This window comes from Bacillus sp. NEAU-CP5 (assembly GCF_026420705.1).
Classification (GTDB): Bacteria; Bacillota; Bacilli; order Bacillales; family Bacillaceae; genus Bacillus; species Bacillus velezensis.
On record NZ_JAPMOV010000001.1, the window covers coordinates 228873 to 344215 of the forward strand.

Genomic DNA, 115343 nt, shown 5'->3' on the forward strand with positions numbered 1-115343 from the left:
CATCCGTGTTCAGCAGGCTGACGCCGCCAACTACCGCCGCTTTGATATCGCCGCTTCTCAGTGCCTGAACGGCCATGTTCATTCCTGTCAAAGCCGATGAACAAGCCGTATCAAGCACGATGCTCGGCCCGCGCAGATCAAAAAATTGCGAAACGTTTGCCGCTAAATAATTCTGCCCGCCGGCAACGATCGGGTTGCGGGTATTCGCAAGACTTTCAGGATCAGGCTGATGCTGGCTGCGGCCTCCGATATACACACCGGCTTCTATGCCCTTGATTTCTTCACGGGTATAGCCGGCATGGCACCAAAGTTTCAAGCTCTCTTCCAACACCGCCAACGCCTGAGGGTCCATCGCTTTCGCGTCGTTTTCCGGAATGAAAAAGAATTCGGAATCAAAGTGATCCATATTGTCAATCAATCCCGCAACGTATTGATTTGCATATCCGAAACGTTCCGCCGGGACGGGGCCGATTGCGGACCTGCCGCTTCTCAGCAAGTCCCAATATTGGTCTAACGATTCCGCTCCCGGAAAACGGCAGCTCATTCCGACGACGGCAATGTCTTCAGTTACGGCATCACGCTTTTGTTCAGTGTGAACCGTTTGTACGGCAGCCGGAACCAACATTTCTGTATCAGGTTCCTCCCTTTCTGCAAGCAGCGGCTGCCCATTGGATACAAGCCATTCGGCAAACGCGTCGATCGTCGGATGTTCATATAAAACAGACGGATCTAAGTCCTCTTTGAGCGCTTGATTCATTTGCTGTAAAAGCTGCGCTAAAATGATCGAATCAACCCCGTAATCCTGAAACGGTTCGTCTGTTTCCAGTTCTTCCGGAGCGATTTTCAGCTCATCGGAAAACAGTTTCACAAGCCACGCCTTCGTATCAAGAAGCAGGTCTCTGTCTGAATGTTTTTCCGCGGCTTTGCCGTTTATTACGGCTTTTTGTGTTTTCTCTTGACAGAGCAGCCTGTCAGGATGCCATTCGCTCCGATCAACGATAGCCGGCAGAACGGACGGGCGGATGTTTTCAGATAAAATGCGGTCCAGCAAGTCAAGTCCTTCCGCGTTGGACAGTCCCAGCAGCCCGGTCTGCTTCAGGCTTTCTGTGCGGACTTCACCTAATCCGGTTTCCTTCCAGTTCGGCCATTGAATGCTGACTAACGGATATTGATTCTGATGAGCCGCCGCGAAATAATCCATGTACGCATTTGCCATCGCATAATCCGACTGTCCCGCCGCGAGCGCCGGAACGACTGCAGATACTGAAGAAAATAAGACAAAAAATTGCAAAGGATCATTTGTGAAAAGGCTGCTTAATGTTTGAAGCCCGGCGACTTTCGGTTCAAGCACTTCTTGTATGTCGTCGGCAGTCTTTCTGATAAACGCCGGATTTACTGAATTAACCGATCCCGCACAGTGAATGACGCCGCCGATCGGTCCCATCGTGCGCCGGATCGTTTCAATTTCCGCTGCCGCCGCATCATGATCAGACAATTTCAGACTGATCACCGCCACTTGCACTCCTTTTGCTTCGAGCTCTTCAATCGCCCGGATCTTCTCTTTCAGCCTCGTATTAACGGCTGACCGTTCATGACGGGGAGGAATCGGCTCCCTGCCTGTCAGCACTACTTTTTTCACGCCGTGTTTTTCTGTGAAATGGCGGGCGCATAAGAGACCCAGTCCCCTCGTGCCTCCGGTAATGAAAAGCACATGGTCTTCAGGAAACGGTGCGGGCTTATGTTCTGCTCGCTTCCCGCTTGGAATCTCCGTGAATAAAGCACGGTATCTCTGTCCGTTTCGGCGGCAGATTTCCATTTCTGTGCTGTCCGCCGAAAATTCATCTGCAATCTGTTTGGCAAGCGTCTGCTGATCCGTATCTGTATCGGCATCCATGTGTCTGGACGTCACGTTTTGATACTCATTTTGAAGCATTCTGTACAGGCCGCTTTTTGCCGCTCCTGCAAGGTGAATCGTTTTCTGCTGAAATGGCTCCAAGCCTTTTGTTACATATAGCAGCGTCAGCGGCCGCGCTTGCCGGCGGCTTGTATCAATCAGAGTCTGGAGCCTGCTGAGCCCTTCCAGTGAAGGGTCTTCGTCTCCGCATCCCGTCAGATCGATTGCGCCATCTATGTGATTCCAATCGCTAGCTGCAGTGTCAGCGGAATCCACCGGGAGAATGAATGAGTCAGCGAAATGCTTCGCAGTCTCTTCGGCTAGCTCAGCTGTCCTTGCATCAGCCAGAATCATGACCGTCCTGCCGCTTTTCTCACCGGCCGAATCGATCTCACACGGAACCCATTGCTTTTCTAAAAGCACAGCCTCGCGCCGGTCTTCTGTTTCCTGCGGTACGGCTTTCGGCTCAGGCAGCCAGTACGGCTCCTTCGCAAATGGGTAAGCCGGGAGACTGATTCTGCGGGGTTTTTCGCCTTGATAGAGTCTGTCCCAGTCCATCTGAAGCCCTTTGGCCCACAATTCCGCTATTTTGGCGTATTTTTTCTTATCGAACCATGACCTTACGAGCTGCTTCAGGTCATCGTCCGTTTCAAATGCTTTGATTTCTTTTTTAGCCGTTTTGATATGGGCTTCATATATCCCTTCACCCGTATTTCCGTTTACAAAATCGGTTAAACGGCTGATCAGTTCTTCTCTCGAACCGGCTGTAACCGCAAGACGGTAATCCATCGCATCACGCCCGGTTTGAAGCGTGTACGCCATATCTGAAAGATTGATATTCTGATCGGCTTTTGCAAATTCGATCACAGACTCGGCATAGGTTTTTACCTGGGGCGCTTTTTTCGCCGACAGCACAAAAATGTTTGTCTCATCAGGCTTACGGCTTCCCCGGTCTTTCGGCTGATACTCTTCGATAACGAGATGAGCGTTTGTGCCGCTGTAGCCGAATGAGCTGACACAGGCCCGCCGCGGTGCTCCGCCTGTTTCCCAAGGTTTGAGTTCGGTATTGACAAATAAAGGCGAGTCATCGAAATCAAAATGTTCATTCGGCGTGCTGAAATGAAGGGTCGGCACAAGCTGCTGATGCTTCATCGACAGCAGAACCTTCTGGACGCTTGCTACACCTGCCGCCGCCGACGTATGCCCAATATTCGATTTAACCGAACCGATGGCGCAAAATTGTTTACGATCCGTTTTTTCCTTAAATACAGAAGACAGGGCTTCTAGTTCAATCGGATCCCCCTGCTTTGTGCCGGTGCCGTGCATTTCCGCATAGGTGATGCTCTCAGGGTGGATGTTGTGCGCTTCATACACTTGACGCTCTAAATCCATTTGGCTTTTCGCGCTTGGTGCGGTAATGCCGTTGGTTTTTCCGTCCTGGTTAATTCCAGATCCGATAATAACTCCGTAAATATGGTCTTGATCGGCTTCCGCATCTTTCAGCCTCTTCAAAACGAGCGCCCCCGCGCCTTCGCCAGGCACAAATCCGTTCGCACTGTTATCAAATGCTTTACATTGGCCGTCAGGAGACAGCATTCCGGCTTCACACATGCTGATGTATGATTCAGGCGTTAAATACAAGGTGACACCGCCGACAAGCGCCATGTCAATTTCATGATTCAACAGCGCCTGACGCGCTAAATGAGTCCCGACGAGAGATGATGAGCATGCCGTATCAATCGGAATGGCCGGTCCTTTCAAATTGAGATAATAAGGCAGGCGGGCCGCCGCGATGCTGAAACTGTTGCCCGTCGCGCTTCCTCCTGTCTGATGTTTGTTTAACATCATGCCGTATTCATTGTTCATGATCCCCAAATAAACGCCGCAATTTTTCCCGTTTAATTCTTTTGAGCTGTAGCCCGCATCTTCAAAGGCTTTAAAACCTTCCTGTAAAAATATCCGGTGCTGCGGGTCCATAAGTTCCGCTTCAGACGGAGATATATTAAAGAACAGCGGATCAAACTCTTCAATACCGTCAAGCATACCGATTGATCTGCAGTATACTTTGCCCTTCTTGTTTAAGGCCGGATCATAGTATTTGTTTACATCCCAGCGGGAAAGCGGGATGTCGCGAATGGCGTTTTTCGCACGGGCTAAGTTGTCCCAATACGTCTTTAGGTCCGGCGCATCCGGGTACTTGCCCGACATGCCGACGATGGCTATCGCGTCCGCTATCTCGTCTTTAGGCTCCCGTTTGGCCTGCACCGGTTCAGGTTCCTTTTGAACCGTTAATCTCTCAGGCTCGGCAGGTGTTTTCTCCTGCAGGGCATGTTGCTGCGTAAGCGGCTTTGGACGTACGGGAACCGCCTGTTTTTTTCTGCCGCGGACGGACGGCTGCGTACGCAGAAAATCGGCAAATTGGCGGATTGTCGGATAATCATACACTTTCGTTACGTTACAGTCCGTGCCGTACCGTTTATTGACGGCCTTTATCCATTCAAGACCGGTAATTGAATCCATACCCAAGTCAATAAAGGCCTCATCAATATCTACTTCATCCCGCTCCATGTACAATACATCAGCCAGTGCTTTTGATAACTCGTCATGCACCGCTTCAATCGGTTCTTCCGGTTCGGCGGAAGCTGCCGTTTCAGACATCGCCTCCAGAATATCCGCTTCTGCTTGTATCACATGCTGCTTATGAGCGTTTAAAGACTGCAGCATGATGTTTGACGGTTTTTTCACGGCCTCTGTTTTCTGCGGTTCGGTTGCTTCCTCAAGGATCGGTTCTGTCCCGAGCTCTTTTTGCAAGAAGGCCGCAAACTGGCGGATTGTCGGATAATCATATACTTTCGTCACCGTAAGGGACGTGCCGTATACTTTATTAACAGACTTTATCCATTCAAGACCGGTAATTGAATCCATGCCGATATCAATAAACGTGTCGTCTGCGTCGATATCGTCGGCATCCATATATAAAACGTCTGCCAAACTTTCGGTCAATACGGCACTTACTTTTTCAGCGGAAACCGCCGGACGGGAAACAGACTGTACGGTTCTTTTCGGTTTCGCGCCGCTCAAAGGCTGCAATGAAATGTTTGACGGTTTTTCTTTGGCAGTCTCCTCGTGAAGAGTTGTTACTTCAATGACCGGTTCCGAGACGGCCGCCGGTGCGATCGGCGCAGACTGTATGTCGGCCGGTTTTTTGACAGCTGCATCTGCTGATATGTCGATCCAATAACGGTCTTTTGCAAACGGGTAGGCCGGGAGACTGATTTTTTGCGGTCTGCCCATTTGATACAACTTATCCCAATTCAGCGGAAGGCCCTTCACCCAAAGCTCTAATACCTTTGCGGCTTTGCCTTTTTCAAGCCATGCCTCAATGGTTTTTTCCATGTCCTCATCAGCCGCAAACAGCGCCATCGTGTCTTTATTCTGTTTGACTTGTCCGCGGTAGAGCTGGTCAATTGACTCCTTGCCGCCCGTAAATTCGTCAAGCTTCTCTTCAAGCTCGCGCAAATTGCTGACAATCATTCCGAGACGCTCTTCCATCGGTTCACGGCCGATTTGAAGTGTATATGCGATCCGGCTCAGATCCGCTTCCCGGTAACGCCCGCTCCGCAGCGCATCAAGAAGACGTTTCGCCCGTTTTTGAAGCCGTTGCTCATTTTTCGCGGAAAGGACGATCATCGACGGATGAGGCGCGGCAAAAGCCGTCTCCTTATCCTCATCTGCGGAATATTCTTCGATGACGATATGAGCGTTGACGCCGCCCGCTCCGAATGAGGAAAGTCCTGCGGTTCTCGGCAATTCCTTATCATTTATGACCGGTCTTTTCCACTCTTCAAGCGTCTGCTGCACTTTAAACGGCGTACTCGGAAAATCAATATTCGGGTTAAGCGTCCGGGAATGCAGTGACGGCGCAAGCTTCTTGTATTTCATTTGCAGCAGCACCTTCGTCAGCCCCGCGATGCCCGCCGCGCTTTCACAGTGCCCGATATTGGATTTCGCTGAGCCGATGGCACAAAACTGTTTATCTTGTGTTTGTTCTGAAAAGACTTTTGTCAGACCCGTGATTTCAATCGGATCGCCGAGTGAAGTCCCGGTGCCGTGGGCTTCGATGTAGCTGACCGCCCTCGGATCGGTTCCCGCGTCTTTTAACGCCTGTTTGATCACCGCGGCTTGGGCGTTCGGATTCGGTACGGAATACCCGTTTGTTTTTCCATCATGGTTCACGGCCGTTCCTTTGATCAGGCCGTAAATATGATCACCGTCCGCTTTCGCTTTAGAAAGCGGCTTAAGGAGTACGGCGCCCACTCCTTCACCGGGCACATAACCGTCTCCGCCTTCTCCGAAACTTTCACATCTGCCTTTGCTTGATAAAAATCTGTTCTGGCCGAGCATCAAATATTTATTCGGATGAACGGATACATTGACGCCCCCGGCAAATGCTGCTTCGCATTCCCCGTTCCGCAAGCTTTGGCATGCCAGATGAATGGCTGTTAAAGAAGAAGAGCACATCGTATCCAGAGCCATGCTCGGGCCGTTAAAACCGAATACATAGGAAGCCCTGTTCGCAATTGATGACGGATTTCCGGTCAGCGCAAGCGATTTTCCGCGCGCCTGTTCTTCTGCTCCGTAAAGCTGATATTCCTCATACATGACGCCGACGTAAACACCGACATTGGCGCCAAGCAAATCACCCGATTTTTCCGTGAGCTTTTTGCGCGTGTAACCGGCATCTTCCATCGTTTCGTAGACACATTGCAGGAATAACCGCTCCTGCGGGTCCATCAATTTTGCATCCCGGGGTGAAATAGAGAAGAATTGCGGATCAAATTTGTCCACGTCTTTCAAAAATCCTCCCCATTTTCCGTACGTCTTGCCTGCTTTATCTTTATCAGCGTCGTAATAAAGACTGTGATCCCAGCGATCGTTTGGAATTTCGGTTATGCAGTCAGTGCCTTCACTCAAATTCTTCCAAAATTCCTGAAGATTTTCGGCCTGCGGATATCGTCCTGATATACCGATAATCGCGATATCTTCACGCTCCGTCAGCTGCTGATTTTTCCGCGTGTCTGGACGGACTTGCGCAAAGCCTTTTTTGCCTTCATTCCGTTTGGAAACAGGCTTTACTTTCGCTTTCTCAGACAGCGCCGGTTTGGCTGCAGGGGTTTCTTCTGTTTTCATCCCGGTCACTTCCAACAGCGTGTCCCGGTGTGCTTTCATAAAATACTGCGCCAGCGATTCGATATTCTGGTACTCGAAAAACAATGTTTTTGACAATGAACCGAAGCTCTTTTCCAGCCGGCCCGTCAAATGCATAATCATAATCGAATCAATACCGTAGTCTTCCATAGGCGCCTTGGCGTCAATTTTGCCGACAGGAAGTTTGGTCACTTCCGAAAGCACTTGTTTCAAGAAATGCTCCGTTTTTTCTGCAAGCATGTTCTCTCCGCCCGCTGTAAGACCTGCCGTTTCTTCGGTTTCGCTGCCCTTATCCGGCTGATCATCCGCTGATTTTTTCAAAAACGCCCGGATTTTTGCGGCGTAGCCTTCCGTCACCATGACTTGGGATGTGTTTGCCGCCCACCCGCGGTACAAAGCATGAATGCCGTTTTCTGTTTGCATAGGGACCATGCCGCTTTCTTTTGTCAGCATGGCTTCCGTTTCAGCATCAACCGTCATGCCGCCGTCTTTCCAAAGCGGCCAGCAGATTGAAAGGGTGTGTCCATAGCGTTCATTTCGGGCTTTTTTACGGTTTCTTTTTTCACTGAAGGCGTTCATAAACGCATTGGCCATCGCATAATCAGCCTGGCCCGCGCTTCCGGCGCTTCCGGCTCCGGAAGAGAAAAGAATCAGAAAATCAAGCTCAATGTCCTTTGCCGCTTCATCAAGATGAACCAGTCCGGAGACTTTCGGCGCCAGTACATCACGGATTTCATCTTTGTGCTTTTTCAGAATATAGTTGTCTTTTATCGTTCCGGCGCTGTGTATGATACCGTTTAATCCGCCGTACTGCCGGCAGATGTCCGCTGTGAGCGATTGAACTTCTTGTTTTTCCGTCATGTCCGTTTGTTTGTACACGGCTTCCGCGCCGAGATCGGACAGTTCTTGAAGCTGGGCTTTTTTACGGTTATCCAACAGAGAACGCCCCGTTAAAATAAGAACGGCGTCTTTTGCATGCCGGGCGATTTCTTTGGCGAACAAAAATCCGAGACCGCCTGCACCGCCTGTGATCAGATAAACACCTTTATCCTTCCACGGCTTTTCGGCGCCGAACTGTTCAAGCCCTGTTTCCTGCCATTGTGCCGTATAGCGCCTGCCGTTTTCATAGCGAATATGCTTGTCATCAGGATGAGCGCTGCATTCTTTTACATATCGTGACAGCGTGTCTGCCTTGACGTCCGGCTCCAATTCAATCAGCTGGCCGGTCAGGTTCGGGTTTTCAAGCGCCGCTGTTTTCAAAAGCCCCGTTAAGCCGCAAAGGAGCTGCGTATCCGCTTCTTGAGGCACGACAATCTGAATGAGCTCGCGCCCGCCGGAATTTGAAGCGAGGATTTTCTTCACTTCTTCGAACGCTTGAAGCGCACAAGCCTCAAACCGTTCGTCTTCACTCTTATGCTGATCACGGAGCACATGACAGCTGAAGTCTGTCTGTATGCTGTTCATTTGATCCGTAAACCGGTCAGATATGATCACGTGACGGGCTTTGAAATGGATCGGCGCTTTTTCATGTACAGCGGCCTTCTCTTCCCATACGTGTTCAAAATATAGTGTATCTGTTTTATCCGTTTCAATTTCCCGTGCGGAATAACCAGTTATTTTCACACATACATTGCCTTGTTCGTCACATACATCAATATCCAGCTTCTGCACGGCATCTTCAGGCTTGCTTTCGCCGCTGTACGCAATGGATACCCACATATTGCTTTTACAGCTTTTCAACACATCAATCTGTTCGAGAGCAAACGGCAGCATCGGCCGTATGTCAGTCCCGTCTCTGTCAAGCATTAACCCGATTGTCGCGTGGAAGGCCGCATCCAAAAGGCTCGGATGGAGGACAAACTGATCTTTTGTATGAGAAATAGATGACGGGAGTGAGAGCTTCGCGAGCACTTTGCTGTCTTTTGCATAGATTTCCGTGACCGCTTTGTGAGCATCCCCGTATTCAATCCCCATTTGTTTGTATGCCTGATAGCAAGCGTCAGGTGTGATCAGACGGCGTGACTCTCTTAATTTGTCAATCTCGATTTTGGCCGGTTCGCCCGCTCGGACAAACGCCGCGCTTCCTTGCGCATAGAGAACGGACTCTTGTTCCGAGGAAGCCGATTCACTGTAAACCGTAAATCCCATCTCTCCATTTTCTTCGTCATAAAGGCGGAGATACAGTTCTGCGGACTCATCCGCCGCTGTAAACGGACGTATCCATACGACATGTTTCAGACGGACTGTTCCTTCTTCCTTCGTTTCTGCCGCGTGTTCAACGGCCGCCCGAACCATTTCCAGATAAGCCGCGCCCGGTAACGTCCGCTCGTTTTTGACGACGTGATCTTTCAGGAAAAATTCTCCGCCGCTAAAAAAGGACCGAAAACGGACGCCTGACATGTTTGATACATTTTCATGCAGGAGCGGGTGCAGCATGCCTGCATTTTTTTGCGGCAGTGATTCTCTATTCTCCGCCTTCGGCACCCAATACCGTGTTTTTTCAAACGGATATGTCGGCAGGCTGATCCGATTCGGTTTGTTTTCACCGTATAAGAGATTCCAATCCATTGTTCCTCCGCCGGCCCACTTCTCAGCAATCATCTCCAGACTTCCGGAAGAAAGCCATTTATGTATCAAGTCTGGAGCAAGCTCTGCCTGTTTCGTTTTATCAGCTCTGTTCCGCCAGCACCCGCTGACCGTTTTACCTGCCAGAAAGCCTTCCAGCCGCTCTTTGAGCTGTGTCATATTCTGAGCGGTGAACGCAACCCGCTCGTCCATCTGTTCACGGCCGATCTGAAGTGTATACGCCGCATCCTCAAGCGGCAGGCCGGGATGAATAAATGCAGACAGCTTCGCAACATACTCTTTAAGCCGTTCTTCATTTCGGGCCGAAACAGGAAAAATGAATGTCTGTCCTTCCGCCGGTTCAGCATTTGTTCCGAGTGATTCTTCCGGAATAAATTCTTCCAGAATGAGATGCACATTTGAACCTGTCGCCCCGAAAGAACTGATCCCAGCACGCCGGGGATATACGGTTTCGTTTCCGTTTTCCTTCACTGAAGGCTGCTGCCACTCTTCGGTATGATGCTGGACGTAAAACGGTGATTGTTCAAAATCTAAATACGGATTCAGCTCCTCGGAATGAAGAGACGGCACCAAAGTTTTATGGTGAAGCTGCAGGGCAACTTTGCTTAAGCCGCTGATGCCCGCCGCCGATTCCGCATGGCCGATATTGGACTTCACTGATCCGATCGAACAGAACTGTTTGTCCTGTGTGTACTGGCGGAACGCCTTGACAAGGCCTTGAACCTCAATCGGATCGCCGAGAGAAGTTCCCGTCCCGTGCGCCTCAATATAACTGACCGTGCGCGGATCGATGCCCGCTTTGTCCAGGCATTCTTCAATCAAATCGGCCTGCGCGACAGGGCTCGGCACGGAAATTCCGCTCACTGTCCCCACATGGTTGACGGCACTGCCCTTTATCACCGCATAAATCCGGTCTCCGTCTTTTACCGCCTCCCGCAGCGGTTTTAATAAAACGGCACCGATTCCTTCAGCCGGTACATAGCCGTCCCCGTCTTTCCCGAATGTATGACAAACTCCGTCTGTTGAAAACATGTCCCATAAACCGTATGTCAGATATTTATTCGGATGCAGCGACAAGTTGACCCCTCCGGCAACCGCCGATTCACATTCCCCGCGCCGAATGCTTTCCGCAGCAAGGTGAACCGCAGTCAGCGAAGATGAACAGACCGTATCGACCGCCATGCTCGGCCCGTGAAAATTGCAAAAATATGAAACTCTGTTTGCGATTTGCGCATAATTAAGAGAAAGCGGGAATACATGATCTTCAGAAGAAGCTTCAGCCCCGACCAACGTATAATCCTTATGCATCACCCCTGCGAAGACGCCGACGCGCTGTCTCTTATTCCGTCCGCGCGCCTCTGCGAGCGACTTCGGCGTATATCCGGCATCCTCAATCGTTTCCCAGCATGTTTGTAAAAACAGCCGTTCCTGAGGGTCCATTGTTTCAGCTTCCCGCGGCGTAATCCGGAAAAATTGAGGATCAAAGCAATCCGGATCATCGATAAATCCGCCCCATTTTGAAATGCTCTTTCCGGAAGGCGACTTTACATTTTCAAACCGGCGCCAGTCCCATCGAGACTCCGGAATTTCGGTGACACAGTTTTTTCCTTCTTTCAGGTTTTCCCAGAATTCATGAATATTTTCGGCCTGCGGGTAGCGGCCGGCCATGCCGATAATGGCGATATCTTCATCTTGCGGCACACTGCTTTTCCGCCTTTTTTCGGTTTGCGTCTCAACCGGCTTCTCCATTTTTGCCGGAGACGCGCTGAAATGGCTCCCGTACTGCTCAGTCAGGAAAGCCGCCAACTCTGCTGCCGTCGTATATTCAAACAGCAAAGTCGGAGAAAGGGTTTCGCCGATTTTTTCGCTGATCGTTTCGACGACGTCAAGCAGTCCGGACGATGTCAGCCCCATTTCATAGTAGCCGACTTGAGAATCAATCTGTTCAAGCGGCTTGCCGATTTTTTCCGCCATCAGATTCATGACATACCGTTCTGCTTCCTCATGCGGGTGTCCGCCTTCAAGCGATGCCGCAACTTCCGGTAAACCGGCTTTTTCAGGAGACCTCTCAGCAGTCTTTCGTTCTGTATTGATCAGCTCGGCATCCCGCACGAGCTTGCTTGTGAAATCTTTCAGCTCGGCTACTTTCCGGCCGGATGCGTTAAAAAACTCCAGTGTAATGTAAATGAGCTCCTTTTCCTGCCGAAGCGACGAACGTTTGATTCTCGTGATGCAGCCGCTCTGCAAAGGTTCGGAAGCTGTAAAAGATTCGTAGAAAAGAGGCAGAAACAGCCTCTTTTCCCCATTTAACAGCGATGAGATCAATAGGTTTGCGCCGACGCCGCTTCCGTCAAGGAGAGTCGGATGGAACAAAAACCCCCCGGCCTGTCCCATCGCGTCTTTTCCGAGCGATACATCAAAGATGACGCCGTCCCGCTCCTCAAACACTTCTCCTTCTGCTTTCATATATCCGCTGTGAACCAATTCCTGGCTTCTGCATTGTGCATACAGCTCATTTAAATCGATGGTGCGTTCCGCCTCGCGTTTGACAGAGTCAAGATCAAGCGTGTCACTGAAAATTGCGGGTGCCGTCTCGTGCATTTCCGCTTTGACGTAAATACGTTCTTCCGGCTGTACTCGCCCGCCGCTGACCTCAGCCCCTTTTGCGGTAAGTTTCCAGCGCCCTTCTTTTACTTTTGTACATTCAACCGTAAGCTTGACGGCGCTGTCTTCTTTCGCAATAAGCGGCTGATATATGGATAAATGGCGCAGCTGAAGCCCGTCGTATGAATAGCCGCGCTCTTTGAAAATCTGATAAAACATATCAATATAAGCCAATCCCGGAAGGACTTTTTGTCCGTAAACGTCATGATGTAAAATAAACGGATTTTTCAGCGATAAAGTGATTTGCTTATTGAAGTTCTTCACGTTAAACCTCCACTTCATAGGTATCCCAGATGTTTGCCGCAGCTTTTTCGTTCGTTTCTTCTTTGTTGTCCGGCGAAATCAGCCGCTTATTTAATGCAGGCGGTGTTAAAGGATGGCGCTTGATTCGGCGCCCTTCGTCTTCCTGCCACGCTTCCACAATGACGTGGGCGTTTGTTCCGCCGTCGGCAAAGCAGTTAATTCCTGCCGCCGGTATTGGTGACGGCCAGTCTGCCAGAGTGCGGCTGAACTGAATATTGGCCTTTTCTCTATCAAAATGTGTATTTTCATGCTCACCTGATAAAAACGGGATAAAGCTCTTTTCTTTCAGCATGAGAACAACTTTTATGAAACTTGCAATTCCTTCCGCGCAAAGCGGGTGCCCGATGTTCGGTTTCACAGATCCGATTCCGAGCGGGCCGGCGTCTTTTGAACGGTAGACGGATTGAATGGCCTTCAGTTCTAACAGATCCGTCACGACCGTGCCTGAACCGTTCGCTTCAATATGAGTAATGTCTTCCGGCTGTTTTCCGCTTTTTTCAAGAGCCGTCTTCATGACGGATTTTTGCGCTTCCAGACTCGGCGTAGCCGGGCCGGCCGTTCTTCCGTCATTATTGACGGATGCCGCCTTCACTACGGCATAAATAGAATCTCCGTCTTCAATCGCCTGAGACACGGTTTTTAATAGAACCATTCCGACACCCTCGCCCAGCACGACTCCATCGGCGCGTTCGTCAAATACATGGAACGACTGCGCTTTACTTAATATGCCGCGCTGTTCAAATAATTTATGGGTTTCTTCTGATTCAAACAGGCTCACGCCGCCGACGACGGCCGCTTTTATTTCTCCTGTTACAAGAGCCTGCACGGCCATATTCATTCCGACTAAAGCAGAAGAACAAGCCGTATCGAGGACAACGCTCGGGCCGCGCATATCAAAGTATTGAGAGAGATTGGCGGCCAAATAATTCTGGCCAAGCGCGACGATCGGGTTTTTCGCGTCCAGCAGTTTCTCTTCACCCGGTCTGTGACGGCTGCGTCCGCCGAGATACACACCTATTGCTTCTCCCTTTATCTCATCCGGCGTATAGCCCGCGTGATACCACAGGTTAAGGCATTCTTCCAGAGCGGCCAAAGCTTGAGGGTCCATTGCCTTTACATCTTCTTCTGCCAGTAAAAAGAAGTCCGGATCAAATTGATTGATTCCGTCAAGCATTCCTGCGTAATAAGGCGTCTTCCACCCCCATCGTTCAGCCGGAACAGGACGGATAGCCGAACGGCCTTCAGCCAAAAGCGACCAGTACGCCTCTAAAGAAGCCGCTCCCGGAAACCGGCAGGACATGCCGACGACCGCGATATCTTCCCGGTGAATCTGTTTTCCGGCCGGCTCTTCTTGCACCTTAACGGCTTGTGTTTCAATCACCGGCTCAGCCGGCTTCTTCAGAACAGGCTCCGCCGCCGCCAAATCAAACCGTTCTGACAAAACTTCTGTATATCCTTCGAGAAGCCAATTTGCGAAAGATTGAATCGTCGGATATTCATACAGAATGGACGGGTCAAGCGATGCCGAGAGATTCCGATTGATCCGCTGCAGAAGCTGGGCAAGGATAATGGAGTCCACTCCGTAATCTTGGAATAATACGTCTGTCTCAAGCTGATCCTGGTCAATCCGCAGCTCTTCAGAAAATAATTCTTTCAGCCATTCTTCTGTTTTCCTTGTTAATTGAGCGTTGTCTGCGGCAGTATCAGCGGTTTTTTCCGCCGGTTTTACCATAGCCGGACTCATTGGCTGATCCTGCCTGCTCCGCCGCAGGAATCGCTCCGGCTTCCACAGCTTAGGATTCAGAACGGCCGGCAGCACCGGGCCCCTTGCTGATTCAAGAAGTATGCCGTCAAGGAGCTGTAATCCTTCTGCATTCGTGATGCTGTATAGCCCGCTCTCTTTATAAGCTTTGTTCGTTACTTCGCCCATTCCGGTTTCTTTCCAGTTCGGCCACTGAATGCTTACGATCGGCAGCTGCTCTTTGTATGAGTTTGCAAAATAGTCCATATACGCATTGGCCATGGCATAGTCGGCCTGTCCTGCCGAAAGCGCCGGTATCGCAGCTGACACGGAAGAGAACAAGACGAAAAACTTCAGCGGCTCTTCGCTGAGCACACTGTATAACGCCTGAAGCCCGTCTACTTTCGGCTCGAGCACGCGCTGTATGTCTTCATCGGTTTTTCTGATGAATGCGAGCGTCTCTTTATCGGTCACACCCGCGCAGTGAATCACGCCGCCGATAGGTCCGAGCGTCTGTTTTATCTGACTCAGTTCCTGTCTCAGCCCGGCTTCATCAGCTAACGGGACTGACAATACCTTCACTTGTACACCTTTGGATTCCAAGTCGAGAACAGCTTCAATTTTCGCTTTTACAGAAGCCGTCACCCCATTCAGTCCGCCTGTCCACTCACTTCGCGGCGGAAGGGTCTCACGTCCTGTAAGCACCAGTTTTTTCACTCCGTAATGTTCGGCAAAATGGCGTGCGCATAAAAGACCGATCCCTCTCGTCCCTCCGGTGATCAGAAGCACATGGTTGTCCGGAAAATCAATTCTCTCGCCTTGCATATTCATATTTTCTGAGCCGCTCAATACGGCGCGGTAGCGCAAGCCGTCCCTCCGGCAAACTTCCGCGTCATCAGTACGGGCATGAAACTCATCGGCAATCTGCTTCGCCAGTTTGTCATCAGAAAGCGCTCCTTCAAGGTCGAGATGCCTTGAAGACAGATGACCGTACTCACATGCCAGCATTCTGTACAGACCGGCCCGTTTTGCTCCTGTTGTTTGATTGGCCTCTTTATTTAATGACTCAAGGTCTTTCGTGACACAAAGCAGTGTTATCCCTTCTTTATGCCCATGCTCAATCAATTGCTGAAGCCATTTGATACCGGTCATATCTCCAGAAGCTTCTTCTTTCGCTGCGCCGAGAAGGTCGATGACTCCGCCAAACGCCTGCCAGTCATATACACCGGTAAGGTCTGATGTTGTGATAATACGGTGATTCGGCATATGCGCTGCAATCTCTTCTGCGAGAATGATCGTGTCCCCGCCTGTCAAAATCGCAACGGAACGTGCGCACGGTTCACCCAGTTCGAGCGGGCTCAGTTCCCATTGTTTCGTCAAAATACGTTTCATCCGTTCCTCTGTATGGACCTTCTTTTTGTCAGGATTCTCAGGCACCCAATACGTGTCTTTTGCGAACGGATAAGACGGAAGACTGAGTAAACGCGGCGTACCCTTTTCATACAGCCGGTTCCAATTCAATACGCCGCCTTTCACCCATACCTCTGCCAGCTTGGCGAATTTTCCTTTTTTAATCCAGGCGTCAATGACGATGTCCATATCTTCATCTGCCGTGAACAAGGCAAACGTATCTTTATTGCGGTGAGACTGGCCGGTATACAGCCCGGCGATGTTTTTCTCGTTTTTTGTAAATGCTTCCAGCTTTGTTTCCAATTCCGCCATCGTCGCTGCAAGAATGGCCAAGCGCTCTTCCATTTCGTCCCTTCCGATTTGCAGCGTATAAGCGACGCCCGCCAAGTCTTGATCTGTATACGGCGTTTGACGGATTGCTTTTTGCAGCTGCTGCGCCTGTTCAAACAGTTTTTCTTTTGATTTGGCGGACAAAAGGATGATTGCCGGATTTTCCGGGCTGTGCTCAGGCTGAGCGGCTGCTTTCGGGACATACTCTTCAATGATGATATGGGCGTTGACCCCGCCGATGCCAAATGAGCTGACCCCGGCCCGGCGCGGAATGGCGTTTCCGTTTCTATCTTTTGCTGCCGTCCATTCCTGATTTTCCCGCACGATGTAGAAAGGACTGTCATCAAGCTGAATGTACGGATTGATCGTCTCGCAATGCAGGCTTTTCACCAGCGTTTTGTGCTTCATTTGCAAAAGCACTTTCATGACGCCTGATACTCCCGCGGCAAGCTCTAAATGGCCGATATTGCTTTTGACCGAACCGATGCCGCAGCGGTGACCGGAGACTTCAGGCTCTTGATTTGTTTTCGCCAGCTCGTGAAACGCCGCTTTCAGACCATTTATTTCAATCGGATCGCCCAATTCCGTTCCTGTACCGTGCGCTTCAATATACGTGACGGTGCTCGGGTCCACTCCCGCTTTCCGATATGCTTTCACCAATAAATCAGCCTGCAGTTTCGGATTCGGCGAGGTTAACGTATTCGCCCGGCCGCCGTGGTTTTCAGCCGTACCGCGGATCACGCCGTAAATCGGATTGCCGTCACGTTCTGCATCTGTCAGTTTCTTCAGCATCAGAATTCCCGCGCCTTCTCCTCTGACATACCCGTTGGCATCTTTGGAGAAGGTTTTGCATTTTCCGTCTTTGCTGAGCATGCCTGCTTTGCTGTAGCTGATATGCGCTTCTTCCGTCAGAATCGTGTTGATTCCCCCGGCAATCGCCATGTCGCATTCTCCGTTTTCTATAGCGGATACCGCCCGGTGAATCGCCACAAGCGAGCTTGAGCATGCCGTTTCAATCGGCTCGCTCGGCCCGTGAAGATTTAACAAATAGCTCAAACGGTTCGGACCAATGGAAGGAATCATGCTGCCTGTCGCCGCATGTCCTTCCGGCGCAAGACCTGCCCTTGTGAACAAATCTTTATAACCAGTATTTCCGGTGCCGATAAAGACGCCCGTATTTGTGCCGGAAAGGCTTTCCGGCTTACAGCCCGCATCTTCTATCGCCCGCCATGCATAAGTCAATAACAGCCGCTGCTGCGGATCTAAATATTGGGCTTCCCGCGGTGAAATCCCAAAGAACAGCGGATCAAATTCAGCTATTCCGTCGATAAAGCCGCCCCACTTGATATTCGTTTTGTTCCCTTCAAGATTCGGGTCGCCATCAAACGCTTGCCAATCCCAGCGTTCTTTCGGAATGGTTGTGATCGAATCCTTTCCTTCTTTCAAATTGCGCCAAAATTCCTCTATATCCTTTGCACCCGGGAATCGGCCGCTGATTCCGACAATGGCAACCGGGTCCAAGCGTCGCGGCTCTTGTGTCGCTGCCGCAGCGTTCATTACCGTTGCGAAGCGCTTTTTCCGCTGCATTTTCGGTTTTTGGGCTTTTGGCTGCTCTTTTTTCGGAGACTCTTTCTTCTTTTCGCCGAAACGGCCCGGATGCTCTTTTGCCAAATATCCGGCGAGACCGCTGATCGTTCCGTACTCAAAGAAAATCGTCGGCGCCAGCTCCAGCTGATACGCTTCATTTAATTGATTCGTAAAGACGGTAAAGGATACGGAATCAAAACCGTATTCACTCAATTCCGTATCTGTCTCAATGTCCTCACGGTCAACTTTTAAAATGCCGCTTACCATGGCTGTCAAAGCGGTGTGAAGCGTTTGAAGAGATTCTTCTGCATCGTGTTTTTCTTCCGGCTGAGAAGGAAGGCCGGCTTCTGCCTCATCCGTCAAATACTCTGCTAAACTGCGGATCGTCCCGTGTTCGAAGAAGATCGTCGGCGCCAGCTCCAGCTGATACGCTTCATTTAATTGATTCGTAAAGACGGTAAACGATACGGAATCAAAACCGTATTCACTCAGTTCCGTATCAATATCAATCTCGTCTTGGCCGACTTTTAAAATTGAACTGACCAATCGGATAAGCGCACCGTGCCATTTGTCTCCCGAAACGGCGGATACAGGCTCTATACTCTGCACCTGCGGCTTTTCAGTTTCAGAAACAGATAGGAACGACTGTTTTAATTTTGCTGCGTGTCCTTCGGCTGCTAAAAGTTGCGGCTTTTCCTGAGCCATTCCTTCATAAAATGCAGCCAGGCCTGACGCCTTTTGAAGCGGAACCATGCCGAAAGCTTTTTTCATCATTTTCTCCGTCTCGTCTCCCGCCTGCATACCGCCATCTTTCCACAGCGTCCAGTTAAAGGCGACCGTTTTTCCGTGCCGAAGGCCATTCTCCGTAAGGGATTGCCTGTAAGCGGCGTATGCATCCATAAACGCGTTGCCGGCGGCATAATCAGCCTGCCCGACATTGCCGAGAACGCCAGAAACACTGGAGAACAATACGAAAAAGTCAAGATTGCAGTCTTTGCTGGCTTCATCTAAATAAGCGGTTCCGATGACTTTCGGGTCAAGTACTTCTCTGAACTCTTCCTTCGTTTTTTGCAGCAGGAAGCGGTCTTGTATCACTCCCGCAGCGTGAATAATTCCGTTAAGCTTTCCGAATTCCGACGTAATCTCTTTGATCAGCGCTTCATTTTCCCGCCGGTCTGCCGCATTCAGCTTTTTGTAGACGACATTTGCGCCGGAGTGCTGAAGCATAGCAAGCTCACGCTGTTTGGCTTCTGCCAGATTTGAGCGGCCGGTCAGAATGATTTTCGGGTGTTTTACGCGACCTGCGATTTCTTTTGCGAACATCAAGCCCAGGCTTCCCGCGCCTCCGGTAATCAGATATACACCTTCGTCCTTCCAGACGATGCCGCCCCCTGCGGGATGCATTTCTTCCCAAGCCTTCACATACCGTTTTTCTCCTTTATAACGGATATGTTTATCATGCGGCCGATGACTGTCGTTTTTCAGTTTTTGAGCGACAGCCGGCATTTCGCCGATTGATTCCATTTCGATGAGCTGACAGTCAAGTTTTCCGTATTCCAGCTCGGCTGTTTTTAACAAACCTGTTAACCCCGCAAACAATTGCTGGCTGCCGTCTGCTGAGATAACGGTCTGAATCAGAATGCGGCCCTGCCTTTTTTCGCTGATGATCCGCCGGATGTGTTCGGCGATTGTCTGCGCAAAGCTTTGGAAGCGTTCAGCGGCTGTTTCACCCTCACCTTCTGCAATCAACAGTTCGGCGTCTTTCAGGCCGGATGCCGCTTCATCTTTTATACGGCAGGCATCTTCACAAAGTATGATCAAATGCTCATCAGCATGGACAGAAGCTTTCTCGGATGCGGCGGCTTCTTTCCAGACCGGTGCAAACAAGACCTTTTCCGAGCCTGATAGCCGCTGAGCCGATTCTGCATCGCCTTCAAGCACTCTCGTAGAGAATCCTCTCACCTTCACGCAAAGCGCTCCTGTTTCGTCGAACAGGTCAATGTCGGCTTTCTGCACGGAATCACCGGTTTGATATCCATCGCTGAAACGTGCATGCGCCCGTATAGCCGGCGTGCATGCTTTGATGACTTCAAGATATTCCAACGCAAACGGCAGAATCAGCTTTTGTCCGGAAAACTCCTGCATAATGCAAATCGTCGCCGTCTGAATAGCCGAATCAATGATGCTCGGATGAAGTGTAAATTGTCCATTCGTGTGAGAAACAGAATCCGGAAGCTGTATGTCCGAGAGCACTTCTTTATCACCGATAAAGGCGGACTTAATACCTTGGAAATCTCTTCCATGGAACATCCCCCTGCTCCTGCCTTCCCGATAAAAGGCCGCCGGATCAAGAATATCCGCTTTGCATCTGTTTTGTATGGCAGAAAGGTCGGCCTCAGGCTCTTGTTCAGCCTTAATGATTTCGGCCCGTCCTTGGCTGTGCAGCACTTCTTCGCCGTCAGCGTTTACGCTGTAAATGTCATATGAGATGATGCCGTCCTCTTCAGGGAACAGCGCAATATGGACTTGGCGCTCTTGTTCGTGAACGACGATCGGTTTCATCCAGACCGTATGATGGAGCGTTATTCTGTCTTGGTCTTTTAATAAGCCGCCAAGCGCACGTTTTACCGCTTCATAAGACATTTCCAAATATGCCGCTCCCGGCAGCACCGCTTTTTCCCTGACCACATGATCCTTCAGGAAAAATTCTGAGCCTGTAAACCGTGAGCTGAACCGCTGAACGGCCAAATCTGACGTGTTTTGCTGCACGAGCGGGTGTAAAACTGAGACTCCGGTGTGTGCGGCAGATGTGTTCTTTTCTGCTTTTTTCGGCCAGTACGGCTCCTTTGCAAACGGGTAGACCGGCACGCTGATTCGTTTCGGATGCTTGTCTTTGTAAAGCTTGTGCCAATTGATGGCGACGCCTTTACTCCACATTTCACAGAGCTTCGGTCCTTTTCCTTTCGCAAGCCATTTCTCAATGAGTTCAGCGCTGTCATCATCATCAGAAAGCCAGGCAATATCTTTCGCCTGCTGTTTTTCTCCTCTGAAGCAGCCTGTTACTGCCGGCTTATCATTGATAAAATCGGCAAGCTGCCGCTTCAGCTCCGCAGTGCCGCTTGTGATAAAGGCCGCGCGCTCTTCCATCGCTTCCCTTCCGACTTGGAACGTGTAGGCAAGATCAGCGAGGTCTGTGTCCGTTTTTCTTTCCAGAAAAGCCAGCAGCTGTTTTGCGTACTCCTTCAGACGATCTTTTTTTCTGGCAGACAACGGAATGATGAACGGACCGGCAGCGTCTGCTGCTTCAGATGCATCCGGATATTGTTCAAAAATCGCGTGTGTGTTTGTCCCGCCAAGACCGAAAGAGCTTAAAGCCATGCGGTGCGCTCTGTTTTCACGGGTTAACTCTTTCTTTTCTTCCGCTACGTAAAACGGAGAGTCTTCTAAATGAAGATTCGGATTCGGCTCTTTGTAATTGATGCTCGGCGCGATTTCCTGATGATATAAGCTCATGACAACCTTGATGCAGCCCGCCATTCCGGCCGCTGTATCCAAATGCCCGAGATTTGTTTTGACTGAACCGATGCCGCAGTATTGTTTTTTATCTGTATATCGGCCGTACACCGATTGAAGTGCGGACAGTTCGATCGGATCGCCGAGTTTTGTTCCTGTGCCGTGAGCTTCGACGTACGCGATCGTTTCGGGATGGATGCCCGTCTGATCAATGACCTTCTGAATGACCTCAGCTTGTCCTTTGACGCTCGGCGCATAAAATCCGACCTTATCCGCTCCGTCGTTATTGACGCCGATTCCGCGCAGCAGCGCATAAATATGGTCGCCGTCCTTAACCGCATCAGACGCTTTTTTCAAGAGCACGGCGCCGGCCCCTTCACCGCCGATCATTCCGTCAGCATCCGCGTCAAACGCTTTAATATGCCCGTCGCTCGAAAAATTCAGCCCCGGCTGATGAACATACCCGGCGCTTGATTCCGTATGAAGGGTCGCACCGCCGACAAGGGCGTACTTGGCTTCGCCGGACTGCAGGCTTTGAAAAGCCGAATGCAGGCCGATTAACGAAGATGAGCAGTTGGCATGAACAAAATAGCTCGGCCCTTTCAACCCGAGTTTATGAGAAATCATCGTCGGAATCGTACCGCTTTGGGCAAGCACCCATGACACGTAGCCATCCGGCGTTTCCAGCTGTGCTGTCGTCTCCCCCGGCAGCAGGCTGCGGTACGAGTTCGTGCTGGCAGACATATACACGCTTGTTTCCGGAATTTCTTTGGAGATATACCCCGCATCCTCGATTGCCTTCCATGAATGGAGCAAAAGCATTCTCAGCTGAGGGTCCATATATTCCGCATCTTTCGGTGAAAAGCCGAAGAAACCGGGATCAAACATTTCTTTCCCCTCTAAAACTGATTTAGCCGGAACGAAGCCGGGATGATCAGCCAGTTCTTCAGAAATACCGAATCGGCGGAGCTCTTCTTTTGAAAAGAAGGTGATGCTTTCTTTGCCTTCTTTGATGTTATTCCAAAATTCATAATGATCTTTCGCTCCCGGAAACTCACAGGATATACCGATAACCGCAAGACTGTCCTCGTAATAATCGGGAAATTCTCCCGCCGGATGTTCCCGGTCTTCTGCATTCACTTTCTTTTGCGGTACAGGAGCCCAAACGGCTTCTTTCGGTTTTTGTTCAGCGATATACCGGCTGATGTCTTTTACCGTCGCGTATTCAAACAGCTCCGTTACACTGAATTCACAATCCAGTTCATGCGTCATCCGGTCAGTGACAGTCACGGCAAGAAGCGAATCTCCCCCCGCATCAAAAAAGCGGTCATCAAGCTCTATATCTTTGCTTTTCAATACATCCTGCCAAATCGCCAGTACCGCCTGCTGGATATGAGATGATGAAAATGTTTGTGTGTCCGGCTGCTTTTCCGTCAGATCGCGGGCAGCAAGAAGCTTGCGGTCCACTTTTCCGTTCGGTGTGAGCGGCAGCTCTTCAAGACGGATAAACGAAGCTGGCGTCATATAGGCCGGCAGCGCTTGCTTCAAATGATTGCGCAATTCCTTTGCAGACGGAAGCGGCTCTCCGTTTTTCCGGATATAAAACGCGCAAAGCTTTTCATTTCCGGAGTGATTGTTCACAACAACTACACTTTCCTGTACGGCCGGATGGGCATTCAGCCTGCTCTCAATATCTCCGGGTTCAATGCGGTATCCGCGGATTTTGACTTGGGTATCCATCCGTCCCATGTATTCAATGCGGCCGCCGGGAAGAAAACGCGCCATATCGCCTGTTTTATAAAGCTTTGATCCCAGTTCGAGCCGGTGGCTGACGAAAGCTTTATCTGTCAGCTCAGGCTTGTTGAAATACCCTCTTGCCAATCCGTCTCCCGCAATACAAAGTTCTCCCGGCACCCCTTCTAAAACAGGGTTGAGACCGGAATCCATAATATACACGCGGGTATTGGCGATCGGGCGTCCGATCGTAAGCGCGCTCTCATTTTCCGTTATACGCTGCACCGCGGACCAGATTGTCGTCTCTGTCGGCCCGAACATATTCCAAGCCTCGCTTTTCGTATCGAGAAACTGCTGCTTCAATTGTTCGCTAAGCGCCTCTCCGCCGCAAAGGATTTTCACTTTTTCTTCATTTGACCATCCGGAATGAAAGAGCATTTTCCACGTAAACGGCGTCGCCTGCATGATCGTCGGTTTGTACTCTTGAATCAGCTCTTTCAGCTTCCGTGCGTCTTTTGTGACTTCTGTCTTACAGATGTTGCACTCCGCTCCTTTGATTAAAGGAAGGTAAAGCTCCAGGGCCGCGATGTCAAAGCAATATGTCGTGACGGCAAGCAGTTTATCTTCGGACGAAAGCCCCGGTTCATTCGCCATCGAAATTAAGAAATTGGTCAGCGCCCGGTGCGGAATCATCACGCCTTTCGGTTTGCCCGTGCTGCCCGACGTGTAAATGACATACGCCAGATCGTCAGGTGTCACTAACCGCTTCAGCGACGTTCTTTCCGCGGCTGTACTTTCAATATGAGACCAATCGCGGTCAATGGCAGTGGTCTGCACGCCTCCCCAATTCAAAGAGTGCTCTAAATCAGCTGTCGGCGATCATATATTCCAATCTGTCAGCGGGATAAGAAGGATCAAGCGGCACATACGCTCCCCCGGCTTTTAAAATGCCGAGAAGGCCGACAGCCATATGCAATGATCGGTCTGTATAAATGCCGATGAGATCATCAGGGCCTGCACCGTGCGCCTGCAAATAGAGCGCCAGCTTCGTGCTTTTTTCATCAAGCTCACGGTACGTTAGCTGTTGCTGTTCATACACGACCGCACAAGCGTCCGGCGTTTCTGCCGCCTGACGTTCGAATAATTCATGGAAGCAGGCATCCGGATATTCACGGCTTGTTTCATTCCAAGTCTTAAGAATCATGTGCTCCTCTCTTTTTGTCATGAGAGAAACGTTCTCAAGCGGCGTATCCGGATTCGCCGTCAAAGCTTCAGCAGCCTGTACAAACTGGCTGAAAAGTCTGGCCGCCCCCGCTTCGTCGAATAATTCGGTGCTGTATTTAATCGTAAGATCCATGCCTGATGCTTCTTCCCACATTTCAAATACAAGATCATATTCCCCCTCCTGATGAATGTCTTTTACAAACTCACAGGAGAATTCCTTGTATTCATCAAGCATCGATTGATAGCTTGAATGCTGCAGAAAGTTCTGATAGAAAAAGGCATTGCTGAAAACAGGCGAACCGTTCTGCCGGGGGTTCGCATGCACATCACGCACCATTTTCGGAAACGGATAAAATGAGTGATCCAGTCCGTCCAGAACAGCATCCTGCACCTTTTGAACAAAGTCAGCAAATGTTTCTTTTCGTCCGGCTCTGCTCCGTATGGGAAGCATGTTGAGGAAATGGCCGACCACTCCGTCAAAGCGTTCTTCGGGTCTGACCATTGCAGGCATGCCTGTCACAATATCTTCCTTATCCGTATATTTGCTTAAAAGCACCATGTAACAGCTCAGCATGACGGTAGACAAATGAATCGAACGGGATGCGGCAAACGCCGTTATATTATTCAGCAGCCGTTCGGGAAGACGGCGTGTCAGCGTATCTTCTGTAAACTCCGGAATACTGCTGTCCGTGCGCATCGGCGGAAGCTGAAGGTCAGGCAGATCGCCCCCGAGCTGTTTCATCCAGTAAGCGCGGGCAGCTTTGCTTTCTTCACCCGCTAAATACCGCTTTTCCCAAGTTGCGAAATCGGGATGAATGCCGGGAGCGGCGGATGTAAACTCTTCTTTTTCCTCCAGCAGCGCCTGATAATGATCCATCAGACTGTGAATAAATGTAATAGATGAAATGCCATCAAACACGATGTGGTGAATGACCGTCAAAAGATAATGTTCCTCGGCGGATTTTGAAAGCAGCTGCACGCGCAGCAAAGGTCCGCCTTCTTTGGCAAACGGCTCTTTCACTTTTTTCCGTATCAGAGCGGATATTTGTGATTCATTGACGTCAGAAATATCTTCTTCCGAGAATACAAAAGGATCTGCCGCTTCTATGAAATATAACCCGCCGTCTGTTTCATTCACGGCGCTTTTGAGCATCGGATGCTGCTTTAATACGAGCTGAAACGCCTGTTTCAGTTTCTCTTTGTCGATTCCGGATGTGAATCGGAAACAGAGCGGGACATGGTATGCAGTCGTTTCAGGCGACATTTTCTGCAATGTCCACAGCCCTTTTTGGACTTCTGAAAGCGCTGGCGCCGTTTGCCGCCTCTCCCGTTCTGCTGGCGGTTCGGCTTTTTGGGAATGATGCTCCGCTGACATGTTTGCCGCTTTTTCAGCAGTATAAGCCGCTAAAGCGCCAATCGTCGGGTTTTTGTGCAGCTCTCTTGCCGTCAGCCGGATGTGATACGTTTTTTCAATTGATCTGGCGAGTTTCATCATCTTGATGGAATTGACGCCAAGACTTTGAAACGGCGTATTTGGATCAACGAGCTCATCTGCGATGGAAAGTTCCTCTTTCAGAAAACGGATAAAATCCCGTTCAATATCTTTCTCGGCAGAAGCGGTTTCTGAATTGCCGCCTTCTTGCCTGCTATTATGTAATGAATCAAATTGCCCTTGTTCGAATGAATGTTTCAGCTGAGTGCGCTGGATTTTCCCGATCGCCGTCTTAGGAATGTCTTCTTTTGCGACCGGAAGCAGATAATCAGGGGTAACGCCGATTCTCTGTGTCACGTGCTGGTGAATGTGATGAAGAAGCTTCGTCATGCGATTCTCATCCAACGGAACAGATGTCACAAAGAAAATCGCCAGCTCATCTGTCGTGCTTTGATTCGGCCGGACGGCGCATGCCGCTGTATAAGACGTTTCAATTTCCGGCAATTCCTCAACGGCTGATTCAATGGCATGGCTGTAATAATTCACACCATTAATAATGATGGCATCTTTCGTGCGCCCCGTTATCGTCAGGCGGCCTTCACGCAGAAATCCGAGATCTCCCGTTTCAAACCAGCCGTCTTCTGTAAAGACACTCTCATTTAAGTCCGGGCGCTCATAATATCCGCTCGTTACAGTCAGACCCGACACTTGGAAGCGGCCGATTTCTCCTTCTTCCACCACTTGATTGCGGTCATCCGTAATTCTCATATTAAATCCCGGTATCGGCAGACCGATCTCGACGAAACGATCATCGTCACTCGTGTTTTCCAGTGTAAACTCATCTGAGAAAATAACGCCCGAAGACGTTTCGGACATTCCCCATGCGGGACGGATGGCATTAGCCGGCAGACCGTGCGGCTCTAAAAGCTCCATAATTCTGCGTCCGACTTTCGCAACCGCGGCCTCCCCGCCGTTCAGCATGTAACGCATGGAAGATAAGTCCCATTTCCGCGTTTGAATCTCTTCTGCAAAATCGGCAAGCAGTCCAAAGGCAAAATTGGGGGCCCACGTAACCGAAGCGCGGTAATGATCAATCAGGTCGAGCCATTTTAAAGGGTCCATCAAAATGGATTCGCTCGGTATGTTGATTTCCTCACATCCGAGATAAACATCACGCAGATGAAGCATTCCGATGCCGCCGACATGGTCAAAAGGCATCCAGTTAAACGTGACATCCTCACTTGTATAGCCCTGCATCTGAATATTTCCTTTGACCATGCAGACGATATTTTCATGGCTGAGCATCACGGCTTTCGGCGTGCCCGTGCTTCCCGAGGTCAAAAGCAGCATCGCCAAATCTTCCGGACGGGGATGATGACAGTCCGTATCCATTTCGTGCGCACTGAGATCTTCTGCCGCCAAAGCGCAAAACCCGGAAAGCTCCTGCTCCTCCGCCCATTCAGTCATCTCCGGCAGCACGTCACGGCTTGTGATGACATACGGCTGATTCAAAAGCATCCAAGCGTCTTTCAGTTTTTGCGTCCCGCTGTTCATTTCTGTATAAGCCGGAGCGGCCGCAAGCGGAACCGGGATCGCTCCTAAAAAAACACAGCCCCAAAAAGCAGGAATCAACTGGGAATTGTCACTGAGCTGTAATATGACTTCATCCTGAGCCTTCACTCCTGATTGGCGGAGCCCTTTCACAATCGAAAGAGCGATCTTTTTCAGGCCGCTGTAAGTCTGGTACACTTTGGTGCCGTCAGGCTGTATATATGTGATGCCCTTTTGATCTCCCGCTGCCGCGGCGGTTTTGTGCAGGACTTCAGGAATCGTCATCGGCTGATCCGCTGAAAGCCGCAATGATTTTCCATAGCTGACAGATGGCTTGAGTAACCCGCTTGCCTTCATATCACTTTTCATAGAGCTGCCTCCATTTCATCTGTATGTAAGATGTATGTCTTATACTCCGTACATCGTCGTGATTCGTTTTTTCACTTCATCATCATGAAACGTCTCATCGTGCATGATTAACTCCTTCTCAATGACGGCCGGAAGCTGCTCGCGAAACGGCGTCACCAAGTGCCTTTTCAATGTAATTAAAGAGTTTCTCGGTTTTTCCGCAAGCTCACGGGCCAATTCCTGCGCATAGTCTAATACTTCCTGCCGAGGAAGCACCGGAAAAGGCACCCCTCTTTTCTCCAGGTCACCGCCGCGGTAGTGGCCGCCGTTTAACAGCATTTCATGGCCGAGGCTTGCCCCAAGCTTCTCCGGAACGATAAAGGTAGCGCCCATTCCGGGGGTGAAACCGTATTTCATAAAGTTTGCGGTATACACGCTTTCTTTGCTTAAAATGACAAAATCACTGAAAAGCCCCATGACAAACCCGCCTCCGATTCCGTGGCCCTGCATGGCGGAAATGACGGGGATATCACATTCCAGCGCCAAAGAGTACATGCGGTCTTCCGTAAACTTCGTGATGCCCTGCTGAATCCTGAGCAGGCCTTCCTGTGTGCCTCCGGAAGCAAAGTAATGGCCATATCCTGTTAAAATCACAGCTTTATAGACTGACGATTTTTTTATACGGGTGAATGCTTCCATCAATCCATCCGTCAGTTCTTTGGAGAAGGCGTTTTTATGGGCTTTATCCTGCATTGTCACTTGGATAATATCCGGTTCAATTTCGAGCAGTTCAACTGCGGCGTTCGGCATGATATCCTCCTAACTGTTCTCCGTTTCCCAAGGAAGCCGCCCCGTTTCTGCATAACGGAAGATGGCTGATTGGTTATCCGGATCTGAAAACATCGCTTGATTTTCGGCTAAAGCAATGGATTTCGAACGATGAACAAGGTCGTTTAAGGAATCCATGTATTTTTTATAGCGGATGACTGCTTTTTTCGACAGCGGGCGGAGGCGCAGCAAATGCTTTCTCAGCTCTGTTGCTGAGTCCGGGACGCATACGTCACAAAGTCCCCATTCAAGCGCCTGGCGTGCCGGCACGGGCTTTGTCATGATCGTCATATAATGCGCCTTTTGAAATCCGATTCTTTGAATTAAAAACGGCAGAACGCAGGCTGGATAAAGTCCGAATAACAGTTCAGATAAACTGAACGAAGCATTCTCCTCTGCAATGACGATATCGCAGGCGGCGGCAAAACCGACACCTCCCGCATTTACTTTTCCGCGGACGCGGGCAATTGTGATGTACGGCCCGGATTTTAATGCCAGCCACAAACGGTAAAGCGGCTCCTGCGATTCCGCATGCTGCATTCCCTGCCTCATTTTCCGGTACATCTCATCAAAATCCGCCCCGAAACAAAATACCTCCGGCTGCCCTTCAAGCACTACGGAGGTCACGGAGTCTTCACATTCAGAAAGAACATGCAGGCATTCCTCCACTAAACGCTCATTAATCGTATTGTTGGCTTCAGGCCGATCAAAGGTGATGAAGCAGACATTTTGCTGAAAACGGACGTTTATCGTTTCATAGGTCACGGGATCCACCTGTATTTCCGATGAAATTCCGTGATTTCTTCCAAATACAAACGAGGGCTTCCGGTATGATGGTCTAAAATGTTCGGAATCATATTCACATCCAATTTGACATTCCGGGTTCCAAACTTCACCAAACCGCTGCCTTTAAACAGTTCTTCATATTCTTCCATGGACAGCCTGTACCTGTTGTTCAGGTGCTCTTCTATTTTGAAAGAATGCTGCCGCGCTTGCCCTTCAGGCGTCACAACGCCGCTGTAAAATTCTGAACAGCATCCGGAGCCGTAGGAGAAACAGCCGATCCGCTTAGAAGTGTCGAATGCCCCTTGGTCAATCGTGCTTGCAAGAGCCAGTAAAGAGGCTGCTCCCATAATGTTTCCGACTCTTTGGCAGTAGCGGAGCCCCGGCTCTACTCTGGTTTGAAAATCCTGTTCGATTTCAGCGTTTTTCGCTTTTGCAAGCTTGCGCATCATCGTCCGGTGGGCCCCTTTGACCATGCCGCCAAACGGTGTATGGAAGGCAAGATAGTGAAACGTCTCTTTGTAGTCAGCGCCCGGCACACGGTTTTTGTACTCGCGAAATGTCTGTTCACAGCAATCGAGGTATGACATCAATGACAAATCGGCATCACCGGCTTCACTGTCCGGGATCGGACGGCATGTATCCATCACCTCATAGCCGTAATAGCCGTTGGCGCCCGCATCCGCCTGAAATACGATGGGATTTTCACCGATCAATAAGGCGACGGCACCCGCTCCGGCGCTCGGTTCTGCGTAAGACCAATCCTCGCTTAACGCATCGCCGCCTTCGGCAATTAAAAACCGGGAAATATCCGTCGCGACGACAAGCGCCTTCGCTCCGGGGGATGTCTGCGACAAAATAAAATTAAGCGCCATCTGCAAGCCCGCCGTTCCTGAATAACAGGCTTGCTTCAGTTCAAATAAACGGCAGTTCCGGTTGAGGCCTAAGTGATCATGAATATATGTACTGAGTGATTTTCCGAAGTCGATGCCGGACTCCGAGCAGGTAATCAGCAGCTCGATTCTGTCTTTTTCAGCCTCTGTCAATCGGTCGATAATCGGCTTTGCCGCGTTAACGCCGAATGTAACGGGGTCTTCGTACGGAAGCGCCACCGCTTTTTCTTTCATCAGTAAATTCTCAAATCTGGCAGGGTCTAAGTTTCTGTACTCCGCCAGCTGCATGACATCAAGGTATGCCGTCCCGCCAAACACATTTATCGCTTCTATTCCGGCAGCCGCCATGAACTTCGCCTCCAATATGAATTTTGAGTTTCCGATTGTTTCACCGCTTTATCAGACAGCCTGTACCTTTTCATAAAGCTTTTCCGCCAATTCGCCGATGTTTGACACTCCCGTCAGCTCAACACGCGGGATCTGCAGTGATAATTCTTCAAGCATCATCGTGATAATTTCGGCGCGGTCTACTGAGTCCGCCCCCAGATCAACTAACCGGTCTTCCTGTGAAAGCTGTTCGCCTTCTAAATCAGGCAAAACCTCGTAGATTGTGTTCTGCAGCAATTCAAAGATTCTTTCTTTACTCATTGTCAGTTCCTCCCTGTTTCATCTTTTATGAATATTCCATGTTTTCAATCTATCATTTCGTCTTGTCAACACGTTTGCAAAAATGAACCTAACTTCTGATTCAAAAGCGAGGCCGTCTCTTCCATAAGCCGCATGCCGATACCATCGGCATGGCGGTTTTTCCAGGACTCCAGCTCCGTACCTTTCACCCATTGATTGAAGGCGCCTAATGCCGGGCCGCAATGAATCTGGAAGTCTACCTTGGCATCCGGGTCTCCTTTAATCGCCGAAGCAGAACTTTGCCTGAAATACCATTTGAATATGAGCGCCATTTTCTGTTTCGGATTCCGTTCGGCTTTTGAAATGTCTTCATTCGAATAATGAGCCTTCACTTTGTCATAAATACTGCTTACACTTGCCTTAAAATACTTCTCTTCTATTTGTCTGAGTGTCTTTTCATCAATTTCTTCAATTGAGCGGTGACGCTGATACAGTTCATGCAGCTTAGAGGCGCGGGTCGGAAAGAACAGCCCTTTCTTTAATACCTGCACCTTGCTGCCTGATTCAAACATATCGCCGGCCGGCGCGTAGGCCGTGTCCTGTACATTCATCTGCTGCAGGAGGTCCTTTACGAGGCCGCTCGTCGCTGCCTCAACGGTGCATTGGTTAATAGATCCGGTCACAATAAAATCAGCGCCGAGCATAAATGCGGCCATGGCAGCCTCGGGCGTTCCGATTCCCCCTGCGGCTCCGATGCGGACGGGTTTGCCGTATCGGTATTTTTTCATCATGTCATCTCGTAAACGGATGATCGCCGGCATGAGACTGTAAGCAACTCCGCCGTCAGTGTGGCCGCCTGAATCAGCCTCTACGCAGATGTCATGCGCAACGGGTATTTCTCTCATCAGACTTGCTTCTTCAGCGGTAATTTTGTTTTCGGCTGCAAGTTTCTGCAGAATGTGATCAGGCGCCGGGCTGAGAAACGCTTCCGCTACTTCCGGACGGGACAGCTTGGCGATAATCCGCTGACGCGCTATTACTTGTCCGCCGGCACCGCGTTTTAACCCCTTAGCGCGAAACCTTACTAAAGCGGGAGTAACCGTTAAAAACGCTGATGCTTCCAAGTTCTGAACCCCATGCTTCAATAAAAGATCAATCATTTTTTCTTCTGAATCTGTATGCTTCATGTTATGTACAATATTTATGCCGAAGGAACCGCCGTCACGAAGCTCATGCTGAATTGACAAAATGGCGTCCTCGACGTGCGCGATGTTCAAACCGCCCGTTCCGAAAAAGCCCATCATTCCTTTTACGGCCAGTTTGACGACCATTTCCTTCGAAGAAATTCCGCGGTACATGCCGCCGGCCAAGTAGGCGTATTTCAATTGATAATCACGCTTAAACTCTTCATTTCCTAAAGACGCCGCTGTAATTGAGCTTTTTCCAGCCTCGGCCGGGACTTTGATTTCATCTGTTATCGGCTCCGCTTCAGCCGTAATTCTTTGAATCAGCCCCGTCAGCACTTTTCCGGGACCGATTTCCTCAAAGCTCATGTTCTTTCTTCCCATTAAAAAACGGATGCTGTCTGTCCAGTTCACCGATCCCGTTATTTGTCCGGTGAGTGTCTCTTTCAGCTCTCTCTGCTCATATGGTCTTGCCGTCACATTTGAAATGACCGGGATGGACAGCGGCTTAAAATGGAAAGATTCAATAAACCGTGAAAACTCTTCCTTTGCTTCCAGCATGTATCTGGAATGAAAGGCGCCGCTGACATTTAAGCGGTGAACCATTTTTACGCCGTTTACGGCTTCAAAAACGGATGCGGCTTTTTCAATATCTTCTTTATATCCGGAAATGACAATTTGCTGCGGTGTGTTCATGTTGGCGATATCAATCATATCCAAGTGATTTTCTCTTAAAACATCCGTCACCTGCTCATGAGTCAGGCCGATCACCGCTGCCATGCCGCCTCCTTTTGCGCGGCTCATCAGTTCGCCCCTTTTTTTGACCAGCTGTAAGCCTTCTTCAAAATCAAAGGCGCCCGAAGCGTATAACGCGTTATATTCGCCCAAACTGTGTCCGGCGGTAAAATCCGGTTTCAAGCCGGTCTCTTCTGTTTTTTTCAAATAACTGAGGGCATTGACGACATAGAGCGCCGGCTGAGTGAATTGAGTCTGATTGAGACGTTCTCCGTCCCGGCACAGCTCCTGAATGGAATATCCGAGAATGTGATCGGCCTTTGCGGTTAATTCAGGATAGCGGCCGAACAGGTCCTCTCCCATCCCTACTTTTTGCGAGCCTTGGCCTGGAAAAACAAAGCTGATCATCTTACAGTCTCCTTCCGGGCGGTGATAAAATGCTGTCTTCTATTTGCTGCAAATGTGTTTGTTCTTTATGAAACGGCGTCATAATGGCACGGATGCGTTCAGCCGATCCTGCAGGAAGAATCTGTTTGGCAAATGCGGCCAATGTTCCGGAAGGCCCGGCATCAATATACAACCCTTTTTGGCGGCTGTCTGCGAATTGAAGCGCTTCGCGGAATCGAATCGGCTTTCTTACGATATCCCAGAAAAAGTCCGCTTGTATATCGGTCTCAGCCTCTCCGGTCGCACTGGAGATGTACGGTATAAACGGAGTCCGGATTGATTTCTGAGCTAAAAAGCGCTTGTACGGCTGTTCCGCCTGATCAACCAGCGCTGAGTGAAACCCGTAAGATACCGGCAATAGCTGATGAGGAATCTGCTTTTCTCTCAGATCGTCCATGATCTTTTTGATATGTTCCCGCTCTCCCGAGATGACAAAGTGAGAATGATAGTTTACAGATGCCAATTCACTATGTTCGCCGAGCAGCGGATCATCTTGATATAAAGCCGGATCACCCAGTATCGCAAGCATACTGCCGTTACGGCAAGTTTCCGTAACGATTCGGGCCTGTTCCAGCACGCAATCTAAAGCATCCTCGGCGCTCAGCACGCCCGACACAGCGGCCGCTGCATACTCTCCGAGGCTTGCTCCGATCACATAATCGGGACGTATGCCTCTTTGCTCCAAAGCATATGCAAGTGCGTACTCAGCCATGAAAATGGCAGGATGGCTGAAAAGAAGGCGGTCAAATGGATCAGACAGACGATTGCCTGTATGATACATCTCTTTTAGGACAGAGTAACCGAAACGGCTGACTGCAAAATCGTCCAAGTCAAGCATTTTCTGCCGAAAAGCGGCGTTATGTGCAAACAGCTCTTTCCCCATTTGATAGTATTGGGAACCCTGTCCAGAAAACATGAAAACAATTGGCTGGTTCATTTGTTCTCCTTTTTGCTGCTTATTTTTTTAAAATATTGATTTGTGAGTGTTTCGTGATGTCGTGTGCAGGTGAAGTGGTCGTGATGTTGTATGGCTGGCACTATTGTGTGAGATAAGAATTTTGACTTGCGTTCCGCTACATGGCGGGTGAAGCTTCAGTTTCTTTTTTGATGCGGTGAATAAGTCCTGTCAGCACATGGCCCGGGCCGACTTCTTCAAATTCCATCCGCCCTTTGTCCAGCAGATAGCGGATGCTGTCGTTCCATCGCACTGAATGGTCGATCTGATCGGCCAGAACGGAGTGGATTCCGTCTTGCTCATAAGGTCTGGCATGCACATTAGAAATGACAGGAATTGATATAGCAGAAAAATGAAATGACTGTAAAAATTTTTCGAACTCTTGTTTTGCTTCACTCATATATCTCGAGTGAAAAGCGCCGCTTACGTTTAACGGATGAAACATCGTAACGTCTTTTAATCCTTCGAATACGCTTTTGGCTCTTTCAATGTCTTCTTTGCGTCCGGATATGACAACTTGGTGAGGAGAATTCATATTGGCAATATCAATCGTATGTAATCCGTGCGTTTGAAGGGCGTCTGACACTTGATCTGCAGTTAACCCCATAACAGCGGCCATTTTTCCGTCAGTGGCCATACTCATTAATTCGCCTCTTTTACGGACAAGCTGCAGACCGGTAATAAAATCAAAAGCACCTGCTGCAAACAGCGCATTATATTCTCCCAAACTGTGGCCGGCCACATAATCCGGCTTTATGTCATTGTCTTGGATTTTTTTCAAATAGCTTAACGCGTTTACAACATATAAAGCAGGCTGGGTGAACTGCGTCTTGTGAAGGTTGGAATACGGATTCTCAAGACAAAGCCGTTTCATGGAATATCCGAGTGTTTCATCAGCCTGCTCCGTTAAGTCTTTAAATTCATCAAACAATGAGCTCCCCATTCCCTGCTTTTGAGAACCTTGTCCGGGGAATAAGTATGTGATCATTTTCTCAGCCATCCTTTCTCGGATTCAGATAAGAAGCATGTTCAAGTTGATAGTAACTTCACAAAAATACCATGTCAAGTTAATTTATCCTATGCGAACTCCTGAATAATGCCTATTTTTCCCTGTCGGAAGGCGGACTCAGGGCTTTCGGAATAGGCGTAAGCAGAATGTCCCATCCAGCCTGCCCGGCGTTCTCTTCCGCAAACTCCCGTTACTCAGCCATTCATCACCAGAAATCTAGTAATAACTACCATTTCATTTCAGAAGTTCCTTACCTCAAAAGAAAAGCTAGTTAGATAGAACTAAATTACACATTACTTAAAATGAAACAGCCCTTTTTGATTTTTTCTGTTGCGGAAATTCACAAAATGTTCTTTTTTTTCAATCTGAAAGTAAATATTGTTTTTCAAAAGACTCTCCATTTTTTGACCCGGCTTCTCCCCGAAGGAGTGCCCCGGATACACACGCACATGCGGCGGAATGGAGGCTTTGATCCTCTGTATACTGTGAAACATATCTTCAGCTGAGCTGCCCCTGTCCTCACATATACCGCACCCTTCTGTAAACACGGTGTCACCGGTAAAAAGATGATCAGATAGCAAATAGCACATTCCCCCGGCCGTATGTCCCGGGGTCAATATACTTCTGATGATAAACCCTCCGGCCGCAAAGGTTTGGCCGTCTTCAAGCGCTATTAAGTTTCTGCACCGGAATTGATAGAAATCGATTTCCGCCGACGACATGTATATATCAGAATGATAGATTTGCTGAAGCGGCTCCGCCAAGTTTACATGGTCATAATGCGAATGTGTTAATAAAATAGCTGATAAATCAACATCCAATTCATGCAGTTTATCGGTTATTTTATCGATTTCCCAGGACGGGTCCACCGCTATCGCAGATTTTTTCGAGCGGTCTGCGATAATATAACAATAGTTGGACCACATCTGGTGATAAGTTTTAATTTGATGCACTTCATATGTATGATCCATTGTCACCATTCCCATTTAAAAGATCCGGGCAGACTGCTGCCGCCGCCCAGCCGACTGTAACCACTTTACCAGATGACACCACGTTTTTCCATGGATTTTCCGGTAAAGTTAAAAAAACTTTCTGCTCCCGCCAAAAGCACCAGTCTGGACCTTTTTTACAAATTGCTATGCTGATATATAAGGAAATTAGAATATTAATTTAGATGAATTCTTTAGGGAATTTTATTCAGAAAATGAAGGATGAATATGGGTTTCAGATAAAAAGAAAACAAATTGAGCTTTTGTTTTGAAAAGCAATTGCCGAAGGGGATAATCAGTTTTTAGAAATGATCCGCAATCAAGATTATTATTTTAATCCTTTTCTTCAAGATAACTAAACCACACGGGCTCTCGAAATATATCAGAATACCTTAGTTCTTACACCGAATTCAACGTTATATGGACATTAACATAATTGAACTTAGAAAAGTACGGCGTGATTTACACTCTTTTCAAATCAGCCCTAGCTGCAACAATTCACGAAAGTGCCGCGCAGCTTTTTACTGTGTAAACAAAACTAACATAAAATCATTAAGTGTAAAAAGTAAATATTAAACATTAGACAAATAGACTATGTTATATGGGTCGGAGTTTACCGCTCAAGGTAAATTGCCCTGGGATGCAAAAGCACTAAGAGCAGATTGGGATGCAATACCTGCTAAAGTTAAAGCTGCTATGGGTGGAATCGGCGTTTTGAAATAATTCTTAATACGATCGACAATTTTACTGGTACAGTTGAAGATGCGTGCTATGCGGTGCTCTAAAAGAACTGGCAACCCAACAGCCGCTTGGTGGATTACTAAAACTCTTAGGCTTTTCATTTAAACGGGGCTATTGTTGGTGTTTAACAAATTTATCCTGTGTTAAGCTTTAAAGTGATTATTTTCTAACGTGTTAAGATCGGAGGTAACTATGGAAGATAAAAGTAATGCTGAACCGAGCCCAAAAGCTATAAGAATTCTAACTTACATCATTCCTATAGTTTTAATAGGGTTTATCCTTGTTCTTAAGAATATTAATACCGCAGCAGCAGAAATTTCATTTTATATTGTTGCTGTCGGTGTGGTTCTCTTAGTGGTTTTCAGTTTGATCAAAAATAGAAAATACCGCAGGAAGAACTAAATGTAAGGGGGGCTAATTACTAGTCCCCCTTGACTAACTTGCGGATAGTATAACCCGCCAAATTCCAATTTTATTTAAATTCTTCACAAATAACATGAGATTTTTCAAGAACCGTTTTCTCCAATTATTTCACTATTAATGCAGTCAATGGACGATATAGACGGTTACACCAAACACAGGATACTACATCGCCAACCCCAAATACTCTCCAAAAACAATTTTTATATGACAGAAAAGCAGTTGGATGTTAAACAAATCATTTTCATGATTGACGGCATACCGATGCAACAATTATGCCAGAAATTAAATAACTCAAAAGTTATCTCTGAAAGGCCGGGTCATTCAAACTAGTAAGGCTGCTTGTGGGCAAATAACGGTTTAGTCTCACATAAACGTTGTTATTACATCACACGCTTAAACATCTTCTCCATCTCATACGTACTGTGGTGGATAATGATCGGCCGGCCGTGCGGGCATGTGAACGGGTCTGTCGTTCGGCGCAGGTCGTCCAAGAGCGCTTTGATTTCGTCGTTTCGCAAATGCCGGTTCGCTTTGATTGAGCCTTTGCAGCTCATCATAATGGCCGCTTCCTCCCGCAGTTTTTTAATATCGATCTGTTTGGCGTCAAGCACCTGCTGAATGATTTCTTCAATCAGTTCAGCTTCTTCCCCTTTTGGAAACCAGGCAGGATGGCAGCGGACGATGTAGCTGTTCGTGCCGAATGCTTCTAAAAATACTCCGACGCTTTCAAGCTCATGCTGATGCTGGTCAATGATCAGCGCTTCATTTGCCGCGTAATGAAAGGTGAGCGGCACGATCATATCCTGCACTTCAGGCTCGACCTGCCCGACTTTCTCCCGGAAATATTCGTATTTAATCCGTTCTTGTGCCGCATGCTGGTCAATGATATACAAGCCGTTTTCGTTTTGGGCTAAAATATATGTCCCGTGCATTTGGCCGATCGGATACATCACCGGAACTCTTTCTTCCCGTATTTTTTCAGAGACAGCTTCCGGTTCCGGAGTATCGGAAACAGGCGCTTCCGTTACCGGCATACCGAGCTCCGGCGGCACTCCGTGATCCGCTTCATTCGGGAGGATTTCTTCTTCTATTATTACCGGCTCAGGCTCTTTTACGACCGAACTCAGCTTCATTGGTGAGTAAGACGGCTCCGGCGTTTTTTCAGGAAGTTTCCGCTCAGGCGCACTTTCCTCGAATGTCATAAATTGCTGTTCATTTTTGGCCGGTGCCGGAGCTGATTTTTTCGGGAGCTGGGCGCTCGGAATAAGCCGCTGCTTTTGAAAAACTTCCTTTATCCCGTCACGGATCAACTCATGCAGCTCCGTCTCTTTGCTGAGGCGGACTTCAAGCTTCGACGGATGGACATTGACATCAACCAAAATCGGGTCCATCGTAATTTCGATAAACGTAATCGGATGGCGGCCGATCGGCAGAAGTGTGTGATAGCCCTCATGCACCGCTTTTACAAGCGGGAAATTCTTAATGTATCTTCCGTTAATGACAGATGACATGTAGTTTCTGGATGCACGCGTGATTTCCGGAAGCGCAATGTAGCCCTTGACTTCAAAATCAAGCGAGCTGACATGGAGCGGTATCATTTTTTTCGCAACCGCCGTCCCGTAAATTGCGGCCAGCACATGGCGCACGTCCCCGTTACCGTTTGTCTGCAGCAGATTTTTCCCCTGATGGCGGAGACGGATGGATACTTCCGGATGCGCAAGAGCGATCCGGTTGACAACATCCGTAATATTGCCGAGCTCCGTATGCACGGTTTTCATATATTTCAATCTGGCGGGTGTATTGAAAAACAGATTGGTAACGATAATCTCCGTTCCTTTTCTGCTGGAGGATTTCTGTTCAGAAATGATATTCCCGCCCTGAAGAATGAGATGGGTTCCCGCTCCCTCGCCGATGCTCGTTTTGATTTCCAGATGAGAAACAGACGCGATACTTGGCAAAGCTTCTCCGCGGAAACCGAGGGTTCTCACCCGGAACAGGTCGTTTTCATCTTTGATTTTACTGGTCGCGTGGCGGCGGAAAGCCCGCTTGCAATCATCGGTTTCCATCCCTTCGCCGTTATCGAGCACCCGAATCGACGAAAGCCCCGCTTCCTCTATGTCGATTTCAATGACTGTGCTGTTTGCGTCGATGGCGTTTTCCACCAATTCTTTAACGACTGAGGCAGGCCGTTCGACCACCTCGCCGGCCGCTATTTTATTTGAAAGTTCATCTGACAGCTGGATGACTTTTGCCAAGTCCGTCACCTCTTTCTATTTTAATTTTTTTTGCAGCTTGTACATTTCATTCATCGCTTCAAGCGGCGTCATATCGAGAATATTGATTGACTTAAAGGCTTCAAGCACTTGTTTTTCTTTATTAGAAACAGCCGGTGCCTTCTGTTCTTTTTCACCGTCAGCAAAAAAGGACAGCTGTGCCGGTTCTTCTTTGACGGCGGGCTTTTTCTCAGGTGCCGCCGGAAGCTCCGGTTTATCTCCCATCTGCTCAAGCTGTTTCAAAATCTCCTGCGCGCGGCTGATCAGATCGTCCGGGAGCTCTGCAAGCTGGGCGACATGAATGCCGTAACTTTTATCTGCGGCTCCTTCTTTGATTTGATGGAGAAACACGACCGTTCCGTTATATTCCTCTGCGCGCACATGAACGTTTTTCAGCTGAGGAAGCTTATCTTCAAGCACCGTCAGCTCATGATAATGCGTGCTGAACAGTGTTTTAGCGCCGATATGATCATGGACATATTCAATAATCGCCTGTGCCAGCGCCATTCCGTCGTACGTTGATGTCCCGCGGCCGATTTCATCAAACAGGATCAGGCTGTCTTTTGTGGCGTTCACAATCGCGTTTTTCGCTTCCAGCATTTCCACCATAAAGGTGCTTTGTCCGGAAATCAAATCATCCGCTGCCCCGATTCTCGTGAAGATTTGATCAAAAATCGGCAGAACCGCTTCTTTTGCGGGCACAAAACAGCCGATCTGGGCCATGATCGATAGAAGTGCGATCTGTCTCATATACGTGCTTTTACCTGACATATTCGGACCCGTAATCAGGAGCATTTCCCGCGAATCGCCCATCAGGCAGTTGTTCGGGACGTATTCTTGACTGTCCATCACCTTTTCAACGACGGGGTGTCTCCCTTCAATGACTTTTACTTCATTATCAGAAAAGACGGGCTTTGTGTAATGCCTGTTTTCACTGATCGTAGCAAAACATTGCAGTGCGTCCAGCTCACTCATTTGTTTGGCAAGACGCTGCAGACGCGGAATAAATTGTTTCACCTTTTCACGCAGTCCGGCAAAAAGCTCATATTCCAGCTCGCAGATGTTGTTTTCCGCTTCTAAAATAAGCGCTTCTTTTTCCTTCAATTCCGGCGTAATGTACCGTTCGGCGTTTGTGAGGGTCTGCTTCCGCTCATACCGTCCGTCTTCAAGCAGATGAAGATTTGCTTTTGTGACTTCAATATAATAGCCGAACACTTTATTGAAACCGACCTTTAATGAACGGATGCCCGTATAAGCGCGTTCCTGCTGCTCCAGTCTGGCAATCCAGTCTTTACCGTTTTTGCTGGCGTCACGGTACTCATCGAGCTTCTGATGATAGCCGTCTTTAATTAAATTGCCTTCTTTTAACGATAACGGCGGGTTTTCATGAAGGGCTTCTTCTAACAGGTCAAGCAAATCTCCGCACGGATCAATCAAGCCGGCGCGTTCTTTTGCTTTTTTATGGTTAAGGGACCCTACAAGCTCTTTGATGCTCGGCACTTGTTTTAAAGATTCTTTCAGCTGGATTAAATCCCTTGCGTTGACGTTTCCGAATGCGACCCGGCCCGCCAGACGTTCTAAATCGTATACTTCCTTCAGGCGCTCTCGCAGATCTTCACGCTCAAACAGATGATTGATCAGCGTCTCGACCATTTCCTGGCGTTCTTCGATTTGGGATGCCCTGATCAGCGGGCGGTCAATCCATTGTTTGAGAAGCCGGCCGCCCATCGCTGTTTTCGTCTCGTCTAAAAGCCAGAGCAATGACCCTTTTTTGCTTTTCGAACGGATCGTTTCCGTCAGCTCAAGATTCCGTTTTGAATACAGGTCAATTTTCATTGCTTCTTCCAATTCATATACTTGAACCGGCTGCAGGTGATCCAGGCTCCGTTTTTGCGTTTTCTGCAAATACGTATATAAACGCATAAACGTCTCTGTCAGCTCTTCGCCCGGCAAGTGCTTTGCGATTTCAATGCGTTCTGTTATTTCCCCGTCTTCGATAGAAATCGTGGCGCCGCACCGTTCTTTCAGCTGAGCAGCTGTATGTTCGTTAAACTTGCTTGATACGACAATTTCCTTTGCGCCGACTGAGTAAATTTCTGACATGACATCTTCAATCCGCTCAATAAATACAGCCAGGTTTTCTCCGGTCGTTAAGTCCGATAAAGCGAGACCGTATCCGTCACGGAATTCGGAAACGGAAGCGATAAAGTTGTTTTCCGACTCGTGGATGCCTTTTCCATCCATCACGGTTCCCGGTGTGATCAGCTGGACGACTTCCCTTTTCACAACGCCTTTAGCCGCCTTCGGATCTTCCGTCTGCTCACAGATCGCCACTTTATAGCCCTTTTTAATCAGCTGTTCAATATAAGCCGCCGCGGAATGATACGGCACGCCGCACATCGGAATTTTATCAGCCGAACCTCCGTCTCTGCTTGTCAGTGTAATTTCAAGCTCTTGCGACGCTTTTTTTGCATCTTCAAAAAACATTTCATAAAAGTCACCAAGCCGAAAAAATAAAAAGGCATCTTGGTGCTCTGCCTTTATCTTCAAGTATTGCTGTATCATAGGCGTGTAACTAGCCATCATTTAATCCCTCACTATGTATCTTCTCTTATCCGAATCCCATTATAACATAAACAAAAGAGTGATATCTTTATATATAAAAAAGAGACTTGGGGTGTTAAACTCCCCTAGCCTCAACTTATTCTTCAGGATCTCCGACTAAAAACTCAGGGTTAATGTCCTCTAATTCTTCATCAAGATCGTCTTCCCAATCATCATCATCGTCTTCTTCCCAGTCAGGATTGACTTCGACGACGACTTTCGTTTCACCGACCACTTCTGCTAAAAATTCTCTCTCTGCCTGAACCACGATTTTATTTCCGTTAGGAGAAATGGTGACTTCAAGACAATTCGGCTGCTGCAGCACTTTGGCAATGACTTCGTGTTCGTCATCTAAGTAATTTGTGTCTCTGTATCTGAGTTTAATCACATCGACATACTTTACTCTCTCGGTTACAACTTCCGTTTTTGTATTATCAGCGTAAGAGTACCAGACGTTTATATCATAATACCCTTCAATTTCTACAGTCTTCCCGATCTTTTCGGCATCGTACTTGTGGTTGATAATCCAGCCGCCCAATATACTTGACGGTTTTTCTCCAGGTGAGATCGTGTTGGTGCATTGGGTGAATTTTCTTCCTTTCGCAACTACCGCTTTCGTAATAATTTCCCTGTATTCAGACATTCCGGCAGGCCTCCTTGTTCTTCTTCGTGTTATCTTATGCTGGGCATTTGTCTCATGTGCATTTTTATAATAAAAATATAAAAATACAAAGTTTCTGTTTCATTGTATGCAGCCCTGCCCAGAAACTTTACTTTTAAGTATGATAAAACTTTCCAGTAAAACGGGACAAAACGGTGAGTCAATGAAAATTTAGTACATATCACAATTAGTTCTCAAACAGCAAAAAAACACGGGCCGATGAAGGCCACGTGTTTAAATAGAACAGCTGTTATTCGAATGTTTTACTTTTGAACCGGTTTCTCCCGTCAGCAGGTTGCCTCCGGTAGATGTAATGATTTCGTTTGTCACCTGATTTGAGATCGTATGTGCGACAAGCTGAAGAAGGTCATTGACCTCAATCTGGGAATCTCTGAATTCCTGAATGATCGGAATCCCTTCAAGCTCTTCCTGCAGGGCGTCAATTTTACTTTCCACTTGTTTCAGCGCTTCAAGCTTTTCGTAGTGCTTCAGGTTAACGGCTTGCTTTTGCAGGGTTTTAATCTGATTAATAATCGCAGAGACTTTTTCATTTTCGTTAATCTGCGCCTCGGCGCGTTTGAAAAAATCGACTTCTTCTGTTTCAGAAATCATTTTCGCAAGGTTCCTTGCCTGCTGTACAATGTCTTTCTTTGAGTAAAGCGTCATTATTATTTCACCTCGATTGCTTCTCCTGCCATCACACCGTCAAGCGACCATGTTTTCGCCTGTTCGATTTTGACGCGTACAATCTTGCCGATGGCGTCTTTCGGCCCTTTGAAGTTGACGAGCTTGCTTTTTTCCGTATAGCCGGCAAGAATGTCAGGGTTATTTTTACTTTCTCCCTCAACTAATACTTCGACAGTCCTGCCTTCATATTCCTTCATTTTTTTGGCTGAAATTTCTTTCACCAAATCATTGAGTCGCTGAAGACGTTCTTTCTTGACCCTCATCGGAACATTGTCTTTCATCTTCGCTGCCGGCGTGCCTTCACGAGGAGAGTAAATAAACGTATATGCGCTGTCAAATTCCACTTCGCGATATAACGAGAGCGTTTCTTCAAATTGTTCATCGGTTTCATTCGGAAAACCGACAATAATATCGGTCGTCAGTGAAGCGTTCGGCATCGCCGCTTTAATTTTTCCGACAAGCTCCAGATAGCGTTCTCTGTCATATTTGCGCGCCATCATTTTTAACATCGCTGAGCTTCCTGATTGAACCGGAAGATGGATATGGTCAAGAAGGTTGCCGCCTTTGGCGAGCACCTCGATCAGATGATCATCAAAGTCACGCGGATGACTCGTCGTGAATCGGATTCTCGGAATATCAATTTTACGCAGTTCGTCCATTAAATCACCGAGACCGTACGTCATATCCTCAAAATCTTTTCCGTACGCATTCACGTTTTGACCGAGCAACGTGATTTCTTTATAGCCTTCACTTGCAAGTCTTCTGACTTCCTGAATAATTTCCTCAGGACGGCGGCTTCGTTCTTTTCCGCGGGTATACGGTACGATGCAGTATGTGCAGAACTTGTCACAGCCGTACATAATGTTGACCCAGCCTTTAATTTTTCCATTGCGGACTTTCGGAAGGTTTTCAATGACATCCCCTTCCTTCGACCACACTTCAATAACCATCTCTTTTGATAAATATGCCTCTGATAACAGTTCCGGCAGACGGTGAATGTTGTGCGTGCCGAAAATCATATCGACAAACGGGTGCTTCTTAAGGATGCGGTTTACGACTGATTCTTCCTGTGACATGCAGCCGCAGACGCCGAGAATCAGGTCCGGGTTATTTTTTTTGAGCGCCTTTAAATGGCCGAGCTCTCCGAACACTTTGTTTTCAGCATTTTCCCGGATAGCGCAAGTGTTTAATAAAATAACGTTCGCGTCATCAACCGAATTTGTCGCTTCATAACCGAGCGCCATAAAAATACCCGCCATGACTTCCGTATCATGCTCGTTCATTTGGCATCCGTACGTGCGGATATAAAATTTCCTGCCTTCACCGAGGCCTTTAAATTCTTCTGAGATTTTAAAATCGTTATGATATTGAACGGATTCTTTGCCCCGTTTTTTCGCATCTTTTAAAGAAGGCGGAATATATACGGCTTCAAAATACTTGCTGTAATCCTTTTCGGATTTTTTGTCCGCCGGATTCACTTGTCCGCTTTCCTGCTTTTGCTTTTCATTCATGTTCGAATGTCTCCTTTCAACCGAAACTTCCACCCTCAAGTATACTGGTTAAAAGCGTTTGGCACAACCGCCAGCCTATTATTGTACACCTTATTGAGAATAAGAATCAATAAGAAATAAAAAAGAGGGAATCATTTCCCCCTTACACAAGCTGAAGCTCTTTTGCGGCTGAACGGATTACTTCCAGGGCCCGGTCAAGCTCCTCTTTTGTATGCTCCGCCGTAATAATGGTGCGGATTCTCGCTTTTCCTTGGGCGACCGTCGGATACACGATGCTTTGTGCAAAGACGCCGCGGGTCAATAAATGGTCTGATAATGCCTGGGCTTTTTCTTCCTCCCCTATTAATATCGGCACGATCGGTGTTTCGCTTTTTGTAAGGGTCAGCCCCATTTGAACCAGTTTGTCTTTGAAATACGCCGTGTTCTCCCATAGCTTTTCCATATGCTCAGGCTCTTCCAGCAGGACGTCAATGGCTTCTATGCATGCGGCCGTTACCGCAGGCGGATGAGAAGTGCTGAATAAGAAAGGACGCCCTTTATGGCGCAGGTAATCGATCAGAACCTGCGATCCCGCGGCGTAACCGCCAAGCACTCCGATGGCTTTGCTTAATGTGCCCACCTGTATGTGGACTCTTCCGTCAAGCCCGAAGTGATTAACCGTTCCCCTTCCGTTTTTTCCGAGTACGCCGGAAGCATGCGCGTCGTCGACCATTACAAAGGCATCGTACGCCTCTGCAAGTTTGACGATGTCAGGCAAAGGAGCGATGTTGCCGTCCATTGAGAATACGCCGTCGGTGACGATCAGGCGCATGCGGTAATTCATTGATTTTTTCAGCACCCTTTCCAAATCGTCCATATCAACATGGCGGTACACCTTTTTATCTGCTTTCGTCAGCCTGATCCCGTCAATGATGGAAGCATGGTTCAGTTCGTCAGAGATCACGATATCCTCTTTTGTAAGAATGCTTGATAAGACGCCCTGATTCGTTGTGAACCCCGATTGAAAAACAAGTGCCGCTTCTGTTTTTTTAAAGTTTGCCAATTTCTTCTCAAGCTCATTGTGCATTGTGAATGTTCCGGCGATTGTCCGGACGGACCCGGTACCCGCTCCGAATTCTTCCGCGGCGCGTTTAGCCGCTTCGACAAGCCTTGGATGCGACGTCAAACCGAGATAATTGTTCGATGAAAGCTGTATCACATTTTCCCCTTTGACTTCCACCGACGGACCCTGCTTCGTTTCAATTTGTTTCATTTGCTGCCACGTTTTATTTTCTTTCATTTTATCAAGCTCGGCTTTTAGAAATTCAAATTCTTTCATTATAGAACCCTCCCCTTATGGAATCAAAATGACTTTGCCGCACTGACCCTTTCTCATCAGGTCAAACCCTTTTTCAAAGTCTTCAAGCGGAAACTGATGCGTGATCACCGGCGTCAGATCAACAAGGCCGGATTCAAGCAGGTGCGATACCTGCCGCCATGTTTCAAACATTTTTCTGCCTGTGATGCCTTGGACGGTAAGTCCTTTAAACACCACGTCATTTGTCAGATCAACCGTCACCGGACGTTCCGGCAGACTCAGCATATGGAACCTTCCCCCGTTGGCCGCCATCTTTAATCCTTGTGCGATAGCTGCCGGGTGGCCTGACATTTCGCAGACAAGGTCGATCCCTTCTCCGCCTGTTAAGGTGTCGATCACCTCAAGCGGATCTTCCTTATCAGCTGAAATGGTGATCGTGGCTCCCAATTTCTTCGCAAGAGCCAGCCTGTAATCATTTTTATCAATGGCCGCAATACGGGATGCACCGGCCGCTTTAGCCACTGCCACCGCCATCAGCCCGATCGGTCCGCAGCCGATAATTGCAGCGGAACCGCCCGCAAGCCGGCTGCTTTCCAGCACCGTATGCACCGCGTTGCCAAGCGGCTCTTGAACAGAAGCGACGGCGGGGTCCATATCAGCGGGATTTTTCCAAACATTTCGAGCCGGCACTTTGACATATTCAGCGAAGGAACCCGCTGTATCTACGCCGAGGATCTTTGTATGGGTGCACACATGATGTTTTCCTGTTAAACAAGGGACACAAGTACCGCAGACGAAGTGGGTTTCAGCCGAAACATAGTCACCTATTTTGACATTTGTGACGTGCTTGCCCGTTTCCGCTACGATACCGCTGAATTCATGTCCGAATACTTGAGGTGTTTTGATTCGTTTCTGCGCCCATTGATCCCAATTATAAATATGCACATCTGTACCGCATATAGATGCGGCCTGTACTTTAATGAGAACTTCATTCTCATTTATGGAAGGTATGGGAATTTCTTTAAGAGTTGCTCCGAAAGCGTTTTCATTTTTGACGATAGCTTTCATCTTTCCTCCCAACATGTACACTCCTCCTCGAAAAAACACTGTAATAACTGGATTGTAACATGAGATAAAAAGGAGGTAAATACCAGTGTCCACTCCAAGAAAACAACTGCTTCCGTCCGGAAAAATGGGCATGATTTTTTTGAATATTATATGAATAAAGCCATTTATCATCTCTTCGTACTATCAATATAATATTGTGAGAAAATATGACAACAATAAAAACAACCCGCTCGCCTTACGCAAGCAGGTTGAGAATGTCATGTTTTTGTTTTTAACGGGGTTCGACGATTAACTTAATCGCCGTTCTTTCTTCTCCGTCAATCTGTATATCTGTAAAAGCCGGAATACAAATCAAATCTACGCCGCTTGGCGCGACAAAGCCTCTGGCAATCGCAACCGCTTTAACAGCCTGATTTAAGGCACCCGCCCCAATTGCTTGAATTTCGGCGGCTCCGCGTTCCCTCAATACACCGGCAAGCGCGCCTGCTACTGAATTTGGACTTGATTTTGCTGAAACTTTTAAGATTTCCATTTCTGCTCCCCCTTAGTTTTACAATGGATAAGTGAGTGTTCATTAGAACAATCATTATTAGATGTTGCTATCCAAAAAGCCATCCCCACAATGCTTTTCAAAAATAGCGGGCTACCTTCCATTTTTACTATATTCACTAAGAAGTTGCTATATTCCTGCTTTTCCTTTTAATATTTTTATAAAATAAACACATGATCACCTATTCAAAGAACATATGGTCATCATTGATTAATATCCGTTCGATATTTACGGCCTTTTTCGTTTGATCGTCGATGTCAATGAGCACTCCGCTCAGCGTAGTTTTACCTTCCGCCACCGTAAACCGGACAGGAAGATTGGTTTTAAACCGCTTGATGACCGTTTCTCTGTCCATACCGAGAATTCCGTCGTACGGACCCGTCATGCCTACATCAGTAATATATGCCGTTCCTTTCGGCAAAATGCGGTTATCTGCCGTTTGCACGTGTGTATGGGTGCCTACCACGGCAGAGGCTCTTCCGTCTGTGTACCAGCCGATCGCAATTTTTTCGCTTGTCGCTTCGGCGTGAAAATCAATAAAAATGTACGGCGTGCGCTTTTTTGCTTCTTCTATTAATTCATCCGCTTTAGCAAACGGATCATCAAGCGGCGGAAGAAACGTCCGTCCCTGTAAATTAATGACGGCAAGCTCTTTTCCGTTCGATTTAATATAAGTAATGCCTTTGCCCGGCGTACCTTCCGGGAAATTCGCCGGCCGGACAAGATCCGGCACATCATCAATAAAGTCGAAGATCTCTCTTTTATCCCACGTATGGTTTCCCATTGTAATGGCATCTGCTCCCGCTTCCATCAGGCTGTGGTAGATCTTTTCTGTCAGTCCTTTTCCGTGTGCTGCATTTTCTCCATTAATAATTGTAAAATGCGGTTTATGTTTCGCTTTCAGTTTCGGGACATATTCTTTTACCATGTCGCGGCCCGGGGAACCGACAACATCTCCGATAAATAAAATTCTCATACATTCCATTCCTTCCTTTTCAGGGACTCAAAAAAATAAAGTGATGCGCTAAGCATCACTTTATTTTGCATACTCTACGGCTCGAGTTTCTCTGATTACGGTCACTTTAATGTGGCCCGGATAATCAAGCTCGTCCTCAATTCGTTTACGGATATCACGTGCCAAACGATGGGCTTCTAAATCATTAATGGAGTCCGGCTTGACCATGATGCGAACTTCACGGCCGGCCTGAATCGCAAATGATTTTTCAACACCTTCGTAAGACTCGGAGATTTCTTCAAGCTTTTCAAGTCTGCGGATATAGTTTTCGAGCGTTTCACTTCTCGCGCCCGGTCTTGCGGCTGACAATGCATCAGCGGCAGCGACAAGAACGGCGATAATGGAAGTCGGCTCTTCGTCTCCGTGGTGTGACGCAATACTGTTAATGACGACTGGATGCTCTTTATATTTGGTCGCAAGCTCCACTCCGATTTCCACGTGGCTTCCTTCCACTTCATGGTCAATTGCTTTTCCGATGTCATGCAGAAGACCGGCCCGCTTGGCAAGCTTTGCATCTTCTCCAAGCTCGGAAGCCATTAAACCGGCTAAAAACGCAACTTCCATAGAATGTTTCAGTACGTTCTGCCCGTAGCTTGTACGGAATTTCAACCGGCCGAGGATCTTGATCAGATCCGGGTGGAGTCCGTGAACGCCGACTTCAAACGTCGTCTGCTCACCCATTTCCCGGATATAGTCATCAACCTCACGGCGGGATTTTTCAACCATTTCTTCAATGCGCGCCGGGTGAATACGGCCATCCTGAACGAGTTTATCAAGAGCGATTCTTGCCGTCTCCCGTCTGATCGGATCAAATCCGGAAAGAATGACTGCTTCAGGTGTGTCATCAATAATCAGGTCAATACCTGTAAGCGTTTCAAGCGTACGAATGTTACGCCCTTCACGCCCGATGATACGTCCTTTCATCTCATCATTCGGAAGATTGACGACCGATACCGTCGTTTCGGCAACATGATCTGCTGCACAGCGCTGCAAAGCAAGCGACAGAATGTTTTTCGCCTTTTTATCTGCCTCTTCTTTCGCACGGTTTTCGGTTTCTTTTGTCATGATGGCGATGTCATGTGAAAGCTCATTTTCAACCCGGTCAAGAATGATTTGTTTCGCTTCATCCCGTGTCAGGCTCGAAATGCGTTCGAGTTCTGACTGCTGCATACGAATCATCTCATCCACTTTGCTTTCCATCTCTTCAATATGTTGTTGTCGTTCATTCAGAGAATGATCTTTCTTCTCCAACATCGCTTCCCGTTTATCAATTCCTTCATGTTTACGGTCAAGATTTTCTTCTTTTTGAAGTAAACGGTTTTCTTGTTTTTGAAGCTCATTTCGTCTTTCACGAACTTCCTGTTCAGCATCTATTCGAAGTGTATGGATTTCGTCCTTTGCTTCAAGCAGAGCTTCTTTTTTCAGTGCTTCAGCATCACGCTTTGCATCTTCAAGGATTTGCTCGGCAGCACCGCGTGCGCCCGCAATCTTTGCTTCGGCAATGGTTTTACGAACATAGTAGCCAACAACTAAACCGAGCAGAGTCAGCAAAATGGAGATGAGAACCGTCATTGGGGTCATACTTTCACCTCCTCTTGCTATGAACTTGGTTTTTGCTTAAATAAGTGCCGGCATGTACATTGTCTGATTTTCTCAACATACAGAACCTTCACAGGGAATGAGTCTCTCATGCCCTTGTCAAGTTTAAATGGTTTAACAATCATGTTAAAAAAACAAATGTTACAACTTCATTGTAATTGTGTCGGAAATACTTGTCAAGCTTGCCAGCTTAACGATTCGCCTCCAGCTTTGAATCTTCACCATGTATATATCATACCATATCTTCATCCGCTTTTCGTGAATGACGGCTCTGTTAGTCCGCCTGGTTAAGCAATTGGTAAATTCTATTGTTTACCTGTCCTAATTTGGCGTTATTCTGAATATTTGACAGTAAAATGACATATTTGCTTGCCGAATGGTTGAAGCTGTTCAAAATGTTGTAACCGGGCATAACACCGTGATTGGAATAGCTTCCCGGATCAATGTAAAACCCCATGCCGTAAGCGGCACTGCTTCCTGCTGTAAACATTTTTGTGAAGCTTGCTTTTGAAAGGAGCGTGCCGTTTACGATCGATTTATCAAATTTATAGAGATCTTCAGCGCTCATATACATGTCGCCCGCCCCGTACAGCTGCGATAAGTCCAAAAGGTGCGGCGTTACAAGACTGCCGCTCTCATCGACTTTGTAGCCGACGGCAGGATATTTGGCTTTGGCAAATGTTTTGTAAAATCCGGCATGCTTCATTCCGGCCGGTTTGAACACGTGTTCTTTTATATATTGTTCATAAGACTCCCCGCTGACCTGAGATACGATATAAGCAAGCACTGAATAGTTGGAATCCCTGTAATCCCAAACCCCGGGCTGCCGTTTAATTCCGCGGTATTCTATATCCTTGATTAAATCAATTGGAGAAATCGGTCCCTGACCCTCAATATGCCCGTTTATGCCGGACGTATGATTGAGCAGGTTTTTCAATGTGATGCGCGTGCCGTTAGGAAAATTCGGCAAGTATGTACTGACGGGCTCACTCGTCTGCAGCAGCCCTTTTTCTTCAAGCTGCAGGACAGCCGTCGCGATTAACGCTTTTTGTGAAGAACCGATATAATATGATGTCTCCGGATTGTTTTTAATTTTTTGTTTTCGGTCCGCATAGCCAAAGCCTTTTTTCAGCACAACTTTTCCATCTTTTACGATCATTGCTGTGCCGCTGAACCCGATCTGTTGCAAGTAATTGCTGATCTGTTTATTGTGATCGATTGATTTAGGTGTTTTCTCTTTTTGCGTCTTTTCTTTTTTCTGTTGAGTCTGGTCTTTTGAAGTATCAGATTGAGCGGCGGGAGCGTTTTTAACGGATTCCTTCTCCCGGTGATACGCTGTGACGGTCCAGATCATAATAAAAACAGTAACAAGCAGCAGAAAAAGAAACAGCCCTCCCGTTTTCATCAGCTTCTTCTTTCTTTTTTTATTTATTCTTGTGCGGCGGGGGCTCGTCATCTTTTTTCCTCCTCAGATATAATTTCAACTTTCGCCATGATGTTAGACGAGTGAAGGGTGAAAAAAGTTGTAACATTCCAGATAAAATTTTCCGAAACAGCCAGTGTTTTTTGAAACACACAAAAAAAAGAGCGGAAATTGCTTATTCCGCTCTTTTGATCGTGTTTTTATTCTTCTAATTCCATCTCTTCCTGAACTTCTTCCGCTTTGTCCGTTACACCGTTATTGTCTAAACCGTAATATTCACGGATTTGTTCCTGAATCATCAGCATGATGTCTTTATTTTCTTTTAAGAACTGCTTGGCGTTTTCACGGCCTTGGCCGAGCCGTTCTTCTTCATAAGAATACCACGAACCGCTTTTTTGCACGATATCCAGTTCAGTTCCAAGGTCGATGATTTCCCCTTCTTTGGAGATTCCTTCACCGTACATAATGTCCACTTCAGCCGTACGGAACGGAGGAGCGACTTTGTTTTTTACGACTTTAATTCTCGTTTTATTCCCCATGACGTCGTTGCCCTGCTTTAATTGCTCGGCACGGCGCACTTCAAGGCGCACGGAAGAATAGAATTTCAGCGCGCGGCCGCCCGGTGTCGTCTCCGGATTTCCGAACATAACGCCGACTTTTTCACGAATCTGGTTAATAAAGATTGCGATTGTTTTAGATTTATTGATGGCGCCGGAAAGCTTACGGAGCGCCTGAGACATGAGACGCGCCTGTAAACCGACGTGTGAATCACCCATGTCACCTTCAATTTCAGCTTTTGGAACAAGCGCCGCAACAGAGTCAACGACTACGATATCAACAGCTCCGCTTCGCACCAGCGCTTCAGCAATCTCTAGCGCCTGCTCTCCCGTATCCGGCTGAGAAAGCAGAAGCTCTTCGATATTGACACCGAGCTTTTGCGCGTAAACAGGATCAAGAGCATGCTCAGCATCAATAAATGCTGCCTGTCCGCCTTTTTCCTGAACCTCAGCGATTGCGTGAAGCGCTACAGTCGTTTTACCTGAGCTTTCAGGTCCGTATACTTCAATAATCCGTCCGCGCGGGTATCCGCCTATTCCGAGAGCGGTATCAAGTGCAAGGGAACCGCTTGGCACCGTTGAAATTCTTGTATCTGTTTTTTCTCCGAGCTTCATGATGGAACCTTTGCCGAATTGTTTTTCTATTTGCTTAAGAGCCATATCTAAGGCTGCCTGACGATCACTCATTTATTTTTTCCTCCTTTATCTTGCCACTACATATACTATACCTTGTTTACTGGCATTTGCCAAGAAAAAAGCGAACGCATATTCGGATTTTTTCCGCGTTCGCTTTTCTGCAAAAGAGCATAATTTCCTTTGTAAAACTTAAAAATCAGAGAAATCGCCTCTTTAAAACTTTATTTTTGATCCAGCATTTTCAAAATGAGATGGCAGCCGTATTTAGCGGCGCGCTTTCTGATTCCGGTTCTTGAGCCGGCAAAGTTAAATTCGTGGACCTCTTCTTTTCCTTCCGCCGAAATGCCGATAAAGACGCGGCCCGGCGCATGCCCTTCCTGCGGGTCGGGACCCGCAACCCCGGTAAAGCTGATGCCGATATCGCTTCCGGTCAGCTTTCTCACACCGGCTGCAAGCTCTTTCGCACACTCTTTGCTGACCGCTCCGCTTTCTGCGAGCGTCTCAGCTTTCACGCCGAGCACATGCTGTTTCACGCTGTCGGAATAACAGACAACACCCCCTGCAAATAGTTGAGACGCACCGCTTAAATCAGTCACCCACTCTGAAAACAGGCCGCCTGTAAAGCTTTCTGCAGAAGAAATCGTGATTTTGTTTTGTCTGCATGCTTTTGAAAGCTCCTTCACCAGAGACGTATCATCATATCCGTAGAAAAATTCACCGACACGTTCTAAAATGGCGGCTTCCGTTTCTTTTAAAAGCCGTTCTGTTTCTTTTTCGTCAGCATGTTTCGCCGTTAAACGCAGCGTGACCTCGCCGTCAGCAGCGAGCGGCGCAATCGTCGGGTTCGTCTGCGCATCAATGATATCTTCTAAATCAGCTTCAAGCTGGGATTCACCGATTCCGAAAAACCGCAGCACGGTTGAAACGATTTTCTCATTAGAACCGAGCTTTTTAAGAAGCAGCGGCTTCGCTTCATTTTCAAACATCGGACGCAGCTCGCTCGGCGGCCCGGGAAGCAGCATATAAAGCCTTGAACCGTGCTCTGCAAGCATTCCCGGCGCCATGCCGAAATGATTCGCCAAAACGTCTGAGCCCTCAATGACGAGCGCCTGTTTGCGGTTATTCGGCGACATGGTCCGTTTTGTTTTCGCGAAATATTCTTCGATCGACCGGAACGCTTCGTCATTCAGAACGAGCGGGCGCCCCAGTGTGTTTGCAATGGTTTCTTTCGTCAAATCGTCCTTGGTCGGTCCGAGGCCGCCTGAAAAAATAATCAGGTCTGAGCGCTCTTCGGCAATGCGGATGACTTGCTTAAGCCGCTCCGGATTGTCACCGACAGCGGTATGATAAAACACGTTTACACCGATTTCCGCCAGCTCTTTACTGATAAACTGCGCGTTCGTATTGGCGATCTGGCCTAGCAGAAGCTCCGAGCCGACTGCAATGATTTCTGCTTTTTTTGCTATTTCCATCTTTAAGTCCTTCTTTCTTAGTTAGATGTTTTTAACGCATCCCAGTTCTTCGCAAAATACTCCCAGCCGGAAATGACTGTGAAGAGCACGGCCACCCATAAAGCGATATCGCCGAACGGGAAAGAAACGAGCTCAAACGGAAGATTATGCAGCAATAGCGCGGCAACAGCGATGATCTGAGCCCATGTTTTAATTTTCCCCAGCATATTGGCGGCTACAACTTCCCCCGTTCCCGCCAGCACAAGTCTTAATCCCGTTACGGCAAATTCGCGGCTGATGATGATGATGACCATCCACGCCGGCGCAAGGTCAAACTGCACAAGCGTAATTAATGCCGCGGATACCAGCAGTTTGTCAGCCAGCGGATCTAAAAATTTCCCGAAGTTTGTCACGAGGTTCAGTTTTCTGGCGTAGTAGCCATCCACCCAGTCAGTCGTTGATGCGATAATGAATAAAACAGCTCCCGTAAGATGCGCGACCGGAATCGATTCATCCCCTATATGAACGCTGCCCCACTGAAAAGGAACAAGCATGATAATCATAAATACAGGAATTAAAGCGATTCTTGCCAGTGTGATTTTATTCGGTAAGTTAAACATAAAGCCCCTCCAATAATATGTACTCGGACGTGAAGAAAAAGTCATCTTAATCGTTCAGATGACTTTTTCCCCTTTTATTTTTTCATCTTGATTGTGATGGTCTGCGCCATCACATCATGCGGATTGAGTTCATAGGACAGAACCTCTCCGTTGATTTTAATTTTCAGGTTAGGGGCATAGCCCGTGCGGATTTCAATCTGCTTTTGATCCGTGACGTCTTTTTTAAAAGTTTCGCCTTTTTGCAGCGTTCCTTCTTTTAAAGAACCGCCGCTGTCATCACGGACGCGGATCCATGCGCTGTCAGAAGCAATCAGTTCGAGCTTATACTTATCTGCCCCGTAGACGTTGTATGAAGAAGCTGAGCCTTCCGTTCCGGCCGCTTTGATCTCCGTCTTTTCACTGCTTTTTTCTTTCTTTTTCTGCTCTGACGCTTTTGTGTCCTTTTTGTCTTTTTTGCTGTCAGATTGCGCTTCGTCATTTGTATTGCCGTCATTTTTCAGCGCAGAATCCTTAGGAATCTCATACTTGCTCTCACTTTGGGTGACGGCCTTATCTCCGTCTGTCTGCCCGGATTTGCTCATTCCGAGCTGAATAATCGCATAAATGATCGCGATGACGATAATGACACCGATGACGACAAGGACGGTCGGAAGCCATTCCGCCGCCTTTGAAGCGGACTTAGGAAGCTCCCTTTGCATGGCGAGACCGGAGATTTTTTCCGACACATCGTCATGGTACGTGTTAGGGATGTCTTTTTTATATTCTTCAAATAACTGATCTGAATCAAGCCCGACAGCTTCAGCGTATTGCTTGATAAACGCCCGCACATAAAAATTGCCGGGAATGACGTCATAATTGCCTTCTTCCAGAGCGGTTAAGTATCTTTTCTGAATTTTCGTCGCCGCCTGGAGTTCATCCAACGACATCCCTTTTTCCTCTCTGGCTTCTTTAAGCCGGATTGCTAATTCTGTCACAACAAACACCTTCCAATATTAAAAATCAAAGCTTGAAAAACCGGTCTGATCAAACATTTGCGGTTCTTCTGCATGTTCATATGTAATGACTTCGTCAGGATCATTTCTGAGTTCGATAATATAATCGAAATCATCGAGCGTATACTCCGAATTTTGAACAAAAATATCGGGGTGCTCCACGACCTTTGTCGCCGGAAGCCGCATAATTTCACTGACGAGCTGAAGATGGCGCTCAGATCCCCGTCTTGTCGAAACGATGCCGTCGAGGATAAACACGTTTTCCGTGCTGTATTCATCGGCAACCAGCTGGCTCCGGATCGTTTGTTTTAGCAGCGTTGATGATACGAAAAGCCATCTTTTGCTGGCACAAACGCTTGACGCGACGATGGACTCCGTTTTCCCGACCCTCGGCATTCCCCGGATTCCGATCAGTTTGTGTCCTTCTTTTTTAAACAGCTCGGCCATAAAGTCAACCAGAAGACCGAGCTCGTCCCTTTCAAAACGGAAGGTTTTTTTGTCATCGGCATCACGCTGAATGTATCTCCCGTGGCGGACTGCGAGACGGTCGCGAAGCCTCGGTTCTCTCAGCTTCGTTACTTTAATGGTCTCCATTGTTTTTAAAATTGATTCCAATCGTTTAATTTGATCTATATGCCGGCATCTGAGCAGCATTCCCCTTCTGGAAAGGTCGACACCGTTAATTGTGACAATATTAATTGACAGCATCCCGAGAAGAGATGAAATATCCCCGAGCAGGCCGGGGCGGTTCACTTGAATTTCATATTCAAAATACCATTCGAGCTTTGCCAAATGATATACCCCCTCCATTGTGGCAAATTTTTACCTTCCTTTATCATAAAACATTTTTCTCTAATTAGAAAGAAGAATGTTGCTCTATAGAGGAAAACATAAAAAAAGAGAGGAGAAATCCCCCCTCTTAATGAGTGCTGTTATTTTCAACAAGCTTCACCATCATATTTGCGATGGCGCGCTGTTCATCTTCAGAAGCAACGCTCCAAAGATCAGCAAGCACTTTTTCCTGATGGTTTTTCGAGTCGACTTCGTTCGCAAGGTAACCGCCGATTTCTGTAGCGAGGTCAGTGATCGTTTCATCACTCATCCCTTTTTCCTGCGCATAGTTCAATCTGTCGCCAAGGAAATTCTTCCAATTATCCCAGTTTTCTAATACTGACATGTTGGGTTCCTCCATTTCATCTGTTGTTACAAAATTATTTTGTCCGTACAGATGCAAACTATACACACATTTTTTTCAGCAGTGCCAGCCGCCGTTTACGGATAATATATGCCCCGTAATATAGGAAGCCTTGTCCGATAATAAAAAGGCCGCCGCTTCGGCGATTTCCTCCGGCTTTGCCAGCCGGCCCGCGGGAATTTCCTCTGCCAACGCTTCTTTTTCATCAGACGTGAACTGATCAAGCATATTTGTATCAACGGCACCCGGCGAGACTGCATTCACGCGGACGCCGCTCGGAGCAAGCTCTTTGGCAAGCGCTTTGACGAACGAATGCTGCGCTCCCTTGACCATGCTGTATAATACCTCGCACGATGCGCCTGTTTCTCCCCAGACGGAACCGATCGCGACGATGCCCCCGCTTTTTTCCCGGATCATGCCGGGCACCAGATTACGCGCCAAAAGAAACGGACTCGTCACATGCAGCTGCACCATCTCCCGCGCCATGTCATCCGTAACGTCCGTAATCAGGCCGAAATGACTTTTGCCGCTGTTTAGTATCAGAGCGTCCACAGGCTGCTTAACGGAACGGCTGAGTGTCTCCGCGCCATCCGGTGAGGACAGATCCGCCTGAATAACGGAGGCTTTTACGCCGAATGATGCGCTCAGCCTTTCCGCAAGCCTGTGTGCGGCTTCCTTATTAGAATGATAATGCAAAAGGACGTCATACCCGTTTTTTGCGAGGACTTCACTTATACTTTGTCCGATTCCGCCGCTTGCTCCGGTTACGAGCGCTGTCTGTTTCATCAATCAATACTCCTTCTTTCCCCAGAAAAACATCCCTCAGGGCGTGAGGGATGTTTTTGTTATGATTTTGGCACGACTTTGCAGACTGTCAGCCTGTCTTCTGATATTTCTTCTTTAATGACCCGCTTTACGTCTTCCAGCGTAATCTGCTCCAGTACGGTTACGACATCAAACAGACTCATATCTAAAAAGGCGTAGCGTGTAAATTGGTTGGCGATATATTCAGGCGAATTGAGCGCTTTTAAGAATGACCCGATCTTCTTTTTTCTCGCAAGGTCAAGTTTTTCCGCAGTCACGGCTGATTCCGCATCAAGCAGCATGTGTTTTAATTCGTCAGCGAGCTTATCCGGCTCCGGTGTATCTCCTCCGACAGAGGCAAAACCGAATCCGTATTCAGCCGTGTAATCAAAGCTGAAGGTTTCATCAATGTAGCCTTTGTCGTACAAGTCGCCGTAATGCGGTGAGCTTTTTCCGAAGAGACATTCAAGCATGAGGTTCATGCTGAGCTCGTGCTTCAACAGCTCCTGCCCCGTTTTATAAGGGTCTTTCGCCTTTAAGCCGACAAGACATTTTGAGCCTTGCACGTTCATTTTTAACTCCTGCTCCCGGCGGAAGACCGCTTCCTGCTCCTGAACTTCTTCACGTTTGATTTCAGGCTGGTCTGTAAACGGCTTTTTCTCCTGGTTTTTCCGCACCTGGCTGATGACCGCTTCAGGATCTACGGGGCCGACGATAAAGAGCAGCATATTGCTCGGGTGATAAAACGTTTCGTAGCACTCATACAGCAGATCTTTCGTAATATGTGAGATGCTCTCCACCGTTCCGGCAATGTCAATTTTCACGGGGTGGTCTTTATACATATTTTCGATAAGGCCGAAAAACAGCCGCCAATCCGGGTTATCATCATACATATTGATTTCCTGGCCGATGATGCCTTTTTCTTTTTCAACTGATTTTTCCGTGAAATACGGGTCCTGAACAAAATCCACGAGTGTTTCCAGGTTTTTCTCCACATTAGAAGTGCTGGAGAACAGATAAGCGGTTCGTGTAAATGATGTAAAGGCATTTGCCGACGCCCCCTGCTTACTGAAGTCCTGAAACACGTCGCCGTCCGCTTTTTCAAACAGTTTATGCTCCAGAAAATGCGCGATTCCGTCAGGGACGTGTACCATTTCTTCCTTATTTAAAGGAACGAATTGATTGTCAATGGAACCGTACTTTGTCGTAAACACGGCGTATGTTTTATTAAAGCCCTGTTTCGGCAGCACATAGACATCAAGGCCGTTTGCCATTTTTTCATGATACAGCGTTTCCTGAAGCTGTTCGAAGTTTATCGGTTTAGTCAAGATGCTCCCCCCGTCCCTTTTAAGAAATAAGTCGTATCCAGCTTAATGTTCTTTCCGACATTGATAATGTCCTCTTTTGTCACTTTCTCGATATTGTCAAGGAATCTTTCGATCGGTATCTCTACTTGGGCTGAGGCCTGCTGATACAGAAATTCCGCTAAACCGTATGCCGTATCAATGGTTTCTAATACCTGATTTTTAATAACGGCTTTCGTTTGGGCGATATCATCTTCTGAAAAGTCACCGTTTTGCATAGCCTGAAACTGTTCTTCAATGATGGTGACGGCCTGCTTGTAATTTTTCACCTCAATGCCCGACATGACCATCAAAAGCCCTTTGAAGCTTTCCACCCTTGAGGCTGCATAATAGGCGAGGCTCGCTTTTTCACGGACATTTATAAACAGCTTTGAATGAGAGAAACCTCCGAACAGCCCGTTAAACACCTGCAATGCAGGATAATCCGGATCTGTATATGTCGTATTGGTCCGGAATCCGATATTCAGCTTGCCCTGCTTGACGTCCTCTTCATCAATGACTTCCTTCGGATCGGGCTGTTCATTCGCCGCGCTTCTTTCAAAAGGCTTCAGCTCCCGTTCTTCCGTTTTAAAATACGTATCAACGGCCGTTTTCACCTGATCTGTATCAACATCGCCGATGACATACAGGTCCAGCTGATCTTCGCGTATGGCTTTTTGATAAGCTTCATACAAATCTTGCGGTGTAATGTGTTCAACATCATCGAACTCGCCGTTGACGTGAAGGGCATACGGTTCGCTTTTGCACATTTCCTGAACGAGACGCAGATTAGAATATCTCATCTTATCATCATATACGGCTTGAATCCGCTGTTTCAGCGTCCGTTTTTCCTGCGTGACATAAAGGGGCAGGAAGGCGCCGTTTTCCAAAGCGGGCGAAAAGACAAGCTCTGATAAAAGCTGAAGGCCTTTTTCCAATAACGGTGTGCGGTCCTTCAGATACTTTTCATTAGGAATCTCAAGCCTGAACGTAATGACATGACGTTCTCCCTTTTTTGTCAGATCAGCTGAAACGGATGTGCCGTACAGCTCATCAAAATAAGACCGCAGATCAGCGGTTTTCGGGCGGCTTTCTGTTCCGCGCAGAAGCACATGCGGAAACAGCGCTCTTTTTGTTACGAGCTCTTTCGTTAAAGGAGCCAGCATTTTAAACGTCAGCGAAACGGTTTTAAATTTCTCGGTCTTTACGATGTGAGCGGTGATCCCGCCGTGCTTTGACTTCATTTCATTTACGTAAGTCATGTGAAACCTCCTTCGTTCATTCTTTCATAGTATGTATTATGACCAAATTTCAGCATTCGCAAAAAAGAGTACGCAGATGTAATTATATCAACTGGAGGATTTATAAGGAAACAAAAAACCTCTGCCCGAAAACAGGCAGAGGTATTGAACGTTATTTTTTCAAATTGAAAGGCCACCAGTTGGCTCTTCCGAATATTTTCACCATGACCGGTACAAAAAACGGAAGGACGACAATTGCGTACATGAGAAGGCCTGTTAATACCACGGTTGCAATCTGTAATAAGGAAAGAACGCCTGACGGCAGCATGGCCGCAAAGGTTCCCGCTAAAATAATCGCCGCAGAAATGATGACGGAACCCATATTTTTCATACTGCTGATCATTGCGGGTTCCGTTCCTTCTTTTTTAAGCTCATTAAAACGGTCCATTAAAAAGATGGAATAATCCACGCCTAGAGCCATCAAAATGACAAAGCCGAAGAACGGCACGGCCCAGTTTACGCCCGGATACCCGAAGAAGTGTGTAAAGATGTATTCCGTCACGCCGATGGATGCGAAATACGTCAGTACGAGCGACGCCACTAAATAAACAGGCATAATGAGGGAGCGCAGCATCACGATGAGAATCAGAAAAATTCCCGCCAGCATAAACATTGCCGTCCGTTTGAAGTCTGAATCCGATACTTCCTTCAGATCGGCATTCATGCTGGAGACTCCCGAAACGCCGAAGGAAGCATTCTTCAGATCCGTGTTCGGAATGGCCCTTTTTACGCTCGCTTTGATCGCTTGAATATCTTGAATGGCCGTATTTGAGTAAGGATTGTTATCAAGAACGACGGTCAATTCTGTCGTTTTTCTGTCATCTGACATGTACGTATTAAACACGCTTGTGAAATCACTGTTTGTCAACGCGTCTTTCGGCACAAACCAGCCTGTCATTTCTTTGTCTGACGCCTTGTGAAGCTCACCCAGGTAATCATTCGCCCCCATCATGCCGCTTGATACTTTCTTAAGCCCTTTTACACTGTCGTTAAGGCCTGAAGAAAGATCGCTGAGCCGGGAAGAAAAATCACCGAGACCGCTCTTCATTTTTTTCTGGCCCTCCGCGAGCTGTCCTGCCGCCGATTCAAGGCGCGGCATTTGTCCTGCGAGAGCCCCCTGTCCGTCTGACACTTGCTGCAGGCCGTTTTCAATACTGGTCAGACCATTGATCATTGCGTTAATTTGAGTGTCAATCTTCTTCTGAGCGGCTGCCAGCCGGGCAAATTGTTTTTCCGCTTGCTGCAGATGAGCCTTTTGACTGTCGACCTGTTTAGAAAAAGCTTCTGCATCCGCGTTTGCCTTGGAAACGGCTGACTGTACACCCGTAAAGGCCGATTTGATTTCTTGGTAAGAGGGATCGGTTTTGACTAACGGTATTGACGCTTCCAATTTTGCAAACGGCAGCCGGGCAAGCTGCTTGTTCAAATCGGCAAGCTGTCTGCTGGCTTCATCTTTCATCGGCAAGACGGTTTTTACCAATTTTAAAGCGTTTTGCGTTTCTGAAGCGAGACCGCTGTTTTGGCTGAGCTGTGAAGTCAGCATTTGTTTTTGCTCTTCAATCTGCTTTCTCATCTGGGCGACGCCGGCTTTATTCTCGTTCACGCCAGCCTGCAGTTTATTCAGGTTTTCTCCTATATCAGAAAGCCCGGATTTCAGAGACAATGTTCCGTCAATAAGCTGATTGACGCTTTTCCCCGACTCTTCGATCTGCGGCTGTGAATCAGCTAACGACTTTGCGGCATGCCCTAATCCGTCCGTGATTTTTTCAAGTCCCGTATTGCCCTTATCAAGTCCTTCTTGAAGCTGCTTTGCCTGATTTGTGACAAATAATTGATTCAATCCGTTTCCAGCAGGGCGCGTGGCGCTTCTGACCGTTTTTACACCCTCTGTTTTTTCAAGTTCTCTGCTGATTTTTTCGATATCAATCAGGTGTTTTTCGGTATTTAAAGTCTCATCATTTTTGACGACGACTGTGGCCGGAAGAAGTTCTCCCGGGCCGAAGGCGTCTGAAATCGTATTAAACGCGCGGACGGATTCATATTTATCCCCGATTTCGTCAAGACTGTTGTAAGATAGCGCCCCTTTGTAAAAAAGGATAGGCGGGACAGTGAATACCGCAACGATTGCAAGACTGATGAGCGGCCTTTTAAATGAAAACCGCCCTGACGTTTCCCATGCTTTGCTTTGAGGATGGGAAATATCGCCCTTCACAGGCCAAAACAGTCTTTTTCCTAAAACAGCCATAAAAAACGGCACGATCGTCATGAGCGCAAGCAGCAGCACCGCGACACCGACCGCAACGGCGGCTGCCGACTGATATAGCTTAAATGTCGCAAATCCGATGCAGGCAAATCCGATCAGCACTGCACCGCCGCTGTACAAAACCGTCTTTCCGGCCGTTTTGTAGGTGACGACGATCGCTTCTCTTATATCAGCGCCATGCGACAGTTCTTCTTTAAACCGGCTGAGAAGCAGAATGCAGTAGTCTGTACCGATTCCAAACATAATCGCAACCATAAAAATCTGAGTAAAAGTTGAGAGCGGAAAATTCAGTTGATCGACTAAAAATGCGACAATCGACTGGCTGACTAAATAAGATATCAATACTGATAAAAGCGGTACAAACGGAGCGACCACTGACCGAAATACAAGAATCAGCACGATCAGGATAAAGGCAACCGTTATATATTCAGTCTTTTTTAAGCCGTCCTGCGAGCTTTTTAACACATCTTCGTCGATCAGCGACTGGCCTGTAATGCCGTATGATACGCCGTACGGTTTCAGCTCTTTATCAATTTTATTTTTTATTTCGAGGATATCGTTTTTGGATGTATCAAGCTGCAGCTGAACGAGCATCGTTTGTCTGTCTTTTGACAGCAGCTGTTTTTTGATGTCGTCATTTTTCTCCCCGAAGTATGAGGTCACCGTTTTAATCTGAAGCGCTTTTTTCTGTTCAGACAAAGTGCTGACGGCTTCTTCCAGACGATCTTTTTTGTCTGTCATTAAGCTTTTTTCGTGAAATACGATGACGGCAGAAGAAGACGGTGCATCTGAATCAGACATTTCATCAAGCAATTCATGGGCGTAAGAAGAGGAATACCCGTCCGGTACGGAAATCTGCCCTTTCTCCCGTGTCAATTCAGCCATATCAGGCGCTGTAAGCATAAATATCACCGTTGCGGCGACCCATACCGCGGCGATGATCCAGCGAACTCGGATAATGTTTTTCATTATGTCTGCTGATCCTCCTCTGTCATCATCAATCGATATAATTTTTCATATGTATTAACGAACATCTCCGCCTCGTCTTCATCAAAATACATAATATATGAACGGACGAGTTCCTCAATCCGCCGCTCCACACGGTGAAATACTTCCGTCCCCTTTTCCGTGACATTTAAAAGTATGCTCCGGCGGTCGCTTTGGCTGCGTTCTCTATTGATGTAGCCTTTTTCATACAGGCGGTTCGTCATCGATGTAATGGCGCTTTTATTGACGTGGCACACCGCGGCCAGTTCAATTGATTTGCAATCCGGATTGAGCATAATATAGCGGAGGATGTAATATTGATCCAATGTCAGCTCTTTGTTCACTTTTTCAGCGATAATGCTGTCAATTTTTTTTAAGACGTGCAGGTATACATCGGAATAACGCTGAATCAGCTGCTTTACTTTTTCTTCATGCACCTTTTCCCCCTCCTTCCGATAGTTAAAATGTTTAACTATTAAAAAGGATAACGACTTGACGGTATCATGTCAATCTTCAAAATAAAATAAAAAAAGACAGTGCAGATTACACCGTCTTTAATGATTCCTTTTTTTCTTTTGCTTGTGATGAGATATTTAACAGCGCTAAAAATACAGACACAATGCCGCAAAAAGCGGATAAAATAAAAATCAGCCAGCCTGCATTTGACATCAGGGCAGCAAAGATCGGCGGTCCCGCCGCTACTCCGATAAACCGCATGCTGTTATAAAATGAGGTGATGGTTCCCGATTCCTCGTTGTCTACGCCTTCTGTGATGACAGCGTCTAAAGCCGGCAATGCCATTCCGATACCGATACCGCTGACACACAAAAAGATAAATAATAAATAAAAACTGTGATTCCACCATAGGCCGATAAACGACAGTGTCACGGCACTCATTCCGAAAACGATGCAAAACTTCATTTTGCCTTGGTCTTTTCCGATTTTTCTGCCTGATATATATGAACTGACGGATAGAAATAAAAGCGGGATTGCCAAAAGCGCTCCTTTAGCCACACCGTCAATTCCGTATTTCTTCTCGAGTGAGTCTGATAAATAAAAAAGAACCCCGAACAGCAAAAACATAATCACGCAGCCGATGATAAAAACCGTAAAGAGCCAGCGTCCGTCACGCTTAAATATGCGGCCGACATTTTTCACAAATTCGGAAATAGAAGGCGCTTCTTTTTGTTCCTCCGGCTTTGCCACCAAAAACAATACGAGAAAAAAACTGATGAGCGAAAAAAACGGAATGAACCAAAACGGCATAAACCAAAACCATGCAGCCAAGAGCGACCCGAGAATCGGGCTTATTACTTTCCCGGCAGTGTTAGACGTCTCAATGTCGCCGAGCCCCGCGGTAATCCGCTCATCATCCCCTTTGAATAAATCACCGATAAACGGCATCACTACAGGAGCCGCCCCTGCCGAACCGATTCCCTGCAGCACCCGCCCCGCCAAGATAATGGGATAAGGATGCTTGAACGCGGTGGAAGCTATCGCGGCAAGCGCTCCGCCCGCACCGGCTATGAGAAGACAAGGCAGAAGAACCTTTTTTCTTCCGAATTTATCGGACAAATATCCGGCAATCGGAATACAAATAATCGCCACAATCGAATAGACCGTTATAATTAACGATACTTGAAAAGACGATATGGACAGCTTCTTTTCAATCATCGGAAGCACAGGAATCAGCATGGAATTCCCGAGTGTCATCACGAGCGGTACAGAAGCCAGAGCAATGATATTTTTCGTTCCATTTTTCTTCTTACTCAACTTATTCACCCATTCACTATACTTGGTTGTTTCCTGTTTTATTGTGCCTTGCAGAAAACAAAGTATGTACTGAAACGGCAAATAAAAAAACAGACACATGACGCGTCTGTCTTAAAAACGTTTTCTTACAACATGAAAACTGAACTTATCAGCCCGGAAATAATTTAATGAATACAGCACAGGTTCATCATTCTGATTATAGTGGGTTTGCTTCAGCAATAAAAGCGCCGTCTCCGGCTCGCATTCCAAAACCGGCGAAATCGTATCGTGATATCCGATCGGTTCGATATCAGCAACGGCATAGCTGATCACAGACCCGGAGTTTTTTTCCAAAAGATCGAAAATAGACTCCTGTTCATGACAGAAAGAATTCGGCAGAATGTGCATCGGAATCGTATCTAAACAGTAAACGACCGGAGTGCCGCTTGCCGTTCTCACGCGTTCCAAATAAAAAAGCTCCTGCTCAGGCTCAAGCCGGAATCTAGCGATATCTTCATCAGACGGCGTGATGACCTGAGACGACAAAAAAATCGTACCCGGCACCATGTTCGCCTGCTGAATCGTTTTCGTCACGCTGTTGAGCTGTTCAATACCTGAAAGAAACAGCGGTTTTGTATGGACGAAAGTGCCCACACCGTGCCTTCTGATAATCACATGCTCCTCTTCAAGGATACGCAAAGCTTCACGCAGAGTTGCCCGGCTGACACCCATTGATTTTGAAAGCTCAAATTCAGAAGGAAGCTTTTCCTTTTCGGTGTAAATTCCGTTTTGTATATCCTCTTTGATTCGCTCAATCACTTTTAGATACAAGTGACGATTGTCAGCTTTTGTAGACATGTTTCCCCTCCGTAAACCACTTTCATAAATTATTGAACAATTGGGACAACTATATCATGTTTTAATAAAAAAATAAATAGGAATGATTTTGGTGATATCATTTTCAGTGAAAACTCTCTCCTTTTTAAGAAGAGAGCTCATCATATTGTTCCTTAGATAATAGTACTTCCCTCGGTTTGCTTCCTTCATACGGCCCGACGACGCCCCGTTCCTCCATTGCGTCAATCAGACGGGCAGCTCTCGTATATCCGATTCTGAACCGCCTTTGAAGCATGGAGACTGATGCCGTCTGCATGCCGATAATCAAATCGACCGCTTCGTCATAGAGATCATCCGTTACTTCACTGTGTGTTTCCGAAACTTCTTCCGGAATCATCTCTTCTTGGTACTGCGCTTTTTGCTGCGTAATGACATGATCGACGACATGCTCAACCTCTTCATCGGATAAGAATGCCCCTTGCACACGCACCGGCTTATTTGCGCCTACAGGCAGAAACAGCATGTCTCCGCGCCCCAGAAGCTTTTCAGCGCCGCCCATGTCTAAAATCGTCCGTGAATCGGTCTGAGATGAGACACTGAAGGCGATTCTTGACGGGATGTTGGCTTTAATAACACCGGTAATAACGTCAACTGAAGGCCGCTGTGTCGCGATAATCAAATGAATTCCCGCCGCCCGCGCCATCTGTGAAAGTCTCGTAATTGAATCTTCCACGTCGGAAGAAGCGACCATCATCAGATCGGCAAGCTCGTCAACGATGACGACGATGTACGGCAGCTCAGGCTGCTTGACTTCTTCTTCGGCATTTGACCGCTTAATATGGTCGTTATAGCCTTCTATATTTCTCGTACCCGTATGGGAGAACAGCTCATAGCGGCGCTCCATCTCATTGACGACCTTTTTCAAAGCCTGCGAGGCCTTTTTCGGATCTGTCACGACCGGCGCAAGCAGATGAGGAATGCCGTTATACACATTCAGTTCAACCATTTTCGGGTCAATCATCATCATCTTCACTTCATGCGGTTTGGCCCTCATCAGAATGCTCGTAATAATACCGTTGACACAGACGCTTTTTCCGCTTCCCGTTGCCCCCGCTACGAGCAGGTGGGGCATTTTGTTCAGTTCGGCAAGCACGGCTTCCCCGGAAATATTTCGTCCCAAGCCGATCAGAAGCTTCGCGTCCGGCTTGTCATTGAGCTTGGATTCAAGCACTTCTTTTAACGAAACCATCGCAACTTCAGCATTGGGCACCTCGATGCCGATTGCCGATTTACCCGGAATCGGCGCTTCGATCCGGATATCCTTCGCGGCAAGCGCGAGCGCGAGGTCATCGCTCAGATTCACGATTTTACTGACTTTGACCCCGACGTCCGGATACACTTCATATTTTGTGACCGCCGGACCGAGATGAACCTGCGTCACTTTCGCCTTTACGCCGAAACTTTGAAAAGTCCGTTCGAGTTTTCTTGCATTCTCGTAAATGTTTTTCTTATCGGTCTGCTGGCCGGTATGTTTCGGGTCAGCCAGTATGTCCAATGAAGGCATTTGATAATCTTTATTTTCAAGCTCTGTAAACGTCATCGGCGGAGCCGCAGCCGTTTCGCCACTGTCTTGAGCGCTGCCGGAAGGCTCATCTTTTGCCGCTTGTGCCGTCTCCTGCGTTTTTTCCGGAATCAGCGGTTCGGCGGGCTCTTCCTGACGGTCTGAAAAGCTTGAAATAATCGGCTCTGAATGGATGATCGGCGAAATAATTTCCTCATCCTCTTCCTCCGGTTCAGGCTCTTCTTTTTTCTTTTGAACCCGTTTTTGTTTTTTGCCCGATTTTGTTTTTGTTTTCGGCGAAGACATATTCGTTCTGACCGTCTTCATATCCTCAAGAAATGCCTGCCACTGGCCGCGGATAAACCGGCCGACGGGGCTCGTCCACTTTTTGAGCGTTTCCTGCAGTGAACGCCCTGTTACAAGAATCAGCCCCATCAAGATCAGCACGATCGCCATGATTTGTGAACCCGTTGATGCAAATAAAAAGTGGGAAGCTGCAAACAGTACCGCGCCGATCATGCCGCCGCCCAAATCAGGGGAAGCAGCCTGCTGTTTCATGTCAATCATAAACAGCTCCCACGTGTTGCCGATGACACTTGCCGACCGAATCGACTCGTGATGAGACAGATTTTTAAAGAGCTGCACGTGAGACAGCAGCAATATACTGGCGATAATACAGTACAACCCTGCCTTTCTTCTCGTTAAAAGGCTTGGACTCTTCTTTTTCCAAAACAGCGAAATTCCGAGAAGGAAGAGCGCAATTAAGCATAAAATAAACCACTCTCCGGCAAAAAAACGGAACAAGTACACAAATGTCTGTCCCACAACGCCGAGCTGCAAAACAGCAATAATTGAGATTGCAACACAGAGCAGTCCGCTTAGTTCGTATTTTAGATTGAGCTTACTCTCTTGTTTCTTTTTAGATTTCCGTTTTTTCTTTGCCACACTCATCACCTTACTGCGTTAAAAAATGTAAAATCATACATCATGAAGAAAAGCAGCCTTTTGCCGGCTGCATTTTTCTGTAGGATTCCCCTATTATAGCATATTTTGCCCCCGAGAAACGGACTGAATGCCGGTTAGATTTTCAGCTTGATTTTTTGTCCCGGAGCGATGTCCGGATTCAGAAAATCCATCGGGTTCGTACTTAAAATCTGTACGACTTCGGCTTCATTTCCCTTCATCTCAACTAGCAGCGGCACACCGGCGTAATCTACCTGTTCATGCACGCTTTGCTCTATATCCTGACCGTAAACGACTTCTTGGGGCATGACGGTATAAAGGATCATTGAATCATCCTTCCTTCCTCGCCCTTTCGTTCCTCAATCAGCTGATTCAGCTTTTTTATCGCCTGTCCGACGCCGCCCACGGCATCAATTAATCCGTAATCAGCCGCATCTTTCCCAACTACGTTCGTCCCGATGTCCCTGGTTAAGTTTCCTTTTGAAAACATCAGCTCTTTGAATTTTTCTTCGGAAATATTTGAATGATGGGTCACAAAGTTGACGACCCGCTCCTGCATTTTATCCAGGTATTCAAATGTTTGCGGAACGCCGATAACCAGACCTGTAAGCCGAACGGGGTGTATGGTCATAGTCGCTGTTTCCGCGATAAAACTATGATCACATGACACGGCGATCGGCACACCTATCGAGTGTCCCCCGCCGAGTACGATTGAGACGGTCGGTTTTGATAAGGATGCGAGCATTTCCGCAATCGCAAGCCCCGCTTCCACATCGCCTCCGACGGTGTTTAAGATGATCAGAAGTCCTTCGATTTTCGGATTTTGCTCAATCGCGACGATTTGCGGAATGACGTGTTCATATTTGGTTGTTTTATTTTGCGGCGGGAGCTGGACGTGCCCCTCAATTTGGCCGATGATCGTCAGGCAGTGAATATTGGTATCTTGGGACATTTGCGGCAGAGATGTCTCTCCCAGCTGCTGAATTTTGCTCATAATGCTGTCTTTCGCATCTGATTTTTCGGGCTGCTGTTCTTCGGTGTTTTCCATACGATGATCCATTTTATCTTTCACCCTTTCCGAATGTCTCTTTGTATTATGAACAAAGATGATGATTTCCATCCGGGACATGAACAAAAACACAGCCGGAGCATCATGCGCTCCGGCTGTGTATACATTATACTTCCATAATGATCGGAATGATCATCGGCTTGCGTTTTGTTTTTTCATAAAGGAATTGATTCAGCGCATCACGCATTGCCTGTTTCAGCGTGGACCATTCTACGGCAGATGTTTCCGTCGCTTCAGTCACGATAGAGCGGACGAGCTCAGTAGCTTGTACAATTAAACCTTCTGATTCTCTGACATATACGAAACCGCGCGTAATGATCTCAGGACCTGATACGAGGTTCTTTTTCTGCTTATCGAGTGAGATCACGACGATGAGAATGCCGTCTTGTGATAATAAGCGGCGGTCTCTCAGCACGATGTTGCCGATGTCGCCGACTCCGAGGCCGTCAATCAGAACGTTTCCGTACGTGACTTTATCCCCGATTTTCACATTCTGTCCGCGGAATTCAACGACGTCACCTTTTTCAATCAAGAAAATGTCGCTGCGTTTCATGCCGATCTCTTCTGCGATTTTGGAATGCGCTTTTTGCATTCTGAATTCACCGTTAACCGGAATTAAATATTTCGGTTTCAGCAAATTAAGCATGAGTTTCAATTCTTCCTGCGAACCGTGACCGGACACATGCACGCGTTTTTGGGCGAAAATGACTTGAGCGCCGGCGCGGGCAAGCAGGTTGACGGTTTTGGAATATATTAATTCATGCCCAGGAATCGGTGTTGATGCAATGACAACGGTGTCTCCTTCTTCAATGTTAAGCTGCTTGTGCGCCTGCTTGGCCATCCGCGTAAGAGCGGCCAGCGGCTCACCATGGCTTCCGGCTGTAACAATTGCCACTTCCCGCTTCGGATATTTTTTCACATCCTGCACAGGAATAAACATTTCATCTTCGGCTTCAATATAGCCGAGCTTGCGCCCCAGCTGAAGCACGTTTTGCAGATTTTTTCCGGCGATTGCAAGTTTGCGGCCGTTCTGGACGGCAGCCTGTATCACTTGCTGGATCCGGTTGATATTAGACGCGAATACAGCAATGATGACCCGGTTTTCTGAATTGTTCATCGCATCGGCAATTTCACCGCTTACATATGCTTCTGACGGAGTATATCCCGGGCGCTCCGCATTGGCGCTGTCAGAAAGCAGGGCAAGCACGCCACTGTTTCCGATTTTGGCAATTTCGCCAATATCACATGATTGGTGATAAGCAGGCGTCTGGTCAAACTTAAAGTCTCCCGTGCATACAATAGAGCCAAGTGATGTTTTGAAGCTGACTCCCACTGAATCCGGAATGCTGTGAATCGTTTTAAAGAACGATACTTTCGTTGATTCAAATGTAATGACTGATTTAGAATGAACTTCACGCAAATCAGCTTTTCGATTATGCCCGTACTGCTTGAGTTTTTCTCTCAGTAATGCAAGCGTAAGCTTCGTTCCGTATACCGGCACCGACAGCTTGTTCAATAAATAAAAGACGCCTCCGATGTTTTCATCGTGCCCGTGTGTCAGAAAGATGGCCTTCACGCGGTCAGCCCGTTCTACTAAGTAGGAAATATCCGGAATGACGACATCAATACCGAGCATTTCATTTTCAGGGTGCATCAGCCCTGCATCCACTACAAATATGTCTGAGTCAATTTCAATGACATATAGGTTCTTCCCAATTTCTCCAACGCCGCCAAGGGCGATAATTCTGACGTTTTCTGTATTTTTCTTTTTCAAAATCTGTATCCTCCTAGTCTCATACCCGTCCATCATCACTTGTTCCTATTATAACTGATATCAATTTTAGAAAACAAGAAGAAGCGGAAGGTTTAGGGAAAACCAATATGTATACAAAACGGTCAAACTCACGATAAAAATGAGAATGACCGCGTATTTTAACTGTATAAATTTTTTCTTACAGTTCGCTGATGACGCTGCTCAGGCTCAGACGTTCATCTTCATTCAGCGGGATAAGAGGAAGACGCACAGATCCGACATCAAGGCCTTTCAGCTGTAGCGCCGTTTTGACCGGAGCCGGATTAGGCGCTTTAAAGAGCTCCTTCATGATCGGCAGAAGCTTCTGATGAATCAGCGCCGCGGTTGCCGTCTGCCCGTTCGTATAGTTTTTAATCATCTGCTGCATGTCAGAACCTACGATATGGCTGGCCACTGACACGACTCCTCTTCCGCCGACTGCGAGAATAGGAAGCGTTAACCCGTCATCACCTGAATAGACGTAAAAATCTTCCGGTGTTTCGGCAATGATTTTCGTAATGGCATCAAGATCGCCGCTCGCTTCTTTAATCGCAGAGATATTCGGAATCTCCGCAAGTCTGATGGCCGTTTCCGGCGCAAGCGAAGCGACCGTTCTGCCCGGCACGTTGTAAAGCATCACAGGAAGAGACGTTTCTTCCGCAATGGCTTTAAAATGACGGTACATACCCTCTTGGGAAGGTTTATTATAATACGGCGTGACAAGCATAACGCAATCGACGCCGGCTTCTTCAGCTTTTTTTGTCAGTTTAATGGAGTCTTTCGTATTGTTACTTCCCGTACCCGCAATAACAGGCACGCGTCCGTTCACTTCTTTGACTGTAAATTCAAAGAGTGCAATTTTTTCTTCCGTTGAAAGTGTCGGAGATTCGCCGGTCGTGCCTGCGACGACTAAAGAATCCGTGCCGTTTTTCAACAAATAGTCGATTAATGTAGACAGTTTTTGAAAGTCTACATTCCCTTTACTGTCAAAGGGGGTAATCATCGCTGTAGATATATTTCCGACATTCATTTTTTTCACCTCATCATGATTCAATCACATTTACTTTGAAAGTTCAAACACTTCATGCAGCGCATTTACGGCCGTTACCATATCTTTTTCATGAACGAGCACCCAGATCGTCGTATGGCTGTCGGCAGATTGCAGAATCGGAATGCCTTTATCAGAAAGTGCGGAGACGATTTTTGACGTGACACCCGGAACACCCATTATCCCGGCGCCGACCGCTGACACTTTCGCACAGCTCTCCGTCACTGTCGGCTCATATCCTAATTCAGCCAAAATGCTGCGCGCGGCTTCCGTTTTACTGCCGGCCACGGTATATACGATTTCACTCGGCGTAATGTTAAAGAAATCTACGCTGATTCCGGCATTTGCCATTGCTTTAAAGACTTCAGTCTGAACGTTGTATTGCCCCATTTTGGCGGGAACCTTAAATTGCGTCACATCTTTCACATGGGCGATCCCTGTAATCAGCCGTTCGAATACATCGCTGCCGATGTTAGACGAATGATGGGACGTCACCAAAGTGCCTTTGTCTTTTGAATAAGTGGAGCGCACGCGAATCGGCACCTTTGCCTGCATGGCGATTTCCACCGCGCGCGGATGAATGACTTTCGCGCCTTGATAGGCAAGGTTGCAGATTTCCGTATATGTGACGTTCGGAAGCGGCTTAGCATTTTCCACGATTCTCGGATCGGCTGTCATAACGCCTTCCACGTCCGTAAAAATGTCGATAAACTCAGCATCAACCGCCGCGCCGAGCGCCGCTGCTGAAGTATCGCTTCCTCCTCTGCCGATCGTCGTCGTGTCGCCTTTTTCAGTCGCTCCCTGAAATCCTGCGACAACGACGGCGTCATGGCTGGCGAGTGCAGCGAAAAGCCGCTCTGTTTTCATTTCTATAATTTTGGCGTCAGTATGCTGGGCATTGGTTAAAAAGCCGGCCTGGGCTCCTGTTAAAGCTGCGGCTTTTATGCCGTTTTCCTTCAGCATGCTGGAAAAAACAACGGACGAAATCGTTTCTCCGCAAGACAGAAGCATATCCTGCTCTCTCGGAGAAATGTCGGACTGGCTGCCGTAAAGGAGCCCGATTAAAGAATCTGTCGCGTACGGGTCTCCTTTTCTTCCCATCGCCGATACGACAACGACAACTTTATAACCTTCACTGATGGCATCTTTAATGTGTGCTAGCGCAAGCTTGCGGCCTTTGTCATCTTTTACGGATGTTCCGCCGAATTTTTGAACAATGATCTTCACTATTTTCACTCCAAATTAGTCTGACGTAACAGAAGAGAGCAGGCAGAGCCTTACTCTCTTCTGTTCGCCTATAGAAAAATACGTTTGTTTTATACGAGGTTCAGTTTTTGCAGGCTTTCCGCGATTTGGACTGAGTTCCAAGCGGCGCCTTTTAACAGGTTATCAGAAACAACCCACAAATGAAAACCGTTTGCTCTGTCCAAATCTTTACGGATTCTTCCTACAAATACATCGCGTTTGCCGACGCAATCAGCAGGCATCGGGTAAAGCTGCTCCGCCGGATCATCCTGAAGCGTAACACCCGGAGCTTCTTTTAAAAGCTGTTTAATATCTTCAACGGTTGCGTCATCACGGTCAAGCTCAATGTAAACAGATTCTGAGTGCCCTGTTTCAATCGGCAGTCTGACACATGTCGCAGCCACTTCCAGCTTCGGCATATGCATGATTTTTTTCGTTTCATTAATCATTTTCATTTCCTCAAACGTATAGCCGTTGTCTTGGAATTTATCAATTTGCGGAATGGCGTTAAATGCGATTTGATAATGCTTTTTGTCGCCTTTAACCGGCATAATGGACGGTTCTGCGGGTTCATTGTTTAAAATCGCCTTTGTCTGGCTGTACAATTCCTTCGCCGCTTCATTGCCGGCCCCGGACACAGCTTGGTAAGTAGATACAATGACTTTATTCAACCCGTACGCTTTGCGGATCGGTTCAAGCGCAGCCACCATCTGAATCGTTGAACAGTTAGGGTTGGCGATAATGCCGTTATGTTTGTGCAGATCACCTTCGTTCACCTCAGGCACGACAAGCGGTGTATTTTCGTCCATGCGGAATGCGCTGGTATTGTCAATCACGATGGCTCCCCGTTTTACAGCCTCAGGCGCCAAGCTTTGTGATACGCTTCCGCCGGCGCTGAATAACGCGATATGGACGCCTTCGAAGCTTTCCGGAACAGCTTCCTGCACTGTATATTCTTCGCCTTTAAACGTTACTTTCGTACCAGCAGAACGCTTTGAGGATAGTAGTGTGAGTGTTTCGATTTCAAAGTTTCTGTCTTCCAGTGTTTTCAGCATTTGCTGTCCTACGGCTCCCGTCGCTCCGACAACTGCTACGTGTAATCCTCTTCCCATCTGTAAAACTCCTTCCGCCAATTAAGCATCATTTGTTGAATTGACTTTGCATTTTACGTTTTATTTTACCATAGAATAGTCACGGATTGACCGAATTTTTTTATTCCGGAATGATTTTCTGTCATCATGATTTTTTATTCATGATGGTGTACGAGCACCGGCTGAACCTGCTGGTGCAAAAGAGCTTTTTCTACCGTAATCGGAAGGAGATCCATTCTGGCGACGAGCGATGTCGGTTTTTTCACGTGGTCGTCCTGGCCGAACGGGATGAAATATATGTTTTTTGCGGACATCAGCCTCATTAAATTCATTCCGTTTAAACCGAGTCCGTCGTTTGTCGAAATTCCGAGCACGACCGGGCGGCCGTTGCGGATCGTGGCTTTCGCAGCCATAAGGACGGGGCTGTCAGTCATCGCATTTGCGAGTTTGCTCATTGAATTTCCGGTTAAGGGGGCGATGACCATGCAGTCGAGCGGAAGTTTCGGCCCGAGAGGCTCCGCTTTTACGATGGAATCAATCGCCTCAAAGCCTGTTGCTTCTTCAATTTTTCTGACCCAATCTCCCCCCTCCCCAAAGCGGGTATCGGTCGATTGAACGGTTGACGTCACGACCGGCCGGACTTCAGCTCCTTGACTGATAAGCGCCTCTATTTGCGGAAAAACTTCCTCATATGTGCAATGCGAGCCGGTTAATCCGAATCCGATTCTTTTCCCTTTCAGAGACATGGTTATTTCCCCTCTTTCTTTAAGTCTGCCAAAAGCTTGCTCAATACGTTCGCAATAATCTGTCCGGCTGTTTTCGGGGCCACAATTCCCGGAAGACCCGGAGCAAGCAGCGCTTTAATGCCTTGTTTTTCAGCATATTTGAAATCCGTTCCGCCCGGGCGGGATGCTAAATCCAAAATCAAGGTCTTCGGCGTCATACGCGATAAAACACTTTGATTCAGAATCAAGCTCGGTACGGTGTTAATGCAGATATCAATATCATTTACATGTTCAGTAAGCTCTTCAAGCTGAAAAGGAGAAAGCCCCATTTCCATTATACGGGCCAAATGAGCCGAACTCCGCGCGCCCACTTTTACCTTCGCCCCTAACGCCGCAAACGTCCGGGCGATCGTCATACCGGTGCGCCCCATGCCGAGAACGGCGACATTTGATCCGTGAATGGTATAATCCGTATGCTGAATCGCCATCATGATTGTTCCTTCAACAGTGGGAATCGAGTTGAATATCGCGATGTCGTCCCGCTCAAATAATTTCACAAGCTTGCGGCCGGCTTCGCTGGCGATCCCCTCAAGATACGCGTTGGAGATGCCTGAATAAATGACGCAATGCTCCGGTGTCCGCTCAAGATAGCTCTGCTTTAATACCACTTCTTCATTTGAAAAAACCGTGGAAACAACGCCTTCTCCGGTCGTTGCCGATACGGGCAGGATGATACTGTCTATTTTTTGAAAGGGAATCTCATCGATTTTGCATTTGACGGTTCCTGTAAAACCGTCATCCAATTGGTCAAACCCTGCAAGATAAATATCGGCATGCTGTTCTGTCAGCTTTCTTATAATCTCAAGCTGTCTTGCGTCACCGCCAATGATCGCAATTGTCAATCCGGTTAACATCTGAAACGTTCACCTTCTTTACAGTTACTGGATCTTTTAAGTGTCATCCTCATCTTCATCGTATGTGCAAAGAGAAAGGGCGGTGAATGTACAGCGTCTTTTTCATGAAAAAAGCACCGGCTGTATGAGCCGGTGCTTGCAAAAAATGAATAAGATCTACTCTTCGGGAGGCGTGATCTCCCCCGGAACGTCTAAAATGATCATGTCTGACCCGATTTTTTGGATATGGTTCCAGGGGACGCGGATGTCGTGGCCTTGTTTTCGCAATCCGAACCATTTTACCGTCGGAATCAACAGCGCGGTAATTTGTCCGTCCTGTTCATTAATTTCCAAATCGGTCTGGCCGAGCACGCCGAGCCGCTCTGCCCGTTTAATGTCCACAATTTCTTTACCTGACAGTTCACTGAGCCTCATGATAGCCACCCCCTTGTACTATATGACCCGGAGTAAAAAAAAATGCCTGCCCCGTATAGAGGCAGACTGCTTTGCCGATTAAGACGAGGCCGGCATATTGCCGGTCGGGCTGATGAGCGATAGTGCGTAATCATCCGTAAATAAGCGGCGGCTGAGGCCGTTGACGCTTTCCAGGCTGACCGCATTTAATTCAGTGATAATTTCATCCATGGTCTTATGCTTTCCGAGCAGGAGTTCGTTTTTCCCGTTCCGGCTCATTTTGCTGTTTGTGCTCTCTAAGCTGAGCATTAAGCTCCCCTTCATTTGCTCTTTGCTGTTTTCCAGCTCTTTCGGGGTGATACCGTCACGTTTTAGAACCGATAACGTTTCCTGAATGGTTTCAGACAGAAGTCCGAGCTGATTCGCGCCGGTGCCTCCGTAAATCGTCAGCATACCGCTGTCTTCATAGGAACTGTGATAGCTGTATACAGAATAGGCCAGTCCTTTATCTTCGCGCACATCCTGGAAAAGACGGCTGCTCATGCTTCCGCCCAGCACGTTGTTTAAGACGATCAAATCGTAAATGTCCGGATCTCCGACTTTCAGGCCTTTGAAACCGAGACAGAGATGCGCCTGTTCGGTGTCTTTTTTTCTGGTCAGCTTTTCATAATGAAACTCAGGCTCGCTGATGCCGCTTGCTTTGCCCTTCGCTTCGTATGTACCGAACCATTTCTCCACGTCTTTAATGAATTGTTCCGTTACATTTCCGGCGACAGAAATGACGACGCGGTCCGGCGTGTAAAAGTCATCCATATGCTGTCTGAGAGAATCGCCGTTAAAGGACGAAAGCGTTTCCTCCGTCCCGAGAATCGGGTAGCCGAGCGAATGATTGCCGTATGTCGCTTTGCTCAGCAGATCGTGGACAATGTCATCCGGCGCGTCTTCATACATTTTGATTTCTTCATATACGACGTTCTTTTCTTTTTTGAGCTCATCTTCGTCAAAAGCAGAATGAAAGAACATATCAGCCAGCACATCAAGTGCGTAGTTTGCATGCTCATCCAGCACTTTGGCGTAATAGCACGTATATTCTTTTGAAGTGAAGGCATTCACTTGGCCGCCTATCCGATCAAAGGATTCTGCGATTTCCCGTGCGGACCTGGTATTTGTTCCTTTAAAAAACATATGCTCAAGAAAGTGCGAAATACCGTTTGTCTCCGGCGTTTCATGGCGTGACCCCGTCCCGATCCAGACGCCGATTGCCACAGACCGCACCGTTGGATTATTCTCAAGCACAACTCTTACACCGTTTTGGCATGTATAGCGTTTTATCAAGTCTGTTCCTCCTATTCAAAAGACAGGCAACTGCCGCCTGCTACTTCATCAGCCTGTTTTCATCCATTAAGTCAGACACTGAGCCGAGCGCGTAGCCTTTTTCTTTGATTTTTGCAATCAGTGTATCCAGGCTTTTCGCAGTCGGATCAGTCGGATGCATTAAAATCATGGCTCCGTTATGTATTTTGCTCAACACCCTTGTTTGTAAAACAGCCGGAGACGGTTTTTGCCAGTCAATGGTGTCAACGGTCCACATGATGGTGCCCATTCCTTTTTCCGCCGCAAGGTCGACCACAGCTTTTCTGAAGCTGCCGCTTGGCGGCGCAAACCATTTTGGCTTTATGCCGAGCGTCTCGCTGATTTGTGCATTTGTTTTGTCAAGCTGTTCGGAAATGCTTCCTGAAGTCAGTTTGCTCATATCAGGGTGATTGTATGAATGATTTCCGATTTCATGTCCGTCTGCCGCTATTTTTTTCCCCAGCTCCTGATTGTTTTTCAGCCATTTCCCTTCAAGAAAGAAAGTTGCTTTGACCTGGTACTGCTTCAGAATAGGCAGCATTTGCTCCACGTATTCATTTCCCCAGGCGACATTTATCAGGAAGGCGACCATCGGTTTGTCGGGATTTCCTTTATAAATGGGTTCGGGCGCGAGAGATTCAAGATGGACTTTCGGTTTTACCTGCTCATAGACAAGGCCGTCTTCGTGAAATTCTCCGTCCTTTTTCATTTGTTTATAGGATTTTTCCACATTGACTTTTAAACCGTTATATCCCGGTATACTCTTCCATATTTTATCAATCCGCGCGTCTTGCGGCTTCACTTCATACTCTGGCGCTTTTTGCAGTAATTCTTCATAGAGCGGATCTTTTGATGCTGACACAGTTACAGCGTCTTTTTTCATTGCGTCTATGTAATCAACTGTATACGGGTTTTTTAACATTTCAAACGAAACAAAAAAAAGAAATAAAAAAACGGCAAACGGCACGAATTTTTTCAACATGTCCTTCCCCCCTCCTCACACATTATGTATGAGGAGGACAAGGTAGAACCCGTCTGTTGTCTTTCTCAAAATAAAGAAGCCGGGTCTCCCAGGCTCCTTGTTAGGTTTTCATTTAAGATTGTTGTTGTTCCTGTTCTTTTTCTTTCTCTTCGCGCAGCACTGCTTTACGCGACAGATTCACTCGTCCCTGTTTGTCAATTTCAGTTACCTTCACAAGGATTTCGTCACCGATTTTCACAACATCCTCAACCTTGCCGACCCGTTCGAGCGCTAGTTCAGAGATGTGAACGAGACCGTCTTTTCCGCTGAAAATTTCAACGAAAGCGCCGAATTTCTCAATCCGTTTGACTTTACCGAGGTAAAGCTGGCCGACTTCGACTTCTCTGACAAGATCTTCGATGATTTTTTTCGCTTTTTGGTTGCTGCTTTCATCAGTAGAAGAAATAAAGATGGTGCCGTCTTGTTCAATGTCAATTTTAACACCGGTATCTTCAATGATTTTGTTGATTTGTTTACCGCTCGGTCCGATAACGTCACGGATTTTATCCGGATTAATGTTCATCGTTAAAATTTTCGGCGCATATTGAGAAAGTTCTTTTCTTGATTCACCAAGCGTGCTGAGCATGCTGTTCAAGATTTCCATTCTTCCTTTTTTCGCCTGCTGAAGCGCTTCTTCAAGAATTTCTCTTGAAAGGCCTTCAATTTTAATGTCCATTTGCAGCGCTGTCACGCCTTTTTCCGTGCCGGCTACTTTAAAGTCCATGTCACCGAGGGCGTCTTCCATCCCTTGAATATCCGTTAATACCGTATAGTACTCGCCTGATTTCACAAGTCCCATCGCAATACCCGCAACAGGGGCTTTAATCGGAACACCTGCGTCCATCATGGCAAGCGTGCTCGCGCAAATGCTGGCCTGTGAAGTGGAACCGTTTGATTCAAGCACTTCGGATACGAGGCGGACCGTATACGGGAAGTCTTTTTCATTCGGAATGACCGGCTCAAGCGCACGCTCTCCAAGAGCACCGTGACCGATCTCACGGCGTCCCGGTCCGCGCATCGGGCCTGTCTCCCCTACGCTGAACTGCGGGAAGTTATAATGATGCATAAAGCGTTTTGATTCTTCCACGCCTAAACCGTCAAGAATCTGAACGTCCCCAAGGGCGCCTAATGTACAAACGCTGAGCGCCTGCGTCTGTCCTCTCGTAAACAGCCCGGAGCCGTGCGTTCTCGGCAGAAGACCGACTTCTGAAGAAAGCGGGCGGATCTGATCAACGCCGCGGCCGTCCGGACGGATTTTTTCTTCTGTGATCAAACGGCGCACTTCGTTTTTCACGAGTTTAGACAGTGTCTGTTTCACTTTTTTAATCGTATCTTCATCATGCTCTTCTTCTTCGAATTTCGCGACAACTGCATTTTTCACTTCATTGATCGCGTTTTCGCGAGCATGTTTTTCGTGAACCTGAATGGCGCTGAGAAGATCCGGCTCCGCAAGGCTTTTTACTTTTTCGCTGAGCTCTTCGTCAATTTCATACAGTTGGATTTCTGTTTTCTCTTTGCCGACTGCTGCGACGATTTCTTCTTGGAATGCGATCAGGCGCTTAATTTCTTCGTGACCGAACATAATCGCCTCAAGCATGATTTCTTCAGGAACTTCATCCGCTCCGGCTTCCACCATGTTGATGGCGTCTTTTGTGCCTGCAACGATGAGGTTGATATCACTTTTTTCAAGCTGGTCAACCGTCGGATTGATAACGAATTTACCGTCAATGCGGCCTACCGTCACACCCGCGATCGGGCCTTCAAACGGGATATCGGAAACGCAAAGAGCGAGTGATGAACCGAACATTGCAGCCATTTCAGATGAGCAGTCCTGATCAACACTCATGACAATGCTGATGACCTGTACTTCGTTACGGAATCCGTCTGCGAAAAGCGGGCGGATCGGACGGTCGATCAGACGGCTGGCTAAAACGGCCTTTTCACTTGGACGGCCTTCTCTTTTAATAAAACCGCCCGGAATTTTACCTACTGCGTATAATCTTTCTTCATAGTTAACGGTAAGCGGGAAAAAATCTAGCGGTTTCGGTTCTTTTGATGCGGTTGCTGTGCTGAGCACTGCAGTATCGCCGTAGCGAACCATGACAGCGCCGTTTGCCTGTTTGGCAAGCTGGCCGGCTTCTACTGTAAGCTGTCTGCCGGCCCAATCTATGGTAAAGACATGTTTCTCTTGTCCCATTCGATTACGAGCTCCTCTCTTAATGTGTGAAATAATCAATTACTCCTATTATGAACGAAATGAATTGAACATATCAATGTCAAAGTAGTATGTAAAAGGATTTCATTGTTTTTTTTATCATTATTTTTTTCGCTTTAATACGATAAAAAAGCGGGAATCCTCCCGCTTTTTACGATTATCGACGTAAGCCTAGTTTGTTAATTAACTCACGGTAACGAGTTACGTCTTTATTACGCAGATACGTAAGAAGATTACGACGTTTACCTACCATTTTAAGAAGACCGCGACGTGAGTGGTGATCTTTCTTGTGAGTACGCAAATGCTCGTTCAAGTTGTTAATTGAGTCTGTTAGGATAGCGATCTGAACTTCTGGAGATCCAGTATCAGATTCGTGTGTTTTGAACTCACTGATGAGTTGATTTTTACGCTCTTGAGTAATTGCCATCCTGTTTCACCTCCATATCATAATTAGCCCCAGTTACCTAGCAACCGTCGGTGACTTCGGATTGCCAAGCAATGGTTTTAAGACTACGAAACATATGATACTAAAAATCGCGCCCATATGCAAATCTTTTAGAAGAAAATTTGTGTACTTTTGATGTTTTTTCCGTTATTTGCTGAAAAAACGGATCGCTTCTTGTTTGTCTTTCCCGATCTGAGCCGTCAGCTCATCGATGCCGTTAAACTTCCGTTCGCTTCGGATTCGTTTGTACCACTCGATTTTAACGTCTTCTCCGTATACATCCTGTTGAAAATTAAACAAATGGACTTCAATTGACGGCTGATCGGGACGCTTTTCATAAAAGGTCGGTTTGTAGCCGATGTTGCAGACGCCTTCATACACCTCGCCTTTTATTTCAGCTTTCACTGCATACACACCTGTCGGCGGCACGATATAACTGTTGTGCAGGCCGACATTCGCGGTCGGAAAACCGATGGTTCGGCCTCTTTTGTCTCCGTGAATCACAGTGCCCCGGATAAAATACGGCTGGCCGAGAAGAGTGTGCGCAAGTTCAACGTCACCATCCTGGAGCGCTGACCGGATATAAGTGGAGCTGATCTTTCTGTCCTGCTCGGTCTGTTTCTCGACAGTCGTGCATCCGGCCTTGCCGTTTAAATCGTCCGGCAGCGTCTCCATCGTGCCTTTTCCGTATTTTCCGTACGTAAAATCGAAGCCTCCCACAGCGTGCCGCGCGTTTAACCCTAAAATATACTCCTCGGCAAACTGTTTTGGAGACAGAGACGCAAACGCTTCATCAAACTTTACGACATACAGCACATCAGCGCCTAAACGTCCGATCTGGCTGATTTTATCTTCAAGCGGCGTAATCAGATCCTTTGGCTCTTTGTCCCTGCCCAACACATGGGAAGGGTGAGGATGAAACGTCATAACGGCCAGCGACAGGCCTTTTTCTTCGGCTATTTGTCTGGCTGTTCCGATTACTTTCCGGTGTCCCAAATGAACGCCGTCAAAGTAGCCGAGCGCCATGACAGACGCCGGCTGCTCTTCTTTTTGTAAATGATGCGGATGAGAAATATGTATCGTCTTCACAGAACGGTCACCTTTTTTCTTATTGTTCGCTTTTTTGCATGAGCACTTTAGCCGGTTTCAGCAGTCCTTTTTTTGAAGGATGCGGCATATAAATGGCCACACATTCTCCGTCTTCAGTACAGACCGCTATACGGGCGTCAGCTGTCATTGCAGAAAATTCCGCCGGGATGTCAAACACTGACCCGTTTTCAGCTTTCTTAGCTAATGTATCACTTATGACCCATTTCGGCAAATGATTGAGCGCTCTTTCAATCGGCACGGCATGCTCTGCAACCGTTCCGTCTGAAACCTGCTGTTCAAGTTCCCCAAACGTGAAACACTCATCAAGGCTGAAATCGCCGGAAGCGGTGCGGATGAGATGCGACATATGCGCGGGATAGCCGAGTTTTTCACCGATTGTCACCGCCAATGTTCTGACGTAAGTGCCCTTTGAGCACGTGACTGTAAAGCGGAATGATGCTGTGTCTTCTTTATAAGTGACAGGGGAAGTGAGCGCGGTATCTTCAATCGTGATATTCCGCTTCGGCCGCTCCACTTCAATACCCGCCCTGGCGTATTCATAGAGCTTTTTCCCGTTGACCTTTACAGCGGAATACATCGGCGGCACTTGCTCCTGCGGTCCCTTCAGTTCGTCTAAAACGGCTTTGATATCCGCTTCTTTCAGCGGCTCCTTGACAGGTTTTACGCTGACCGTTTCTCCAGTCTGGTCTTCGGTCGATGTGGAGAAGCCGAGAGTGATCTCAGCATCGTACGTTTTTGACTTGTCGGTGACGTACTCAACAATCTTTGTGGCCCGTCCGACACAGATCGGCAGTACGCCAGACACTTCCGGATCAAGCGTTCCCGTATGTCCGACTTTCTTTGTTTTTAACAGTTTTCTTATTTTCATTACACAGTCGTGAGAAGTCATGCCGACCGGTTTATGTAAAAGGAGAACTCCGTTAACCATCTGTCTTTCGCTCCTTTGTTATCAATTTTATCCCGTAAAACGCAGAAAAGAGGACAGACGACACTCGCCCATCCTCTTTCCTTGTTATTCAGACGGTTTATCTGAATGCAGTTCGTGAATCAATGTTTCAATACGATTGCCGTACTCAATTGATTCATCAAATTCAAATTCAAGCTCAGGCGTTTTGCGGAGTCTGATTCGGCTGCCGATTTCGGAACGGATAAATCCTTTCGCTTTCTCAAGCCCTTTCAGCGCCTCCTCTTTCTTTTTCTCTCCGCCGAGAACGGAGATATACACCTTCGCTATTTGTAAATCACCTGAAACACGTACGTCTGTTACAGTGAGAAATCCGATTCTCGGGTCTTTCAGCTTTCGGCTGATAATATCCCCGAGCTCTTTTTTCATCTGCTCGCCGACACGGTTTGCTCTCATACTCAATTCAATCACCTCTAAGTTAAAACCACTCTGTTCTAGTGATCGTCCGTTCTATTTCGGGAAAGGAGTCAATAAACGCGAGTACGCGCTGGATCTCCTTTTCCGCCTGAACGTGAGAGGAGGAGACGACGGCGATTCCGAAGCTGGTCCGCTGCCAAGTGTCCTGATAGCCGATTTCTGCAGCCGACACGTTGAACTTATTCTGAACCCTCGTTATAATCCGCTTCAGAACGGCTCGTTTCTCCTTTAATGATCCCGCATCATAAATGATGCATTCACATTCCGCAAATCCGATCACTTTCTTTCGATTTCCTGCATGACATACGCTTCAATGATGTCGCCTTCGCGAATGTCATTGTATTTCTTAATTGTAATACCACATTCATATCCTTGTGAAACTTCTTTCACATCATCTTTGAAGCGTTTCAGAACGTCTACTTCCCCTTCGAAGATGACCACGCCGTCACGGATCAGGCGGAGTCCGCTGTCACGTGTAATGTGGCCGTCTGTTACATATCCGCCGGCAATCGTGCCGATTTTCGACACTTTGAATGTTTGGCGCACTTCAACCTGACCGATGACTTTTTCTTCGTATTCAGGATCAAGCATTCCTTTCATCGCCGCTTCAATTTCTTCGATGACTTTGTAAATGATACGGTGAAGACGGATATCTACATTTTCAGCTTCAGCCGTGCTCTTAGCATTTCCGTCTGGGCGCACATTAAACCCAATAACGATTGCATTTGAAGCAGATGCGAGAATGATGTCTGATTCCGTAATCGCACCGACGCCTGTGTGAATGATTTTCACTTTTACGCCTTCTACTTCAATTTTTTGAAGAGCGGCTGTTAACGCTTCGGCTGAACCTTGAACGTCAGCTTTTACGATTAAATTGATGTCTTTGACATCGCCTTGTTTAATTTGTTCAAACAGATCATCGAGGCTCAGCTTCGCTTTGTCGCTGCGCTGTTCTTCCAGTTGCTTGGAAGCGCGTGCTTCACCGACAGAACGGGCTGTTTTTTCGTCTTTAAAGACGAGGAATTGATCGCCAGCCTGCGGTACGTCGTTTAAGCCCGTAATTTCTACAGGTGTGGACGGTCCGGCTGTTTTCACGCGGCGGCCGAGATCATTGACCATGGCCCGCACGCGGCCGAATGTATTTCCGACAACGATCGGATCTCCGACATTCAATGTTCCCGTTTGAACGAGAAGTGTCGCGACAGATCCTCTTCCTTTATCGAGCTCAGCTTCAATAACCGTTCCTTTTGCCTGACGGTTCGGATTGGCTTTCAGCTCTTCCACTTCACTGACAAGCAGAATCATTTCGACAAGCTCGTCAATTCCCTTGCCTGTAAGAGCGGACAGAGGAACGAAAATCGTTTCTCCTCCCCATGCTTCAGGAACGAGTCCGTATTCAGTCAGCTCCTGCATGACACGGTCAGGGTTCGCGCTTTCTTTATCCACTTTATTCACGGCAACGATAATCGGAACCTCAGCCGCTTTCGCATGGTTGATGGCTTCGACTGTTTGCGGCATAACGCCGTCATCAGCCGCTACGACTAAAATGGTGATATCAGTTACTTCCGCACCGCGCGCACGCATTGTTGTGAACGCCGCGTGTCCCGGAGTATCTAGGAACGTGATTTTTTTGCCGTTTTCTTCGATCTGGTAAGCCCCGATATGCTGGGTGATTCCGCCGGCTTCACCTTCAACAACTTTTGTTTTTCTGATGCTGTCAAGGAGGGTCGTTTTCCCGTGGTCAACGTGGCCCATGATCGTCACGACAGGCGGACGGATTTGAAGATCTTCTTCTTTGTCAGCCTCTTCATATTTTTCAAGCTCAGTTTCTTCAAGCACAATCACTTCTTCTGTTTCTACACCGTATTCAGATGCGATCAGTTCGATTGTGTCTTTGTCAAGCTCCTGGTTAATGGTAGCCATTACGCCCAGAAGCATCAGTTTTTTAATGAGTTCAGACGGTTCTTTGCCAAGTTCTTCGGCTAAGGCCCCGACTGTTAAAGAGCCGGAAAACGTAATTTTCTCAGGAAGCTCTTTTTTCGGTTTCAGCGGTTTTTGCTGATACTGATTTTTGTTGTTATGATTGCGTTTGTTTTTGTTTTTGTTGTTGTTGTTATTCTTCTTGTTTTTGTTAAATTGATTATTCTGCACGTCATTCTTCTTTCCGTCTCGAATTTTGTTTGGTTGATTCCCAGCAGGCTGCTGATTAATCCCTTGCGGCTTGTTTTTGTTCGTTTCCGCAGGCTTCTGAGATGTAACGCCGGCGCCGCCTTTTTTAAATTTCGCATCAAGCTGCTTAATGGTCTTTTCTTCAAGCATTGCCATATGGTTATTTACTACTATATCCATGTTTTTCAGCGCAGTCAAAATTTCCTTGCTTGAAACATTGATGGCTTTTGCATATTCGTAAACTCTCATTTTAGCCATTCGTTCACCCCCAAAAATATTAATCGAGCAAGCTGATCAGCTTATTCGCAAAACCTTGGTCAGTGACGGCGACAACGACACGTGATTCCTTGCCGATAGAGCGGCCGAGATCCGCGCGGCTTTCGACTTTTTTATAAGGCACTTTATAATAATTGCATTTATCGGATACTTTTTTTGCAGTATTCGCAGATGCATCTTCTGTCAGCAGAACAAGTTTTGCACGCGCATTTCTAATTTCTTTTATAACCAAGTCCTCGCCCGACACGACCTTACGAGCTCGATTGGCCAGACCCAGCAAGGGAAACCATTCCATTCCAGACATGTTATTTTTTCACCTTTTCCGCCAGTTCCAGCAATTCTTCGAAAATCTGGTCATCGATTTGTGATTGAAATTGATTTTGCAATGTGTTTTTCTTTTTCGCAGCTAAGATGCATTCTTTCTCAAGGGTGATATAGGCACCCCGTCCGTTCTTCTTTCCGGTCGGATCGACTGAAATCTCTCCTTCTTTAGAACGGACAATTCGGATCAGTTCCTTTTTAGGCTTCATTTCCCCTGTTACCACGCATTTGCGCAGAGGAATTTTTTTTCGCTTATTCACCTAAAGTCACCTCTTATTCATCCGATTCGGCTGTTTCAGGCTCCATAAAGAGCGGCTCTAAATCGTCATCTTCTTCATGCTCTCTCGGATAGATGCCAAGGTCTCTTGCATCCGTTTCACTTTTGATATCGATTTTCCAGCCTGTCAGTTTCGCGGCTAAGCGGGCGTTTTGCCCTCTTTTTCCGATTGCCAGAGAAAGCTGGTAATCAGGAACGATGACAGTCGTGGCTTTTTCTTCTTCGCTGACGATGACATCCAGCACTTTAGACGGGCTGAGCGCATTGGCAACAAATTCAACCGGATCATCAGACCAGTTAACGATATCAATTTTTTCGCCTTTCAGTTCATTGACGATCGCCTGCACGCGCTGGCCTTTAGGACCGACGCATGAACCGACCGGATCAACGTCAGGGTCATCAGTGCGGACGGAGATTTTAGAGCGGTCGCCCGCTTCTCTGGCAACGGATTTCAGTTCGACCGTTCCGTCATAAATTTCCGGCACTTCGATTTCAAAAAGACGCTTCAACAGACCAGGATGCGTTCTTGATACATAGATCTGCGGCCCTTTTGTCGTTTTTTCGACTTTTGTGATAAATACTTTAATCCGATCGTGCGGTTTATAGCTCTCATTCGGCATTTGTTCATTGACGGGCAGCAGCGCTTCAATCTTGCCGAGAGACACGTAAATAAACTTGCTGTCTAAGCGCTGTACAATTCCCGTCATGATGTCTTCTTCACGATCGATAAATTCTGAGTAAATCACGCCGCGCTCAGCTTCACGGACACGCTGCGTCACCACTTGTTTCGCCGTCTGCGCAGCAATGCGGCCGAAGTCTTTCGGCGTTACTTCTATTTCAACGACATCTCCGACAAGGTAGTTCGGATGGATGTGCTGGGCGTCGTCAAGCGAGATTTCAAGTCTTGAATCGTATACCTCGTCTACGACATCCTTTCTTGCGAACACGCGGATCGTGCCCGTCTCACGGTTCAGATCGACCCGTACGTTTTGCGCCTGGTTAAAATTTCGCTTGTACGCGGAAATTAAGGCAGCTTCAATTGCTTCGATGATAATGTCTTTACTGATGCCTTTTTCTTTTTCAAGAATAGTGAGAGCATCTAATAGTTCACTGCTCATGTTAGCGGTCTCCCCCCTTAAACACTAATACTTCATTCATTAAAATGTTACAGCTAATCTTGCGTTAGCTATTTTTTCATACGGAATATTGACCCGTTTCTTTCTTGTTTTGACCGTCATCTCTATTGTAACAGTTTGTCCATCGAATTCAGCCAATTTGCCTTCAAACACTTTTAAACCGTCAATCGGTTCGTACGTTTTCATGTACACATTTTTGCCCAGTGATTTTTCGAAGTCGGCTTTTTTCTTTAATGGACGCTCGGCTCCAGGAGAAGATACTTCAAGAAAGTAGTTCTGGGTGATCGGATCGGCCTCATCCAGCTTTTCGCTTAACGCTTCGCTGACTTTGGCGCACTCCTCAATATCAACACCGTTCTCGGAATCAATAAACACGCGAAGGAACCAGTTTTGACCCTCTTTGACAAATTCAATGTCTACGAGTTCAAGCTGAAGGTCATCCAGTATGGGCTGAGCCATTTCTTGAACGGTATCAGTCACTTTTTTGCTCATGTTTTTCCTCCTTGTGCTGTCGATATCATATCAGCCGTTCCTCTGCATAAAAACCCTGCTTCAAAAGAGCAGGGGCATGGAGAAAACGATGGACATGTCGAGGCAAAATTGCCTGTTCAATACAAAAGAGCGGGTTTCCCCACTCTTTGCCTCGGTAATCGTTAGCATTTCCAATAAAACTATACCATAACCATATATTTAATGCAAATCAAACTCCGCTCGGAGGCTGTGCACAAAGCTTAAAACAGAGACAGCTGATTTTGGTCCGGAAGCGACTCAAGACAGCCGTGACGGTCTAAATACTCTAAAATGGTTTTTGACACTTTTCCGCGTTTTTGAAGATCCTCTTTTGAAAGGAACTCCCCTTCTTTCCGCGCTTTCACAATATTGAGAGCGGCGTTGGTTCCAAGTCCCGGAATTGAGTTGAACGGCGGGATGAGACTGTTGCCGTCAATGATAAATTCCGAAGCGCTCGAACGGTATAGATCGACCTTCTGGAAGGAATAGCCGCGCTCACACATTTCAAGCGCAAGCTCTAACACGGTAAGAAGGTTTTTCTCCTTCGGCGAAGCATCAAGCCCTTTAGAGCTGATATCATCCATCACCGCTCTAATGGCGGTCGAGCCTTTAATCATTGTATCAATGTCAAAGTCATCTGCGCGGACGGTAAAATACGCAGCATAATATAAAAGCGCGTGATGCACTTTAAAATAGGCAATCCGCACCGCCATCAGCACGTATGCGGCGGCGTGGGCTTTCGGGAACATGTATTTGATTTTTTTGCATGAATCAATATACCAGTTCGGCACATTGTTCTTTTTCATTTCTTCTTCCCATTCCGGCGTCAGGCCTTTGCCTTTACGGACGAATTCCATGATTTTAAAGGCCAGTGAAGGCTCAAGGCCCTGATAGATCAAGTAAACCATAATGTCATCACGGCAGCCGATCACTTCGCTCAGTTCACACGTATTGTTGTGTATCAGTTCCTGCGCATTGCCGAGCCATACGTCCGTTCCGTGAGAAAGCCCGGAAATCTGGACAAGCTCGGAGAACGTCGTCGGCTTCGTATCCTCAAGCATCTGCCGCACAAATCGCGTCCCGAATTCAGGAATGCCGAGCGTCCCCGTTTTACAGCCAATCTGCTCTTCAGTGACGCCGAGCGATTCTGTGCCTTGGAAAATCTTCATAACTTCCGGATCATCTGTCGGAATCGTCTTCGGATCAATTCCGCTTAAATCCTGGAGCATCCGGATAACGGTCGGATCATCGTGCCCTAATATATCAAGCTTCAGCAGGTTGTCATGAATGGAGTGGAAGTCAAAATGAGTCGTTTTCCATTCAGACCCCGTCGCATCTGCCGGGAATTGTATCGGTGAAAAATCGTAAATATCCATGTAATCCGGGACAACGATAATCCCCCCCGGGTGCTGGCCGGTCGTTCTCTTAACGCCGGTGCAGCCTTGCACCAGACGGTCGATCTCCGCGCCGCGCATGTGTAGGTTGTGATCGCCCGCATAGCCTTTCACATATCCGTAAGCCGTCTTTTCCGCGACGGTGCCGATCGTTCCAGCGCGATACACGTTATCTTCACCGAACAATACTTTCGTGTAGTTATGGGCATGGGGCTGATACTCACCTGAGAAGTTCAAGTCGATATCGGGTACTTTGTCACCTTTAAAGCCTAAGAACGTTTCAAACGGGATATCATGTCCGTCCTTTTTCAAAGGGGTGCCGCAAGACGGGCAGCTTTTATCCGGAAGGTCAAAGCCGGAACCGACTGATCCGTCATTAAAGAATTCGGAATATCGGCAGCTCGGGCACACGTAGTGCGGAGCGAGCGGGTTCACTTCAGTAATTTCCGTTAAGGTCGCCACAAGCGATGAACCGACGGACCCCCGGGAGCCGACGAGATAACCGTCATCCAGAGACCGTTTTACAAGCTTATGAGAGATGAGATAAATAACGGCGAATCCATGACCGATGATACTTTTTAATTCTTTTTCTATTCTCGCTTCCACAATTTCGGGAAGCTCTTCACCGTAAATGCTTCTGGCGCGCTGATAGCTCATTTCACGGATCTCTTCATCGGCTCCGTCAATTTTCGGCGTGTACAGATCGTCTTTGATCGGTTTGATCTCATCGATCATCGAAGCGACTTTCTGCGTATTGTCAACCACGATCTCTTTCGCTTTTTCCGCACCGAGGAAGGAGAAAGCATCCAGCATTTCATCTGTCGTTCTGAAGTGCACTTTAGGCAGTTCGTGTCTGTTTAACGGGTTGGCGCCGCCTTGGGAAGATATTAAGATCTTCCGGTAAATTTTATCCTCATCGTTTAAATAGTGGACATTTCCCGTAGCCACGACCGGCTTATTCAATTTTTCTCCGAGCTTCGTAATGTTGGCGATGATTTCTTTCAGCGCTTTTTCATCCCGGACGAGCTCAAGCTGCAGAAGGTGTCTGTATACTTCCGGCGGCTGCACTTCAAGATAATCATAGAAGGATGCGATATCTTCAACCTCTTCAGGAGATTTTTGCATCATGCCTTCAAAGACCTCTCCCCTGTCACAGGCAGAACCGATTAACAGACCTTCTCTGTATTTATTAAGCTGCGACCTCGGAATGCGCGGCACTCTGTAGAAATATTGAATATGAGAAATGGACACGAGCTTAAACAGATTTTTAAGGCCGGTCTCATTTACGGCAAGCAATGTAGCGTGATAAGGCCTTGATCTCTGATAAGCATTGGATTGTCCCATATTCTCATTCAGCTGATCATGATAAAAAATGTCTTTTTCAGCGGCATCTTTGAGCATTTTCAACAGCAGGTAGCCCGTTGCTTCAGCGTCAAAGACCGCTCGGTGATGCTGGGTTAATTCGATATCAAACTTCTTACATAACGTATTTAAGCGGTGATTTTTAAACTCAGGATACAGGAAACGCGCGAGTTCCAGCGTATCAATGACCGGATTTTTCGCTTTTTCCGTTTTCAAAAGACGCTTGTACGCCACATTTAAAAATCCCATATCAAAGCTGGCGTTATGAGCCACAAGCACGTCATCGCCGATCCATTCTTTAAAATCCCGTACGACGTCAACGACATCGGGAGCGTCGCGGACCATGTCATCCGTAATCCCGGTAAGCTCTATCGTCGTTGCTGACAGCGGATGGTGCGGATTGGCGAACGCTTCGAATTTATCGATGATTTCTCCGCCTCTTATTTTGACTGCGGCAAGCTCAATGATCGTGTCATACACTGCGGACAGACCTGTCGTTTCAACGTCAAAGACGACGTATGTGTCTTCTTCCAGGAGACGGTGAGCTGGATTGTATGCGATCGGAACGCCGTCATCTACGATATTGGCTTCCATTCCGTAAATCATTTTAATGCCGTGTTTTTTCGCGGCGGAATAGGCATCCGGGAAAGACTGCACAACGGCATGATCAGTTAACGCAATCGCTTCATGTCCCCATTTTTTCGCCTGTTCGACAAGCTTTCCGATGCCCGTTACAGCATCCATTTGGCTCATCGGAGAATGCAGATGAAGCTCAACCCGTTTTTCGCCTTCAGGAGCGGTGTCTTCACGGGTTTTGGCTTTTATTTCATTCACGTCATTTGCAATCATGACGAGGTCTCTGACGAATGTATCGTTTTGAATGCTTCCCCGCGCCTTCACCCACATGCCTTTTTTCAGCGTTTTCATCAAAGCGGCGTCTTCTTTTTCTCTGGCGAACATTTTTACTAAAATGCTGTTTGTATAGTCCGTGATTTTGAAAATGCAGAGCGTGCGTCCGCTTTTCAGCTCGCGTGTTTCAGCATCAAACACAAACCCCTGCACCGTAATTCTTCTTTCTTCATCCATGATGCTGTCAAGCGTCCGGATTTCTTCGTTCTCTTTAATTTGATAGCCGATGACAAGCGGTCCGGACGGTGCCTGATCTTCATCGCCCTCTTTTTCCTTCTTCTCCATCTCGATAAGCGCCTGCATCGCCCGCTCCTGATCTTCAGCAAGCTTTTGCTCGCGGAATTTCTGGACTTCTTGGTCAGATACGAAAATTTCGGTATCCAGCTGCAGTTCCGGAAAGCCGAATTGGCGGTAGCTGTGCTGAATCAGCGCGCTGTATTTATTTTTGAGCGCAGATGCTTCTGTATCTGTTTTTGTTTTCACGATCAGTTTGTTTCCCTTGAGCTTCGGCTTCTGCTGATTCAAAAGAGCCACCATCGGCGGCGAGGTTCCTTCAAGCTCTTCAATACAGCGTGTCCAATAATCCTGTACAAGCTCCTCTGTCACTGTAGGGTCGATGACCTGAACAGACGATGTGACACGGGCGATGTGAGCAAACGATTGTGTTAACCTCATCATGAATGAATCATATATTTGATACGGCAGAAGAGCCTTAAAGCGAAATTGGAAATGCCAGGCCTTTTCTGCTTTATGGATTGTCAGTTTATCAATCTCTCCGTCTTCAAAGTATGTCATGAAGGTATCATCTGTCATATTAAGCTGCTGCAGAAGAATCTGAAACTGTCTTCTGTTTACTGATAACTGTTCCATTCAGACAGTATCCCTCCCTTAAAACATCATAAGTGAAGGTACCTCCGCAGGTGATGAGGTACCTTCTTTTTTCTCTATTTTAACATGATTTTGTATGATTCGTTATGGTGTTTACTTCGTCTTGATAAATTCAGAAAGCTCATCCACTGAAACTTCGGCAGATTCACCGGTTTTGCGGATTTTCACTTCTACGATGCCTTCATCGGCACGTTTTCCGACAGTGATGCGGATCGGAAGGCCGATCAGATCAGAATCAGCAAATTTTACGCCTGCGCGTTCAGCGCGGTCATCGTATAATACCTCATAACCTTCCGCCTGGAATTTGCCGTAAAGCTGTTCAGCAAGCTCTTTTTGCGCTTCGTTTTTCATATTCAGCGCCAAAATATGAAGGTCATACGGAGCAACGCTTTTCGGCCAGATCAAGCCTTTTTCGTCGTGATGCTGTTCAGCGATGGCTGAAAGCGTTCTGGACACGCCGATTCCGTAACATCCCATCAGCATCGGCTGCGCACGCCCGTTCTCATCAAGGTATGTCGCATTCATCGCTTCAGAGTAACGCGTGCCGAGTTTAAAGACTTGTCCGACCTCAATCCCTTCAGCAAAACGGATCGTACCTTTTCCGTCAGGTGACGGATCGCCTTCCTTAATGATTCGAAGATCGGCATATGCTTTTACTGACGCGTCACGTTCGATGTTTACGTTTCGGTAATGACGGTCTTTTTCATTCGCGCCGCTAACGGCGTTTACCATTACTTTTACGGCTTGGTCGGCATAAATCTCAATGTCGCCGGCAGCGCCGATCGGCCCCGCAAATCCCGGCTCCGTGCCAAGTTTCTCGGCTACTTCTTCATGAGACGCAAGCTCAACCACTTCCGCGTTCAGAAGGTTTTTCACTTTCACGTCATTGACCTCATGATCGCCTCTTACTAACACGAGAACAAATCGGTCATCAGCTTTAAACAGCATTGATTTAATGCAGGCGCTCGGCTCGATCTGCAGGAACGAAGCAAGCTCTTCAATGCTTTTGACATTCGGCGTATCAATTTTCTCCAATGCCTCGGGTGTTTCATCTGACGGCTCGCTGTTCATGACAACTTCCGCCATTTCCGTATTGGCTGCGTAAGAGGATCCATCGGAATAAGCGATGGTATCTTCCCCTATTTCAGAAAGAGCCATAAATTCATGCGTGTCTTTTCCGCCCATCGCGCCCGAGTCGGCAATAACGGGACGGACGTTTAATTCACAGCGTGCGAAAATGCTGCTGTATGCGCCGTACATGTTTTGGTATGTTTCCTCCAGACTTTCTTCAGAAGCATGGAAAGAATACGCATCTTTCATGATGAATTCGCGTCCGCGCAATAACCCAAAACGCGGGCGTTTTTCATCTCTGAATTTAGACTGGATCTGGTAAAGAGTGAGCGGCAGACGCTTATAAGATTTCACCTCATCGCGCACGAGAGAAGTAATGACTTCTTCATGTGTCGCGCCTAAAGCAAATTCACGGCCGTGGCGGTCTTTCAGACGCATTAATTCAGGCCCGTACGTATACCACCTGCCTGATTCCTGCCATGTTTCAGCCTGCTGAAGGGCCGGCATCAGCATTTCCACCGCGTTGATTTTTTCCATTTCTTCACGCACGATCTTCTGAATGTTTTGAATGACCCTGTAAGCCAGGGGCATGTAACTGTAAACCCCGCTCGTATTTTGTCTGATAAATCCCGCTCTCAGCAGAAGCTTATGGCTTTTTGCTTCAGCATCAGCCGGCACTTCTCTCAGGGTCGGAATAAGCGTCAAACTTTGTCTCATGTCTTCGCACCTCTGATTTTTTACTAGTCAATTATAAGAATAAACGCTGGATATCGTTCCATGTGACAACCAGCATAAGAAGCATTAAGAAAGCTACGCCGATAAATACGACAAATGCTTCCTTGTCACGGTTTATCGGCTTGCCGCGGATTGCTTCAATGAATAAAAACAGCAGCCGCCCGCCGTCAAGCGCCGGTATCGGCAGCAGGTTGACAATTCCCAGGTTGATGCTTAAAAACGCCGCAAACTGGAATAGGTTGATAATACCGGTTTTTGCAACTTGATCCGTCATATCATAAATGCCGACAGGACCCGAAAGCATATCAAGCTTAAACTGGCCTGTCACAAGTTTGCTCAGATTGGTCAGGATCGCTTTTGTGACATCAACGGTAGATGTCGCGCCGTAGGCAATCGCTGCAAGCGCGCCTTTTTCAGTCGGCGCATAAGAGCCGAAGCGGCCGATTGTTTTTTTATTTTCATCTTTTACAGCTTCAGGTGTAACCGAGATATGAAACGATTTGCCGTCCCGTTTGACGGCGACATCGATTTTTTTTCCGGGATTTTCTTTTACCGCTGTCACGATGTCGGTCCATGACCTCATTTTTTCACCGTTAATGCTCTGGATATAGTCGCCTTCTTTTAAACCGGCAGCCGCTGCGCGTCCGTTGTCTGTCAGCTTCCCGAGCTCAGGCTGATTCGAAGGCACGCCTTGAATGAATCCAAGCATGACGAGAATGACATACGCTAAGATGAAGTTCATTATCGGACCGGCAGCAATCGCCTTAATCCGCTTCCATACGGGTTTAGACCCGAATTGTCGATTGTAAGGCGCAATCTGCACTTCTTCTCCGTCTACGATAAAAAAGGAGGTCTGACTGACAGTAAAGCCCGACAGTTCATCTTCTTTCCCCTGCTCGTACCCGGTAATCTTCATTTCGTGCTCAAGATCAGCCGTCTCCACCTCGATAATTAAAGCGTCGGGATATTTTTCCTTTTGATTAATGATGACTTTTTCCACTTCGTCATCTTTATTAAAAAGAAGCCCGACAGTATAACCGGGTTTGACTTCGATCATCTCCGGGTCTTCACCGGCCATGCGGACGAACCCGCCGACCGGAAGGAGTCTGATCGTATACACGGTTTCATTCTTTTTAAATGAAAAGATTTTAGGGCCGAAGCCGATCGCAAATTCACGGCAAAGGATTCCCGCTCTTTGGGCGAGCAATAAATGCCCCAGCTCATGGAAAAAAACGAGCGTTCCGAAAATAATAATAAACGCGATAACTGTATTCACGAACATACCACCTTATGTGAGTATTGAATTAACGTATCCCCGGGTGTCTTTGTCCACTTCTTGGATATCCGCAAGACTCGGATCCTGAATTACGCTGTGGCGGTCCAATGCTTTTTCAATCAGGTCCTCAATCGATAAGAATGAAATCCGTCCGGCAAGAAAAGCGGCAACGGCTTCTTCGTTGGCCGCATTTAAAACCGTCGGCATCGTTCCCCCTATTTTACCTGATTCAAAGGCAAATTGTAAGCAGCGGAACCTTTCAAAGTCAGCTTTCGCAAAATGGAGGCTTCCGATCTCCCATAATTCAAGCCTTTTTGTTTCAGGCAGAGGCAGCCGGTCCGGATATGTCAGCGCATATTGAATCGGCACCCTCATGTCCGGATTTCCGAGCTGGGCGATGACGCTTCTGTCGTGAAATTCAACCATCGAATGAATGATGCTCTCCTTATGTAATACAACGTCAATCTGTTCATACGGAATGTCAAACAGCCAATGCGCCTCAATGACTTCAAGTCCTTTATTCATCATTGTAGCCGAATCAATCGTAATTTTTGCGCCCATCGACCAGTTCGGGTGGTTAAGGGCGTCGGCAATCGTTACAGACTCAAGCTCCTGCCGCGTTTTATCTCTGAAACTGCCGCCGGATGCCGTAATGATCAGGCGCTCGATATTTTTGCTCTGTTCGCCTTGCAGCGCTTGAAAAATAGCGGAATGTTCGCTGTCGACCGGAAGAAGAGGAACGCCGTATCGTTTTGCGTGTCCTTTCACTATATGCCCGGCAGTGACGAGAGTTTCCTTATTTGCAAGCGCAATTGTTTTTTTCTGTTCAATCGCTTTCAAAGTCGGGATTAAACCGACGCTTCCAAGCAGCGCATTGACCACGATATCCACTTCGTCCATGACTGCCGCTTCAATCAGGCCTTCTTCTCCGATGCCGATTTGACAGTCATGAGAAAAAGACACTTCTTTCACTTTTTGGTATGTATCCATGTCGCCGACTGCTACATATTTCGGCTGAAACGTTCTGATCAACGGGATCGCTTTCTCGGCGTTTTTACTGAAAGTCATCGAGACGAGACGGAACTGATCTTGATGCATGCGCAATACGTCTAACGTCTGCTCCCCTATTGATCCTGTTGCTCCTAAAAGACAAATATTCTTCAAAATGCCACTCCCATTCTATGCGTCCAGATCGGTCTTATTTTCATATTAGCCTTTCTCATGAAAAAAGCGCAAGCAGAAAGTATAAGAACGGCATGACAAACAAAAAGCTGTCAAATCGATCTAAAATGCCGCCGTGCCCGGGAAGGATTTTTCCCGAATCCTTCACATCATAGTGCCGCTTAAGCGCTGATTCAACCAAATCCCCGATCTGTCCGAACACAGACAGAACAAGCGTGATGACCAAAAGAACCGGGTATGAAATCGGAAGGTGCGCAAACAGCTGAAAAACAGCCGTAAAAATAAGGGCGATGACAATACCGCCGAGAAACCCTTCCACTGTTTTGTTGGGGCTGATTTCAGGCCACAGTTTCCGCTTCCCGAGCGACTTTCCGACGAAATATGCGCCTGAGTCCGTTGACCATATGACAACGCAGGCATAAAAGATATACAAAAGCCCGTTTGTTTCAATGTTTCTGATTTCAATAAAATAATGAAAACACAGTCCGATATATACCGTCGCGAGAACGATAAACCCGACTTCGTCAAACGTAAAGGTGTTTTTCACGAGCACCGTATAGCTGAGCAGAATCAATACGGCGAAAATCGTTACTTCCATTTTCGCATCGAAAAAATGATACTTGTCCGGCATCATATACAGCCATAACAACAAGAGGCTGATCAGACCCGGAAAAGAAAAAAATCTGAGCTTTTTCATCCGCAAAAGCTCAAAAAGCGCTATACTTCCCATCACGTAAACAAATACGGTGAACGGCAATCCTCCGAAAATAACCAAAAATAAAAATAGTGCCGCTGCCAGAACACCTGTTAACAATCTTTGTTTCATTTCCACCATCCTCTAAATTCCGCCAAACCTCCGGCCCCGCTGCTGAAATTCTCCCACTGCCTGCAGAAAGTGATCTTCTTTAAAATCGGGCCACAGGACATCTGTAAAAACAAATTCACTGTAAGCCACCTGCCAAAGCATAAAGTTGCTCAATCTGATTTCTCCGCTCGTTCTGATGAGCAGCTCCGGGTCCTGGAGTGATTCTGTCATTAAATGCCCGGAAAAGAGCGCTTCATCAATGTCTTCGATATTCAGCGTGCCGCTTTTCACCTGTTCAGCCAGGGCTTTTGCCGCATTGACGATTTCCGTGCGTCCGCCGTAGTTCAAAGCGAAATTGAGAATCAGCCCGTCATTTTGTTCTGTATCTTTTACGGCCTTCTCAATCGCCCTGTACGTATGAGAAGGGAGCGCGGATTCATCTCCGATAATTTTCACCTGTACATTTTCCTCTATTAATTCAGGAAGATACGTATTCAGGAACTCTTCCGGAAGCTTCATCAAAAAGTCGACTTCCATCTTCGGGCGCTTCCAGTTCTCCGTTGAAAACGCATAAAGAGTCAGAACTTTAACGCCGAGCTGACTTGCGAGCTTTGTCACCCTTTTTACCACTTTCATTCCTTCATGATGTCCTGCAATCCGAGGGAGTGAGCGCTTCTTCGCCCAGCGTCCGTTTCCGTCCATAATAATGGCAATGTGTGCGGGAATTTCACCCTTCAGTATGTCTTCTTTTGTATACCGTTCTAAGTTGGAAGCCGCATTCTGCTGATTCTTCCAATTTTTGAGTATGTTGAGCATGAGATTCCTCCGTCACCCAAAAAGGTTGCGTTGCTGATGATCAATGTAATCAACAGTATTAACAAAAAAACCCCCTGTAAACATGAGAGGGTCTTTTCACATTATCTATTGTACATAGTTTTTCATTAAACTTCCATGATTTCTTTTTCTTTGTCCTTTGTGACACTGTCAATTTTTGACACATATTCATCTGTCAGCTTTTGAACGTCTTCACTGGAAGCACGAAGCTCGTCTTCTGTAATGTCTCCGTTTTTCTCAAGTTTTTTGAGGTCATCGTTGCTGTCACGGCGGACATTACGGACTGCTACTTTCGCTTCTTCCGCGTATTTTTTCACGACTTTGACAAGTTCTTTACGTCTTTCTTCCGTCAGAGCCGGGATCGCGATGCGGATAATTGTGCCGTCACTTGTCGGCGTTACGCCAAGATCAGCTTTCAGGATCGCTTTTTCAATATCGCCGATTGCCGTTTTGTCATACGGTGTGACAACAAGCATACGCGCTTCAGGCACATTGATGGAAGACAGCTGGTTTAAAGGTGTTTGGGCACCATAGTATTCTACTGTCACTTTATCCAATAGAGATGGGTTGGCACGTCCTGCGCGGACTGACGCCAATTCACGTGAATAAGCGGCAACCGCTTTTTCCATGCGTTCTTTTGTTTGTGTTAATACTTCGTTTGACAACGTTATTTCCCCCTTACGATCGTTCCGATTGATTCGCCGATTACGGCACGCTTAATATTTCCTTCTTCCATAATAGAAAAGACGATCAGCGGAATATCATTATCCATACATAGTGAAGAAGCCGTAGAATCCATGACTTCCAGCCCGTCTTTTAACACATCGAGATAAGATAATTTTTCGTATTTAACGGCTGACTCATCTTTTCTCGGATCAGCATTATACACACCGTCGACATTATTTTTCGCCATTAAGATCACGTCCGCTTCGATTTCAGCTGCACGCAGCGCTGCGGTTGTGTCCGTAGAGAAATAAGGGTTTCCTGTTCCCGCGGCAAAAATAACAACGCGTTTTTTCTCCAGGTGGCGGATGGCTTTTCTTCTGATGTAAGGCTCAGCGACCTGACGCATTTCAATTGATGTCTGCACTCTGGACTGAATTCCGAGCGTTTCCAGGCTGTCCTGCAGGGCAAGTGAGTTCATGACAGTAGCAAGCATGCCCATATAATCGGCCGTCGCACGGTCCATTCCTAAGTCACTGCCCGTTTTTCCGCGCCATAAGTTGCCGCCGCCTACGACTACGGCCACTTCGACGTCAAGCTCAGCGATTTCTTTTACCTGTTTAGCGATGGATTGGATGACAGTCGGATTAATGCCGTTTCCCTGCTCTCCTGCCAATGCTTCTCCGCTAAGCTTTAAAACGATACGATTGTATTTTGGTTTTTCCATAATAACCTCCAAGTGTAAACATTGCCGTTTCCTATTATGCAAGAGAAAAAAAGGTTTGTAAATATAGTTTTAAAAATAGGGAACACAAGTAGTGTCCCCTATACTGCCTGAAAAGCCGCGAAAGATTCGCCAAGGCTTTCCGCCATTATTTTTTCACTTGGTTCATAACTTCTTCAGCAAAGTTTTCTTGGCGTTTTTCAATACCTTCTCCAACTTCGTAGCGGACGTAAGTTTTAACAGATGCGTTTTTCGCAGCCACAACTTGTTTCACTTTTTCGTCTGGGTTTTTAACGAAAGCTTGGTCTAATAAGCAAATTTCTTCGAAGAATTTGTTCAGACGGCCTTCAACCATTTTAGCTACGATGTTTTCCGGTTTGCCTTCTTGAAGAGCTTGCTGAGTCAGAATCTGACGCTCATGGTTTGCTTCTTCTTCAGACACTTGGTCGCGGGAAATGTAACGAGGGTTTACCGCTGCAACATGCATCGCGATGTCTTTTGCAAGATCTTCGTCAGTTGTTCCGCTAAGAACGGATAATACGCCGATGCGGCCTCCCATGTGAAGGTAAGCACCGAACGCTTCGCTGTCTTCTTTTGAAATAACAGCAAAACGGCGAAGAGTGATTTTCTCTCCGATTTTAGCAACGTTGCTTGTGATGTATTCTTCAACAGTAGAACCGTTTTCCATCTTTTGACCCATCGCTTCTTCAAGATCAGCAGGAGCGTTTGCAAGAAGGTGGTCAGCAAGCGTGTTCAGAAGCTCTTTGAAGCCTTCGTTTTTCGCAACGAAATCAGTTTCAGAGTTTACTTCTAAGATAACGCCTTTGTTGCCGTCAGTTTTAATAAGAGTAGAACCTTCAGCAGCGATACGGTCAGCTTTTTTAGCCGCTTTCGCAATTCCTTTTTCTCTCAGAAGGTCGATTGCTTTGTCCATATCTCCGTCAGTTTCAGTCAATGCTTTTTTACAGTCCATCATACCAGCGCCTGTTTTTTGACGCAGTTCTTTTACCTGCTGTGCAGTAATAGCCATTTGAATTCCTCCTTATATGTGTAAACAAGATATGTATAGATACATTTTTCTTGAAAAAAGGTGATAAAAGGCAGTCCCTCTTATCACCTTTTGATTAGGTTACGCAGTTGTCGTTTCTGTTTCAGGTGCAGTCTCTTCAGCAGCTTCCGCTTCTTCTTCGCCTTGCTTCGCTTCAAGAATAGCATCTGCCATTTTAGAAGTAAGAAGTTTGACAGCGCGGATTGCGTCATCGTTTGCAGGGATTACGACATCAATTTCATCAGGATCACAGTTTGTATCTACGATTCCGATGATAGGAATGTTCAATTTGTGAGCTTCCGCAACAGCGATGCGCTCTTTGCGAGGATCGATGATGAATAATGCATCAGGAAGATCCTTCATGTCTTTAATTCCGCCGAGGAATTTTTCAAGACGCTCTAATTCTTTTTTCAATTGAACAACTTCTTTTTTCGGAAGTACTTCAAATGTACCGTTTTCTTGCATTTTCTCGATGTCTTTCAGACGCTTAATGCGTTTTTGGATTGTTTCGAAGTTTGTCAGTGTACCGCCCAACCAGCGTTGGTTGACATAGTACATGCCAGAGCGTACAGCTTCTTCTTTAACAGAATCCTGAGCTTGTTTTTTTGTGCCGACGAAAAGGATTTTTCCGCCTTCAGCAGCAAGGTTTTTCGTGAAGTTGTAAGCTTCCTCTACTTTTTTCACTGTTTTTTGAAGGTCAATGATGTAGATTCCGTTACGCTCCGTGAAAATGTAACGCTTCATTTTTGGGTTCCAGCGGCGTGTTTGGTGGCCGAAGTGAACACCAGCTTCAAGCAATTGTTTCATAGAAATAACTGACATGTGATTTCCTCCTAATAAAATGGTTTTTTTCCTCCGCTTAGGTCATTTTTGTGCAGAACTGCCGTTTGCAGCACCCTCTGCATAAATCGTTAAGCGTGTGTATTTAACACCAAGACATAATATAACACAGCTTTATGCGACAATCAAGAATCCTTTACAGCTTTGCCGCGAAATTTTAAAAACAGCTCGATTTCTGTCTTTCCGCTCTGCATCCGTTTGGCGATTTCCGCGGGGGTGAGCCCTTGTTCATATAATTTTGAAACACGTTCTTCAAACGAATGCGCGCCCCTGTTTTCGTCACTTTCAGCCCGTTCCGTTGCACTGATAAGCTTTTCCATGTGGTTCGGAATATCAGGCTCTTCTTTCGGTTCCGCCAGGGGTTCGGCGTCTTCTGCGTCCGGCGCTTGACGGCTTTTTGCGTCTTCGAGTCTTTCATTTTCTTCTTTCAGCTCAAGCAGAAACGCTGCAAGGGTGTTTTCCGTCTCTTCAAGAATCTTCTTCTGCTGGCGCTCCGTCTCCTTGAGGGCTGAAAACCTCGTGTACAGAATAATGACGGCATAAAGCAGTACGCCGTGAAGCACAAAGCTTAAAAGCCATAATAGTGTTGACATGTTTTTCACTCGCTAACCATGAGTTCATTATTGAATTACTTTTTCAAGCAGGTGCTTTAATTTAAACAGCGCCTTTGAATGAATCTGTGAAATCCGCGACGTCGAAAGGTTCAGGACTTGTCCGATTTCGGTCAAAGTCAGTTCTTCTTTATAGAATAAACTGACGACAAGCTGCTCTTTTTCAGAGAGCTCGTGAATTTTGCCCGCAAGCTGAGCGATCAGCTCGTCCTTCATGATTTTTTCTTCCGGCGGCACATTTTTGTCATCTCTGATCATCACTTGAATATTCTCACCGTCATCCTGGTCGTGAAGCTTTTCATCAATGGATAAGAGATTGGCAAAAAACCCTTCATTCATCGTTGATACTACGTCCTGCTCCGTCATCCCCAGCTCTTCTGCGATCTCTGAAGGCGTCACATTCCGAAGGTAGCGCTGTTCAAGTTTTTCGATCGCCGCTTCGACTTTTTTTGTCTTCTCCCGTGAAGTTCTGGGCAGCCAATCTTCTTTACGCAGCCCGTCGATGATTGCACCGCGAATTCTAAACGAGGCATAGGTATCAAATTTTAAATCCCGGCCGGGGTCAAATTTTTCCAGGGCATCATATAAACCAAGCATACCAAGGCTCATTAGATCGTCTTTATGCACCGATTTCGGCAGTCCGACGGAAATTCTGCCGACATGATATGTGACCAGCGGCATGTAACGGCGCATTAAATCATCACCGGCTTTAGGATCTTTCCACTCTTTCCAGCGCGACCAAAGCACCTGATCTTCATAATTCAAGGATTGCATTGTTATCCCCCTACCTCATACCTTTATTAAATCGTTGTTTCACCTTGTTTAACAGTTCGAATGTGCAGCATGCAGGACTTTGGCTCAAATTCAATCGTCCGGCCGCTTGAGCCGCCCGTATCTTCACTGATGACCGGAATGTTATACAATGAAAGCTGCTCTTTGATGGCCGCTACATTCCTCGGACCGATTTTCATCAGGTCGTTCGTCATTTTAAACTTAAACATCTCCGCTCCCCCGGCGAGTTTTGCCTTCAGGGCAAACTTGCGGCAGCCGGCTTTCAAAAGCATATCGATCGTCATCTTAACGGCGGTGTCCGCGTATTTTGCACGGTTGAGCTCCGCTGTTTTTGATAAACCGGAGTCCGGCAGCATGACGTGAACGAGTCCTGCCGTTTGTTTGTCTTTATCGTATAAAACCAGCCCCACGCATGAACCGAGTCCCGAGGTTCGGATTTTATCCGGGTAACGCGCGACTTGGACATCCGCAATCCCCACTTTAACGACTGCGGCTTCCTCACGGCTCATAAAGCCGCACCCAATGAGACGAAGAGCTTTTCAAAAGAATCATAGTCCGGGAGCATAAACATGTGAGCTTTGAGCTCCTGCCGGCTGCCCTGGTCAAAAATAGAAGTATCCACGACAATGGCATGCTCTCCGACTTGGCTGAGCTCCATCAGCCCTTCACTGATAACCGCGCCGAACATATCAAGTGAGATTTCCGGCACGCTCGGGTAAATCTCAAGTTTTGTCAAATCAGCCAATGCCGTTAAATAGGAACCTGCTAAAATATTGCCGAACTCATGTAAAGCAGAAGAACTCAAATGATCTTCGCCCAACTGGTCAATATCAAAATCCGGATTTCCGATCAGCTCTCTGATAAACTGTTCCGCCTGATGGAAAGGCATGATGAGAAAGATAGAGCCGGTCATGTCGCCTTCCATTCTTAAAAAGATACTGGCGACCGGCGTTTCAGCCCCGCCGAAAAAATCAGCGAGCTCATCAAATGTCAATAAAGTCGCAAACGGCACTTCCATGTCTATCTTTCTGTTCAGCAGCTGAGCCATTGCAGAAGCCGAGTGACCCGCCCCGATATTTCCGACTTCCCGCAAAATATCCATCTGCTCTTCTTTGATCGCTTCAAACTTACTCATGTTGTCTTTTCCCCTTTAAGCATTAGGCTCTCCGGACGCAGATGCCGAAGCACCTTTATCCAGCACCGCATGCGCATCGATAATATTGAGGAGCCTGTTATCTTGCTTAACGATCTGTTTAATCCACACATCCGTTTCCTTTGTCTGGCTTTCAGGCGCGGATTCGATTTCATTTTCATGCACGGTGATGACGTCATTGGCCTCATCCACGACCCATCCGACATCAGCGTCACGGTAAGAAATGATGATAATCCGAGTCTCTTCTGTGATGTCCTGTTCAGGCTGATTCAGACGTTTTCTTAAATCAAGAACCGGGGTAATCACTCCGCGCAGATTGATAACGCCGCGGATATAAGATTCCACACCCGGGACCCTCGTCGGTTTTTGCCACTTTTCAATTGATTTCACCTGGGAAACTGAGATAGCGTATTCTTTCCCGTTTATCATAAACACAATCATTTTTTCACCTGTTTTGATTTCAGCAGTCATGCGGGCACCTCCTCGTGTCGTTTTAGTAGATCAGCGCATTGCAATCAATAATCAGCGCCACTTCTCCGTTTCCGAGAATCGTAGCGCCGGAAATCGCAAAGACGTTCGTTAAATAGTCGCCGAGTGATTTCAGTACGACTTCCTGCTGTCCGATAAAAGAGTCCACGACAAAAGCAGTGGATTTATCGCCCTTTTTCACAACGATTACATGGAACTGATCGGCATCCTGTTTTGAATCCGTAATGCCGAATTCTTTTTTCAGATAGACGATCGGAACGATTTGGCCTCTGAAATCAATCACTTCTCTGTCATGCGTCTGCAGGATATCTTTCTTATCAATAACAGCCGTCTCTATAATAGAAGAAATCGGTATCGCAAACGTCTCTTCTTCCAGTTTAATGAGAAGAACGGATATAATTGAAAGTGTCAGCGGAAGCTGGATACTGAAAAGAGAACCTTGGCCTTCCGCGGATTTGACACTGACAGAGCCGCCGAGTGATTCGAGTTTATTTTTTACGACATCCAGGCCGACGCCCCGCCCTGAAATGTCAGAAATTTGATCGGCAGTCGAGAAGCCCGGAGCAAAAATAAGCTCGTAAATCTCATTATCTTCAAGCGTTTCAGCATCACGTTCGGTGATTACACTCCGCTCGAGCGCTTTTTCAAGAATTTTCTTTCTGTTCAGGCCGGCCCCATCATCTTCAACCTCAATAAAGACGTGGTTGCCGCTGTGATATGCCTTAAGCACGACATGGCCAGATTCCGGTTTTCCTTTATTCACCCGCACTTCAGGCGATTCAATGCCGTGATCGATGCTGTTTCTGATTAAATGGACAAGCGGATCGCCGATCTCATCAATCACCGTGCGGTCCAGCTCCGTTTCAGCTCCGATGATGGACAATTCGATCTTCTTGTTTAATTCCTTTTGAAGCTGGCGGATCATTCTCGGGAAACGATTAAAGACGGTTTCTACCGGCACCATCCGCATATTAAGAATAATAGACTGAAGGTCGCCCGAGATTCTGGTCAGGCGTTCAACGGTTTCAGTCAGCTCATTGTGGTCAAGCTCTTTGGCGATCTGCTCAAGACGTCCGCGGTCAATGACAAGTTCTTCAAAAAGGTTCATTGAAGAATCCAGTCTTTCAATGTTGACGCGAATCGTTTTCGAGCCGCTGTGATGCTTCGGCTGTTCTTCCGTTTTCGCTTGCGGCTTAGGCTGTTTCTCAGCCTTTTTAACCGGAGCTTCCTTCACGGGTTCAGCCGCTTGCGGTTTTTCGGCCGTTTTTAACTGCGCCCCGGCAGAAATTTCGACATTCTCCACTTCTGAAATGCCGCTGATGAGTTCTTTAATTTCTTCAGCAGGCTGCTTTGTCAAGAAACACACCTGAAAATCCGTTCCGAAATCTTCCGTCTCAAGCACTTCCGCGGCGGGTATCGTTTTTGCGACTTCCCCGGCTTCATTCAGCTTTTCAAATATCATGTACACGCGCACGGCTTTGAGCATGCAGCTTTCATTCAGGGAAACCGTTATTTCATAGCGGCTGAATCCTTGCTCTTCCGCCTCTTCAATAACAGTCCGTTCGAACTCATCATAATTCCATTCAGTTGAAGCCTGTTGTTTTGAAGCCGGCGGTTCTGCTGTTTCGGCTGAAGCCGCAGTCTCATGCACCGCATTTACGTCGAGCTTCGCACTCACTTCAGAAATATCACGTTTGCCGTCTCCACCGTCAATAATGGACTGCACCATCTCTTCAAGATGATCAAGCGCTTCAAACAGCACGTCCAGCCAATCCGATGTAACGGGCATTTCTCCATTGCGGATAGCGTCCAGCACATTTTCCATCAGGTGGGTTAAATGCGCCAGATCTGTATATCCCATCGTTGCGCTCATGCCTTTCAGCGTATGGGCAGCTCTGAAGATGTCATGCACAAGCTGAAGGTCTGCCGGATCTTTTTCCAACAGCAGCAGCTTTTCGTTACATGTCTGTAAGTGCTCTTTACTTTCATCAATAAAGACATCTAAATATTGATTCATATCCAATTGATTCACACCCTCTCTTTTTTCACACATCCGGTGATGGATGCCGCGATATCTTCCACATGTTTAATCTCATGAATGAGGCCCGCCTTTATCGCTGACTTCGGCATTCCGAACACAACACAGGATTCGTCCGATTCCGCAATCGTTTTAACGCCGCCTGTTCTGAGCATTTCTTTTACACCCTCGGTTCCGTCGCTGCCCATGCCTGTCATAATGACGGCCACCTTTTCGTAATCGGATAAGCGGCTTGCCGACCGAAACAAATAATCGGCTGACGGTTTATGCCGGCTTTCCGTATCATGAACGTCAAGAATGATGCGGAGCCTTCCGCCTTCCTCTGCAACCGTCATATTTTTTCCGCCGGGCGCGATGTACACCCATCCGTCTTTCGCTTCTTCACCGTTTTCCGCTTCTTTGACCTGAATATCTGACAAATGGTTGAGTCTGTCTGCAAGTGAAGCGGTGAAGCCTTCAGGCATGTGCTGAATAACAAATACAGGCGCCTTTAAATCCTTCGGCAGTTTCGGAATCACCTTTTGCAGAGCCCGCGGTCCGCCAGTAGAGGTCGCGATGAATACGGCCTGCTTGGCGGATTTTGCTTTCGGTCTTTCAAATCCCGCCAAAGCCGGACGTTCCGGGATAGAAGACTCTTTCACTGCCGCCTCAGGTTTTTGTGCACGGGACAGCCCGGCTGCAATCACCCTCTCAATCAGCTGCTCTTTAATTTTATAAAGATCAAGTGAAATCGCTCCGGAAGGCTTGGTGATAAAATCAAAAGCGCCCATTTCCAGACAGTTGATCGTTCGGTCCTTCCCTTGCTGTGTCTGGCTCGATACCATGATTACGGGAAGTTTATATATGCTGATGATCTTCCGCAATGTATCCGTTCCGTTCATGACCGGCATTTCAATATCAAGCGTGACAACATCCGGTTTAAGAAGCTCTATTTTCTTCAGCGCCTCTTCCCCGTTTCTGGCTGTCCCGATGACTTCTATCTGCACTTCCGCAGCCAGAAAATCGGTAATCATTTTTCTCATAAAAGCTGAGTCATCAACGACAAGCACACGAATCACTGTAAAGTCCTCCTCAATAAAAAAGAAGATAATCTCTCAATAAATGCCGGTTTCTCTTCTCTTGGTTTGTTTTCTTCCGTTTGAAACAAGACATCCGTCAGAAGACGGACGGACCTGCTGGCTTTTGCTTGAGGACTTTTTATTAAAAAAGGCACCTGGTCAATGACGGCTTGACTTACTAGCGGGTCATCGGGTATGGAGCCGGCGAAACGCACCCCTGCGCCTAAAAACGTGTGAATCGCATGAGAAAGGCGGTTGTACGTGTCCAGCGCCTGTTTTTGGGCGCAGGCGCGATTGACGGCAATGTTTACGGTCAGCCGTTCATCCGCGAGCAAAAGATGTTTGATCGCGCTGTAGGCATCCATAATGGCCGTCGGCTCAGGCGTTGTCACAGCGAGAATGTCTTCCGCCGATAAAATAAACGGCAGCTGTTCTTTTGAAAGTCCCGCTCCCATATCAAACAGAACGTAATCAAAATCGCTTAATACAGCGGAAAGACCATTCATAAAAGCCGTCCACTTCTCTCTGTCTGCTTGATAGATCGCCTCAAGCCCCGTTCCGCCGGATATGTAGCGAAGGCCTTTCGGACCGGAGGAAAGTGATTGCGCCAACGCGTGCCGATTCTCCATCACATCAATAATGGTGCGGGAAGAAGCAGCGCCGATCAGCACATCAATGTTGCCCATTCCGATGTCAAGATCAATGATGAGTGCTTTTTTTCCTTTTTCCTGCAGGGCAACTGCCATGTTTAATGTTAAATTAGATTTTCCGACGCCGCCTTTACCGCTGATGACGGCTAATGTCTTCGCTTTTTTCTCATAAAGCTCCGGCTTGATCATTTGCCGCTCTCTCATTTTCCTTCTTAATGACTCTGCCTGATCGGGTTTCATGTCAAAAGCATCCTTACAAACTCTTTTGGTGAAGCAGATAGGATGTCTTCAGGCACATCCTGTCCATTTGTTAAATAGGCGGCGCCGATTCTTGATTCCGACAGCACTTGAAACACGGAGCCGAGTGAGGCGGTTTCATCCGTTTTCGTGAAAATGAATTGATTGACCGGCACACCTGAAAACTGTTTAAGCACCTGTTTCATATCTTCATATTTTGCAGATGCCGATAATACGAGAAAGGATTGTAAGCCTGATTCAAACGGAATCATCTCTTGTAATTCCGTAATATACTGCTCTTCTTTAAAGTTTCTACCGGCTGTATCAATGAAAACGTGGTCATATTCAGCGAATTTTTCCAGTGCCTTCAGACATTCTTCCTTTGAATAGCATACTTCAAGAGGAGCCTGAAGCAGCTCCGCATATGTCTTCAGCTGCTCGACCGCGGCAATCCGGTAAGTATCCGTCGTCATAAAGGCAATTTTTTTATGCTCTGTCAGCATTGATGAGGCCGCGAGTTTCGCAAGTGTAGTCGTTTTTCCTGCCCCGGTTGAACCGAAAAGCACGACGTATTTTGATTGAATCCCTTCCTGCCACCTGTCTGCCGAAGGGAGTTTTTTCACTAACAAATCCTGCAGTTTTGAGCTGACATTTTCTTCAGTTAAATCTCCGGTAACAATTGAAGAACGGAGCAATTCACTGAGTACGGCGTTTTGCGTATGATCAGGAAGCCCGGCTTGCTTCAATAGTCTCTCGGCTTTTTTTAATGTTTCAGGGAGCACTTCTTTAAAATGCGCCAGTTCGCCGGAAATGCTTTGATCCGGAAGACGCGGCGGCTGAACAGGCTCAGCTTTCTCCGCCGTTTCCGTCTTTTTCATTTCTTCAGCGGCAGCCGGCGGCGTTTTTCTCGCTTCCCTGACGTCACGATCTAAAACCGCTATCACTTCGACGGCCTGCTGCGACCGCAGCCCCAGCCATTTTCGTTTCTTTACTTGTTTGGAATGTAAAATAACGGCATCATTGCCGAGTTCCTTTTTGATTTGCTTCGCGGCATCCTGCATTGAAGCGGCTGTAAATTTTTTTATTTTCATTAAATATCCACCACTCCAATGCTCTGTACTTCAACATTTGCTTCCAGCTCATTATAAGAAAGAACCGGAAGATCAGGGAAATACCGTTCTAACAGCTGTTTTACATACATTCTGACAGCAGGCGAGCAAAGAAGAATCGCCGACTCCTGACGGATGGAAAGCTGCTCGGCTTCTTTAGCGACAGAACGGATGATGCTGTCTGAAACCTCAGGGTCGAGTGACAGGTAATTGCCCTGTTCAGTCTGCTGAACCCCGTCTGCAATCGCTTTTTCCACCCGGCCTGAGCATGTGATGACCTTCAGCGTTTCATGCTCTCTCGCATATTGTGCCGTGATTTGTTTGGCAAGCGACTGTCTCGCGTATTCTGTCAAAAGATCTGAATCTGTCGTTAATCTCCCGTAATCGGCAAGAGTTTCAAAAATGGTCACCAAGTTTCTGATTGAAACTTTTTCTCTCAGCAATTTGGCAAGCACCTTTTGAATATCGCCGACAGAAAGAGGGTTTGGCGTGACTTCCTCAACAAGCACAGGATAATTTTCCTTCAGATGATCGATCAGCTGCTTTGTTTCCTGTCTGCCGACCAGTTCATGGGCATGCTGCTTAATTTTTTCTGTAATATGCGTAGATACGACTGACGCCGGATCAACAACTGTATACCCCAGCATGTCCGCTTCATCTTTTGCAGCTTCGCTGATCCATTTTGCGGGAAGTCCGAACGACGGTTCAATCGTTTCAATTCCTTCAATGACGTCATCTTCAGGCGTCGGTGACATCGCTAAGTAATGATCCAGCAGGAGCTCTCCTTTAGCGACTTCATTGCCTTTAATTTTCAATCTGTATTCATTCGGCTGGAGCGCGATGTTATCCCTGATGCGCACAACCGGAATAACAAGTCCCAATTCAAGCGCAAGCTGACGTCTGATCATGACGATGCGGTCAAGAAGATCACCGCCCTGCCCCGCGTCTGCAAGCGGCACGAGTCCGTATCCGAACTCAAATTCAATCGGATCAATATGTAAAAGCTGCACAACGCTTTCCGGGCTTTTCAGTTCATCCGCCTGAGCCTCTTCTTCAAGAATTTCTTCCTCTTCTTCGCTCGGCTTATCCGTTTTGGACAGCGTATAAGCGCCGAATGCAAGCAGACCGGCGATCGGCCCCGTCAGCAGAATGCCGATCGGTGTAAGAAGACCGAGCAAAAGTACAGTTCCCGCGGCTACATATAAGAGCTTCGGATAAGCAAACAGCTGGCCTGTAATATCATGACCGAGGTTTCCTTCAGATGCCGCTCTCGTTACGACAATCCCCGTGGCCGTTGAAATGAGCAAGGCCGGCATTTGAGAAACGATACCGTCTCCGACCGTCAGCATTGTAAAGTGAGAAGCGGCTTCTTGTATGCTCATCCCCTGCTGCAGCATACCGATTACGATTCCGAAAATAATATTGATCATCACGATGATGATACCCGCGATGGCATCCCCTTTGACGAATTTACTCGCACCGTCCATGGCGCCGTAAAAATCCGCTTCCCGGCCGACTTTTTCACGTCTGTGCTTTGCATCATGTTCCGTAATCATGCCGGCATTTAAATCCGCGTCAATACTCATTTGCTTTCCGGGCATCGCATCGAGCGTAAATCTCGCCGCCACTTCCGATACCCGCTCAGCGCCTTTTGTAATGACGATAAACTGAATAATAATCAAGATAATGAAGACAACAAGCCCTACCAGCACATTTCCGCCGACAACGAAATTCCCAAATGTCTCAACAACCTTTCCCCCTTCTCCGTGAGAAAGAATCGAACGTGTCGTCGACACATTGAGCGCAAGCCGAAACAGCGTCAATAACAGCAGCAATGACGGGAATATCGAGAATTGCAGCGGTTCTTGCATATTCATTGTGGTGAGAAGCACGATCAACGCAAGAGAGATATTAATGATGATCAAAATACTTAACAACCATGGAGGGAATGGAATCACCAGCATTGCCACAATGAGGACAACACTTATTAAAACCGATAAATCTCTTGTTGACATGCTGTTTTTCTCTCCTTTTGAATCTGAAATTCACTATACTTTTTGTTTCGTTTTATATACATAAGCCAAAATTTCCGCAATGACTTTGAAAAACTCTTCCGGCACGGCCTGATCAATGTCAACCTGATCATATAACGCACGCGCGAGCGGCCTGTTTTCAATCGTCATGACATCGTGTTCTTTGGCGATCTGCCTGATTTTTAATGCGAGATGGTCGACCCCTTTGGCAACAATGTAAGGGGCGTCCATTTTCTTTTCATCATATTTTAAAGCTATCGCATAATGGGTCGGGTTGGTAATGATGACATCCGCTTTCGGCACTTCCTGCATCATCCGCCTCATCGCCATTTCCCGCTGCTTCTGCTTAATTTTGGACTTGATAATCGGATCACCCTCCGATTTTTTGTATTCATCTTTTATATCCTGCTTTGACATTCTGATATTTTTCTCATAGTCAAAACGCTGATATAAATAATCAAGCCCGGCCAGCAGCATTAAAGCCCCTGATCCCGCAAGCCCCATCCAAAGCGTGAGCTTAGAAACGAAAGTGAGCACTTCCGCAGGCGTTAAAAGCGGAAGGCGGAGAATATCGCCATAATGAAGCCAGAGCACCATAAAGGCGGCAAAACCGACCACGGTAATCTTCAAAATGGATTTGACCAGTTCAACAATCGCCCTCATGCTGTAAATCCGCTTAAATCCTTTCAGCGGGCTGAGCTTATTCAAGTCAGGCTTGAGGACTTCCGCAGAAAACAGAAAACCCACCTGCATGTAATTGCTCACGACACCTGCCACAAGCGCGACCAGCATAATCGGCGCGAGGATGAGGCTGATATCTTTCACCGTATCCACGAACAGTTCATGCACGGCAGATGCTGACAGATGTAATGATATCGATTTCGTATAAAACGTTTTAATAAAGGACAGCAGCCTGTCCCGCATATAAGGACCGAGCGCGATCAGCGAAAGAAAGATAATCAGTAAAGAAACGGCTGTATTCACATCCGTACTTTTCGCGACCTGTCCTTTCTTTCTTGTATCCTTCCGTTTTTTCGGAGTGGCTTTCTCCGTTTTTTCACCGGCAAAGAATTGCAGATTCAGTCTGAGTCTCATCATGTCACACCGACCAATGCCAATAGATTCCGCATGGTTTCAACGGTAAGGCTGAAGATGTTGCGGACAACGACAAACATCACCGACATACAAACGATCAGCATAATAAAGCTCACGGCTATTTTCAGAGGAAGCCCGACAACGAAAACATTCAGCTGCGGCACCGTTCTCGCCACAATACCGAGCGCCAAATCAACTAAAAACAGACTGGCCACAACCGGCGCAGACATTTGAAAAGCGATAATAAACATGGCATTGAAGCTTTTTGCGATAAAAAGTCCAAAGTGATCATTTCCAAACGACGGAAATGCCTGATCAAGCGGGATATACTGAAAGCTGTAATAAATCCCGTCCAATAAAAGATAATGGGCGTTTACGCTGAGCATAAATAACAGCGCCAGCGTATAAACGAATTGTCCGATCAGCGGGCTTTGCGTTCCTGATTGCGGATCAATGACATTGGCGATGGAAAAGCCCATCTGAAAATCAATAAAGGAACCCGCTATCTGAATGGCTGTCATCATCATGAAAGCAATCAGCCCGAGGCTCAAGCCCACAACGGCCTCTTTTATGACAAGCAGCATATACTGTTCCCCTATTTCTATTTCCGGCGCATGTTTCAGCGTGCTGAAGCAGATCACCGAAAGAAAAAAAGCAAAGCCGATTCTGTGAACCGCCGGCAGATTCCGATGTCCGAACACCGGCACCGTTACAAAAAAAGCAGAGATTCTGATAAAGACCAATAAAAAAGCGGGAAATAAATCAAT

The 115343-nt window shown here is 47.2% G+C and carries 79 protein-coding genes and 1 pseudogene (2 of these 80 cut by a window edge); 1 reads left to right on the plus strand and 79 read right to left on the minus strand.

The genetic code is table 11. From position 1 onward, the window contains the following. The 10 genes and pseudogenes from OTK50_RS00805 to OTK50_RS00850 all read right to left on the minus strand — a co-directional run. On the minus strand, window positions 1-12616 hold the 5' portion of the coding sequence (locus tag OTK50_RS00805; RefSeq protein ID WP_286280374.1) for a type I polyketide synthase. It extends 791 nt beyond the left edge of the window; the window shows 12616 of its 13407 coding nt (coding positions 1-12616); it begins with the start codon at window positions 12614-12616; its stop codon lies beyond the left edge, outside the window. Window position 12617: 1 nt separating this feature from the next. After that, window positions 12618-27546, minus strand: a pseudogene (locus OTK50_RS00810) (amino acid adenylation domain-containing protein). Window positions 27547-27585: 39 nt separating this feature from the next. Beyond that, window positions 27586-28335, minus strand: coding sequence for a polyketide synthase (locus tag OTK50_RS00815; RefSeq protein WP_003154094.1), 750 nt, complete (start codon window positions 28333-28335; stop codon window positions 27586-27588). 9 nt (window positions 28336-28344) lie between these two features. Then, window positions 28345-29118 carry an enoyl-CoA hydratase/isomerase gene (locus OTK50_RS00820; RefSeq protein ID WP_039063120.1) on the minus strand — a complete coding sequence of 258 codons (774 nt, stop codon included), beginning with the start codon at window positions 29116-29118 and terminating at the stop codon, window positions 28345-28347. Then, entirely contained in the window at window positions 29115-30377 is a 1263-nt protein-coding gene (locus OTK50_RS00825) for a hydroxymethylglutaryl-CoA synthase family protein (RefSeq protein ID WP_224224278.1), read from the minus strand. Before OTK50_RS00825 ends, OTK50_RS00820 begins: the two co-directional genes overlap by 4 nt. Window positions 30378-30428: 51 nt before the next feature. Then, a complete protein-coding gene (locus tag OTK50_RS00830) occupies window positions 30429-30677 on the minus strand; it encodes an acyl carrier protein (protein WP_012117592.1) in 249 nt (82 codons plus the stop codon). A gap of 65 nt (window positions 30678-30742) precedes the next feature. Next, complete coding sequence (gene fabD / locus OTK50_RS00835; protein WP_224224277.1) at window positions 30743-32983, minus strand: ACP S-malonyltransferase; 2241 nt, start codon at window positions 32981-32983, stop codon at window positions 30743-30745. A 1-nt stretch (window position 32984) separates the two neighbouring features. Further along, window positions 32985-33959, minus strand: a complete 975-nt coding sequence (locus tag OTK50_RS00840; RefSeq protein ID WP_012117590.1) for an acyltransferase domain-containing protein — start codon at window positions 33957-33959, stop codon at window positions 32985-32987. A gap of 136 nt (window positions 33960-34095) precedes the next feature. Further along, window positions 34096-34965 carry an ACP S-malonyltransferase gene (gene fabD, locus OTK50_RS00845; RefSeq protein ID WP_038458064.1) on the minus strand — a complete coding sequence of 290 codons (870 nt, stop codon included), beginning with the start codon at window positions 34963-34965 and terminating at the stop codon, window positions 34096-34098. Window positions 34966-35279: 314 nt separating this feature from the next. Beyond that, window positions 35280-35957 (minus strand): MBL fold metallo-hydrolase, encoded by a 678-nt coding sequence (locus OTK50_RS00850; RefSeq protein WP_003154103.1) that lies wholly within the window; start codon window positions 35955-35957, stop codon window positions 35280-35282. A gap of 951 nt (window positions 35958-36908) precedes the next feature. Here OTK50_RS00850 and OTK50_RS00855 point away from each other — a divergent pair. Then, window positions 36909-37118, plus strand: coding sequence for a hypothetical protein (locus OTK50_RS00855; protein WP_224224276.1), 210 nt, complete (start codon window positions 36909-36911; stop codon window positions 37116-37118). Window positions 37119-37519: 401 nt separating this feature from the next. On the opposite strand, the gene mutL is transcribed toward OTK50_RS00855, so the two are convergent. From mutL to fliR, 69 genes are all read right to left on the minus strand, one after another. Beyond that, window positions 37520-39394: a DNA mismatch repair endonuclease MutL gene (gene mutL, locus OTK50_RS00860; protein WP_224224275.1), complete on the minus strand. Its 1875-nt coding sequence runs from the start codon at window positions 39392-39394 to the stop codon at window positions 37520-37522. A 15-nt stretch (window positions 39395-39409) separates the two neighbouring features. Then, window positions 39410-41995 (minus strand): DNA mismatch repair protein MutS, encoded by a 2586-nt coding sequence (gene mutS / locus OTK50_RS00865; RefSeq protein WP_105937709.1) that lies wholly within the window; start codon window positions 41993-41995, stop codon window positions 39410-39412. A 118-nt stretch (window positions 41996-42113) separates the two neighbouring features. Further along, a complete protein-coding gene (gene cotE, locus OTK50_RS00870) occupies window positions 42114-42659 on the minus strand; it encodes an outer spore coat protein CotE (protein ID WP_003154111.1) in 546 nt (181 codons plus the stop codon). Between the two features lie 252 nt (window positions 42660-42911). Further along, a complete protein-coding gene (locus tag OTK50_RS00875; protein WP_003154113.1) occupies window positions 42912-43343 on the minus strand; it encodes a RicAFT regulatory complex protein RicA family protein in 432 nt (143 codons plus the stop codon). A gap of 2 nt (window positions 43344-43345) precedes the next feature. Further along, window positions 43346-44875 (minus strand): tRNA (N6-isopentenyl adenosine(37)-C2)-methylthiotransferase MiaB, encoded by a 1530-nt coding sequence (miaB, locus tag OTK50_RS00880; protein WP_003154116.1) that lies wholly within the window; start codon window positions 44873-44875, stop codon window positions 43346-43348. A 142-nt stretch (window positions 44876-45017) separates the two neighbouring features. Then, complete coding sequence (locus OTK50_RS00885) at window positions 45018-46196, minus strand: glycine C-acetyltransferase (RefSeq protein ID WP_130570989.1); 1179 nt, start codon at window positions 46194-46196, stop codon at window positions 45018-45020. Between the two features lie 12 nt (window positions 46197-46208). Continuing rightward, complete coding sequence (gene tdh / locus OTK50_RS00890; protein ID WP_007611527.1) at window positions 46209-47255, minus strand: L-threonine 3-dehydrogenase; 1047 nt, start codon at window positions 47253-47255, stop codon at window positions 46209-46211. Window positions 47256-47511: 256 nt separating this feature from the next. Beyond that, on the minus strand, window positions 47512-47772 hold the full coding sequence (gene spoVS, locus OTK50_RS00895; protein ID WP_003154135.1) for a stage V sporulation protein SpoVS: 261 nt from the start codon (window positions 47770-47772) through the stop codon (window positions 47512-47514). A 199-nt stretch (window positions 47773-47971) separates the two neighbouring features. After that, a complete protein-coding gene (locus tag OTK50_RS00900; RefSeq protein WP_224224274.1) occupies window positions 47972-48766 on the minus strand; it encodes a TIGR00282 family metallophosphoesterase in 795 nt (264 codons plus the stop codon). Window positions 48767-48826: 60 nt separating this feature from the next. Beyond that, on the minus strand, window positions 48827-50386 hold the full coding sequence (gene rny, locus OTK50_RS00905; protein ID WP_003154140.1) for a ribonuclease Y: 1560 nt from the start codon (window positions 50384-50386) through the stop codon (window positions 48827-48829). 292 nt (window positions 50387-50678) lie between these two features. Next, window positions 50679-51860 carry a serine hydrolase domain-containing protein gene (locus OTK50_RS00910; RefSeq protein ID WP_224224273.1) on the minus strand — a complete coding sequence of 394 codons (1182 nt, stop codon included), beginning with the start codon at window positions 51858-51860 and terminating at the stop codon, window positions 50679-50681. 167 nt (window positions 51861-52027) lie between these two features. After that, window positions 52028-53071, minus strand: a complete 1044-nt coding sequence (gene recA, locus OTK50_RS00915; RefSeq protein WP_003154145.1) for a recombinase RecA — start codon at window positions 53069-53071, stop codon at window positions 52028-52030. A gap of 170 nt (window positions 53072-53241) precedes the next feature. Next, window positions 53242-54492, minus strand: coding sequence for a competence/damage-inducible protein A (locus OTK50_RS00920; RefSeq protein WP_032874945.1), 1251 nt, complete (start codon window positions 54490-54492; stop codon window positions 53242-53244). Between the two features lie 17 nt (window positions 54493-54509). Then, on the minus strand, window positions 54510-55091 hold the full coding sequence (pgsA, locus tag OTK50_RS00925) for a CDP-diacylglycerol--glycerol-3-phosphate 3-phosphatidyltransferase (RefSeq protein ID WP_007611521.1): 582 nt from the start codon (window positions 55089-55091) through the stop codon (window positions 54510-54512). Window positions 55092-55165: 74 nt separating this feature from the next. Further along, window positions 55166-56065: a helix-turn-helix domain-containing protein gene (locus OTK50_RS00930; protein ID WP_224224272.1), complete on the minus strand. Its 900-nt coding sequence runs from the start codon at window positions 56063-56065 to the stop codon at window positions 55166-55168. A gap of 18 nt (window positions 56066-56083) precedes the next feature. Continuing rightward, window positions 56084-56875 (minus strand): DUF3388 domain-containing protein, encoded by a 792-nt coding sequence (locus OTK50_RS00935; protein ID WP_003154149.1) that lies wholly within the window; start codon window positions 56873-56875, stop codon window positions 56084-56086. A 127-nt stretch (window positions 56876-57002) separates the two neighbouring features. After that, window positions 57003-57260: a DUF3243 domain-containing protein gene (locus OTK50_RS00940; RefSeq protein ID WP_003154150.1), complete on the minus strand. Its 258-nt coding sequence runs from the start codon at window positions 57258-57260 to the stop codon at window positions 57003-57005. 75 nt (window positions 57261-57335) lie between these two features. Further along, entirely contained in the window at window positions 57336-58064 is a 729-nt protein-coding gene (ymfI, locus tag OTK50_RS00945; RefSeq protein ID WP_014417800.1) for an elongation factor P 5-aminopentanone reductase, read from the minus strand. 59 nt (window positions 58065-58123) lie between these two features. Then, window positions 58124-59410, minus strand: a complete 1287-nt coding sequence (gene yfmH, locus OTK50_RS00950) for an EF-P 5-aminopentanol modification-associated protein YfmH (protein WP_029973455.1) — start codon at window positions 59408-59410, stop codon at window positions 58124-58126. Then, window positions 59407-60687, minus strand: a complete 1281-nt coding sequence (gene yfmF / locus OTK50_RS00955; RefSeq protein ID WP_007611492.1) for an EF-P 5-aminopentanol modification-associated protein YfmF — start codon at window positions 60685-60687, stop codon at window positions 59407-59409. The genes yfmH and yfmF overlap by 4 nt, the downstream gene beginning before the upstream one ends. Window positions 60688-60838: 151 nt before the next feature. Further along, entirely contained in the window at window positions 60839-63958 is a 3120-nt protein-coding gene (locus OTK50_RS00960) for an MMPL family transporter (protein WP_224224271.1), read from the minus strand. Continuing rightward, complete coding sequence (locus OTK50_RS00965; RefSeq protein ID WP_003154157.1) at window positions 63958-64413, minus strand: MarR family winged helix-turn-helix transcriptional regulator; 456 nt, start codon at window positions 64411-64413, stop codon at window positions 63958-63960. Before OTK50_RS00965 ends, OTK50_RS00960 begins: the two co-directional genes overlap by 1 nt. A gap of 106 nt (window positions 64414-64519) precedes the next feature. Beyond that, window positions 64520-65749 (minus strand): MFS transporter, encoded by a 1230-nt coding sequence (locus OTK50_RS00970; protein ID WP_017417794.1) that lies wholly within the window; start codon window positions 65747-65749, stop codon window positions 64520-64522. Window positions 65750-65860: 111 nt separating this feature from the next. Further along, the gene (locus OTK50_RS00975; protein ID WP_007409813.1) at window positions 65861-66586 is read right to left on the minus strand and encodes a GntR family transcriptional regulator; all 726 of its coding nucleotides are present in this window, start codon (window positions 66584-66586) and stop codon (window positions 65861-65863) included. 124 nt (window positions 66587-66710) lie between these two features. Further along, entirely contained in the window at window positions 66711-69071 is a 2361-nt protein-coding gene (locus tag OTK50_RS00980; protein ID WP_224224270.1) for an FtsK/SpoIIIE family DNA translocase, read from the minus strand. A gap of 134 nt (window positions 69072-69205) precedes the next feature. Then, window positions 69206-69415 (minus strand): YlzJ-like family protein, encoded by a 210-nt coding sequence (locus tag OTK50_RS00985; protein ID WP_003154161.1) that lies wholly within the window; start codon window positions 69413-69415, stop codon window positions 69206-69208. Beyond that, the gene (locus tag OTK50_RS00990; protein ID WP_003154162.1) at window positions 69412-70149 is read right to left on the minus strand and encodes a ClpP family protease; all 738 of its coding nucleotides are present in this window, start codon (window positions 70147-70149) and stop codon (window positions 69412-69414) included. Before OTK50_RS00990 ends, OTK50_RS00985 begins: the two co-directional genes overlap by 4 nt. Window positions 70150-70264: 115 nt before the next feature. Then, complete coding sequence (gene rnjB, locus OTK50_RS00995; RefSeq protein WP_012117573.1) at window positions 70265-71932, minus strand: ribonuclease J2; 1668 nt, start codon at window positions 71930-71932, stop codon at window positions 70265-70267. A gap of 178 nt (window positions 71933-72110) precedes the next feature. After that, window positions 72111-72980 (minus strand): 4-hydroxy-tetrahydrodipicolinate synthase, encoded by an 870-nt coding sequence (gene dapA, locus OTK50_RS01000; protein WP_003154166.1) that lies wholly within the window; start codon window positions 72978-72980, stop codon window positions 72111-72113. A gap of 30 nt (window positions 72981-73010) precedes the next feature. Continuing rightward, window positions 73011-74225: an aspartate kinase gene (gene dapG / locus OTK50_RS01005; RefSeq protein ID WP_003154168.1), complete on the minus strand. Its 1215-nt coding sequence runs from the start codon at window positions 74223-74225 to the stop codon at window positions 73011-73013. 89 nt (window positions 74226-74314) lie between these two features. After that, complete coding sequence (gene asd, locus OTK50_RS01010; protein WP_038458044.1) at window positions 74315-75355, minus strand: aspartate-semialdehyde dehydrogenase; 1041 nt, start codon at window positions 75353-75355, stop codon at window positions 74315-74317. Window positions 75356-75489: 134 nt separating this feature from the next. Beyond that, entirely contained in the window at window positions 75490-76080 is a 591-nt protein-coding gene (gene dpaB / locus OTK50_RS01015) for a dipicolinate synthase subunit B (RefSeq protein WP_045207422.1), read from the minus strand. A gap of 2 nt (window positions 76081-76082) precedes the next feature. Beyond that, window positions 76083-76973, minus strand: a complete 891-nt coding sequence (gene dpaA / locus OTK50_RS01020) for a dipicolinic acid synthetase subunit A (RefSeq protein ID WP_044801435.1) — start codon at window positions 76971-76973, stop codon at window positions 76083-76085. Between the two features lie 156 nt (window positions 76974-77129). Beyond that, complete coding sequence (locus OTK50_RS01025; protein WP_003154176.1) at window positions 77130-77387, minus strand: YlmC/YmxH family sporulation protein; 258 nt, start codon at window positions 77385-77387, stop codon at window positions 77130-77132. Window positions 77388-77465: 78 nt separating this feature from the next. Then, window positions 77466-78701, minus strand: coding sequence for a M16 family metallopeptidase (locus tag OTK50_RS01030; protein ID WP_021493675.1), 1236 nt, complete (start codon window positions 78699-78701; stop codon window positions 77466-77468). A 40-nt stretch (window positions 78702-78741) separates the two neighbouring features. Then, the gene (locus OTK50_RS01035; RefSeq protein WP_239033829.1) at window positions 78742-79701 is read right to left on the minus strand and encodes a polysaccharide deacetylase family protein; all 960 of its coding nucleotides are present in this window, start codon (window positions 79699-79701) and stop codon (window positions 78742-78744) included. Window positions 79702-79813: 112 nt separating this feature from the next. Next, on the minus strand, window positions 79814-81937 hold the full coding sequence (gene pnp / locus OTK50_RS01040) for a polyribonucleotide nucleotidyltransferase (RefSeq protein WP_224224269.1): 2124 nt from the start codon (window positions 81935-81937) through the stop codon (window positions 79814-79816). A gap of 175 nt (window positions 81938-82112) precedes the next feature. Then, entirely contained in the window at window positions 82113-82382 is a 270-nt protein-coding gene (rpsO, locus tag OTK50_RS01045) for a 30S ribosomal protein S15 (RefSeq protein ID WP_003154182.1), read from the minus strand. A gap of 165 nt (window positions 82383-82547) precedes the next feature. Further along, entirely contained in the window at window positions 82548-83489 is a 942-nt protein-coding gene (gene ribF / locus OTK50_RS01050; RefSeq protein ID WP_007611467.1) for a bifunctional riboflavin kinase/FAD synthetase, read from the minus strand. Window positions 83490-83508: 19 nt separating this feature from the next. Next, window positions 83509-84438: a tRNA pseudouridine(55) synthase TruB gene (gene truB, locus OTK50_RS01055; RefSeq protein ID WP_224224268.1), complete on the minus strand. Its 930-nt coding sequence runs from the start codon at window positions 84436-84438 to the stop codon at window positions 83509-83511. Window positions 84439-84522: 84 nt separating this feature from the next. After that, window positions 84523-84876: a 30S ribosome-binding factor RbfA gene (gene rbfA, locus OTK50_RS01060; RefSeq protein WP_003154185.1), complete on the minus strand. Its 354-nt coding sequence runs from the start codon at window positions 84874-84876 to the stop codon at window positions 84523-84525. A gap of 16 nt (window positions 84877-84892) precedes the next feature. Then, window positions 84893-85171: a DUF503 domain-containing protein gene (locus OTK50_RS01065; RefSeq protein ID WP_003154188.1), complete on the minus strand. Its 279-nt coding sequence runs from the start codon at window positions 85169-85171 to the stop codon at window positions 84893-84895. After that, complete coding sequence (gene infB, locus OTK50_RS01070; RefSeq protein ID WP_007611462.1) at window positions 85168-87318, minus strand: translation initiation factor IF-2; 2151 nt, start codon at window positions 87316-87318, stop codon at window positions 85168-85170. Before infB ends, OTK50_RS01065 begins: the two co-directional genes overlap by 4 nt. A gap of 19 nt (window positions 87319-87337) precedes the next feature. Continuing rightward, a complete protein-coding gene (locus OTK50_RS01075) occupies window positions 87338-87640 on the minus strand; it encodes a YlxQ family RNA-binding protein (RefSeq protein WP_003154192.1) in 303 nt (100 codons plus the stop codon). A gap of 1 nt (window position 87641) precedes the next feature. Then, window positions 87642-87917, minus strand: a complete 276-nt coding sequence (gene rulR, locus OTK50_RS01080; RefSeq protein WP_003154193.1) for a glucose-induced regulator RulR — start codon at window positions 87915-87917, stop codon at window positions 87642-87644. 13 nt (window positions 87918-87930) lie between these two features. Then, window positions 87931-89052: a transcription termination factor NusA gene (nusA, locus tag OTK50_RS01085; protein WP_003154195.1), complete on the minus strand. Its 1122-nt coding sequence runs from the start codon at window positions 89050-89052 to the stop codon at window positions 87931-87933. A 39-nt stretch (window positions 89053-89091) separates the two neighbouring features. Beyond that, window positions 89092-89562 carry a ribosome maturation factor RimP gene (gene rimP, locus OTK50_RS01090; RefSeq protein ID WP_007409801.1) on the minus strand — a complete coding sequence of 157 codons (471 nt, stop codon included), beginning with the start codon at window positions 89560-89562 and terminating at the stop codon, window positions 89092-89094. Window positions 89563-89801: 239 nt separating this feature from the next. After that, entirely contained in the window at window positions 89802-94115 is a 4314-nt protein-coding gene (locus OTK50_RS01095; protein ID WP_088462126.1) for a PolC-type DNA polymerase III, read from the minus strand. A 111-nt stretch (window positions 94116-94226) separates the two neighbouring features. Continuing rightward, entirely contained in the window at window positions 94227-95921 is a 1695-nt protein-coding gene (proS, locus tag OTK50_RS01100; RefSeq protein WP_088462127.1) for a proline--tRNA ligase, read from the minus strand. A gap of 31 nt (window positions 95922-95952) precedes the next feature. After that, window positions 95953-97221 (minus strand): RIP metalloprotease RseP, encoded by a 1269-nt coding sequence (gene rseP, locus OTK50_RS01105; RefSeq protein WP_088462128.1) that lies wholly within the window; start codon window positions 97219-97221, stop codon window positions 95953-95955. A gap of 6 nt (window positions 97222-97227) precedes the next feature. Further along, window positions 97228-98379: a 1-deoxy-D-xylulose-5-phosphate reductoisomerase gene (gene dxr / locus OTK50_RS01110; protein ID WP_224224267.1), complete on the minus strand. Its 1152-nt coding sequence runs from the start codon at window positions 98377-98379 to the stop codon at window positions 97228-97230. Window positions 98380-98434: 55 nt separating this feature from the next. After that, window positions 98435-99232, minus strand: a complete 798-nt coding sequence (locus OTK50_RS01115) for a phosphatidate cytidylyltransferase (RefSeq protein ID WP_007409796.1) — start codon at window positions 99230-99232, stop codon at window positions 98435-98437. A gap of 3 nt (window positions 99233-99235) precedes the next feature. Continuing rightward, entirely contained in the window at window positions 99236-100018 is a 783-nt protein-coding gene (locus OTK50_RS01120; protein ID WP_007409795.1) for an isoprenyl transferase, read from the minus strand. A gap of 125 nt (window positions 100019-100143) precedes the next feature. Beyond that, on the minus strand, window positions 100144-100701 hold the full coding sequence (gene frr / locus OTK50_RS01125; RefSeq protein ID WP_003154212.1) for a ribosome recycling factor: 558 nt from the start codon (window positions 100699-100701) through the stop codon (window positions 100144-100146). A 2-nt stretch (window positions 100702-100703) separates the two neighbouring features. Then, window positions 100704-101426 carry a UMP kinase gene (gene pyrH / locus OTK50_RS01130; protein WP_003154213.1) on the minus strand — a complete coding sequence of 241 codons (723 nt, stop codon included), beginning with the start codon at window positions 101424-101426 and terminating at the stop codon, window positions 100704-100706. Window positions 101427-101571: 145 nt separating this feature from the next. Continuing rightward, window positions 101572-102453, minus strand: coding sequence for a translation elongation factor Ts (gene tsf / locus OTK50_RS01135; protein ID WP_007611455.1), 882 nt, complete (start codon window positions 102451-102453; stop codon window positions 101572-101574). Between the two features lie 99 nt (window positions 102454-102552). Next, window positions 102553-103293, minus strand: a complete 741-nt coding sequence (gene rpsB, locus OTK50_RS01140) for a 30S ribosomal protein S2 (RefSeq protein ID WP_007611453.1) — start codon at window positions 103291-103293, stop codon at window positions 102553-102555. A 143-nt stretch (window positions 103294-103436) separates the two neighbouring features. Next, a complete protein-coding gene (locus tag OTK50_RS01145; protein ID WP_088462130.1) occupies window positions 103437-103904 on the minus strand; it encodes a DUF6115 domain-containing protein in 468 nt (155 codons plus the stop codon). Window positions 103905-103931: 27 nt separating this feature from the next. After that, on the minus strand, window positions 103932-104696 hold the full coding sequence (sigD, locus tag OTK50_RS01150; protein ID WP_003154217.1) for an RNA polymerase sigma-28 factor SigD: 765 nt from the start codon (window positions 104694-104696) through the stop codon (window positions 103932-103934). 26 nt (window positions 104697-104722) lie between these two features. After that, complete coding sequence (gene cheD / locus OTK50_RS01155) at window positions 104723-105223, minus strand: chemoreceptor glutamine deamidase CheD (RefSeq protein ID WP_088462131.1); 501 nt, start codon at window positions 105221-105223, stop codon at window positions 104723-104725. Beyond that, the gene (gene cheC, locus OTK50_RS01160) at window positions 105220-105849 is read right to left on the minus strand and encodes a CheY-P phosphatase CheC (protein WP_003154222.1); all 630 of its coding nucleotides are present in this window, start codon (window positions 105847-105849) and stop codon (window positions 105220-105222) included. Before cheC ends, cheD begins: the two co-directional genes overlap by 4 nt. A gap of 15 nt (window positions 105850-105864) precedes the next feature. Continuing rightward, on the minus strand, window positions 105865-106338 hold the full coding sequence (gene cheW / locus OTK50_RS01165; protein ID WP_003154225.1) for a chemotaxis protein CheW: 474 nt from the start codon (window positions 106336-106338) through the stop codon (window positions 105865-105867). Window positions 106339-106360: 22 nt separating this feature from the next. Beyond that, window positions 106361-108379, minus strand: a complete 2019-nt coding sequence (gene cheA, locus OTK50_RS01170) for a chemotaxis protein CheA (protein ID WP_224224266.1) — start codon at window positions 108377-108379, stop codon at window positions 106361-106363. Window positions 108380-108384: 5 nt separating this feature from the next. Next, window positions 108385-109452: a protein-glutamate methylesterase/protein-glutamine glutaminase gene (locus tag OTK50_RS01175; RefSeq protein WP_224224265.1), complete on the minus strand. Its 1068-nt coding sequence runs from the start codon at window positions 109450-109452 to the stop codon at window positions 108385-108387. Then, window positions 109449-110342 (minus strand): MinD/ParA family protein, encoded by an 894-nt coding sequence (locus tag OTK50_RS01180; RefSeq protein WP_224224264.1) that lies wholly within the window; start codon window positions 110340-110342, stop codon window positions 109449-109451. The genes OTK50_RS01175 and OTK50_RS01180 overlap by 4 nt, the downstream gene beginning before the upstream one ends. Next, window positions 110339-111430 carry a flagellar biosynthesis protein FlhF gene (flhF, locus tag OTK50_RS01185; RefSeq protein WP_224224263.1) on the minus strand — a complete coding sequence of 364 codons (1092 nt, stop codon included), beginning with the start codon at window positions 111428-111430 and terminating at the stop codon, window positions 110339-110341. Before flhF ends, OTK50_RS01180 begins: the two co-directional genes overlap by 4 nt. Beyond that, the gene (gene flhA / locus OTK50_RS01190; RefSeq protein WP_082998014.1) at window positions 111430-113463 is read right to left on the minus strand and encodes a flagellar biosynthesis protein FlhA; all 2034 of its coding nucleotides are present in this window, start codon (window positions 113461-113463) and stop codon (window positions 111430-111432) included. Before flhA ends, flhF begins: the two co-directional genes overlap by 1 nt. A 33-nt stretch (window positions 113464-113496) precedes the next feature. Beyond that, window positions 113497-114576: a flagellar biosynthesis protein FlhB gene (flhB, locus tag OTK50_RS01195; RefSeq protein ID WP_007409787.1), complete on the minus strand. Its 1080-nt coding sequence runs from the start codon at window positions 114574-114576 to the stop codon at window positions 113497-113499. After that, on the minus strand, window positions 114576-115343 hold the 3' portion of the coding sequence (fliR, locus tag OTK50_RS01200; RefSeq protein WP_017417780.1) for a flagellar biosynthetic protein FliR. 12 nt of this gene lie beyond the right edge of the window; 768 of the gene's 780 nt are visible here — the last part of the coding sequence; the start codon falls outside the window, past its right edge; it ends in the stop codon at window positions 114576-114578. The genes flhB and fliR overlap by 1 nt, the downstream gene beginning before the upstream one ends.

What these genes read in the sequence shown, in the direction of transcription:
- OTK50_RS00815 (WP_003154094.1), bottom strand. Translation starts at nt 28,335, where the DNA reads ATGCCGAACGCCGCAGTTGAACTGCTCGAAATTGAACCGGATATTATC.
- OTK50_RS00825 (WP_224224278.1), bottom strand. Translation starts at nt 30,377, where the DNA reads ATGGCGGCTGCCGGAATAGAAGCGATAAATGTGTTTGGCGGGACGGCA.
- OTK50_RS00830 (WP_012117592.1), bottom strand. Translation starts at nt 30,677, where the DNA reads ATGAGTAAAGAAAGAATCTTTGAATTGCTGCAGAACACAATCTACGAG.
- fabD (WP_224224277.1), bottom strand. Translation starts at nt 32,983, where the DNA reads ATGATCAGCTTTGTTTTTCCAGGCCAAGGCTCGCAAAAAGTAGGGATG.
- OTK50_RS00840 (WP_012117590.1), bottom strand. Translation starts at nt 33,959, where the DNA reads ATGAACCAGCCAATTGTTTTCATGTTTTCTGGACAGGGTTCCCAATAC.
- fabD (WP_038458064.1), bottom strand. Translation starts at nt 34,965, where the DNA reads ATGATCACATACTTATTCCCCGGACAAGGTTCTCAAAAGCAGGGAATG.
- OTK50_RS00850 (WP_003154103.1), bottom strand. Translation starts at nt 35,957, where the DNA reads ATGGATCATACATATGAAGTGCATCAAATTAAAACTTATCACCAGATG.
- OTK50_RS00855 (WP_224224276.1), top strand. Translation starts at nt 36,909, where the DNA reads ATGGAAGATAAAAGTAATGCTGAACCGAGCCCAAAAGCTATAAGAATT.
- mutS (WP_105937709.1), bottom strand. Translation starts at nt 41,995, where the DNA reads ATGGCTAGTTACACGCCTATGATACAGCAATACTTGAAGATAAAGGCA.
- cotE (WP_003154111.1), bottom strand. Translation starts at nt 42,659, where the DNA reads ATGTCTGAATACAGGGAAATTATTACGAAAGCGGTAGTTGCGAAAGGA.
- OTK50_RS00875 (WP_003154113.1), bottom strand. Translation starts at nt 43,343, where the DNA reads ATGACGCTTTACTCAAAGAAAGACATTGTACAGCAGGCAAGGAACCTT.
- miaB (WP_003154116.1), bottom strand. Translation starts at nt 44,875, where the DNA reads ATGAATGAAAAGCAAAAGCAGGAAAGCGGACAAGTGAATCCGGCGGAC.
- tdh (WP_007611527.1), bottom strand. Translation starts at nt 47,255, where the DNA reads ATGTTGGGAGGAAAGATGAAAGCTATCGTCAAAAATGAAAACGCTTTC.
- spoVS (WP_003154135.1), bottom strand. Translation starts at nt 47,772, where the DNA reads ATGGAAATCTTAAAAGTTTCAGCAAAATCAAGTCCAAATTCAGTAGCA.
- OTK50_RS00900 (WP_224224274.1), bottom strand. Translation starts at nt 48,766, where the DNA reads ATGAGAATTTTATTTATCGGAGATGTTGTCGGTTCCCCGGGCCGCGAC.
- rny (WP_003154140.1), bottom strand. Translation starts at nt 50,386, where the DNA reads ATGACCCCAATGACGGTTCTCATCTCCATTTTGCTGACTCTGCTCGGT.
- OTK50_RS00910 (WP_224224273.1), bottom strand. Translation starts at nt 51,860, where the DNA reads ATGACGAGCCCCCGCCGCACAAGAATAAATAAAAAAAGAAAGAAGAAG.
- recA (WP_003154145.1), bottom strand. Translation starts at nt 53,071, where the DNA reads ATGAGTGATCGTCAGGCAGCCTTAGATATGGCTCTTAAGCAAATAGAA.
- OTK50_RS00920 (WP_032874945.1), bottom strand. Translation starts at nt 54,492, where the DNA reads ATGGAAATAGCAAAAAAAGCAGAAATCATTGCAGTCGGCTCGGAGCTT.
- pgsA (WP_007611521.1), bottom strand. Translation starts at nt 55,091, where the DNA reads ATGTTTAACTTACCGAATAAAATCACACTGGCAAGAATCGCTTTAATT.
- OTK50_RS00940 (WP_003154150.1), bottom strand. Translation starts at nt 57,260, where the DNA reads ATGTCAGTATTAGAAAACTGGGATAATTGGAAGAATTTCCTTGGCGAC.
- ymfI (WP_014417800.1), bottom strand. Translation starts at nt 58,064, where the DNA reads ATGAAACAGACAGCGCTCGTAACCGGAGCAAGCGGCGGAATCGGACAA.
- yfmF (WP_007611492.1), bottom strand. Translation starts at nt 60,687, where the DNA reads ATGACTTACGTAAATGAAATGAAGTCAAAGCACGGCGGGATCACCGCT.
- OTK50_RS00960 (WP_224224271.1), bottom strand. Translation starts at nt 63,958, where the DNA reads ATGAAAAACATTATCCGAGTTCGCTGGATCATCGCCGCGGTATGGGTC.
- OTK50_RS00975 (WP_007409813.1), bottom strand. Translation starts at nt 66,586, where the DNA reads ATGTCTACAAAAGCTGACAATCGTCACTTGTATCTAAAAGTGATTGAG.
- OTK50_RS00985 (WP_003154161.1), bottom strand. Translation starts at nt 69,415, where the DNA reads ATGATCCTTTATACCGTCATGCCCCAAGAAGTCGTTTACGGTCAGGAT.
- OTK50_RS00990 (WP_003154162.1), bottom strand. Translation starts at nt 70,149, where the DNA reads ATGGATCATCGTATGGAAAACACCGAAGAACAGCAGCCCGAAAAATCA.
- dapA (WP_003154166.1), bottom strand. Translation starts at nt 72,980, where the DNA reads ATGAATGTCGGAAATATATCTACAGCGATGATTACCCCCTTTGACAGT.
- asd (WP_038458044.1), bottom strand. Translation starts at nt 75,355, where the DNA reads ATGGGAAGAGGATTACACGTAGCAGTTGTCGGAGCGACGGGAGCCGTA.
- dpaB (WP_045207422.1), bottom strand. Translation starts at nt 76,080, where the DNA reads ATGTCTCTGAAAGGGAAAAGAATCGGATTCGGATTAACCGGCTCGCAT.
- dpaA (WP_044801435.1), bottom strand. Translation starts at nt 76,973, where the DNA reads ATGTTAACCGGATTGACAATTGCGATCATTGGCGGTGACGCAAGACAG.
- OTK50_RS01025 (WP_003154176.1), bottom strand. Translation starts at nt 77,387, where the DNA reads ATGAGGCTCAGTGAACTGTCAGGTAAAGAAATTGTGGACATTAAACGG.
- OTK50_RS01035 (WP_239033829.1), bottom strand. Translation starts at nt 79,701, where the DNA reads ATGTTGAAAAAATTCGTGCCGTTTGCCGTTTTTTTATTTCTTTTTTTT.
- pnp (WP_224224269.1), bottom strand. Translation starts at nt 81,937, where the DNA reads ATGGGACAAGAGAAACATGTCTTTACCATAGATTGGGCCGGCAGACAG.
- rpsO (WP_003154182.1), bottom strand. Translation starts at nt 82,382, where the DNA reads ATGGCAATTACTCAAGAGCGTAAAAATCAACTCATCAGTGAGTTCAAA.
- truB (WP_224224268.1), bottom strand. Translation starts at nt 84,438, where the DNA reads ATGGTTAACGGAGTTCTCCTTTTACATAAACCGGTCGGCATGACTTCT.
- infB (WP_007611462.1), bottom strand. Translation starts at nt 87,318, where the DNA reads ATGGCTAAAATGAGAGTTTACGAATATGCAAAAGCCATCAATGTTTCA.
- OTK50_RS01075 (WP_003154192.1), bottom strand. Translation starts at nt 87,640, where the DNA reads ATGTCTGGAATGGAATGGTTTCCCTTGCTGGGTCTGGCCAATCGAGCT.
- nusA (WP_003154195.1), bottom strand. Translation starts at nt 89,052, where the DNA reads ATGAGCAGTGAACTATTAGATGCTCTCACTATTCTTGAAAAAGAAAAA.
- rimP (WP_007409801.1), bottom strand. Translation starts at nt 89,562, where the DNA reads ATGAGCAAAAAAGTGACTGATACCGTTCAAGAAATGGCTCAGCCCATA.
- OTK50_RS01095 (WP_088462126.1), bottom strand. Translation starts at nt 94,115, where the DNA reads ATGGAACAGTTATCAGTAAACAGAAGACAGTTTCAGATTCTTCTGCAG.
- proS (WP_088462127.1), bottom strand. Translation starts at nt 95,921, where the DNA reads ATGAGACAAAGTTTGACGCTTATTCCGACCCTGAGAGAAGTGCCGGCT.
- rseP (WP_088462128.1), bottom strand. Translation starts at nt 97,221, where the DNA reads ATGTTCGTGAATACAGTTATCGCGTTTATTATTATTTTCGGAACGCTC.
- OTK50_RS01115 (WP_007409796.1), bottom strand. Translation starts at nt 99,232, where the DNA reads ATGGTGGAAATGAAACAAAGATTGTTAACAGGTGTTCTGGCAGCGGCA.
- OTK50_RS01120 (WP_007409795.1), bottom strand. Translation starts at nt 100,018, where the DNA reads ATGCTCAACATACTCAAAAATTGGAAGAATCAGCAGAATGCGGCTTCC.
- pyrH (WP_003154213.1), bottom strand. Translation starts at nt 101,426, where the DNA reads ATGGAAAAACCAAAATACAATCGTATCGTTTTAAAGCTTAGCGGAGAA.
- tsf (WP_007611455.1), bottom strand. Translation starts at nt 102,453, where the DNA reads ATGGCTATTACTGCACAGCAGGTAAAAGAACTGCGTCAAAAAACAGGC.
- rpsB (WP_007611453.1), bottom strand. Translation starts at nt 103,293, where the DNA reads ATGTCAGTTATTTCTATGAAACAATTGCTTGAAGCTGGTGTTCACTTC.
- OTK50_RS01145 (WP_088462130.1), bottom strand. Translation starts at nt 103,904, where the DNA reads ATGTCAACACTATTATGGCTTTTAAGCTTTGTGCTTCACGGCGTACTG.
- sigD (WP_003154217.1), bottom strand. Translation starts at nt 104,696, where the DNA reads ATGCAATCCTTGAATTATGAAGATCAGGTGCTTTGGTCGCGCTGGAAA.
- cheD (WP_088462131.1), bottom strand. Translation starts at nt 105,223, where the DNA reads ATGAGCCGTGAGGAAGCCGCAGTCGTTAAAGTGGGGATTGCGGATGTC.
- cheC (WP_003154222.1), bottom strand. Translation starts at nt 105,849, where the DNA reads ATGAGTAAGTTTGAAGCGATCAAAGAAGAGCAGATGGATATTTTGCGG.
- cheW (WP_003154225.1), bottom strand. Translation starts at nt 106,338, where the DNA reads ATGACTGCTGAAATCAAAACAGGTGAAAAAATGATTGTGTTTATGATA.
- OTK50_RS01180 (WP_224224264.1), bottom strand. Translation starts at nt 110,342, where the DNA reads ATGAAACCCGATCAGGCAGAGTCATTAAGAAGGAAAATGAGAGAGCGG.
- flhF (WP_224224263.1), bottom strand. Translation starts at nt 111,430, where the DNA reads ATGAAAATAAAAAAATTTACAGCCGCTTCAATGCAGGATGCCGCGAAG.
- flhA (WP_082998014.1), bottom strand. Translation starts at nt 113,463, where the DNA reads ATGTCAACAAGAGATTTATCGGTTTTAATAAGTGTTGTCCTCATTGTG.
- flhB (WP_007409787.1), bottom strand. Translation starts at nt 114,576, where the DNA reads ATGAGACTCAGACTGAATCTGCAATTCTTTGCCGGTGAAAAAACGGAG.